Raw genomic sequence first — 86,046 nt, 5'->3', positions numbered from 1 at the left:
TTCCAGGTGCCGGCCACGCCCTGCACATCGGCCTGSCCGCCCAGCTTGCCTTCGGTGCCCACCTCGCGCGCCACCCGCGTCACTTCCGAAGCGAAAGAAGAAAGCTGGTCCACCATGGTGTTGATGGTGTTCTTGAGCTCAAGAATCTCGCCCTTGACGTCCACCGTGATCTTTTTGGACAGGTCGCCGGCTGCCACGGCCTTGGTCACGTCGGCGATGTTGCGCACCTGGGACGTCAGATTGCCGGCCATGAAGTTCACGTTGTCGGTCAAGTCCTTCCAGGTACCGGCCACGCCCTGCACGTCGGCCTGGCCGCCCAGCTTGCCTTCGGTACCCACCTCGCGCGCGACGCGCGTCACTTCAGAGGCAAAAGACCGCAACTGGTCCACCATGGTGTTGATGGTGTTCTTGAGTTCGAGGATTTCGCCCTTGACGTCCACCGTGATCTTTTTGGACAGGTCGCCGGCCGCCACGGCGGTCGTCACCTCGGCGATGTTGCGCACCTGGGCTGTCAGGTTGGAGCCCATGGAGTTGACCGAGTCGGTCAAGTCCTTCCAGGTGCCGGCAACGCCCTGCACGTCGGCCTGGCCGCCCAGCTTGCCCTCGGTGCCCACTTCGCGCGCGACGCGCGTCACCTCGGCCGAGAAGGTGCCCAGCTGCTCCACCATCTTGTTGATGATCATGGCGGTGCGCAGGAACTCGCCTTCGAGCGCCTTGCCCTCGGCCTCCAGCGCCATGCTCTTGGACAGGTCGCCTTGCGCCACGGCGCCTATCACGCGCGCCACTTCGCTGGTCGGGTGCACCAGGTCGGCGATCAGCGAGTTGATGGACTCGGCGGAGTCGCGCCAGAAACCCGAGGCGTCGGGCACAAAGGCCCGCTCCTTCAGGCGCCCCTGCTTGCCGACCACGCGGCTCAGGCGTTCGAGTTCGCGCGCCATGCGCACGTTTTCAGAAACCACGTCGTTAAAGGCATCGGCCACCTTGCCGGGCACGCCGGTCCAGTCTTGCGGCAACGAAGCGCGCGCGTCGCCTTTTTTGAGGTCGGTCAAGGCGGTCAGCACCACCTTGGTCTGCTCCGTGACCGTCTCGGCTTCGTCGAGCACGGTGTTGATGGCCATCGCGTTCTGCAGCCAGAAGCCCGAGAGTTTGTCCTCGGGCAGGCGCCGGCTGGCGCGTGTCGACAGGCGGGACTTGGACGCCAGGCCTTTGCAGCGGCTGGTGGTCGCGGTCGTCATGGCCGACAGCTGGTTGAATTCGGCGGCGATCTTTCCATAGACGCCGTCCCACTCGGTTGGCAGTGTGACGCCGGCTTCCCCACGCCTGAGCGCGCTCAGGGATTTGAGAATGGACTTCAATTCGGTGTCGCGCTCCACCACCGAAAGCTTGGTCAAAGCTTCCATGCTGTTCATCCTGTATTGAGGGTAACTTTTTGTAGAAACGGGTACCGAGATTACTCGCGAAGATACAGAATGACAATCAAATCGCACACTATTTTCCTAAGCGCGAAAACAATGTGCGGCGAGCTTGTGACAAGGGCCAAACTGTAGGTTTTGGCTTACACGAGCTCCCCTTTGAGCGCTGTACATTTTGGAGTTACGCCTTGAAAAATATCGCGACCGGATGTGCGTCGCTGCACGGCGTGGGCCCTGCAGACTCGCCTGCAGTTTTTGTGAAACCACCATCGGCGGCAGCACCATGAGCGTTCCATCCAGCAGCACGGCAACACAGGCAAGCGGATTGCAAAGGTGTGAGGCGGAAGCGGCGCACTACGCGCTGCTGCGCCGGCTGGCCCCGGTGATACGCCACAACATGGCGGGAACGCTGCAGCCGATTGCCATGGTGGCGGCCATGCTGGAGCGGCGCCTGCAAAAAACCGACACGGACCCGCAAGCCCTGCTGAGAAACGCGCGCGACATCGTGGCGCTGACCAAGGAAGCGGCCGCATCCTGCGTGGACCTGATGAGCTGGCTGGCACCCAAGGAAAAGCGGCTGATCATGGCCGGCGCGGGCATCGCGGAATGCCTGGGCATGGTGGCGACGCAGCTGTCGTTCAAGGGTTTTTCGGTGGTCGACAACACCGGCGGCCCGCTTGTGCAACTGCCCCAGTCGGCGCTTCGCACCGTGCTGACCGCGGCCCTCATCGCGCTGACCGATGCGGCCGCCGCGCCCGGCAAGGTGCTCATAAGGGCGGAATTCGCGCAGGACATTCTTTCCCTTCACGTCGAGCTCAAGCCGGACGATGCCGCCGAGCCCATGCGCGCGGCGGACAAGCCGCCCTACCGCCTGCTGGACTGGCGCGATGTGCAGGTACTGGCGCAGCAGGAATCCGTACACATGGTTCGCGCGGAGAACCGGCTCACGCTGCAATTCGAAGCCACCGCCGCGGCAGATTCGCCGGCGCGGGCGGAGACGGCGCAAGCCTGAACGGCCGCAGGCTTCAGGCTCGCGGCGACTCCGTGTAGGACGAGGGAGCGTATGCACAACAGGCCTCGTTCGCGCTGGCACACTGAGGCCATGAGTTCTCTTCGACGTTTGGGGCGCCGTGCCCTGCTGTGCGGCTGGCTGCTTTGCGCCGCCCATTTCCCGGCCGCGGCGCAAGCGCCGCAGGCAGCCGCCGCGAACGCGGAATCCGGCGCGCCGGCCCTGCTCGAAAAGCACGCGGAGCTGGCCGGGCAGCTTGCGCAGAATGCCTACCGCAGGCCGCTGTTCCTGGAGTCGGCCGAAAGCGCCAATGAGGTGACCGGCAGCGCGTACGCGGTGCTGAATTCGCCCTTCGCCACGGTCAGCGGCGCCTTCAAAAGCCCCAGGCGCTGGTGCGAGATGCTGATACTGCACATCAACACCAAGTACTGCCATGCGAGCGCCGACGAAAGCCCGAGCATGCTGAACATGCACATCGGCAAAAAGACCGAGCAGCCGCTGGAAGACGCTTTTGCGCTGCAATTCAGCTACCGGCTGGCCGCCAGTTCGCCCGACTACCTGGCGGCGAACCTGAGATCGGACAAAGGCCCCCTGGGCACCAACAACTACCGTATCGAGCTGCAGGCGGTGCCGCTTCCCGGCGGCAAGACCTTTATGCACCTGCGCTATTCCTACGGCTACGGCGTCGCCGGCCGCCTGGCCATGCAGGGCTACCTGGCCACGGCCGGCAGCGGCAAGGTGGGTTTCACGCGGGTGCAACGCGGCACCACCACCGCCTTTGTGGACGGCATGCGCGGCACGGTGGAGCGCAACACCATGCGCTACTACCTGGCGATAGAGGCCTACCTGGCCTCGCTGGACAAGCCGCCGGCCCAGCAACTCGAGGCGCGGCTGCAGCACTGGTTCGACGCGACCGAGCAGTACGCCCGGCAGTTGCATGAGGTGGACAAGGAAAGCTACCTCAGCATGAAGCGGGCCGAATACCAGCGCCAGCAGGCCTCCTGAACTGGAAGCGAATGGCTAGAAGTCGGAAGTCCTGGCCGGCCTGGCCTGGGGCGGCACGTGGGTGCCCGGCTCGCGGATCGGCAGCGTGGGCTCGGGCGGCGGTGGATCGGTGATCTCGGGCGGCATGCCCGGTTCGGGCGGCACGATCAGCGGCGGGACTTCCTCGGGAATGTGGATGCCCGGTGTGCCGGGCGGCGGCTGGGGAACATGAAGATGCAGGGGCATGGAGTTTTCCTTGATTCAGGGACGCCTGCGGCCTTATCGCAAGCGGGACCGGCGCGCCAGCTGCAGGCGGCCGCGCAGTTGCGAGCGCAAGGCCAGCATGGCCAGTGCGCCCGCCGCGGCGGCCAGCAGGGCTGACTGGCAGGGCCGGGCCGCGACATGCGCGCGGACGGCCTGCGTGAACGGCAAACCACGCTTGCCGGCGACGGCAGAACCGAATGGCGGTAGCGGCAGCGCGGCGGCACTGCCCTGCCCTTCAACCCGCACGGCCTCTTCGGCCGTCTGGAACACATCGTCATCCAGCCGCCTGGGCCCGCTATAGGGCGGCAGCTCAAGAGGCATATCGGCGAGTGAAGCCGCAGGTGTGCTCATGGTCCGGGCTGGCTGTGCTGCGGGTTGGGGCTCAGGCGGACTGCAGCCTTGCATCCAGTGCGTTCCTGGAGTCGTCATTGGCCGCGGTTTCCAGCTTGCGGCTCTGCGTGAGGCAGTAGGCCAGCAGGCAATCGATTTCGGTGGACTTGTCGAACACCGCGTCCACGCCCAGCTCGGCGCAGCGCATGCGCATTTCGCGCGTGGCGTAGTTGCTGAAGACCACGATCTTCTGCGAGGGGCTGCGCTCGCGGCAGGCTTGCAGGATCCTGAGGCCGCTGCCCTGCTTGAGGAACAGGTCGACGATGGCCAGGTCCCACTGGCCTTCATGGTGCGTCAGCCATTCGGTGCCCTCGTCTTCGGTTTCGCAGCTGCCGACCGACTGCACGGGCGCCAGCTCTTCCAGCGTGCTGATCAGGTTGTCGCGGATGGTCGGATTGTCTTCCACGAGGTAGGTTCGCATTTTCATGGTGGGGTGCCGATCCGCAACAAAGGCAAACAAGGATGGTGGGGTGGGCTCATGCCGGTTTTCATGTCCTTGAATTTACGTGTGCTGCCCGCGGCTTTGTGCCGGAGGGGCGAGCATGGCCTTGTAGGAGAAAAGGCCACGCGGCGCCGCGGGCTTCTTCAAAAACCATGGGACCGGGGAAGAAAGCGCACCCGCGCCAGTTCCTGGTGGGCCGGTAAGCGGTGTCTTACGCGAGGAGCAGAAAGCCCTTACATGGCACGCCGACGTCGGGCTACCGCCAGGCCGGCCGCGAGCCCGTAATGTCCATGCACCACCTCAGTGACGATCACCCAAGCACAGGAAACCACCACCATGAAGCTGATGGCCGGACTTTTGACAGGCATGGCCGCGGGGCTGCTGACCGCCTGGCGGGTCCACGCCGACCCTCGCAATATCGACCTGCTCCATGCTTTCCTGACGGTGCTGGTCTGCGCGGCGGGCCTGTTCCTGGTGTCCATGGCCCTGCCGGACAGCATCGCGCAAGTCCTGCAGGAATTCATGGCCTGGTGCCTGGCGGGCACGATTGCCGCGCTGGGCCTGCTGGCCACGGTCAAAGTGCTGGAAGGCCTGCTCGACAACTGACCGCCACACGGCGCCGGTGCTTGGCCGATGTTTGCGCACCTTCCCTCCCGCATCCGCCTGTGGGCCACCAGCCCCAGGCGGAGCCTCTTTTTTTGACACAAGGATGTTCATGCCGCCCTCCAAGCGCAACACTGCCAGCCCCCACCGGACCACGGACGGCGCCAAAGACAAGAAGACCCAGCTGGAAAGCTTCACCGCGGGCAGCGCCCCGGTACTGACGACCAACCAGGGCCTGCAGATCCCGGACAACCACAACTCGCTGAAAGCCGGGGTGCGCGGCCCGACCCTGCTGGAGGACTTCATACTCCGCGAAAAAATCACCCACTTCGACCATGAGCGCATTCCGGAGCGCGCGGTGCATGCCCGGGGCGCGGGCGCGCACGGCTATTTCAAGGCCTACAAGTCCATGGTGCAGTACACCAGCGCCGGCTTTTTGCAGGACCCGGATGTGGAAACACCGGTCTTCGTGCGCTTTTCCACCGTGGCCGGCTCCCGCGGTTCGGCCGACACTGTGCGCGACGTGCGCGGCTTCGCGGTGAAGTTCTACACCGCCGAGGGCAATTACGACCTGGTGGGCAACAACATCCCGGTCTTCTTCATACAGGACGCGATCAAATTCCCGGACCTGGTCCATGCGGTCAAGCCGGAACCGCACAACGAGATGCCGCAGGCGGCCAGCGCCCACGACACCTTCTGGGACTTCGCCTCGCTGATGCCCGAATCCACCCACATGCTGATGTGGGCCATGTCGGACCGCGCCCTGCCGCGCAGCTTTCGCATGATGGAGGGCTTTGGGGTGCACGCCTTTCGTTTCATCAATGCGCGGGGTGGCGCCTTCTTCGTCAAATTCCACTGGAAACCCAAGCTGGGCGTGCACGGCCTGGCCTGGGACGAGGCGCAGAAGATCGCCGGCAAAGACCCCGATTTCCACAGGCGCGACCTGTGGGAGGCGATTGAAAGCGGCAACTTCCCGGAGTGGGAACTGGGTGTGCAGATCGTCGACGAGGGCAAGGAGGCGGAACTGGGCTTCGACATCCTCGACCCGACCAAGCTGATTCCCGAATCGCAGGTGCCGGTGCAGCCCATAGGCAAGATGGTGCTGAACCGCAACCCGGACAACTTCTTCGCTGAAACCGAGCAGGTGGCCTTCCATCCGGGCCACCTGGTGCCGGGCATTGATTTTTCCAACGACCCGCTGCTGCAGGGCCGGCTGTTCTCGTACACCGACACCCAGCTGTCGCGCCTGGGCGGCGCCAACTTCCATGAGATCCCGATCAACCGGGCGGTCTGCCCCATGCACAACTTCCAGCGCGACGGCATGCACCGCCAGGCCATCGCCAAGGGCCGGGTCGCCTACGAGCCCAACACGCTGGGCAACGGCACCGAGTTCAGGGTGGACGGCGGCGCGCAGGGCTTCCAGTCTTATCCGGAGCAACTGGAGCCGCCGAAAATCCGGCGCCGCAGCCCATCGTTTGACGACCATTTTTCGCAGGCCGCGCTGTTCTGGAACAGCCAGAGCCTGCCGGAGAAAGACCATATCGTGGCGGCCTTTCGTTTTGAACTGTCCAAGGTGGAAGTGCCCGAGATCCGCCAGCGCATGGTGGACAACCTGGCCCATGTGGACCTGAAGCTGGCCACGCGCGTGGCAGCGCCCCTGGGCATCAAGCCGCCCGACCCCAAGGCCGCGGCCGGCCGGCTGGGTTTTCGCGAGCACCGCATCACCAGCAAGGTGGAGGAAGACCCGGCCCTGCGCATGGTGGGCCGCCCGGGCGGCAGCGCCAAGACCCGCAAGGTGGCCATCCTGGTGGCCGACGGCGTGGAGGCCGCGGCGCTCAAGCGCCTGCAGCAGGACCTGCAGGACGCCGGCGCCCAGTGCAAGCTGGTCGCGCCGCACCTGGGCACCGTGAGCACCTCATCGGGCCGGCAGCTGGCGGTGGACCACACTTTCACCAACATGCCCTCGGTGATGTTCGACGCGGTGCTGATACCCGGCGGCAGCGAGAGCGCCGCCACGCTGGGCGCCATGGGCGAGGCGGTGCACTTTGTGCTCGAGGCCTACAAGCACTGCAAGACGATTTGCGCGGTGAACGACGGCGCGCAGCTGCTGTCCACCCTGGGTTTCAGCCTGGGCAAAGACCCGGAAGCCGTCAGCGAGCCCACGCCGGGCGTCATCATTGCCGATGCGCGCAAGGTCACGGACGGCCAGGTGTCGCAGGATTTGCTGGCGGCGATCGCGCAGCACCGCCACTGGGACCGGCTCAACGTGGACGCGATCCCGGCGTGAGCGTCACAAGGCTTCAGGGCGTCAGCGTGAGCTGGTGCGCAAAGGCCGGCGGGTTCATTTGCAGGGGCCGGTATTGCACGGCGGCCCAGCTGTCCCGCATGTCGCGGTAGCGGCCGGAAAACACCAGGCCGCTCTGCCCGGTCTGGTAGATAAAAAGGGATTTCTCGGGGTCGCCCATGTCGTACACCGCGCGCAGGGACGCGGCCTGCCGGTTGGCAAAGGGCGTGGCGTCGCCGTTGGCCCAGTACTGGCCCACGTTGACCGTGAACGGGTCGCCGCCCGTGGGCACGCGCACGTCAAACCAGGGCGCGAGCCAGGCGACGTTGCCGAAGGGTTTGTGCGCCGACAAGGCCGGGTGCGCCCTGCCCCAGGTCCAGCCGCCCACGTCGGCGCCGTAAGCCGCCTGCAGCCGGTCCAGCGCCCGGGCCAGCGCCGCCGCGGACTGCGCCTGGCAACCGGCCGCACCGCACCAGCTGAGGTCCTGGCGCTCCAGGATGTCCTCCAGCGCGCTCCTGAAATGGCGCTTGCCGTAAAGCGGCCTGAAGGTCGCCTCGCCGAGCTTGCCGCCCAGGATGCCGCGCGTGAGTTCGTCGGCCCAGGCGGCAAATACCAGCGGCGCGGCCTGGTCGGCGCGCATGCTGCCGTCAAAGCCGGCCAGGGCTTTGCGCGCGGCTTCGGCCAGCGGGTGTTTCACCGGCTGCGCCAGCGTTTTTTGCAGGAAAGGCAACAGCTTGAGCGTCGCGGGCGACAGCAGGTCGGCCTGGATCTTTTGCATGGAGGCCACATCGTGCTTTGGCGCGGCCGCCAGCAGCTGCTCGATCCGGTCGTAACGGTAAGGCACGGTCCAGTCCTGGCCCATGAAGAAGGGATAAGCCGGCGGCGTGATGCGCTGGTTGGCCGTGGCCCACCAGCCCTTGGCCTCGATGGCGGCGCGGCCGGCCTCGGGCGTTTGCGCATACGGCAGCCAGCCGGCCCAGTCGTAGCGGGCGTCCCATCCCGGCGACGGCGCGATGCCGCGAATGTCGTTGTCGGGCCTGCGCAGCGGCACCTTGCCGGCGGCCTTGAAGGCCAGGCCGCCCGCGACGTCCGCCGCCACGACGTTTTGCATGGGCGAGTGGTGGGCCGCGAAGGCGTCCACCAGCTCCTGCACGGACTGGGCGCGGTTGATGCGCAGGCCCGCGAGCACCGTCTGGTTGTCGGCGTCCAGCGCGCTCCAGCGCAGTGCGATGACGTATTTGCGGGTGTCCAGCAGCTCGGCGTGCGATTTCTGCACATCGCTGAGCACCGGGCCGTGGCGGGTCTCGCGCACATCCAGCGGCACGTCGGGCTGGCCCTTGACCTTGATGGTTTCGCGGCGGGTCTGGAAGTCGGCCCAGGCGCTGCCTGCGGCGGCCGGGATGCGGTATTGCCCGGGGTTGGCGGGATTGATCTGCTCGAGGTACAGGTCCTGCACGTCGGGCGCGGTGTTGGTGAATCCCCAGGCCATTTTTTCGGTGCGGCCCAGAACCACAAAAGGCAGGCCGGGCAAGGTCGCGCCTATGACGTCCAGCCCGGGACCGCCCCCGGCGGCGGGCGCCTGCAGGCGCGCGAAGTACCAGATGGCCGGCGCCGACAGGCCCAGGTGCGGGTCGTTGGCCAGCAGGGGCTTGCCGCTGGTGCTGTGCGCGCCCGCCACCACCCAGTTGTTGGAACCCTTGCCATCGACCTCGCCCAGCGCCTCGGCCCAGTCGTTGATGCCTTGCGCCATGGCGACCGCGCCGGCGTCCGGGCCGCGGGAAACCTTTTGGGTGGCGGGAAGCTCAGCCCGGTACACGCCGAGCTCGGCGTAAAGCTTGCTGAAGTCCACCTTGGACGCCGGCTCTTCGCCGGGATAAGGCGGGAACAGCTGCCAGAGTTCGGGGGTCTTGAGCACCCGGGCGGCGGACAGGCGCGCGAATTCGGTGCCCCAGTTGCCACCCAGGTCCAGCGCCATCATCAGCGACCAGGCCAGGCTGTCGGTGGGCGACCAGGCCGTGCCGGAACTGCCGCCGGGCTTGACGCCCAGGATGTGGAACTCGGGGGACAAGGCCTGCGGCGAGCCGGCGTAAAAGGCGTTGATGCCCTCGCTGTAGGCCTGCATGGCCTCGCGTCCCTCGGCGGGCAGGCCCTGCCACTGGCGTTCGGCGGCGCGCACCACGCCCAGCGTGCGCAGCAGCTTGTCGGTGTCCAGCGTGGCCGGCCCGAACACCTCGGAGAGTTCACCGTGCATTGCGCGCCGGTTGAACTCGAGCTGCCAGCCGCGTTCCTGGGCATGCACATAGCCGAGGGCAAACCAGGCGTCGCGCGGTGATTGGGCCTTGATGTGGGTGACGTCGGACGGGTCGCGCGCCAGGGTCACGCGATCCCGCAGGCCGGCGGCCCGCAGCTCACCGTCCAGCGCGGGACTGGCCCGGTACACATAAATGCCCAGGGCCGCCGCGGCAAGCAGCAGCAAGGCGGCCAAGGCGGCAAAAATCCGTTTGAACCAGACCAAGATCATGTTCCCTGTAAGTTCGTCGGATGGAGCCCACCCGGCGGCAGCACCACGGTGCGTGGCGGGCCTTTTTTGGCATCCCGCACCCGGCAGGATGGCCCCGGCCTACTTTTTCTGCAAGTGCATTTTGCCGTCGGCAAACTTGAAACTGACGGTGGGCACGGTGAAATCCTCAAAGGGAGCGCCCAGCGCGATCTCGCCTTCGAGCAGCAACACGCACTCCTGCCGGCGCAGCGCGATCACCGCCGCGTTGTCGGAAAAGCGCACCCAGGTGCCGTAGCTGCTGACGTCTTCGAGGAAAAACTTGCCGGCGCGGTATTCGATCCGGGCATGCCGGCGGGACACGCGCGGATCCTGCACCACAAAATGCGCATCCTGGTCGCGGCCCAGGAAGATGGGCAGCTCGGTCGAGGCGAAGGCGGTGTTGATGTCCAGCCAGCACAGCTCGATCAGCGCCAGGGCGGCGGCCGGCGGCGTCGCCGGCGGCACCGTGAGGCTGGCGGGTACGGTGAAGGACTCCGACATGACCTCGGACTGCCATTCGATGCGGTGCACCAGGCAGGCCTCGCTGCGGCCGCGGATTTCCAGCGCACCCAGGCTGCGCGAGCGCACGAGTGTGTCAGAGGGTAAGTGCCGGATGACGGCGTCGGTGGCCAGGATCTGGTCGGGGCCCGAGAGGTCGCTCAGGCGTGAGGCCAGGTTGACGGCGTCGCCGAAGCAGTCGCCGTCCTGCTCGACGATTTCGCCGCGCGCCACGCCCACTTGAAGGCGCATCTTGAGCTGCTCGGGCCAATTGCGAATGCGATCGCGGTGAACCCGCTGCAGTTCGGTCACTGCGTCGACGGCGTCCGCATTGTCGGGAAACACCACCAGCACGCCGTCGCCGAGGTATTTGACGACGTGGCCGCGGTAGGCATGGCAGACCTTGCCTATCCACTGGGTCAGTCGCGTGATGGCCTGTGTGGCCTTGGCATTGCCCAGTGATTCAAAAACCCCGGTGCTTCCTGTGAGATCGGCAAAAACGACGGTAACTTCTGCCATAAATCGATGTAACTGCTTGTAGTTTTGACGCCATTAAAACATAAGTAGCACATAGAACTTATGACAAAGGCGCACCGCCGCGGTGCCACGGCCACTTACCCGGCCGGGCGGCGGGAGGGCCGGGGGCGCAAAAACTCAGCTCGCGCTGGGTTTGAGCTGCATGGCCTTGAATTCCAGGAACTCCTCAAAGCCATACACGCCGTTTTCGCGGCCATTTCCCGACTGTTTGTAACCGCCGAAGGGCGCCTGGCCGTTGAAAGGCCCGCCGTTGATGTCGACCTGGCCGGTGCGCAGGCGGCGCGCCACTTTCATGGCGTGCTCGTCGGTGCCGCTCCAGACGGCGCCACCCAGGCCGTAAATGGTGCTGTTGGCGATCGCCACGGCCTCCTCTTCGTCCTTGTAGGGAATGACCACCAGCACCGGGCCGAAGATTTCCTCCTGGGCCAGCGTGTCGGTGGCCTTGATGCCCAAGATGGTGGGCTGGACAAAATAGCCCTTGTCGAAAGCGGGCGCCTCGGCGCCGCCGGCGATCACGTCCGCGCCCTCCTCGATGCCGGTGCGGATGAACCCCAGTACGCGGTCGCGCTGGCTGGCGCTGACCAGGGGGCCCAGCTTGCTGCCCTCCTCCAGGCTGGGGCCTATGCTGAACTTGGCGATGGCGGCCTGGGCCAGGGCCTTGACCTCTTCATAGCGCCCGGCCGGCACCAGCAGGCGGGTGTGGGCCGAGCAGGTCTGCCCGCTGTTGAGCATGCAAGCCGAAACCGTGCCCTTGACGGCGGCCTCGAAATTGGCGTCGTCAAGCACCACGCTGGCCGACTTGCCGCCCAGCTCCAGCGCCACGCGCTTGATGGTCTGGCTGGCCAGCTCGCCCACGCGCTTGCCGGCGCGGGTGGAGCCGGTAAAGCTCACCATGTCGACTTCCGGGTGGGTGGCCAGCACCTCGCCCACCACCGGGCCCATGCCGTTGACCAGGTTGAACACGCCGGGCGGCAGGCCCGCCTCATGAATGATCTCGGCCAGGATCATGGCGTTGACCGGGGCGATTTCGCTGGGCTTGAGCACCACGGTGCAGCCGGCCACCATGGCCGGGGCGATCTTCAGCGTGATCTGGCTCAGCGGGAAATTCCAGGGCGTGATGCAGCCGACCACGCCTATCGCCTCGCGCACCACCAGCGAGTTGCCGACGGTTTTTTCCCACTGGAACTGGCGCGCCACCTTGGCGAAGTTGCCCCAGTGCCAGGCCGGGCCGCCCACCTGGACGGCGCGGGCCATCTTCAGGGGCATGCCGACTTCGCGGGCAATGGCCACGGCCAGGTCCTCGGTGCGGGCCTTGACGCCGGCCGCCACCTTGTCCAGGTAGGCGGCGCGCGTCTCGACCGGCAGGGCCGCCCAGCCTTCAAAGGCCGCGCGGGCCGCCAGCACGGCGGCTTCGGCCTCCGCAGCGGTACCGGCGGGCACCGTCGCCATCAGCGCCTCGGTGCTGGAATCATGGACGGGCAGGGTTTCGGGAGACTGGGCCTTGACCCACTGGCCATTGATGTAATGCGCGGGATATACGGTCATTTGTGTGCTCATGGCGGTCCGGAAAAGGCTTGAAGAAGGCCCGGGGGAAGGCCCAAAAAATGGTGAATAATGCCCAAAAAGAGGATGAGTGACTTTCGACTCACAGGAAAAATCCCCCTGTAGGCCTAAAGATTTAGACAGTGTTCAAAACCAGAATCTACTTGACATCTGGTTACTAACTCCTTGATTCATTTGTTGTTTTGCGTTAACCATTTCACACAAAACACCTTGCATATCCTTAGATGTCGTCTTAATCTAACAGAAGACGCCGTTCCGCGGGGACGCGGACAAATATCCCACGGATGTTCCGGTAGAAAGTTGTGAAACACATGCGCTGGTTAAAACCGAATCTGAAAAGCAGCTTCATGGCTTTGCTGGGCTCTGGCGAGGTCACACCTTCCATACTGGAAGACCGCACCGAGGACATCCGCCAGTTCATCCTCGACGAGCTCGGCGAATTCGGCGAAAAACACTATCCCAAGATCACCCGCCGCGTGCGCTACGCCCAGGACGTGCAGAGCCTGTGGTACACCCGCGGCGACGTGATGGCCGTGCTGGCAGCCATGCACGGTGAGACCATCGCCCGTGAAAAAGTCAGCCGCATCAGCGACAAATTCAAGGGCATGCTGCCGCGCGGACTGAGTTCGCGGTCCAGCCCGCTCACCACCTGAACCCCTTTTTTTCCTTTCCTTCGTTAGTTCTTTTTCAGTTTCTCCAGTTTCTTCCTGGCCTCCAAGGCAACTTTTTAAACCAGCTTCTAGCTGGTTTATTTTTGTCCGCTCGCAGCCGGCGCCCTGCGCGCCGGCCTGCCCGCTCAGTGCAGATGGCCCCAGAGCACAAAGGCGTCGCGCCCCTCCACCGCCAGAGTGGTTTTCAGGCCCACCGGCAGCACCACCTTGGTCGGCACATGGCCGAAAGGCAATCCCGTCAGCACGCGCGCCTTGACCTTGCCTTGCAGCCAGGCAATCACCGTCGCCAGCTTGAAACCCTTGTCGTGCGGCACCAGCGCGTAATTCGTGAACTGCCCGAAGATGATGGCTTTTTGCTGGCCCAGCACGCCGGCATGCAGCAGCTGGGTGAGCATGCGTTCCACGCGGTAGGGATGCTCGGCGACGTCTTCGATGAACAGGATGCCGCCCTTGACATTGGGCAGGTAGGGCGTGCCCACCAGCGAGGACAGCATGGCCAGGTTGCCGCCCCAGAGCACGGCGTCCTTGATCATGAAATCGGCGGTCGGCTTGGCATCGGCCGCGGGTTTGGGCAATTGCCAGCCCGTGCCCTCACCCTGCCCCGTGACCAGGTCGTCAAAACAGGCTTCGGTGATCTCGTCCGGCGCCTGGGCACCGAAATCCTCGCCCAGCGCCGGACCGGCCCAGGTCACCGCGCCGGTCTTGGCCATCACTGCCATCTGGAAGGCCGTGAAGTCGCTCAGGCCCACAAAACGCGTGCCGCCTGCGATGGCCTTGGCGACGGCTTTGTAGGGGATGCCCGGCAGGATGCGCGACAGGCCGTAGCCGCCGCGTGAGATCAGGGCCACGTCGGCGCCGCTGCCGGCCGCGCGGTGTATGGCCGCCAGCCGGGTGTCGTCGTCGCCGGCAAAACGCTGGTGGCGCGCGAGCGCGTCGGTGTCGACCTCGACTTCATGGCCCAGGGCGGTGAGGCGCTGCACGCCGCGCTTGAAAGCGGCTTTGTCGCGCACGGCGCTGGAGGGGGAGTAGATGTAGATATGTTTTTTCACGGCTGCAAGTATCCCACTGCCGCCGCAACTTTCCGCGCCGGCGCGGCTGCAGGTATAAACGGGCCCACCATGATGCTGTATGTGCTGGACCTGCTGGGCGTTGCCGTCTTTGCCGTGAGCGGCGCGCTGGCTGCCGGGCGATTGCAGCTCGACCTGCTGGGCGTGCTGGTGCTGGCGGCACTGACCGCCATAGGCGGCGGCACCCTGCGCGACCTGCTGATGAACCGCCACCCGGTGTTCTGGATGGCCAGGCCGGCCTACCTGCTGGTGATTGCCGCGGCGGCCCTGGGCACCATGCTGTATGTGCGGCTGCTGCCGATTCCGTCGCAGGCTTTGCTGGTGGCCGACGCACTGGGGCTGGCGCTGTTCGCGCTGTCGGGCGCGCAGCTGGCCGAAGCCGCGCGGCTGTCCCCCATCATCGTGGTGGTGATGGGCACCATGACCGGCGTGGCGGGCGGCCTGATGCGCGACATCTGCAGCAACCAGGTACCGCTGCTGCTGCGCCAGGACATTTACGCCAGCGCCGCGATCGCCGGCATCACGCTTTACCTGCTGCTCAAGGCGCTGGGGCTCAAGCCTTCATGGGCTTTCGGGGTGGGCCTGGTCGCCGTGGCGGCACTGCGGATCTGCGCCATCTTCATGGGCTGGCACTTGCCGGTCTTCAGGCTGCCGGGCTGAAAAAAGCCAGGGCCTGGCGCGCGACCGGCTCGCCGTGTTCCTGCACAAAATGCCCGGCCTGTGCCAGCACTACGGGCTCGCCGCAACCGCGGATCAGGGCCCGCAGGTCATGCATGACGGGCGGGCCCAGCACCGGGTCCTGCGCCCCCACCACCATCAGCGTGCGGCCGGCCCAGTCGTTCTGCAAGAAGCCGCGCGCCTGCCGTGAAATGGCGGCACCGTCGGCATCGGGTGTGTCCGGCACCATGGGCGGGAAGGCGCGCAAGGCCGCGCGGTGGCCTTTGTCGGGAAAGGGCGCGCTGTAGGCCGCGCACTCGGCGGCGCTCATCTGCGGGTTGCCACGGGCGAACAGGCGTGCCACGTCGAACTCGGGGTTTTTCGCGCACATCTCGCGCCAGGCCACAAAGCCCGCGGGCAACGGCGCATCGCCGGTGCCCAGCGTGGTGTTCATGACCAGCAAACCCTGGTAGCGCTGCGGCGCCGCCATGGGCAGCGTCAGGCCCAGCAGGCCGCCCCAGTCCTGCACCACCAGCACCACGTTCCGCAGGTCCAGGCTTTCGACCAGTTCCAGCAGGATCTGGCGATGGGTGCTAAAGCTGTGGAAGCTGTCTTTTTTGGGCTTGTCGCTTTTGCCGAAGCCGACCAGGTCGGGCGCGACCACACGATGCCCGGCCTCCAGCAGCACGGGAATCATCTTGCGGTACAGATAGCTCCAGGCCGGGTTGCCGTGCAGGCACAGCCAGGTCAGGCCGCCCTCGCCTTCTCTGGTTCTTGCGCCTTCATCCAGGTAATGCATGCGCAGCCCGCCCAGCGCCGGCAGCTCGCTGACATAACGAGGCGGCCAGGGGTAGCCTGGCAGGCCGTCAAAGGCCGCGTCGGGCGTGCGCAGCGCGTCCTCGCGCAGCGGGTGCGCCAACCGGGCCTCTTCGCGCTTGTCGGCGCGCCGCTGGCGGAAAAAGGCCTGCAGCAGGTCGCCGCATTCCTGCGCCAGCACGCCGCCCTGCAAGGTGGTCTGGTGGTTCAAGCGCGGCTGCTCAAACAGGTTGAGGACCGAGCCGGCAGCGCCGGTTTTGGGATCCAGCGCGCCGAACACCACGCGCTGGAGCCGCGCGTGCAGCATGGCGCCGCTGCACATGGCGCAGGGCTCCAGCGTGACAAAGAGTTCGCAGTCGTCGAGCCGGTAGTTGCCCAGCGCGTGCGCCGCAGCGCGCAGGGCCACGATCTCGGCATGCGCCGTCGGGTCGTGGCCGTCAACCGGCGCATTGCGGCCGGTCGCTATGACCTCGCCGCGCCGCACCACCACCGCGCCCACGGGCACTTCGCCTGCGGCGGCGGCTTGGCGCGCCTGGGCAAGCGCCTGTTGCATGAAAATCTCGTCGCTCATGGACATGGCAGCGGCTGCCGCCGGCCTTATTTCTCTTCCGGCATGGGGCGCGCCTGCTGCAGGGCGCCCTCCACGGACTGCTTGACCTGTTGCTGCGCTTGCTGGCTTTGCACCTGCGGCGGGGCGTTGGCGGAAACGGCGGGCATGCCGGCGGCCGCCGGGACAGCCACCTGGGTGCTCAATTGCTTTTTGACCAGCAGGCCCACGATGGCCAAAACGACCAGCAGGCCCACCATGCTGAAAATACCGCGCATATCAAGCCTCCTTGGGGGTGTCATTGCCGGCGGCCATGCCCAGGCGATCCATCCAGCCGGCCAGGGCGCGCTCGTTTTCATTGCCGGCGGCGTAAATAGTCTTCATCGCGGCATGAGCCTCACGCCTGTGCTGGTTGATCTTGAGCTTGCACTGCAGCTCGGTCACCTGCAGCTCAAAGCCCACGATGCCGGCCAGCATCTTGTGGGCAAATTCCTCGCCCTGGTCACGCCACTGCTGGGCATAAGGCGGCTCATGGTCGCCTATGAGCTTTTTGAGCAAACGGTCCTTGGCCAGCGGGTCTTCAAGCAGTGTGGCTTGCACGGTGCAGTGCACGGCCAGGTAGTTCCAGGTCGGCACCCGCGCCAGGTCGGGGTAGACCTTGGGCGACAGGTAGGCATGCGGCCCGAGGAATGTCGCGACGGCCTGGGGCCTTGCCTGCAGGTAGCGCCAGTGCGGGTTGGGCTTGGCCACATGACCCAGCAAGACCATCTGTTCGCCCCGCATTTCAAGGTGCAGCGGCAAATGGGTCACATAGGGCAGGCCCGCGTCGTCGACGCTGATCAGGCTGGCGAAGGGGTGATCATGGATCAGCGCCGCGGCCTGGGCGCTGTCACCTTTGAATTGGGGTGGCAGGTACATGGGCTGAAGCATAGGCCAAAACGGCGGGAATTTCCCGGGCCTGCCGGCAGGGCCGGCCAAAGGCTCAGGGCCGCAGGGGCCAGCGGGCCAGAGGAATGTGCAGTGTCTGGCCGATCAGGCTGCGCACCAGCACAAACTCGCCGGCCGTCCAGCGGATGGGTGCTATGGCCTGCTCGGCCACCGCGCGGTCGTCGTAGAGCAAGGTGACGTGCGGGGTGTAAGCCGGTTTCGCCCAGCGCCCCAGCCCGGCCTTGGTCATCTCAAGGCCCAATGCCCGCTGGAACACCATCAGTTCGGCCAGGCCGGCATCACCGCGCAGCACAAAGGGCCGGTTGCGCGGGGAACTCGAAAAGCTCACGGCCCGGTCGAAGGTGACCGAAAACGGCGCCGCCCTGACCGCGGCCGCGGCCCGGCTCGCCATGTCGACGACGCCCTGGTCCAGGCCGGCGTAGTCGCCCAGGTGATGCAGCGTGACGTGAAAACGCTCGGTTTTGAGCGGCGCGCCGTGCAGGCCGTGCCGCGCGCGCAGCTGTCGGGCGCACTCGGCAATGTGTTCCGCAGTTTCCGCGTCGGGAAAAAGCGCGAAAAACAGCCTGTCCGTCGGCTTGGCGTCTTCCTCAAAGCCGAATAGCGAGGATTGCCCGGCCATGGCTCAGGCCTCCACTCCGTTCACTCCCACTCGATGGTGGCAGGCGGCTTGCTGCTGACGTCGTAGGTCACGCGGTTGATGCCGCGCACCTCGTTGATGATGCGGCCCGAGACCTTTTTGAGCAGCGCATAGGGCAGCTCGGCCCAGTCGGCCGTCATGAAGTCGCTGGTCTGCACGGCGCGCAGGGCCACGACGTAGTCGTAGGTGCGGCCGTCGCCCATCACGCCCACGCTTTTGACCGGCAGGAACACGGTGAAGGCCTGGCTGGTGAGTTCGTACCAGGTCTTGCCGCTGGCCGCGTCCTTGAAGTTGCGCAATTCCTCAATGAAGATCGCGTCGGCGCGGCGCAGCAGGTCGGCGTATTCCTTTTTGACTTCGCCGAGGATGCGCACGCCCAGGCCGGGGCCCGGGAAGGGGTGGCGATAGACCATGTCGTGCGGCAGGCCCAGGGCCACGCCGAGCTCGCGGACTTCGTCCTTGAACAGCTCGCGCAGCGGCTCCAGCAGCTTGAGGCCCAGTTGCTCGGGCAGGCCGCCCACGTTGTGGTGGCTTTTGATGGTGACGGCTTTTTTGCTCTTGGCGCCGCCGGACTCGATGACGTCGGGGTAAATCGTGCCCTGGGCCAGCCATTTGGCGCCCTTGTGGCCACCGTCGCCGGCCTTGAGCCTGGCGGCCTCGGCTTTGAACACTTCGACGAACTCGCGGCCTATGATCTTGCGCTTGGCCTCGGGCTCGCTGACGCCGGCCAGGTGGCCGAGGAACTGCGCGCTCGCGTCGACGCGAACCACCTTGGCGTGCAGCTTGCCGACAAACATGTCCATCACCATGTCGCCCTCGTTCAGGCGCAGCAGGCCGTGGTCGACAAAAACGCAGGTCAGCTGGTCGCCGATGGCGCGGTGGATCAGGGCCGCCGCGACCGAGGAGTCGACGCCGCCCGACAGGCCCAGGATGACTTCCTCGTCACCGACCTGCTGGCGGATCTTCTCGACGGCTTCGCTGATGTAGTCGCCCATGACCCAGTCCTGACGCGTGCCGCAGATATCGAGCACAAAGCGTTTGAGGATGGCATTGCCCTGCTTGGTGTGCGTGACCTCGGGGTGGAACTGCACCGCGTAAAAGCGGCGATCCTCGTCGGCCATGCCGGCGATGGGGCAGGAATCGGTGGACGCCATGAGCTTGAAGCCGGGCGGCATTTCGGTGACCTTGTCGCCGTGGCTCATCCAGACGTCGAGCATGCCCTGGCCTTCGGGCGTGGTGTAGTCGGCGATGCCCTTGAGCAGCGCGGTGTGGCCTCGGGCGCGCACGTCGGCGGAGCCGAATTCGCGCTTGTGCCCGCCTTCGACCTTGCCGCCCAGCTGGTGCGCCATGGCCTGCATGCCGTAGCAGATGCCCAGCACCGGCAAGCCCAGCTCAAAGACGGCTTGCGGCGCCTTGTCGGTGGTTTCTTCGTAAATGCTGGCGTGGCTGCCGGAGAGGATCACGCCCTTGAGCGTGCCGTCCTTGGCGTACTCACGGACCCAGTCGTCGCTGACGTCGCAGGGTTGGACTTCGCAGAACACATGGGCGTCGCGCACGCGGCGCGCGATCAGCTGGGTGACCTGGGAGCCGAAATCGAGGATGAGGATTTTCTGGTGTTGCATGAGGGGCTTCTTCAAGGCAAAAAAAGAAAGGGCGTCTTTCAAGACGCCCTGGCCGGCCGGGTCAAACTCAATCGGCGCGGTAGTTTGGCGCTTCTTTCGTGATCTGCACGTCGTGGACATGGCTTTCGCGAATGCCTGCCGAGGTGATTTCCACGAACTCGGCCTTGTCGCGCATGTCCTCGATGGTGGCGCAGCCGCAGTAACCCATGCTGGCCCGCAGGCCGCCGGCCATCTGGAACACGATGGCGACCATGGAGCCCTTGTAAGGCACGCGGCCTTCGATGCCTTCGGGCACCAGCTTGTCGGCATTCGGGTTGCCGGTGCTCGATTCCTGGAAGTAGCGGTCGGCACTGCCCTGCTGCATGGCGCCTATGCTGCCCATGCCGCGATAGCTCTTGTAGCTGCGGCCCTGGAACAGGATGACCTCGCCCGGGGCTTCCTCGGTGCCGGCGAACATGCCGCCCATCATCACGGTGTTGGCGCCGGCCGCGATGGCCTTGGCGATGTCGCCGCTGTAACGGATGCCGCCGTCGCCGATCAGCGGAACGCCGGTACCGCGCAGCGCGGTGGCGACGTTGTCGATGGCCATGATCTGCGGCACGCCGACGCCGGCGACGATGCGGGTGGTGCAGATGCTGCCGGGGCCTATGCCGACCTTGACGCCGTCGGCACCGGCTTCGACCAGCGCCAGCGCCGCCGCGCCGGTGGCGATGTTGCCGCCTATGACGTCGACCTGGGGATAGTTTTGTTTGACCCAGCGCACCCGGTCGAGCACGCCCTTGCTGTGGCCGTGGGCGGTATCGACCACGATGGCGTCGACGCCGGCCTTGACCAGGGCCTCGACACGCTCTTCGGTGCCCTCGCCCACGCCGACGGCGGCGCCCACACGCAACTGGCCGTGGGAATCACGCGCGGCGTTCGGGAAGGTGGTCTGCTTGGTGATGTCCTTGACGGTGATCAGGCCCTTGAGCTCGAAGTTGTCGTTGACCAGCAGCACGCGCTCCAGGCGGTGCTTGTTGAGCAGCGCCTTGGCATCGGACAGCGAGGCGGTTTCGGAGATGGTGATCAGGCGCTCGCGCGGCGTCATGATGGTGCTGACCGGCACGTCCATGCGCGATTCGAAGCGCATGTCACGTCCCGTCACGATGCCGACGACCCGGCCGCCGTCGATGACGGGGAAGCCGGAAATGCCGAGCTGCTCGCTAAGCGCCATGACCTGGCGCACGGTGTGGGTGGGGGTGATGACAACCGGGTCGCGCAGGACGCCGCTTTCGTAGCGCTTGACCTTGGCGACTTCAGCGGCCTGCTGCTGGGCCGTGAGGTTCTTGTGGACGATGCCTATGCCGCCTTCCTGGGCGATGGCGATGGCCAGCCGGGCTTCGGTGACCGTGTCCATGGCCGCTGACACGAGCGGCAGGTTCAGGCGGATGTTTCGGGAGAATTGGGTGGAAAGTGAAGTGTCCTTGGGCAGGACCTGGGAGAACGCTGGCACCAACAATACGTCGTCGAAGGTGAGCGCTTTGCCGAGTAGGCGCATAGGGATGGCTCCAAAAACACGATTGTACCCTTGTCGCAAAAACCCGTCGGTACTAACCCTTGCCCTCCCGCCGCCGCCCCCGGCACCGGTATCGCCGCTGTTGCGCCCAGGTTGTAAAAAGGCCGCTTTGCCTGCTCTTTGCGCCCCGTTTGCGTCCGAACAGACAAAAAACCGTGCCACACAGCGCTACACTCGCGAAATGGACCTCAAACTCGTCTCAAGAACACTCATACTGGCCGTTGCCGGCGGTGCATTTTCACTGACTGCCCTGGCGCAGTGGCAATGGATAGACAAGGACGGCCGCAAGGTCTACAGCGACCGATCCCCGCCGGCCGATATCCCGCAAAAAAACATCCTGAAAATGCCGCGCGGAGCCAAAATAGTTGCGGAGCCCGTCGCCAACGACGCCCCGGCAGCAACACCCGGGGCTGCCGCGTCCGCCCCGGTGGCCAAAAGCGATCCCAATGCACCCAAGCTGACCGGCAAGGACCCTCAGCTCGAAGCCAAGAAAAAGCAGGCGGAAGAAGAAGAGGCCGCGAAAAAGCGGGCAAACGAAGAAAAAATCGCCAAAGCCAAGGCGGAGAATTGCGACCGCAGCAAAAAAGCACTGAACGCTTTTCAATCGGGCCAAAGAATCACCGTCACCAACAGCAAAGGCGAGCGTGAATACATGGATGACAACGCCAAAGCGGCAGAGGCCAAACGCCTTCAAGGCATTATCGAGACAGATTGCAAATAAGCTGTCGCGCTACTGCTCCGGTAGCGTTGGCATTCTCAGGTTTTGATACTCGGCTTTAATACCCGGCCTTGGCGCCGGCCCGGGTTTTGGCAAACAGCCCGGCCCGCTTGGCGCCCTGGCGGTTGAACCTCTCCCGGCGCGCCACTTTGGGGTCCACGCGCAGGCCGCGGTAGATTTCCACCCTGTCCTGCTTGTGCAGCACATGTCCCGGCGTGGTTTTGCGGCCCCAGATGCCCAGCACCAGGCGGGCGGCCCGCAGCTCGGGAAACTCCTTGAATAGTCCGCTGGCCGCCAGGGCCTGGGCGACCGTTGTGCCGGCTGCCAGCTCCAGCGTCCATTCCCGCACCTGCCGTGGCGCGGGAGAATAAACCAGGGTGATGGCCAGCGAAGTGCCGCCCTCAGGGCTCGCCATAGACGTCCGAGGCTCTTTTGACAAAAGCATCCACCAGGCTGCCCGCGATCTTGTCGAACACGGGTCCGACCAGCGCCGCCAGCGCGGCGTTGTCGAAGTCATAGCGCAGGCTGAATTCGACCTTGCAGGCCCTTTCGCCGCCCTTGCCCACCGGCGTGAAATCCCAGTGGCCGTCCAGTTTTGAAAACGGGCCGTCGACCAGCTTGAGGCTGACCTTGCGGTCCTTTTCGTGGGTGTTGCGTGTAGTGAAGCTCTGCGAGAGGCCGGCGATGGAGAGGCCGATTTTTGCCGTCATCCCGTGCGCGTCCTCCTCCAGCACCGAGGCCTGGTCGCACCACGGCAAAAACTCGGGATAACGTGCGACGTCGGTGACCAGGGCGTACATCTCGGCGGCGTTGTACCAGATTAAAACGGACTTGTGAACGGTTTTCATACAATGGAAGGCTGGGCGCAATTGTACTTTCCGGTTTTCGCCCCTATCTCTTATCCATGGCCACCAAAGAAGCATCCTCCTCCAAAAAAACGGCCGCAACGCCTTCCGCCAAGCTGTCCCCCAAGGCCGCTGCCGCCGCCGTGCGCATTGCCGACAATAAAAAAGCCCTCTTCAACTATCACATCGAGGAGCGCTTTGAAGCCGGCATGGTGCTCGAAGGCTGGGAGGTGAAGTCCCTGCGCGAAGGCAAGGTGCAGCTCACCGACGGCTACGTGGTGGTGCGCGGCGGCGAGCTGTTCATCATCGGCTGCCAGATCAACCCGCTGGGCACGGCCTCCACCCATGTGCGGCCCGACTCGGTGCGGACCAAAAAGCTGCTGATGCACAAGGAAGAAATCCGCAGGCTGGTCGGCAAGGTCGAGCAAAAAGGCTTCACCCTGGTGCCGCTGAACATGCACTGGAAAGCCGGCAAGGTCAAATGCGAGATCGGCCTGGCCAAGGGCAAGGGCGAACACGACAAGCGCGACACCATCAAGGACCGCGAAGGCAAGCGCGAGGTCGAACGCGCGATGAAGTCCCGCAACCGCTGACCGCGGTATTTTTTTCTCCGGCGATGGAATAAACCGGCCCCGGCCGGTGTTTATCCCTGTGCAGCCGCATATACATGTGTGCTGCGCCATCAAAAACGTCCACAACACCACACCGGAGAACTCCATGAAACTGCTGTCCACCGCCCTTTTGGCGGCTGCCCTGCTCGGCGGCTGCGCCTCCATGACCACCCCCACTCCGGCCCGCGTTGCCGACGGCGTGCTGGTCGGCCCCAACGGCATGACGCTGTACGTCTTCGACCGCGACGCCGCCAACAGCGGTAAATCCGTCTGCAACGGCCCCTGCGCCACCAATTGGCCGCCCCTGATGGCCACAGATGCCGACAAGCCGGCCGGCGACTACACGGTGATCACCCGGGACGACGGCAAGAAACAGTGGGCCATGAAGGGCAAGCCGCTGTATTACTGGGCCAAGGACAGCAAGCCGGGCGACAAGACCGGCGACAACGTGGGGACCGTCTGGCACATCGCCAAGCCCTGACGCCACGACCTTGGCCGGCCTGGTTAGGATGGCAGCAGGCTTTGCACGGCGCATGACCCACTTTCCGCTGACCGACCACATCCCCAGCCTGCGCCGCTATGCGCGCGCGCTGACGGGCGACGCCTGGACGGCCGACGACCTGGTGCAGGACACGCTGGAGCGCGCCTGCACCAAATGGCGGCTGTGGGTAGTGGGCAGCGACCTGCGCGCCTGGCTGTTCACGCTGATGCACAACATCTTCGTCAACCAGGTCCGGCGCTCCCTGCGGCAGGCGGCCGCGGGCGCCACGGTCAACGTCGATGAGGTCGAGAACGAACTGGCGGCGCCGGAGGCCGGCACCGCCCAGTCGCTGGACCTGCAGCGCTGCCTGCTGCGCCTGCCCGAAGACCAGCGAGCCGTGCTGCTGCTGGTCAGCCTCGAAGACCTCAGCTATGAGGAGGTCGCCAGGATCACCGGCGTGCCGGTCGGAACGGTCATGTCCCGGCTGTCGCGCGCACGAAGCCGTTTGCGTGAATTGATGGACAGCCCGGCCCCGGTGGCCGCCGCCGCACCGGCACAGCTCAGGCGCCTGAAGTAAAGGCAACACCCCATGGAAAACCCCCACGACACATCGCAAGCCCAAGGCGAAGCCCTGCACGACCGGATCAACGCCCTGGTCGACGGCCGCTTGCCGCCGGCCCGTGAGGCTGAACTCGAAGCGGAGCTGGGCGAAGACACCGTCGCGCACGAGACCCTGCGAAGCTGGAAGGCCCAGCGCGAGGCCTTGCGCGCCCTGCACCGCCCCTTGCTGGACGAAGCCATCCCCGACACCCTGCTGGCCGCCGCGCGCCGCAGCCAGCAGGGCAAGCAGCAAATTGACCAATGGCGGCGCTGGGGCGGCATGGCGGCCGCCGTGGTGCTGGCCTTTGGCGTGGGCTGGCTGTCGCATGGGCAGCTCGGCAGCCCGGCGCCGCAACAACTTGCCGCTGCGCGCTCGGCGCAATCCTTTGTGCACCAGGCTTCGCTGGCGCACGCCGTGTTTTCACCCGAGGTGCGCCATCCCGTCGAAGTTACGGCCGCGCAGCAGGAGCACCTGGTGCAATGGCTGTCCAAGCGCGTGGGCCGGCCGCTGAAAGTGCCGGTGCTGGCGGCTGAAGGTTATGAGCTGGTCGGCGGCAGGCTGCTGTCCGGTGACGGCGGCGCCCGCGCGCAATTCATGTTCCAGAACGCGGCCGGTTTGCGTCTGACGCTGTACCTGGGCGCCATCGATGCGGCCTCACAGCCGCAGTCCCGGACAGCACAGGAAACCGCCTTCCGTTATAGCGGTGACGGCCCGGTGCCCTCGTTTTACTGGGTGGACCAGGGTTTTGGCTATGCGCTGAGCGGCGCCGTCTCGCGCGATGAATTGATGAAGCTGGCGCAACTGGTGTACCAGCAGCTCTAGCTTGCCGGGATGAACCCGGCTACTTAAGCCCGCGCAGGGGGTGCGTCTCAGGCGTCCAGGGGCTCGCAAAAAACGCATCCGCCATGCCGGGCTTGACGTCTTCAATGCGCGCCGGGTTCCACTGCGGCTTGTAGTCTTTGTCAATGGCCAGCGCGCGTATGCCTTCGACGGTTTCGCCGGCCGCGCCCGGGCGCAGGTGAAAGCAGTGGTGCACCATGTCGCGCTCCATGCGCAGGTCATCGGCCAGGCCCATGCCGCGCGCGCGGCGAATCTGCTCCAGCGTGACGTGCAGCATCAGCGGCGAGCGTTTGCGCAAGGTTGCGGCGGTTTTGGCCGCCCAGGGGTCGGCCGACACCTCCAGCGCATCGACGATGTGCTTCACACGCTGCAGCGAGAAATAGCCATCGATCTGGCCGTCTGCCTTGGCCGGCCGGGTTTGGCCCGCTGTCCACTGTGCCGCTATCCAGGCCTCGGCCGAAGCAAAGGCCTGGCTACCCAGCGCATCCCAGAGTTCAGGAAGGCGGGCCGCCTCGACCTGGATGTCGGCCAGCCCATAGTCCAGCGCCTCTTGCGCGCCAATGACGTCCCCCGTCAGCGCCAGGTACTCACCCGCGTGGCCGGGGCAACGGCTCAGGAAATAACCGCCGCCTACGTCCGGGAACAGACCAATGTTGGTTTCCGGCATGGCCATCTTGGTGTGCTCGGTCACGATCCGTAATTTGGCACCCTGGCTGATTCCCATGCCGCCGCCCATGACCACGCCGTCCATGAAGGCGACATAGGGCTTGGGGTAGGTGTGGATCAGGTGGTTGAGAGCGTATTCCTCGGTGAAGAAGTCCTCCAGCGCGGAATCGCCCGCGAACACCGCCTGGTGGAAAAAACGGATGTCGCCGCCCGCGCAAAAGCCGCCGAACAGGCTCTCCGGCGTGCCGGGTTGGCCTTTTTTGTTGCTGCCGCGTATGGCCACGACATGGACCGCCGGGTCGTCGCGCCAGGCCAGCAAGGCGGCGGACAAGGCCCGTATCATGCCCAGGGACAGCGCATTGAGCGCCTTGGGGCGGTTCAGGGTGATGAGCCCGGCATTGCCGCGGCGCTCGACCAGCACCTCGGGCCGGGTCTCTGTGTTGATGCCGCTCATGCCCGCTGCCTCCATCCGACCAACTCATTGACCACCAGCGCGCCTATGACCAGCGCCCCACCCGTCAGCACGCTGGCGCCGGGCACCTCGCCCGCGCCGAACCAGGCCAGCAGAATGCCGAAAATCACTTCCAGCAGCGCCAGCAAGGCGACTTCCGGCGCCTTGAGCACACCGGCGCACATCACCGACAGCACGCAGGGAATGGCCAGTTGCACCAGGCCCAGCAGCGCCAGCAGGCCGACGTCGTGCGCCGTGGCGGAAAACGGCAGCGACAGCGGCAAGGTCGCCAGCGTCGATATCGCCGCGCCCAGCAGCACCGCGGGCACCAGGTCGACATTCTTGCCGTGGGCGCGGCTGTGCTGCACCACCGTCCAGTTGCTGGCGCTGGCCAGCGGCACCATCAGGGCCACCAGGGTTCCGCCTATGTGGCTGGAAAGGTCCATCTGCCCGCCGTACATCCAGGCAATGCCGGCGCCGGCCATGGCGATGGCCAGCCAGGTGCGCGCCGGAATCTTGTGGCCGATGAAGGCGCGCGCCAGCAGGGCGGTGATGAAGGGGCTGACCGCCATGGTCACCAGCACATTGGCCACGGTAGTCAGCGTGAGCGCGACCATGAAGGCGGTAAACATCACGCTCCAGCAGACACCCGACAGCCAGAAGGCCGAGCCGCCGTTGCGGATCTTGCTGAACACCGCCCTGCCCTGGAAAAACGGCAGGATGACCAGCAGCGACACCACCGTGAAAAAGCTGCGCCAGAAGGTGACCTCAAAGCTGCGGGCCGACTCCAGGTGGCGGGTCACGACCCCGGCAATCGACCACATCATGGTCACCAGGATCATCAGGAAAACGGCGCGGGAATGCGTGAGTTTCATGGGATGGGCAATGGTTCGGGTTGTTGTACGAACATAAATGCAAAGGCCGCTGGAGCTTGCGCGCAGCGGCCTGATTTCTAGCGGTTCCCTCTTCGACCAGCATGAGCCGTGGAACCGGCTTTGCCGGGCCACAGGCGGGCGGCCCCCTCGGGGGGCAGGGAGCTACACGAAGTGAGCGACCGTGGGGGCATCAAGACCTTCCTGCGCGCTTGCGGTCGCTTTCCTTGAGGTGGCGCTTGCGCAGGCGAATGGACTTGGGCGTGATTTCAACCAGCTCGTCGTCCTCGATGAATTCCACGCCGTATTCCAGCGTGCATTCAATCGGCGGCGTGATCTTGATCGCGTCTTCCTTGCCGCTGACGCGGAAGTTGGTCAGCTGCTTGGTGCGCGTGGCGTTGACCACCAGGTCGTTGTCACGGCTGTGGATGCCGACGATCATGCCTTCGTACACCGGGTCGTTGGCGCGCACGAACATGCGGCCGCGGTCGTCCAGCTTGCCCAGGGCGTAGGTGAAGATTTCACCATCGTCCATGGAGATCAGCACGCCGTTCTTGCGGCCGCCGATGTCGCCCTTGTGCGGCTCGTAGCTGTCGAAGATGTTGGAGATCAGGCCCGAGCCGCGCGTCAGGTTCAGGAACTCGTTGGTAAAGCCGATCAGGCCGCGCGCCGGGATGCGGTACTCGAGGCGCACACGGCCGCGGCCGTCCGGCTCCATGTTCACCAGTTCGCCCTTGCGCTCGCCCAGGGCCTGCATCACGCCGCCCTGGTGCTGGTCTTCGATGTCGGCGGTGACCAGCTCGATAGGCTCGTGCTTCTCGCCGTTGACGTCCTTGAACACCACGCGCGGCTTGGAGACGGCCAGCTCATAGCCTTCGCGGCGCATGTTTTCCAGCAGGATGGTCAGGTGCAGTTCGCCCCGGCCCATGACTTCAAAAATGCCTTCTTCGTCGGTTTCCTTGACGCGCAGGGCCACGTTGTGCTGCAGCTCTTTCTGCAGGCGGTCCCAGATCTGGCGGCTGGTGACGTACTTGCCTTCGCGGCCGGCCAGCGGGCTGGTGTTGACGCAGAAGTTCATGGTCAGGGTCGGCTCGTCGACCTTGAGCATGGGCAGCGGCGCGGGGTTGACCGGGTCGGTGATGGTCACGCCGATGCCGATATCGGCAATGCCGTTGATCAGCACGATCTCGCCGGGGCCGGCTTCGGTGGCCTGCACGCGCTCCAGGCCCTGGAAGGTCAGGACCTGGTTGATGCGGCCCTTGACGGCCTTGCCGTCCGGGCCTTCCATGACGACCACGTCCATCATGGGCTTGATGGTGCCCTGGCTGATGCGGCCCACGCCGATGCGACCGACGAAGGTCGAGAAATCAAGCGCGGAAATCTGCAGCTGCAGCGGCGCGGCCGGGTCGCCCTTCTGGGACGGCACGTGCTTGAGGATGGTGTTGAACAGGGCCGACATGTCGGGGCCCCACTGCTCGTTGGGCGGGCCTTCCTCGAGCGAGGACCAGCCGTTGATGCCGGAAGCGTAAACCACGGGGAAGTCCAGCTGCTCGTCGGTCGCACCCAGCTTGTCGAACAGGTCGAAGGCGGCGTTGACCACCTTGTCGGGATTGGCGCCCGGCTTGTCGACCTTGTTGACCACGACGATGGGCTTCAAGCCCAGGGCCAGCGCCTTCTTGGTCACGAAACGCGTCTGGGGCATGGGGCCTTCCTGCGCGTCGATCAGCAGCACCACGCCGTCGACCATGGACAGCGCGCGCTCGACTTCACCGCCGAAGTCGGCGTGGCCCGGGGTGTCGACGATGTTGATGTGCGTGCCTTCCCAGGTCACGGCGCAGTTCTTGGCCAGGATGGTGATGCCGCGTTCTTTTTCGATGGCGTTGTTGTCCATCACGGTGTCGACCACTTTTTCGTGTTCGGCGAAGGTGCCGGACTGGCGCAGCAGCTGGTCGACCATGGTGGTTTTGCCATGGTCAACGTGGGCGATGATGGCGATATTGCGGATCTGTTTGTGGCTCATGGTTGGCTTTCTGGGAACTTTAAAACGTCAAAAACTGGCAAAAACTGTCAATGGTGAACAAGGGCCGCCGCACCCGCTGGCGCGGCGCCGCCGGCACCGTGCGCGGCATTCAAAATGTCCTGGATCTCGATCGGGCTCAGCAGGCGCTGCGGAATCAGCTCGTCCGCCGTGATGTGGGCCGAGCCCAGGAAGGCCGGGGCGTCGCCGCCCTGCCCCGCCGCGGGACCGTAGACCTGCACCAGCGGCGCGTCGCCGCCCCACTGGCCGGGCTCGCCCCGGCGGCGCAGGCCGCTTAAAAACCGCCCCGCATTGTCGGCGTCCAATGTGACAGACGGGTACGCGGCCACCAGGGATTGGGCCGGCAGCAGGCAGGCTTCGCGCTCGGGCTCGGTCATGGCCTCCAGGGCCGGCAGGCTCACGCACTGCTGCGTGGTGTAGCCGCCGGTCTCCAGCCGCCTGAGCGAACCCAGGTGGGCGCCGCAGCCTATGGCCTCGCCGATGTCTTCGCCCAGCGTGCGGATGTAGGTGCCTTTGCTGCAGGTCACGGTGATTTTGATGGCCGCCGGCGCGCGCTCGTCGTGGACGCGGGCCATCTCCAGCTTGAAAATGGTGATGTGGCGGGCTTCGCGCTCGACTTCCTGGCCCTTGCGGGCGTATTCATAAAGGGCCTTGCCGTCTTTCTTGAGCGCCGAATACATGGGCGGCACCTGCGCCAGCGGGCCGGTGAAGCGCGCCGTCAGGTCTTGCAGCAGGGCGGGCGTGATCTCAGGCACGGGCCGGGTCTCTATGACCTCGCCCTCGGCGTCTGCCGTGCTGGTCTTTTTGCCCAGCAGCAGCACGGCCTCGTAGGTCTTGTCGGCATTGAGCTGGATCTGGCTGAACTTGGTGGCCGCGCCAAAGCACAGCGGCAGCACGCCGGTGGCCAGTGGGTCCAGCGTGCCGGTATGGCCGGCCTTGTCGGCGCGCAGCAGCCATTTGGCCTTCTGCAAGGCCTGGTTGCTCGACAGGCCCAGCGGCTTGTCGAGCAGCAGCACGCCGTGCACGGGACGTCGCTGGATTTTCTGGCGATGAGAAGAAGTTTGCGTCATAAGTTCCGACAGGCTCAGCGCACGGGACAAACCCGGCGCTTCGTTGGCGCCGTTGTCCCTGAACCTGTCATCAAGGGGAACGGCGCGAACTCAGTCGTCGTGCGCGCGGGAAGAGACCGCCTTGGCAATCAAGGCGTTCATGTCGGCCGCGCGCTCGGTGGTGCGGTCGAAGTGGAAATGCAGGGTCGGCACGGTGTGCGTCATCAGGCGCTTGAACAGGCCGTTGCGCAGGAAGCCGGCGGCCTGGTTGAGCGCTTCCTCGCACTCCTTCGGGTCGCCGACGAGCACGCTGAAGAACACCTTGGCATGCGCGTAGTCGGCCGTCACCTCGACGGCCTGGATGGTCACCATCCCGACCCGCGGGTCTTTCAGCTCGCGCGCGATCAGCTCCGTCAGGTCGCGCTGGATCTGATCGGCGACACGAAAGCCGCGGTTGGGGGTGGATGACTTTTTACGCATGGGCTGAATGGGGCGGAATCTTGTCTTGCCTGGAAGGCCCGCCGCGGGAAGGCGGCGGGCCGGTCCGTTTTACAAGGTACGCGCCACTTCCTTGATCTCGAAGAACTCGAGGATGTCGCCTTCTTGAATATCGTTGTAGTTCTTGATATTCAGGCCGCACTCGAAACCTTCCTTGACTTCGCGCACGTCGTCCTTGAAGCGCTTGAGCGAGTCGAGTTCACCCGTGAAGATGACCACGTTCTCGCGCAGCAGGCGCAGGCGCGCGCTGCGGCGAACCAGGCCGGAGGTGACCATACAGCCGGCGATGGAGCCGATCTTGCTGACCTTGAACACCTGGCGGATCTCGGCGGTACCGATGACTTCTTCTTTCTTGTCGGGCGTGAGCATGCCGGACATGGCGGCCTTGAGTTCGTCCACAGCGTCATAAATGATGTTGTAGTAACGAATGTCGATGCCGTTGTTCTCGGCCTGCTTGCGCGCCTGGGCGTCTGCGCGGGTGTTGAACCCGATCAGCACGGCCTTGGAGGCGATCGCCAGGTTGACGTCGGACTCGGAAATGCCACCGACGCCGGAGTACACCAGTTGCACCTTGACCTCGTCGGTCGAGAGCTTAAGCAGCGACTGGGCCAGCGCTTCCTGCGAGCCCTGCACGTCGGCCTTGATGATGATGGGCAGCATCTTGACCTCGCCCGCCGAGATGTCGGAGAACATGTTCTCCAGCTTGGCGGCCTGCTGCTTGGCCAGCTTGGTATTGCGGAACTTGCCGGCACGGTAAGTGGCGATTTCACGGGCGCGGCGCTCGTCGGTCATCACCATGAATTCGTCGCCGGCTTGCGGCACCTCGGTCAGGCCCTGGATTTCCACGGGAATCGAGGGGCCCGCCGACTTGATGGGCTTGCCGTTTTCGTCCAGCATGGCGCGCACGCGGCCGTAGGTCGAGCCGGCCAGCACCACATCGCCGGCCTTGAGCGTGCCGGACTGGATCAGCACGGTCGCGACCGGGCCGCGGCCCTTGTCGAGCTGGGCTTCAATGACCAGGCCCTTGGCCATGGCGTCAACCGGCGCGCGCAGTTCCAGCACCTCGGCCTGCAGCAGCACCTGTTCGAGCAGCTGGTCGATGCCGGCGCCCGTGCGGGCGGAAACCGGCACAAAGGGAGAATCACCGCCGAATTCTTCGGGCACGACTTCCTCGGTGACCAGTTCACCCTTGACGCGGTCCAGGTTGGCATCGGGCTTGTCGATCTTGTTGATCGCCACCACGATGGGAACGCCGGCCGCCTTGGCATGCTTGATGGCTTCCTTGGTCTGGGGCATCACGCCGTCGTCGGCCGCCACCACCAGGATCACGATGTCGGTGGCCTGGGCGCCGCGGGCACGCATGGCGGTGAAGGCCTCGTGGCCCGGGGTATCCAGGAAGGACACCATGCCGCGCGGGGTTTCCACGTGGTAGGCGCCGATGTGCTGGGTAATGCCGCCGGCTTCGCCCGCGGCCACTTTGGCGCGGCGGATGTAGTCGAGCAGCGAGGTCTTGCCGTGGTCGACGTGGCCCATGACGGTGACCACGGGCGCGCGCGGCAGCAGTTCAGCCTGCTGGCCCTGCACGTCGTCGTCGGTGAAGGCTTCCGGATCGTCCAGCGCGGCGGTGACCGCCTTGTGGCCCATTTCTTCCACCACGATCATGGCGGTGTCCTGGTCCAGCGGCTGGTTGATGGTGACCATCTGGCCGAGCTTCATCAGGTGCTTGATCACCTCGGAGGACTTGACGCTCATCTTGTGCGCCAGTTCCGCCACGGTGATGGTTTCAGGCACGTGCACCTCGATGACCTTGAACTCGGTCGGCGCCACAAAGGTGGACTCGGGGCGCGCCTCGCGGTCGTTGCTGCGGCGGCCGCGCGGGCCGCTGCGGAAATTGCCGCGTCCGGGCACGACGGGCGCGCCACGGCTCGGAATGCCCTTCTTCTTGGCGGCATCGTCCTTCCAGGTCGAGGACAGGTTCTCGGATTTGACTTCCTTCTTGCCGGCGGCGCCCGGCGCGGCGGCGGCCGCGGGAGCACCCGGCTTGGGCGCGGCGCCCGGCGCACCGGCCGGCTTGTGCAGCGTGCCCTTGATGGCGGCCTTGGGGTCGACGTGCGGCACCAGCACGCGCTTGGGCGCGGACATCATGGCGCGTATGCCTGCGGCTTCGGCCTCGGCCTTGCGGCGGCGTTCCTGCAGCTCCTGCGCCTTGGCGGCGTCGGCCTGGAATTCAGCGGTGGCCTTGGCCTTGGCGGCTGCAGCCGCGGCAGCGGCATCGGCGGACTTGGTGGCCTGCTCGGCGGCGGCGGTTTCAGCGGCCTTGGAGGCGGCGGCCGTCGGCGCGGCAGCTTCCTTGGCCTTGCCGGCGGCGGGCTTGGCCTTTTTCGCGTCAGCGACGACAGCAGCCGCAGCGGCGGCCTGGGCGGCCTGCTCGGCGGCCAGGCGTTCCTGTTCGCGTGCGGCGTCCTTCGCATCCTGCTCTTCGCGCAGGCGGCGTTTTTCGGCGAGTTCCTGCTCCTGGCGGCGCAGCAGCTCGGCGTGGCGGCGGGCTTCTTCCTCGCGGCGGATCAGTTCGGCGTCATCGACGACGGGTGCCGGCGGCGGTGCGGCCACTTCGGGCTGCACTTCTTCGGCGGGCTGGTCAGAGCCTTCGTCGCGTTTGATGAAGGTGCGCTTTTTGCGGACTTCGACCTGGATGGTGCGGGCCTTGCCGGTGGCGTCGGCCTGCTTGATTTCGCTGGTGGATTTTTTCACCAGCGTGATTTTTTTGCGCTCGGCCGTGACGGTGCCATGGCTGGCCTGCAAATAGCCCAGGAGCTTTTGCTTGTCCGCCTCGGACAGGGGGTCGCTGGGCTGCGCCTTGGCGACGCCCGCGCTGGTCAATTGCTCGATCAACGTGGCGGGGGATTTATTGAGTTCAGCTGCGAATTCAGCGACGGTGGTGGTACTGGACATATGTTTTTTTCCTGCAGGCCTTTCATGATCATTGCTCTTGGGCCGCTGCGGGTGCAGGGGTGTCAGCGGCAGCGGGCTCATCGGTAAACCAATGCGCGCGAGCGGTCATGATCAGGGCTTTGGCCTCGTCCGCAGACTGGCCGGTGATATCGGTGAGTTCGTCCACAGCCAGGTCGGCCAGGTCGTCGCGGGTGGTGATGCCCGCTTCGGTCAATTTGGCGATCAGCTCTGGCGTGAGGCCTTGGACGTCGCGCAGGTTCTGCGAAACGCCTTCGGCATTTTCTTCCTTGGCGATTTCCATCGTCAGCAGCGCGTCTTTGGCGCGGGTGCGCAGCTCATTGACGGTGTCTTCGTCGAAGGATTCGATCTCCAGCATTTCCTGCAGCGGCACATAAGCCACTTCTTCGAGGCTGGTGAAGCCTTCGGAGATCAGGATGTCGGCGATTTCCTCGTCCACGTCGAGCTTTTCCATGAAGAGCTTGCGGCTGGTGTCGGTTTCGCTGGCCTGCTTCTGGGCGGACTCGTCGGCCGTCATGATGTTGATCTTCCAGCCGGTCAGCTCGGCGGCAAGGCGCACGTTCTGGCCGCCGCGGCCTATGGAGATGGCCAGGTTTTCCTCGTCGACGACGACATCCATGGCGTGGCGCTCTTCGTCGACCACGATGGACGATACATTGGCCGGAGCCAGCGCGCCGATGACGAACTGGGCCGGGTCTTCGCTCCAGAGCACGATGTCGACGCGTTCGCCGGCGAGCTCGTTGGTCACGCCGTTGACGCGGGTGCCGCGCACGCCGACGCAGGTGCCTATGGGGTCGACGCGCTTGTCGTGCGACAGCACGGCGATCTTGGCGCGCGAACCGGGGTCGCGGGCGCAGGATTTGATCTCCAGCAGGCCCTGCTCGATTTCAGGGACTTCCTGGCGGAACAGCTCGATCATGTACTCGGGCGCGGTGCGCGAGAGGATGATGGGCGCGCCGCGCAGGGTGGTGTCGACCTCCATGATCATGGCGCGGACGCGGTCGCCGGAGCGCAGGTTTTCCTTGGGGATCATGTCGCCGCGGCGCAAACGGCCCTCGACGCGGCCGGACTCGACGATGATGTCGCCCTTGTCCATGCGCTTGACGGTGCCGACAAAAATCTTGTCGCCGCGCGACATGAAGTCGTTGAGCAGCATTTCGCGCTCGGCGTCGCGGATTTTCTGCAGGATAACCTGTTTGGCCGCTTGCGCGCCGATACGGCCTATGGGCAGGCTTTCAACGGGCTTCTCGATGTAGTCGCCCTCTTCGATGTCGGGGATTTCGTCGCGCGCGTCGCTCACCAGCTCTTCGGCTTCGGGGTTTTGCAGGCCGGCTTCGTCCGGCACCACCAGCCAGCGGCGGAAAGTCTCGTAGTTGCCGCTGTCACGGTCGATCACCACGCGGATGTCCACTTCGCCTTCGTACACTTTTTTGGTGGCCGAGGCGAGCGCGAGCTCAACAGCGCCGAACACGACGTCGCGCTCCACATTTTTTTCACGCGAGATGGCGTCAACCAACATCAACAGTTCGCGATTCATTTCACAAGCCTGCCTTTCTTCATTTCTTGAAATTTAATTCTCTGTGGAGGAAGCGGCACCGGGGGCCGATCGGGGTTTGCGGCCCTTGAAGTCCACCACGGGCGCAAGCCGCGCCTGGTGGAGCTCATCGAGCGTGAAACCCAGCGCCTGCAGCGGTGCGGGAATCCTCTTCTTGCTAATCTTCTGGCCGGGTTTGGCGGGAGGCTCGTCACTCCAGACGACCTGCCAGCCGGCCTCGGCGCGCTCCAGCGTGCCGCGGAATTTCTTGCGGCTGGCCGTCACCGTCGAGCCGGCACTGGCCGCCACGCCAATCGGCGCCTTCAGCGTGATGTCGACCAGCTCGCCGGCAAAACGCTCAAAATCCTTTTCGCTGCGCAGCAGCCTGTCGATGCCGGGGGAACTGACCTCCAGCCGGGCATATTCGACGCCCTCGACTTCCAGCACAAACTGCAGCTGGCGGGTGACTTTTTCGCAGTCTTCGGCATTGATGAACTGCTCGGCACCCTGGACGTAAGGCATGTCGATCGTGACACGCAGCAAACCGCCGCCGGTGCGCTCGATCTCGACCAGCTCGTAGCCCAGCCCCGTCACAGTTTGCTCAATCGTCTCTTGCAATGCCATTCAGTCTCTAAAACCCGCTCTATTAATTCAATAGTTCAAAAACAAACGCCCAAAAAAAATGGGCGGTGAAAACCCGCCCATTTGGTCGTGAAGCTCTTATTGTAACGTGCTGCGCCCCTCGATGCAAACAATTTCCGTGCCTGAAACGAGAGTCGCCGCTCAAAACTCCGGCGGGAGCAACCCGCCATAACCCTTTTTGTTAAGCCATCACACCGTCATTCATGGATTGCCAGCTTGTGGCGGGACCGGTGGAAACAAAGATGGGCGCCGCGCACTGATTTTCAACAACGCTCACAGGTAAATGCAAAAACATCAAATGAAATCATAGGTGTTTTTTGATTATTTAAAGTAAATTCTCAAAATTGCGAGCCTACACAGCCGTCACAAGCACACGCGTATAAGGATGGCGCGGCGAATCCAGCACCTCGCTGAGCGAGCCGGACTCCAGCACGTCGCCGTCCTTCATCACCATGACCTCATGCGCCATGGCGCGTATCACGTCCACGTCGTGCGTGATCAGCAAATAGCTGAGGCCGCGCTCGCGCTGGAGTTTTTGCAGCAGGCCCAGCACCTGCTTCTGGATGGTCACGTCCAGCGCGCTGGTCGGTTCGTCCAGCACCAGCAGCATGGGGTTGACGATAAGCGCCCGGGCAATCGCCAGGCGCTGGCGCTGCCCGCCCGAGAACTCGTGCGGGTAACGCTGCAGCAGGCCCGGAAACTGGGCTTCCGTCATACCGACATCGGCCAGCGCCTGCACGGCCCGCTCGCGCCGGGCGGCGGGGGCCATGCCGGGCTCGTGCACGCGCAGGCCCTCCTCCACGATGGCCTCGACGCTCATGCGCGGCGACAACGAGGAAAACGGGTCCTGAAACACCACCTGGACCGCCCGCCGCATGGCTTTGTCACGCGCGGCCTCGCGGCCCCAGGCCTGGCCGGCCGCCTGCAACTGCCCCGAAAAAGGCAGCAATCCAAGGCTGGCCAGCGCCAGGGTGGACTTGCCGGAACCCGATTCGCCGATCACCCCCAAGGTCCTGCCGGCCGAAATCTGGAAGCTGGCTTCTTTCACCGCGACAAATTCACCGCGCTTGAACCACCCGCGTATGCCGGGAACCGGCACCGGATAGCTCACGCGTAGCCGCTCGGCTTTCATCGTGACCGCGGCATCCGCCGCGGCACCGGCCGCCGCCAGCCCGTCGCGCCGCGGCTTGCTGTCGATCAGCTTGCGGGTATAGGGGTGCTGGGGTCGGGCAAACACCTCGGCCACGGCACCTTGCTCCACAATGCGGCCGTTCTCCATCACCGCGACCCGGTCGGCGAACTTGCGCACCAGGTTGAGGTCGTGGGTGATCAGCAGCACAGCCATGCCGTTGCGCTGCTGCAGCGCGCCCAGCAGGTCCAGGATCTGGCCGCGCAAGGTGACGTCCAGCGCCGTGGTGGGCTCGTCGGCCAGCAGCAGCCCGGGCTGGCAGGCCAGCGCCATGGCGATCATGGCCCGCTGCCGCTGCCCGCCCGAGAGCTGGTGCGGAAAAGCCCTGGCGCGGCGCGCGGGCTCGGGAATGCCGGTGTCGGCCAGTAGCTGGATTGCGCCCTGCACCGCTTCGGCCCGGCTCAGGCTTTTGTGGAGTTCCAGTACCTCGGCAATCTGGTCGCCGACGCTGTAGAGCGGGTTCAGCGCCGTCATGGGCTCCTGGAAGATCATGGCGATGTCGCGGCCGCGAATCCCGCGCAGGGAGGACTCCGACAGGGACAGCAAATCGACAGGCGCCTTGGGCGGCGCCCCGCTGGCCGCGCGTTCGGCCGCATCGACACCGGCAAAAACGGCTTTCCCGTTCACCGCGGCGTTTTGCGCCAGCCTCAGCAGGCTGAGTGCGGTCACGGTCTTGCCGGAGCCGGACTCGCCCACCAGCGCCAGCTTTTCGCCGGGAGCGATGGAGAAATCGATGCCGTGAACCACGGACTTGCCCGCGAACGAAATCCGCAGGTTCTGGACGTCAAGCAGCGGCGTTGCCATCAGTCGGCTTTCCGGGGATCCATGGCGTCGCGCAAGGCGTCGCCCATGAAGGTCAGCAGCAGCAGCGTCATGACCAGCACCAGGAAGGTGGACAGCGATATCCACCAGGCGTCTATGTTGTTCTTGCCTTGGGACAGCAGTTCGCCCAGCGAAGGCGTGCCGGGCGGCACGCCCAGGCCCAGGAAGTCCAGCGAGGTCAGCGCCAGGATGGAGCCGCTCATGCGAAACGGCAGGAAGGTCACGACCGGCGTCATGCTGTTGGGCAGGATGTGCCGCCACATGATCTGCAAATTGCTGACGCCCAGGGCCCTGGCCGCCCGCACATAGTCCATCTGGCGGTTGCGCAGGAACTCCGCGCGCACGTAATCGGCCAGGTCCATCCAGCCGAACACCGACAGCAAAATCAGCAGCAACGCGATGCTGGGCGCGAAGATGGCGCTGAAGATAATGAGCAAATAGAGTGCGGGCATCGCGCTCCAGATCTCGATCAGGCGCTGCATCACCAGGTCGGTCTTGCCCGCGAAATACCCCTGTACCGCACCCGCCAGGATGCCCAGCGCCGTGCCGGTCACGGTCAGCGCCAGGCCGAAGAGCACACTGACGCGAAATCCGTAGATCAGTTGCGCCAGCAGGTCGCGCCCCCGGTCGTCGGTGCCGAACCAGTTGTCGCGCGTGGGCGCGGCCGGACTGGGGGACTTGGCGAAGTAGTTCAGGGTCTTGGGGCCATAAGGGTTGGGCGCATAGATCGCCCAGTTGGTGCCGGCGGTGATGCGGCCTCGGATGAAAGGGTCGAGGTAGTCCGCGGGCGTGGGGAAATCGCCGCCGAAGGTCTGCTCCGAGTAATCCTTGACGATGGGGAAATAAAGGGTGCCCTCGTAACGCACGACCAGCGGCCGGTCGTTGGAGATGACTTCGGCGAACAGGCTGAGCACCACCATTGCGCAAAAGATCACCAGGCTCCAGAAGCCCAGAGGATTGCGGCGAAAGCGCCGCCAGGCGCGGCGGGCCGGGCTGACGTGTAGCGCCGCCGCGGCGTCGGCCGCCGGCGTGGGGGCGCCGTTGCTAGTCGAATTTGACACGTGGGTCCACCAGTACGTAGGAGAGGTCGCTGATCAGCTTGGTAAAAAGCCCGATCAATGTGAACAGGTAAAGCGTCCCAAGCACCACGGGATAGTCGCGCCGGATCACGCTCTCGTAGCTGAGCAAGCCCATGCCGTCCAGCGAGAAAAGGGTCTCAATCAGCAGCGACCCCGTAAAAAAAGCCCCGATGAACGCGCCCGGAAAGCCGGTGATGATGGGAATCAGCGCATTGCGGAACACATGTTTCCAGAGCACACGGTTCTCGGTCAGGCCCTTGGCGCGCGCGGTCAGCACATATTGCTTGCGAATCTCCTCCAGAAACGAGTTCTTGGTCAACATGGCCGTCACCGCGAAGCTGCCGAACACCATGGCGGTCACCGGCAAGGTGATGTGCCAAAGGTAATCCACGATCTTCGCGCCCACGCTCAGTTCGTCCCAGTTCGGCGAGGTCAGCCCGCGCAAGGGAAACCACTGCAGCTGGCCGCCAAAGATCACCAGCAACACAACGCCCAGCACAAAACCCGGAATGGCATAGCCCACCAGTATCAGCAAGGTGGTGACCAGGTCGAACTTACTCCCCGCCCTCACCGCCTTGGCCACGCCCAGGGGCACGGCCACGCCGTAGCTGATGAAAAAAGTCCACAGTCCCAGGCTAATGGACACCGGCAGCTTCTCCAGGATCAGCGTCCACACATCCTTGTTCTGGAAAAAGCTCTTGCCCAGGTCGAAGCGGGCGAACTGGCCCAGCATCTGCACCAGCCGCTCATGGGCCGGCTTGTCGAAACCATACAAGGCCTTGATCGCCTCCAGGCGCTTGGGGTCCACGCCCTGGTTGCCGCGGTAGCTGGAGCCGCCCGATTCCACGCCGCCGAAGCCGCCTTTGGCGTCCGACAGGTACTGCTCCACCGGCCCGCCGGGCACGAACTGGATCACGGCAAAGGTAATCAGCAGCACGCCCAATAAAGTGGGGATCATCAGCAGCAGGCGTTTGAGGACGTAGGCGAACATCTGGCTACTTTCCTTGGGGCACGGGTTTGGCCCACCAGGCCATCATCACCCAGTCTTCCGCCCCGGTATAGGGCGGCATAGGCGGTTTGAAGCCCAGCCGCCAGGCGTTGTAGGCGAGACGGTGCGAGGTCAGCGTCCACTGGGGAATCAGGTAGTGGCTGTGCATGATCACGCGGTCCAGCGCCCGGCAGGCCGGGATCAGTTCGGCCTTGGTCCTGGCGCTGACCGCCGCGGTGACCAGCGCGTCCACGGCCGGGCTCTTGACGCCGAAGTAATTGCCCGAGCTTTCGGTGTCGGCCGCCTTGCTGCCGAAGATGTCGCTCAGCTGCTGGCCAGGGTCGTGCGTGCCCGGGAAGTTGATGGTCGTGATGTCGAACTCGAATTTGTCCAGCCGCTGCTGGTAGAGCGCAAAGTCCACCGGCGAAAAGCGCAGCGTGATGCCCAGCTTTTCCAGGTTGCGCATCCAGGGCGCGACCGTGCGCACGCCGGTGTCGCGGCTGTCCAGGTAGTCGAGCACCATGGCGTCGCCCTTGGCGTTGCGCAGCGCGCCGTCGCGGTAGGTCCAGCCGGCGTCCTTGAGCAGGGCCTGCGCCTTGCGCAGGTTGTTGCGCAGCGACTGGCCTTCACCGGTCGTCCTGGGCGGCTGGTACATGGGACCGAAGACCGCGGCCGGCACCTTGGCGCGCAAGGGCTCCAGCAGGGCCAGCTCCTGCGGCGACGGCAGGCCGGTGGCGGCGCAGTCGGTGTTGCCGAACAGGTCCTGCACGCGCGGGTAGCCGTTGTAGAACATCTGCCGGTTCATCCACTCATAGTCCAGCGCCAGATCGAGGGCCTCGCGCACACGCGAGTCGGACAGCATGGGCTTGCGGCTGTTGAGCACGTAACTCTGGAAACCGGCCGGCTGGCGGTGCGGGAAATCCTGTTTGACCAGTTCGCCCGAATCGAAACGCTTGCCCGTCACGCGGCGCGCCCAGTCGCCGGCCGAGTAGAAGCTCATCATGTCGAACTCGGCCGCCTTCAGGGCCTCCAGGCGCGCCGTGTTGTCCTTGTAGATCTTCACGGTGATGCGATCGAAGTTATAGCCGCCGCGCCGCACATTCAAGTCGCGGGCCCAGTAGCCGGGGTCGCGCGCATAGGTGATGTCCTTGCCGAAACGCACCGGGCCGATCTTGTAGGGTCCGCTGCCTATGGGTATGTCCATCACGACGTCGTCGAAGCGCTTGGGCTTGCCGTCCACCATGCCCCAGGCGCGGCTGAACACCGGCAGGCCGCCCACGGTCAGCGGCAGTTCGCGGTTGGGCTTCTTGAACCGGAAGCGCACGGTGCGCGCGTCGATCACCTCGCAGCCCGCCACATCCTCCAGCGCGGTCTTGTAGCCGGGCGAGGTGTAGGGGCCCATCAGCGTGTCGTAGCTATGCTTGACGTCCGCGGCCTCCACCGGCATCCCGTTGTGGAACTTGGCCTGCGGCCGCAGGCGGAACACCACGCTCAGCCGGTCGGGCGCCACCTGCACGTCCTCGGCCAGCAGGCCGTAGCCCGCGGCGGTTTCGTCCATGGAGCCGGCCAGCAGCGAATCGAACATCAGCACCGACAGGTAGGCCGGCGCCGAGCCCTTGATCGTGAAGGGGTTGTATTTGTCGAAAGTCGAATAGCGCAGGTTGCTGACCAGGCGCAGGTCGCCGCCTTTGGGGGCCGCGGGATTGACGTAATCGAAATGGGCAAAGCCCGCGGGGTATTTGAGATCACCCCAGAGCGCATAGCCGTGTGCGGCCCATGACGGCGCGCAAACTCCCAGCAGGACCCAGACCAGCAAACTTCGCATGCGACAATTCTGCACTACTTAGGTCGGCAAATTTCCGGCGCGCGTATCTCGCGCCCCTTGCCGGCATATCTTCCGCACATTTACTGGAGCACCTGCATGGCGACACACACCGGATTCCTCACTGGCAAAAAACTGTTGATCACGGGCGTGCTGTCCAATCGCTCCATCGCCTACGGCATCGCCAAGGCCTGCCATGCGCAGGGCGCCGAACTGGCTTTCAGCTACGTCGGGGAGCGCTTCAAGGACCGCATCACGGAATTCGCCGCCGACTTCGATTCGAAACTGATTTTTGACTGCGACGTGGGCGACGACGCGCAAATCGCCAAGCTGTTCGCCGACCTGTCGCAAACCTGGCCGACGTTTGACGGCTTTGTGCACAGCATCGGTTATGCGCCGCGCGAGGCGATTGCCGGCGACTTCCTGGACGGCCTGTCGCGCGAGGGCTTCAAGATCGCCCACGACATCAGCGCCTACAGCTTCCCGGCCATGGCCAAGGCCGCCCTGCCCTACCTGAACCCGAAATCGGCACTGCTCACGCTGACCTACCTGGGCGCGGTGCGCACCGTGCCCAACTACAACACCATGGGCCTGGCCAAGGCCAGCCTGGAAGCCTCGGTGCGCTACCTGGCCGAATCGCTGGGCCCCAAGGGCATGCGCGTCAACGGCATCAGCGCCGGCCCCATCAAAACCCTGGCCGCCAGCGGCATCAAGGGCTTCGGCAAGATTCTGAGCGTGGTCGCCGAGGCCTCGCCGATTCGCCGCAACGTGACCATTGAGGACGTGGGTAACGTCGCGGCCTTCCTGCTGAGCGATCTGGCCGGCGGCGTGAGCGCCGAGATCACCTATGTCGACGGCGGTTTCAGCCACGTCGTGGGCGGCATCGCCGAGCCGGCCGAAGCGGCCTGAGTTCCCGGGGCCTCGGCTCCTTAAGGCTGGCGCCAGTAGTCGTAGCTCCAGACGGTCTCAAAACCCGCGCGCCGGTACAGCGCCAGCGCCGGGGCGTTGACGTCTTCCACCTGCAAAAACGCCCGCGCGATGCCGCGCTGCTCGGCCACGGCGGCGATGCCGGCCAGCACGCGCCCGGCCAGTCCCCTGCCCCTGAAGGCCTGGTCGGTGCGCATGCCGTGCACGCTGGACCAGCCATGGCTGAAGGCGCCAGCGCCCGCTGCCACGGTTTTGCCGTTTTCGCGCACGCTGGCATAAACCGAACCGCGGGCGCGGCTCAAGGCCTTGACGCGGCTCGCGCCGTCCACCGGGTCAAAACCTTCGGCCAGGAACAGCGCGGCCCAGGCCGCATCGGGCACATCGGCGGTTTCGGCCGGGGCTGCCGCGCTGGCCGCGCGCATGGCCTGCACCGGCGCCACCTGAACCAGCACCGGCTTTCCCGATTGGTAACCGCGCCGCGCCAGCTCCTGCCGCAGTCCGTCGAAACAGGCCTCATTGGCCAGGCGAAACACCGTGCGCAGGCCGCGCGCCCGGTAGCGCGCTTCGATCTGGTCGATCATGTCCTCACCCGCCGGCACGTGGCGCAGCGGCACGGCACTGTGGGCCCGGCTGACCGTGCCGCTGTCATAGGGCAGCAGCCAGCCCTGGAATTCCTCGACGGCTTCGGGAGACACCGCGGCCAGGGTGGCCCGCTCTATGGATTCGATATCGCTGGAGGTCATGCCGCCCGCCCGTTGAAATGCTGGACGGGGATGGCGGCAAGGTCCAGATCCTGCACGCAGCGCAGGTTGATGGCGGCCATGCGCTTGCCGTCCGGGCCCGTGCCCTCGCCATAGGGGTGGATGCCGCAGTTGGGGCAAAAACGGTGCTGGATGAGGTGCTTGTTGAACAGGTACGTACTGGCGTTCTCATCGGGCGTCAACAGGCGCAACTGTTCGCGCGGGACAAACCAGAGCAGCGAGCCCTTGCGCGAGCACATGGAGCAGTTGCAGGCCAGCGCGCCGGTGGGTTCGCCTTCGACCTCAAAGGCAATCCTTCCGCAGTGGCAGCTTCCTTGGTGACTCATGTTTTGCATCCTTTTTTCTCAATGATTTGTTGGGGCGCCGGGCGCGTGTGGCGCGCCCTCGACAGTTTCCTGGTGCAAGGCTTGCCGCGCCCGGCATGGGACTATAGACTGTACATTCATACAGCCAAAAGTCAAAAAAATATGGCACCGCACCCATCATCAACACCCTCTTTCCGCACTTCGGCTTCCGTGGCGGTTTTTCGCCTCAAGGCCCTGCACCTGCTGCTGGTCGTCGCGGGCCTGCTCACGCCCCTTTTGCCGAGCGCGGCCTTTGCCGCCACGGCCGCTCCGCAGGCGCCGCAGCTCATGCTGGCCAAGGCCTACCGCCCGGGCATCCCCCTGGCCGACTACTGGGTCAGCGAAAAATACGACGGCATACGCGGCTACTGGGACGGCGAGAAACTGCTGACCCGCAACGGGGAACGCATCGCGGCGCCGGCCTGGTTCACGGCAGGCTGGCCCAAAGTGCCGCTGGACGGCGAGTTATGGGCGGGCCACGGGCAGTTTTCCCGCGCGATGTCCACGGTGCGCCAGCAAAGCCCGGACGCAGCGGCCTGGCGGGGCATGCGTTTCATGGTGTTCGACCTGCCCGGGCAGGGCGGCCGCTTCAGCGAACGCATCCCGGCCCTGAACGGCGTGGTGAGCCGCATCGACCAGCCCTGGGTGCAGGCGGTGGCCCAGTCCAAGATCGCCAGCCATGCGGCCTTGCAGGCCTTGTTGGCCACCACCGTCAAGCACGGTGGCGAAGGCCTGATGCTGCATCGCGGGGCTTCGCTTTACAAAGGCCAGCGCAGCGACGACCTGCTCAAGGCCAAACCGCACGAGGATGACGAAGCCCGCGTGGTGGCGCACATTCCCGGCCAGGGCAAATACGCGGGCATGGTGGGCGCGCTGCTGGTGGAGATGCCCGCCGTGGACGGCAAGCCCGGCCGGCGCTTCAAGCTGGGCAGCGGCCTGAGCGACGAGTTGCGCCAAAATCCGCCGCCCGTGGGCAGTACCGTGAGCTACCGTTTCCGCGGGCTGAACGACAGCGGCATTCCGCGCTTTGCCAGTTTCATGCGGGTGCGGGACGCCGCCGTTTAAGGCGGCCGGCCCGGCTGGGCCTACTTCTTGACGCAGTCCGCGTAGTAGCGGGTCTTGCCCTTGGCGTCGACCTCTTCCACCAGGCCGTGGATGTCGGTCTCGAACCCCGGGCACTGCGCGTTGAATTCACGCGAGAACTTCAGGTAGTCGACGATGCGCTTGTTGAACACCTCGCCCGGAATCAGCAGCGGGATGCCCGGAGGGTAAGGCGTCACCAGGCCCACGGTGATGCGGCCTTCCAGGTGGTCGATCTCGACCCGCTCCGTCGTGCGGTGGGCGATGTGGGCATAGGCGTCGCTGGGCTTCATGGCGGGCGCCAGGTCGCTCAGGTAGACCTCGGTCGTCAGCCGCGCGATGTCGTACTTGGCGTACAAGGTGTGGATGTGCTGGCACAGGTCGGCCAGGCCCATGCGCTCGTACTTGGGGTACTTCTGGCAGAACTCGGGCAGGATGCGCCACATCGGCTGGTTCTTGTCGTAATCGTCCTTGAACTGCTGCAGCGCCGTCAGCAGCGTGTTCCAGCGGCCCTTGGTGATGCCGATGGTGAACATGATGAAAAAGCTGTAGAGGCCGGTTTTTTCGACGATCACGCCGTGTTCGGCCAGGAACTTGGTCACGATGCTGGCCGGGATGCCGGTTTTGGCGAACTTGCCGTTCAGGTCCAGGCCGGGCGTGACGATGGTGGACTTGATCGGGTCCAGCATATTGAAGCCGGTGGCCATCTGGCCGAAGCCGTGCCAGTTGTTGGCGCCGTTTTTTGCCATCTTGGCACTGCGGGATTCGCCCTTGATGATCCAGTCCTGGGCCGCGCCTATGCCCTCTTCGACCAGCTTGTCCGGCCCCCAGACCTTGAACCACCAGTCGTCACCGTACTCCTCGTCGATCTTGCGCATGGCGCGGCGAAAGTCCAGTGATTCGGCGATGCTCTCCTCGACCAGCGCGGTGCCGCCGGGCGGCTCCATCATGGCCGCGGCCACGTCGCAGCTGGCGATGATGCTGTACTGCGGCGAGGTGGAGGTGTGCATCAGGTAGGCCTCGTTGAAGAGGTGCCTGTCGAGCTTCACGTCCTGCGAGTCCTGCACCAGCACGTGGCTGGCCTGGCTGATGCCGGCCAGCAGCTTGTGGATGGACTGCGTGGCGTACACCACGGCGTTTTTCGGCCGGACGCGGTTTTTGCCCATGGCGTGGTAAGCGCCATAGAAGGGGTGGAAGGCGGCGTGCGGCAGCCAGGCTTCGTCGAAATGCAGGTTGTCGATGTAGCCGTCCAGCATGCCCTTGATGGTTTCAGTGTTGTAGAGCACGCCGTCATAGGTCGACTGCGTCAGTGTTAGCACGCGCGGCCTGACCTTGCTGCTGTCCACGCCCTTGAGCAGCGGGTTGGCGTCTATCTTGGCGCGGATGGCGTCCGGCTCGAATTCGCTCTGCGGAATCGGGCCGATGATGCCGAAATGGTTGCGCGTCGGCTTCAGGAACACCGGGATCGCGCCGGTCATGATGATGGAGTGCAGGATGGACTTGTGGCAGTTGCGGTCGACCACCACCACGTCGCCGGGCGCCACCGTGTGGTGCCAGACCATCTTGTTGCTGGTGGAGGTGCCGTTGGTCACGAAGAAGCAGTGGTCGGCGTTGAAAATGCGCGCCGCGTTGCGCTCGCTGGCGCCTATGGCGCCGTCGTGGTCCAGAAGCTGGCCGAGTTCTTCCACCGCGTTGCAGACGTCGGCGCGCAGCATGTTTTCGCCGAAAAACTGGTGGAACATCTGCCCGACCGGGCTTTTGAGAAAAGCCACGCCGCCGGAATGGCCGGGGCAGTGCCACGAGTAGGAGCCGTCCTCAGCGTAGTCCAGCAAGGCCTTGAAAAACGGCGGCTGCACGCCTTCCAGGTAGCTCTTGGCCTCGCGCAGGATGTGGCGCGCCACGAACTCGGGCGTGTCCTCAAACATGTGGATGAAGCCGTGCAGCTCGCGCAGGATGTCGTTGGGGATGTGGCGCGAGGTCTTGGTCTCGCCATAGACGTAAATCGGCACGTCCAGGTTCTTGCGGCGCACCTCCTCGATAAAGGTGCGCAGGTTCAGCACGGCGGGATCGAGGTCGGGGCCGGGCGAGAACTCCTCGTCGTCAATCGACAGGATAAAGGCGCTGGCCCGGCTTTGCTGCTGGGCGAACTGGGAGAGGTCGCCGTAGCTGGTGACGCCCAGCACCTCGAAGCCTTCGCTCTCGATGGCCTGCGCCAGCGCGCGGATACCCAGGCCGGAGGTATTTTCGGAACGGAAATCTTCGTCAATGATGACGATGGGAAAGCGGAATTTCATGGCGGGGAGAGCAGTTCAAGGGCGCCCTGAACCTGTCGGAGGGCATGGGAAACGCTCAAAAGGCATAGACAGGTTGAGCCCGAGCGGCGGGAATGAAGCTTTTTCCAAGCAGCGAAGTGTAAGGACATATTGTTGCGCTACGCTTGTCTTGGGGTCTAATTGCCCCAAAATGTAGCGGATGACCGACAAAAGGAGGAAGCATGAGTGAATCGACGATCTGGTGGCTGCTGGCCGGCGTGGCGGTCGCGGTGGAACTGGCGACGGGAACGTTTTACCTGCTGATGGTGGCCCTAGGGTTGGCGGCCGCGGCCCTTGCCGCCCACCTGGGCGCCTCAACGTCCGTGCAGCTCATTACCGCCGCCGTGGTGGGTTCGGCCACCGTCGGCATTGCCCATCTTGTCCGCAGCCGGGGCCCCGAAGCCCTGCCGCCCGGGACCAATCCGGACGTCAACATGGATATCGGCGAAACCGTGCAGGTCGACGACTGGCAAGCCGACGGCACGGCGCTGGTGCGCTACCGCGGCGCGCAATGGGCGGTTGTGCAGGCGGCCGGCGCAGCGCCCTCCGCGGGCCTGCACCGTATCCGGGAAGTCATTGGCAGCAAACTGGTCGTAGAAAAAATCTGAGGGAATCACCATGTCGTCTTATGTAGCACTTATCGTTTTCATCGTCGCGATGATCTTTGTCATCCGCGCCATCAAGGTCGTGCCCCAGCAGAATGCCTGGGTCAAGGAGCGCCTGGGGAAATATGCGGGCACCCTGACTCCCGGCCTGAACTGGCTGATTCCCTTTGTCGACCGCGTCGCCTACAAGCACAGCCTCAAGGAAATCCCGCTGGATGTGCCCAGCCAGGTCTGCATCACGCGCGACAACACCCAGCTGCAGGTGGACGGCATCCTCTACTTCCAGGTGACCGACCCGATGCGTGCCAGCTACGGCTCGTCCAACTACATCGTGGCCGTCACGCAACTGGCCCAGACCTCGCTGCGCTCCGTCATCGGCAAGCTGGAGCTCGACAAAACCTTTGAAGAGCGCGACATCATCAACGCGCAGGTCGTTGCCGCCATCGACGAAGCGGCGCTGAACTGGGGCGTGAAGGTGCTGCGCTATGAAATCAAGGACTTGACGCCGCCCAAGGAAATCCTGCACGCCATGCAGTCGCAGATCACCGCCGAACGTGAAAAGCGCGCGCTGATCGCGGCATCGGAAGGCCGCCGCCAGGAGCAGATCAACATCGCCACCGGCGAGCGCGAGGCCTTTATCGCCCGCTCCGAAGGCGAAAAACTGGCCGCCATCAACAACGCCCAGGGCGAAGCGGCGGCCATCATGGCCGTGGCCGACGCCAATGCCAAGGCCATCGAGATGGTGGCGGCCGCCATTCGCCAGCCCGGCGGCGAGCAGGCCGTGCAGCTCAAGGTCGCCCAGCAGGCGGTGGACGCCTATTCCAAGGTCGCCAAAGACGCCACCACCACCCTGATCGTGCCCAGCAACATGACCGAGGTTGGCGCCCTGATCGGCTCGGCCATGAAAATGGTGCAGGCCAACAAGGCCTGAAACAGGCCAGCCGGGGACACACCATGACCGCAAAAAACGTCCTGGGCACGGACCTGGTGCCCTGCTCCTACGACCCGCTCACCGGCTATTTCCGGGACGGCTGCTGCAACACGGACGCCTCGGACCTCGGCTCCCACCTGGTCTGCGTGCGGGTGACCGCCGAATTCCTGGCGTTTTCCGCCTTGCGTGGCAATGACCTGAGCACACCGCGGCCCGCCCACCGTTTTGCCGGCCTCAAGCCGGGCGACCGCTGGTGCCTGTGTGCCAACCGCTGGCGAGAGGCGCTGGAGGCCGGCCAGGCGCCGCCCGTGGTGCTGGAATCCACCCACAGCAAGGCGCTGGAATTCGTCACCATGGCCCAGCTGGAAAAGCACCGTTTCCAGGGTGCGGTCCACTAGTGCGTGCATTTGTGCCGTGTTTTTCAGCTCGCCAGGCCGAGGCACTGCTATAATCAAAGGCTTCGCGGAAGGGTGGATGAGTGGTTTAAGTCACACGCCTGGAAAGCGTGCGTAGGGTTAAACCTACCGCGGGTTCGAATCCCGCCTCTTCCGCCAGTGAGTCAGTAAAAACGGGGCCTTGCGCCCCGTTTTTCATTTGGCGTCTCCCAACGCCAGCTCGCCTGCGAGGCCCGGAGCCTATTCCGGTTTTGCCTCCGCGCCGCTTTCGGCCACCTGCTTGAGCTTTTCCATTTCCGATTGCATGTGCTGCAGGAATGCGGCAAAACCCTCACGGCCCAGGCGCTGGATGGCCTCGTCGACTTCCTGCTGGCTGGTGGGACGCGGATAGGCCACCCCGTCGATTTCGCACACCGAAGCGGCGGGGTATACAAAGCCCATCATGTAAGGCAAATTGGCCGCCTCGGTGCCGAACATCCGGGTGAGCTGGCTTTCGTAGAGGATGTCGAGGGGCTTGATTTTCAGTTTGCGCCCCAGGATATCGGTGAGTACCACGACCTCGTCGGCTGCGGCACCCATGATGCCGGGTGCGGCCTGACTTTCCAGGTGTGCTTGCGGTTTAGCCATTTTTATGTCTCCAGGAAGAAGGTTGACCCAATAAGTGCTTCTCAGGCGGGTCGTCGCCGGCTCTTTCCTGCCGGACGTTCAACAACCTGCCTGGGGACATTCTGGGCGGGCAAGCGCATGGAGCTTCAGGACATTGTCTTTTGGCGAACAATGTTTCGACGATTTCCTGCCCTGCCCGCAGCGGCAAGGCGCACGGAAAAAGGGCAAAAAAAAGCCACCTTGCGGTGGCTTTTTTGGTTCGCGGTGAACGATCAGTTCAGAGCGGACTTCTTGCCGTCCTTGTAGACGTACAGGGTGATGGCGGGGTTCTTCAGTTCGCCATTGGGTTCGAAGGAGATCGTGGTGGTCACGCCCTTGAAGTTGGTCTTGATCAGCTCAGGGGTGTAAACCTTTGGATCCCAGGAACCGGCGCGCTTCATGGCGTCAACCAGGACAAAAGTCGCGTCATAGGTGTACGGGCTGTAAACCTGGAACTGGTTGGGGTACTTGGCGTCGTAACGCTTTTTCCAGGCTTCGCCGCCAGGCATTTTTGCCAGGGAAGCACCGCCTTCAGCGCAGACCACGTTGCCGATGGTCTTGGCGCCGGCTGCCAGCTTGGCCAGTTCGGCCGTGCAGATGCCGTCACCGCCGAAGTACTTGACGTTGCTCATGCCGAGCTGTTCCATCTGGCGCAGCATAGGGCCGCCTTGTGGGTCCATGCCGCCGAAGAAGATGGCGTCAGGAGCCTTGGCCTTGACCGCGGTCAGGATGGCCATGAAGTCGGTGGCCTTGTCGGTCGTGAACTGTTCGTCAACGACGGTCATGCCTTTTGCCAGGGCCGTCTTCTTGAACACTTCAGCAACGCCTTGGCCGTAAGCGGTACGGTCGTCGATGATCGCGACTTTCTTCAGCTTCAGTGCGTCGGCGGCATAGAAAGCCAGGCCAGCGCCCAGGGCGTTGTCGTTGGCGATGATGCGGTAGGTGGTTTTGTAGCCTGGCTTGGTCAGGTTGGGGTTGGTTGCAGCGCCCGTGACGTGGGGAATGCCGCAGTCGTTGTAGACCTTGGAAGCGGGAATCGTCGTGCCGGAATTCAGGTGGCCGACCACGCCAGCGACTTTGGAGTCGCACAGTTTTTGTGCGGCTGCGGTGCCCTGTTTTGGATCAGCAGCATCATCTTCAGCAACAATTTCAAACTTGACCTTCTTGCCGCCGATGACCACGTTTTGCGCGTTCAGGTCTTCGATGGCCATGCGCACGCCGTTCTCATTGTCTTTGCCGTAATGGGCCTGCGAGCCGGACAGCGGCGCGACGTGACCGATTTTGACGACTGCGTCTTGGGCAGAAGCAAAACCCGCCACCGCAGCGAGGGCAGCCACTACTGTCAGTTTTAATTTCATTTGCATAAAAAACACTCCGATTAGGAAATTACCGTTAAAGGTTGAGAACGAATTTTTTTACTCAACGGGGCCGAACATAACGCAATTTCCGGGCCCGCACCATAGCAACGTCCCTAGGTTAATTTCTGATAAGGGGGTTTACCCGGGGAGCAGGCCGGCTTATGTGAGGGTGTGTTTCAACAGCGCGCGCGACGGCGCCGCGCGTGCAAAACACGCAGGCCTCAACAGTCACCTGGGCGACCTATCCACCGGCCGTCGGCGGCGTGGTTTCATTCGCGAAAGCCTGGCTCACGGACTGGCGAACAACGTCCTCGATTTCTTCGCGAAGGCGCGGCGCCAGGCTTTGCGTGTGCTCAAGAATGAGCTGGCCTACCACCTCGCGCAGACGCCGGTCCAGCATCAGGTCCACACGCTGCAGCACGCGCTGCACCATCTGCTCCTGCAGGTCCGGCGAAGCCGCAAGGGCTGCCGGCTGCGCGGGCGAGGCCGGTGCCGCGGCGGCCGGGCCAAAAGCCGGCATGGGCGCGGCGACGGGCCGCACGACTTCCGTCAAGGTCGGGACAAAACGCGGCGGCGCGGGCGGCGGACGGTTCATGCGCCCTCCCCGGCCGTGGCCAGGTCATGCCGTTTCATCGCATAGCCCCTGTCGGTGTAATGTTTCCAGCGGCTGCGCGCGGCGAGGCGGTCTTCATCCTCCCGCGCCACCACTTCGATAAACCGTTCAAAGCGCTCGAACTCGGGCGGAATGCCCTGCCCCAGGTTGACCAGCACGCCGTAATGCGGGCAGTCCTGCAGCGACTCGGCCAGCACCACGGGCGAGGCCGCCAGGGTGCTTTGCGCCGAGCCGGCCCGGCAATGCGGCACAAACTCGGCCGGCGAAAAACTCCACATCAGCTGGTCCAGCTCGGCCAGCATCGCGGGTTCACCGGTCACCACCACGCTGGCGCCACTGAGGTAAGCCTTCCGTAGCAAGCGGCAGCTGTAGGCCAGCTTGTCCGGCACGTTGAAGTGAAAAGCGATTTCGGTCATGCCCGTGTTCTGGCGGCGGCCTTGGGTTTGGCGGGCGCCTTGGGTTTGGCCGCAGCCGCCTGGCCGAGCAGGTAGTCCAGCAGCAGCGGCACGGGCCGGCCGGTGGCTCCCTTGGCGGCGCCGCCTTTCCAGGCGGTGCCGGCGATGTCCAGGTGCGCCCATGGGAAACTGGCCGCAAAGCGCTGCAGGAACTTGGCGGCGGTGATCGCGCCGCCGGCCCTGCCGGCCACATTGGCGACGTCGGCAAAATTGGTCTTCAGGCCTTCGGCGTAATCATCGTCCAGCGGCATGCGCCAGCACAGGTCCATGGACGACTCGCCGGCCTGCGCCAGCGCCTCGGCCAGGGCATCGTCGGTGGAAAACATCCCGCTGCGCACGCCGCCCAGCGCGATCACGCAGGCGCCGGTCAGCGTGGCGATGTCGACCACGGCCCTGGGCTTGAAGCGCTCGGCGTAGGTCAGGGCATCGCAGAGCACCAGGCGCCCTTCGGCGTCGGTGTTCAGGATTTCAATGGTCTGGCCGCTCATGCTGGTGACCACGTCGCCCGGCTTGACGGCGCGGCCGCCCGGCATGTTTTCGCAGGCCGGGATCAGGCCCACCACATTGAGCGCGGGCTGCAGTTCGGCCAGCGCCCGGAAGGTGCCCAGCACGCTCGCGGCGCCGCACATGTCGAATTTCATTTCGTCCATCTCGGCGGCCGGTTTGATGGAGATGCCGCCGGTGTCAAAAGTGATGCCTTTGCCGACCAGCACCACGGGCGCCGCGGACTTGGCCGCGCCGTCGTAGCGCAGCACGATGAAACGCAGCGGTTCGGCCGTGCCCTGGGCCACGGCCATGAAGGAGCCCATGCCCAGTTTGGCGACCTCTTTGGGGCCCAGCACCTCGACCTTGATATTGCGCAGCTTGCCCAATTCCTTGGCGGCGCCGGCCAGCAGAGTCGGCGTGGCATGGTTGGACGGCCGGTTGGCCCATTCCTTGGCGAATTCCAGGCCTTTGACCAGCGCCACGCCTTTGTCCAGGCCGGCCTTGGCCGCCTTGGCGTTCGCGGCGTCGCCCACAGCCAGCAGCACACGCTGCAGCTTCGAAGGGCTGGCCGTGGACTTGGTGGTGGTGTAGACGTAGGCCGCTTCACTGCAGGCCGTCACGGCGGCGCGCACGGCCTCGGCCTGCAGCCCGTCCAGCAGGTCCAGGCACAGCACCAGGCGCTGCGTGTTGCCGTTCTTCACGGCACCCAGGGCCGCGGTCACGGCCGTGCGGATGTTTTTGGGGCTGGCATCGCCCACCCCCGCCAGCACCAGGCGCGTGGCGGCGATGCCGGGCGCCCGGTAGGCGGCCAGCAGCTTGCCCGGCTTGGCCTCGAAGTCCCCGGACTTGATGGCCAGCGCGGTGAGCGCCGAAAGCGGGTCGCTGCCGGCGTCCCGGCCCTGGGGGACCAGCACCAGCAGCGCGTCGGTTTTTTCACTGCAAATGCGGGCGCGGGTCAGTGTTTTGAGTTCAAAGTCCATAATTCAGGGTCTGGTGGGTAAACCAAAGTAAAACAAAAATAAAACAAACGCAGATATTTGAGTCAATGTTATTCCAATCTTCGATTCGCAAAGAGCTGGCGCGCAGTTTCGGGGCCACGCTGGTGGTGCTGGTCACCATCGTGATGACCATTGTGCTGATCCGCACGCTGGGCCAGGCCTCGCGCGGTTTCATCAATCCGCAGGACGTCATGCTCTTCATGGCCTACTCCGCGCTGGGCCGCCTGCCGACCATTCTCACGCTGTCGCTCTTCATCGCCATGGTCAGCACCCTCTCGCGCATGTACCGCGACAGCGAGATGGTGGTCTGGTTCACCAGCGGCCAGGGCTTGGCCGGCTTTTTGCGGCCGCTTTTCCGTTTTTCCTGGCCGGTGCTGCTGGTGATCACGCTGATGGCGCTGTTTGTCTGGCCCTGGACCAACCAGCAGACCAAGGACATGCAAAGCCGCTACGAGCAGCGCGGCGACATAGACCGCATCGCCCCCGGGCAGTTCCAGGAGTCCTCCAGCGGCAACCGGGTGTTCTTCATAGACCGCGAGCTGGCGGGCGCGCGGGCCAGCAACAATGTGTTCATCGCCGCCACGGAAAAAGGCAAAAGCTCCATCACCACCGCGCGTTCCGGCCGCATCGAGGTGCTGAACGACGCCCAGTTCCTGATGCTCGAGAACGGGCAGCGCCTGGAAAACGTGATCGGCCAGCCGGCGCTCAAGATCAGCGATTTTGAGGAGTACGGCACCAAGACCGGCGACTCCAATCCACTCGCTGAAAACACGCCCGAAGCCAAGCTGCTGTCCACCCGCTCGCTGATCAAGGCGCCCACGCGCGGCAACCTCAGCGAACTGGCCTGGCGCATCGGACTGGCGCTGGCAGCCATCAACTTCGTCGTGCTGGCCGTGGCCCTGGCCAGCGTGAACCCGCGCGGCGGGCGCAGCGGCAACATGATTTTTGTGCTGCTGACCTTCGTGGTCTACAACAACCTCGTCAACCTCGGGCAGAGCTGGATTTTTGTGGGCCTCATCAGCTTCAGCAACTTCCTGCTGGCCCTGCACGGCGGCGTGCTGCTGCTGGGCCTGGTCTGGCTGTCCAAGCGGCAGTTCAACTGGGTGCTCAGGCCCGCCCGGCGCATCAAGCGCCAGCCCATGGCCGTGCGCAACACCGAAAGCCAGCAAGCATGAAAACCATACGCCGCCTGATTTACGGGGAAGTGCTGGCCGCCATCGCCCTGGTGGCCCTGGGCTTCCTGGCCCTGTTCTTCTTTTTCGACCTGGTCGACGAACTGCAGTACCTCGGCAAAAGCAACGGCATCAACCCCGGCGAGATTTACCAGATCCGCCATGCGCTGCTGTATGTGGGCCTGCTGGTGCCCAACCACCTTTACGAGCTGCTGCCCATCTCGGTGCTGATAGGCACGATTTTTGTCATGGCGCGGCTGGCCCAGAGTTCGGAATACACCATTTTGCGAACCAGCGGCCTGGGCCCCTGGCGCGCGCTCAAGCTGCTGCTGGTCCTGGGCGCGCTGTTTGTGGTGTTCAGCTTCGTGGTGGGCGACTACGTGGCGCCGGCCAGCGATCGCGCCGCGCAACTGCTCAAGGCGCGCTACCAAAGCAAGATCACCATAGGCCAGACCGGCGCCTGGCTCAAGGAAAAACAGGCCTACAACACCTATGTAGTCAATGTGAGGGCCCTCACCCCCGACAACGAGATGCAGGGCGTGCAGGTGTTCGAGTTCAACAACAAGGGGCTGATCGTCTCCACCACCCAGGCGCCGTTGGCGACTTTTGCCGCCGGCGATGCCTGGCAGCTGCAGCAGGCCACCCGCGCGGAGTTCGAGGTCAGCGGCGCGCCCAGCGCCGCCAGGCCGCAGGAAAGCGCCAAGGTCAGCCGGGCGGTGCTGGAAACCTTTCGCTGGCCCACCGAGATCAGCGCCGAAATGGTCTCGGTGGCGCTGCTCAAGCCCGAGCGCATGGGCACCATAGACCTCTTTAACTACGTGCGCCACCTGGACGCCAACGGCCAGACGGCCCAGCGCTATGAAATCGAATTCTGGAAAAAGGTGTTCTACCCGCTCAGCTGCCTGGTGATGGTGATCCTGGCCCTGCCTTTCGCCTACCTGCACTTTCGCTCCGGCGGCATCGCGGGTTATGTGTTTGCCGGGGTCATGATAGGCATCAGCTTCTTCCTGCTCAACAACGTCTTCGGCTACATCGGCAACCTGCGCAACTGGATGCCCTGGCTGGCGGCCGCCACGCCCGGCATGCTTTACATGGCTGTTTCGCTGGGCGCTTTCGGCTGGCTGGTGCTGCGGCGCTAGGCAGGCAAACGAATGGCCATGGCGACCACGGCAGCACCGCCCCGCGGCATCATCCTGCTGGCCCACGGCTCGCGCGACCCGCTGTGGCGCGCGCCCATAGAAGCCGTGGCCGCGCAGGTGCGCGCCCGCGCGCCCGGCACCCCGGTGCTCTGCGCCTACCTGGAGCTTTGCCCGCCCACCCTGCCTGAAGCCGCGGCGGAACTCGCCGCCGGCGGTGCGCGCGCCATCCGGGTGTTTCCGCTGTTCTTCGGCGTGGGCAAACATGCCCGCGAGGACTTGCCGCGGCTGGTCGGGCAAATCCAGGCCAGCCATCCCGGCATCGCCGTCGAGCTGCTGCCCACCGCCGGCGAATATCCCGAACTCACGGCCCTGATGGCCGGCATCGCGCTGGGCTGAGGCCGGGCCGGCACGGCCGCCGGCAAGCTGCCGGCCGCTTCTTTAGCGCAATACGGGCATAATAAAGTGAATAATTAGCCTGAATTCGATATGAACCTTCACCAATTCCGCTTTGTCCAGGAGGCCATACGGCGCAACCTGAACCTCACCGAAACCGCCAAGGCCTTGCACACCTCGCAGCCCGGCGTCTCCAAGGCCATCATCGAACTTGAGGAAGAACTGGGCGTGGAAATCTTCGCGCGGCACGGCAAGCGCCTCAAGCGCGTCACCGAACCCGGCGAGCATGTGCTCAAAAGCATCGAACTGATCATGCGCGAGGTCGGCAACCTGCGCCGCATCGGCGAGCAGTTCTCGGCCCAGGACAGCGGCACGCTGTCCATCGCCACCACGCACACCCAGGCCCGTTATGTGCTGCCGCAGCCGGTGGCCAAGCTGCGCGAGGCCTTTCCCAAGGTCAACGTCAGCCTGCACCAGGGCTCGCCCGACCAGGTGGCGCGCATGGTGCTCGACGAAGTCGCCGAAATCGGCATCGCCACCGAGTCGCTGACGCAGTACGACGACCTCGTCACCCTGCCCTGCTACGAATGGCAGCACATGCTGGTGATCCCCGTGGACCACCCGCTGGCGAAAAAGGAAAACATCACGCTGGAAGACCTCGCCGAGGAGCCGCTGATCACCTACCACCCGTCCTTCACCGGCCGCACCAAGATAGACCTGGCCTTTGCCGCCAAGCGCCTGCAGCCGCGCATCGCGCTGGAGGCCATAGACTCCGACGTCATCAAGACCTATGTGCGCCTGGGCCTGGGCGTGGGCATCGTGGCCGAAATGGCCATCAAGGAAGACGGCACCAACAGCGACCTGATCGCCATCCCGGCCGGCCCGCTGTTCGGCATCAACGTGGCCCGCGTGGCCTTCAAGCGCAGCGCCTACCTGCGCAACTTTGTCTACAAATTCGCCGAATTGCTCAGCGACAAGCTGGACCGAGCCCTGATCACCAAGGCCATGGCCGGCCGCGTCAACGACTACGAGATTTGACCCTCCCCCGAAGCGGCCTGCGGCCGCCTCCCCCTCAAGGGGGCGCCGCTGGCGGCTCGGCAAAGCCGGTTCCGCGGCGGCCACTTGAAAAAACCATCACTTTGCAATCATGACCACCACTCAAGAACGCACCCCCACGCTGACCACCAAGCTGCCCGCCGTCGGCACCACCATCTTCACGGTGATGTCCACCTTGGCCGCCGAAAAAGGCGCGGTCAACCTGGGCCAGGGCTTCCCTGATTTTGAATGCGACCCGCAGCTGGTCAATGCCGTCACCGACGCCATGACCCGGGGCCTGAACCAGTACCCGCCCATGACGGGCGTGCCGGTGCTGCGCGAGGCCATCTCGGCCAAGGTGGCCAAGCTCTACGGCCACCGCTACGACGCCAACAGCGAAATCACCATCACGGCGGGCGCAACGCAGGCCATCATCACCATCATCCTGGCCGTGGTCCACCCCGGCGATGAAGTCATCGTGCTGGAGCCTTGCTACGACAGCTATGTGCCCAATATCGAGCTGGCCGGCGGCAAGGTGATTCGCGTGCCGCTGACGCCGGGCACCTTCCGTCCCGACTTCGGCAAGATCGCCGCGGCCATCACGCCGCGCACGCGTGCCATCATCGTCAACTCGCCGCACAACCCCAGCGCCACGGTCTGGAGCGAAGCCGACATGCTGGCGCTGCAGGAACTGCTGGCGCCCACCGACGTTCTCCTGATCAGCGACGAGGTCTACGAGCACATGGTGTTCGACGCGGCCCAGGGCCGCCTCCACCAGAGCGCGGCGCGCTTTCCGGGCCTGGCCGCACGCGCCTTTATCGTGAGCAGCTTCGGCAAGACCTACCATGTCACCGGCTGGAAGGTCGGCTACGTGGCCGCGCCCGCGGCACTGACGGCCGAATTCCGCAAGGTGCACCAGTTCAATGTCTTCACGGTCAACACACCGGTGCAGCACGGCCTGGCCGCCTACATGGCCGACGAACAGCCCTACCTGGGCCTGCCGGCCTTCTACCAGCGCAAGCGAGACCTGTTCCGGGACGGCCTGGCCAAAACCCGTTTCAAGCTGCTACCCAGTGAAGGCAGCTACTTCCAGTGCGTGGACATCTCCGAGGTCAGCGACCTCGATGAAGCCGAATTCTGCAAATGGCTGACCACCGAAATCGGCGTCGCGGCCATTCCGCTGTCGGCTTTTTACGGCAACGGCTTCGACCAGCGTGTGGTGCGCTTTTGTTTTGCCAAAAAAGACGAAACCCTGAACACCGCCCTGCAGCGCCTGGCCAGGCTGTAGGCCAAGGCTGTCAGCATTGACCGACGGCTGGACAGGCCCCCCTCCTGCTTGATCGTGCCTGGGCCCGGGCAAGAATCAAGGCACATAAAACAAGGAGTGCTTTCATGTCCCTCTCGCTCATCCTGCTGATTGTCTTGATCCTGATCCTGGTCGGCGCCCTGCCCACCTGGGGCCACAGCCGCAGCTGGGGCTATGGGCCCAGCGGCGGTATCGGCCTCGTGGTGCTGATCCTCGTGATCCTGCTGTTGATGGGACGCATCTAGCCAATTCGCATCGGCGCTGGTGAATCACCAGGAAAAATGGCCTTGCATTGCAAGGCCATTTTTTTGCGCACCTCAAAACCCGGCATCAACTATTCAGTTGCACCCAGGCCTTTTAGTTCCGGCATAACAAGCCTTCGGCAATTGTTAGCCTTCGCTGAAAGGCTGGGCTCAACTATTCAGTTGAGCCCAGGCCTTTTCTAAGCGTTTGACACTGACCGGCTGTGGTGTGCGCAACTCCTGCGCAAAAAAGCTCACGCGCAGTTCCTCCAGCAGCCAGCGGAACTCCTGCATGCGCGCGTCGACCGCGCCCTTGCGTTCGGCCACCAGGCGCCAGTAGCGCTGTTCCTGCGGCCGCAGTTCGGCCAGGCGAGCCGCGTCGCGTGCCGGGTCGGCGCGCCATTTTTCCAGCCGCAAGGTGATGGCTTTGAGGTAGCGCGCGAAATGCTGCAGCTGCGCATAAGGCGTGAGCGCCAGAAAACGCTTGGGCACCAGGCGCTGCAGTTGCTGGGCGGCGTCGGCCGCGGCTTCGGCGGCGTTTTTGCTGTCCTTGATCTTGCGCTGGGCCACGGCGAATTCGGCCAGGATGCCCGCGGCCAGCCGGGCCACCTCGCTGGCGATCAGGGTCAGGCGGCCGCAGCCGTCGTCTATGCGCTTCTTGAACTCGCCCTCGCTGGTGGGCAGCGGGTCGAGCAGGAAGGCCCGGTCCAGCGCGACCTCGATGATCTGCTCGCGCAGTTCCTCGAGTGTGCCGCCGCCGGAGTTGTCGGCCGCGCGTCCCACCAGCATGTAAGCCGTGGCCATCTTCTGCAGCTCGGGCAGGTTCTTCTCGAGGTATTTGAGCGCGTCCTTGATCTGCAGCGCAAACAGCCTGCGCAGGCCGGCACGGTGTTTGGCGGCCGCCGCATCGGGTTCGTCGAACACCTCGATGGTGACCGCATCGCCCAGGTCAATCAGCGCCGGAAAGCCGATCAGCGTCTGTGAACCCTTGCGAATTTCCATGAGCTCGGGCAGTTCGCCAAAGCTCCAGCCCGTGTAGCGTTCCGCCACCTTGACCGCCGGTTTTTCCACCGCTGCCGGTGCGCCAGGCTTGCCGGCAGAGGGAGTCTTGCCTGGAGTGGCGGCCGGCTCGGGCGCTTTCGCCAGGTTCTTGAGCCCGGCCAGTGCCTGGAAAGCGCCGCGCGCCTGTGAGCCAAGCTCTCCCTTGAGCGCGCCCAGGTTACGGCCCGCGCCCAGCTGGCGGCCGTGCTCGTCGACCACGCGGAAGTTCATGAACAGGTGCGGCGGCAGCATGTCCAGCTTCATGTCGTTGCGCTTGATGTCCAGCGAGGTCGCGTCGCGCACCAGCTTGAGCACCGCGTCCGTCAGCGAGCCGCTGCCGAAGACCTCGGGCTGCAGCAACTGCTCGGTCATGCGGGCGGCGGTCTCGGGCAGCGGCACCAGGCGCGAGCGCGGTCGCTGGTGCAGGGTCTTGATCAGCGCCTGGACCTTGTCCTTGAGCATGCCGGGCACCAGCCACTCGCAGCGCTCCTCGTTGACCTGGTTGAGCGCAAACAGCGGCACCTCAACGGTCACGCCGTCGCGCGCGTCGCCGGGCTCGTGCAGGTAAGTCACCGCGCAGTCCACGCCCCCCATGCGCAGGGTCTTGGGAAAGGACTGGGTGGTGATGCCGGCCGCTTCGTGGCGCATCAGCTCTTCGCGCGTCAGCAGCAGCAACTGCGGCTGCTTCCGGGATTCTTCCTTGTACCAGTGCTCGCAACCCGCGCCGCTGTGCACATCGGCCGGCAGCTGCTGGTCGTAAAAGGCGTAAATCAGCTCTTCATCGACCAGCACGTCCTGCCGCCTGGCTTTGTGTTCCAGGTCCTGCACCTGCTGGATCAGCTTCTGGTTGGCCGCCAGGAAAGGCAGCTTGGTCTCCCAGTTGCCGGCCACCAGCGCCTCGCGGATAAATATCTCGCGCGCCGTGACCGGGTCGACCCGGCCGAAGTTGACGCGCCGGCCGTTGTAGACCACCAGGCCGTACAGCGTGGCGCGCTCCAGCGCCGTGACCTGGGCGGCTTTTTTCTCCCAGTGCGGATCCAGCAGCTGTTTGCTGAGCAGGTGGCCGGCTACCTGCTCTATCCAGGCCGGGTCTATGTTGGCAATGCCGCGGCCGAACAGGCGCGTGGTTTCCACCAATTCGGCCGCCACGATCCAGCGGCCCGGCTTTTTGCTCAGGCGCGCGCCGGGGTGACGGTAAAACTTGATGCCGCGCGCGCCCAGGTACCAGTCTTCCTCGTCGCTCTTGCAGCCTATATTGCCCAGCAGGCCGCACAGCATCGAAAGATGCAGTTGCTCATAGCTGGCCGGTTTGTCATTGAGCGCCCATTTCTGCTCGCCGACCACCGTATGCAGCTGCGAATGGATGTCGCGCCACTCGCGCACGCGGCGCACGTTGACATAGTTCTCGCGCAGCAGGTTTTCATACTGGCGGTTGGAGAGCTTGTGGTCGGTGCCATGGCCGCCGCGGGCGTCGCCCAGCCATTTCCAGAGCTTGAGGTAGCCGCTGAACTCGCTTTTTTCGTCGTCGAACTTGGCGTGCTGCTGGTCGGCCTGGGCCTGCTTGTCCATGGGACGGTCGCGCACGTCCTGCACGCTGAGCGCGCTGGCAATCACCAGCACCTCGTCCAGCGCGTTGCGGTCCCTGGCTTCCAGGATCATGCGGCCCACGCGCGGGTCCAGCGGCAGTTTGGCCAGCGTGCGGCCCACGGGCGTGAGCTCGTTGTCCTCGTCCACCGCGCCCAGTTCGGCCAGCAGCTGGTAGCCGTCGGCAATCGCGCGGCGCTGCGGCGGCTCGATGAAGGCGAACTCCTCGACATTGCCCAGGTGCAGCGCCTTCATGCGCAAAATCACCGAGGCCAGCGAGCTGCGCAGGATTTCCGGGTCGGTAAAGGGCTGGCGGCCCTGGAAGTCCTTCTCGTCATACAGCCGTATGCAGATGCCGTCGGCCACGCGGCCGCAGCGGCCGGCGCGCTGGTTGGCCGCGGCCTGCGACACCGGCTCCACCATGAGCTGCTCGACCTTGTTGCGAAAGCTGTAGCGCTTGACGCGCGCAGTGCCGGCATCGATCACATAACGAATGCCGGGCACGGTCAGCGAGGTTTCGGCCACGTTGGTGGCCAGCACGATGCGCCGGCCGCTGTGGCCGTCGAAAATCCGGTCCTGCTCGGCCTGGCTCAGGCGCGCGAACAGCGGCAGCACCTCGGCGTTGCGCGTCAACGGCTGGTGCGCCAGGTGCTTGCGCAAATGGTCGGCCGCCTCTCGGATCTCGCGCTCGCCCGGCAAAAATACCAGGATGTCGCCCGCGCTGTGCGGGCTCAGCCAGAGCTCGTCGACGGCGTCGGCGATCGCGTCGTTGAGGTCATGCTCGCGCGACTCCTCAAACGGCCGGTAGCGCTGCTCCACCGGGAACATGCGCCCCGACACCATGATGACCGGAGCGGGCCCTTTGCTGGACGCGAAATAGTCCGCGAAGCGCTGCGCGTCGATGGTTGCCGAGGTGATGACCACCTTGAGGTCGGGCCGTCGCGGCAGCAGCTGGCGCAAATAGCCCAGCAGGAAGTCGATGTTCAGGCTGCGCTCATGGGCCTCGTCGATGATGAGGGTGTCATAGGCTTTGAGCAGCGGATCGGTCTGCGTCTCGGCCAGCAAAATGCCGTCGGTCATCAGCTTGACGGAGGCCTCGCGCGAAAGCCGGTCCTGGAAGCGCACCTTGTAGCCCACCACTTCGCCCAACGGCGTCTTGAGTTCCTCGGCGATGCGCTTGGCCACGCTGGAGGCGGCGATGCGGCGCGGCTGGGTGTGGCCTATGAGCCGGCCCTGCCCCGGCGGGTAATTGAGCTTGCCGCGCCCCATGGCCAGCGCGATCTTGGGCAGTTGTGTGGTCTTGCCCGAGCCGGTCTCGCCGCAGACGATGACGACCTGGTGGGCCGCCATCGCGGCGGTGATTTCATCGCGCCTGCCGGAGACGGGCAGCGATTCGGGAAAAGTGATGGTCAGGGGAGTCAAAGCTGGGGACAAAGGGAAGAGCCGTAAGGAATACCGCGGGGCCGGGACGGCCAAAGCCGCCAATTATCGGCGCTTCCGCAAGGCCCCGCGCGCCGCAGGAGCCGCGGTACCGGCTCAGGCCGCCAGCACCGGCATATCGACGATCTCCCCGCTGCCCTCGTCAAACCAGGCAATGCGGCTCGGATAACCCAGCGCCGCGCGCGACATGCCGCGCCCCAGGCCCACCGCCGAGGAGGCGCGCGCATCGGTTTTGGACACCCGCAGCACGCCCAGGCCGACTTCCGCCGCCCAGGGTGTCTGCTGGCCGGCCGCCGTGCCGGCTTCCAGGCTGGTGTTGAGCGCCACGGTGCGCGTCAGGGCGGCCTGCACACGGCGCGCCAGGTGGATCAGGTCGCCGCTGTCGTGGCAGTTGCGCATCAGCAGCAAAAAACCGTCCTCGCCCAGCCGCCCCATCTCCACATGGGCCGGCACGGTGCGCCGCAGCCGCCCGGCGCAGACAAACAGCGCATGGTTGACGGCGGCCAGGCCGTAGAGTTTTTCGAGCACATAAAGGTTGGCGATGGACACCACGATGACACCCAGCGGCACCGGCTTGTCGCGGTAATCCCTGAAAGCCCCGTTCACCATATTGTTGGTTTCGCTGTTGGAGCGCATGCGGGTGACGGGGTCATAGCTGGGGCCGTAGGCCATGGCCTGGTTCAGCTCGATCAGGTAGGAATAGCGTATCCACAGCACCGACGCCATGGTGGCCAGATAGGCCGTGCCCGCCAGCGCGCTGACGGCATGGGCCTGCCAGGGCACATGGGCACGGTCCAGCGCCGCCCAGCTCAAGCCCACGATGGCCACCAGCATGAAAGCCACTCCCGCCACCGCCACCCAGGCCAGGCGGTCGCCGCGCAGGGCGCTGCGCAGGCTCAGGGCCAGCGCCACAAAACCCATCAGCGCGGCCGCGGCCAGGCTCAGCATCAGGGACTGCTGCGGGCTCACGGCCCAGCCCAGCGCGATAACCAGGGCCGCGACGCCCGCCAGCAGCAGCAAGGCGCGCCGCTGGGACGAAGGGCTGCGCAAGATGCCCAGGATGGAGAACAGCAGGTAGGCCAGCAACACCGACACCAGGCTGGCCACATGGGCCAGGAAGCGGTCCAGCGTATCGGCGCCGCCTATGGGCAGGGCACCCAGAAAGGCGATCACAAAAAAAGTGGACGCCAGGGCCGAGGCGGCGGCATTGATGGCGATGCGCCGCAGGGACCGGATATAGGCAAATACCGAACCGGCCAGCATCAGGCCGGCTGATCCGAAATAGCAGCCCCAGAACCCGATCGCATATTTATCCATAACCCCCTGACCATACCCGCCGGACCCGGTTTCGCCAAGCACCAAAAGGCGTAGGCCGCCCGGGGCTCCGCCTTCATGCTGCGCCCTGTCTCCCTTACACTCACTGGACTTTTTCCGTTTGCCGGGGACAGCGGTGCCAGGAGGCCCGGTTTCACCTCCGACCGCCCCGCCCCCGGCTGCTCCCGCCCTGCCCTTTACGACCCGAAAGCGCGCCCATGTCCGCCGTCTTCAATTTCACCTTTGTGCCCTGGTTCCGCTCGGTCGCGCCCTACATCCACACGCACCGCGGCAAAACCTTTGTGGTGGGCCTGGCCGGCGAGGCCATCGCCGCCGGCAAGCTGCAGCACATCGCCCAGGACCTGGCGCTGATCCAGAGCATGGGCGTGAAAATCGTGCTGGTGCACGGCTTTCGGCCGCAGGTCAACGAGCAGCTCAAGGCCAAGGGCCACACGGCCAAGTATTCGCACGGCATGCGCATCACCGACGAGGTCGCCCTCGACAGCGCCCAGGAGGCCGCCGGCCAGCTGCGTTATGAGATCGAGGCGGCCTTCAGCCAGGGCCTGCCCAACACCCCCATGGCCGGCTCCACGGTGCGGGTGATTTCGGGCAACTTCATCACCGCGCGCCCGGTCGGCATCCTGGACGGCGTGGACTTCAAGCATTCGGGCCTGGTGCGCAAGGTGGACACCGCCGCCATAGGCCGGGTGCTGGATTTCGGCGCCATGGTGCTGCTCTCGCCTTTCGGCTTCTCGCCCACCGGCGAGGCTTTCAACCTGACCATGGAAGAGGTCGCCACCTCGGTGGCCATCGCCATGCAGGCCGACAAGCTGATCTTTTTGACCGAAATCCCGGGCATACGCATACACCACGACCAGCCCGAGAGCGAGGACAACCCCATAGACACCGAGTTGCCGCTGGCCGCCGCCGAAAAGCTGCTGGCCACCCTGCCCAACAGCGAGCGCCCCACCGATACCGGCTTTTACCTGCAGCACTGCGTCAAGGCCTGCAAGGCCGGCGTGGAACGCAGCCACATCCTGCCCTTCGCGGTGGACGGCTCGCTGCTGCTGGAAATCTACGTGCACGACGGCATAGGCACCATGGTGGTCGATGAAAAGCTCGAGGAGCTGCGCGAAGCCACCGGCGACGACGTGGGCGGCATCCTGCAGCTGATAGAGCCTTTTGAAAACGACGGCACCCTGGTCAAGCGCAGCCGCACCGAGATCGAGCGCGACGCCGCCAACTACAGCATCATCGAGCACGACGGCGTGATCTTCGCCTGCGCGGCGCTTTACCCCTACCCCGAAGCCAAAACGGCGGAAATGGCGGCGCTCACCGTCTCGCCGCAAAGCCAGGGCCAGGGCGACGGCGAGAAAATCCTCAAACGCATAGAGCAGCGCGCCCGCGCCGCCGGCCTGCAAAGCATCTTCGTGCTGACCACCCGCACCATGCACTGGTTCATCAAGCGCGGTTTTGTGCAGGTGGACCCGGACTGGCTGCCTGAAGGCCGCAAGCGCAAGTACAACTGGGACCGCAAGAGCCAGGTGCTGGTCAAGAAGCTGTCCTAGCCCGGCCGGGGTTTCCCTCGCAGGGGTTTTTCTTTAGCATCGGGTCAATCCCCCTCCATACAGGATCTCACATGCTCCAAATGCGCCCCAACTGCGAATGCTGCAACAAGGACTTGCCCAACGAGTCGGCCGAGGCACGCATCTGCACCTTTGAATGCACGTTTTGCGCCGACTGCGCCGACACCAAACTCAAGGGCGTCTGCCCCAACTGCGGCGGCGGCTTCACCGTGCGGCCCAGCCGCCCCGAGCGCCTTCTCGCGAAATACCCGCCCTCGACCGAGCGCGTCTACAAACCCCAAGGCTGTGGAGCCGCCGCATGAACACCACCACCTTGCTGCTGTTTTCCGTCGTCGCGCTGGTGGCCATCGCCACGCCCGGTCCCACGGTGCTGCTGGCGCTGGCCAACGGCTCGCGCTACGGCGTGCGCCGCTCCGTGCCCGGCATGCTGGGCGCGGTGGTTTCCGATTTTGTGCTGGTGGGCGCGGTGGCCCTGGGCCTGGGCGCGCTGCTGGCCGCCTCCGAGTTCTGGTTTTCGGTGCTCAAGTGGGCCGGCGCGGCCTACCTGGCCTGGCTGGGCCTGCGCCTGCTGCGCTCGCGCGGCGGCTTTGAGATTCCCGCCGAGGGCGCGGCCGGCACGCAGCACGGCAGCCGCGCGATTTTCATGAAGTCCTTCCTGGTGGCGGTGACCAATCCCAAGGGCTACCTGTTCTGCTCGGCCCTGCTGCCGCAGTTCATAGACCCCGCCGCCGCCCAGGCGCCGCAATACCTCGCGATTGCGCTGTTGTTCGCGGGCATCGATTTCTCCGTCATGTTCGCTTACGCCTTTGTGGGCGCGCGCGCGATACGCCTGCTCAAGGCCTCGGCCACGCGCTGGATGGACCGCGCCTGCGGTGGCGCGCTGCTGGCGCTGGCCGGCTCGCTGGCCTTCTACCGGCGGGCAAACAGCTAGCGATTGCGGGGCCCGGGCGGCCCCTATGTGCGCTGCCGAACAGACCGCTCAAGGCCCGACCCCTCATACTCCCGGAGTCTTTCCAAGGACTTCACCCCCTCCCCGGCCAGGATCCTGGACGCGCCGCCCCGCAGCCGGCGCCTCGCGGCATCGTCGTTACTTTCACAGAGAACATGGCCCATGTCACCCATTACCAGCCTGAGCGCCCTTGAGGCGCTCGCCAAAGCCGACGGCATAGAGGTCCGGCGCCAGGAAGCGCTGCTCAAGACGGGCGCGCTGCAGACCGCCATCCTGACGAGTGAAAACTTCTCCATCATCGCGACGGACGAAAAAGGCATCATCCAGCTCTTCAACGTCGGCGCCGAGCGCATGCTGGGCTATATGGCAGCCGAGGTCGTCAACAAGATCAACCCCAGCGACATCCACGACCCGCAGGAAGTGATGGCCAGGGCGCAGGCGCTGAGCCTGGAGCTCGCCACCCCCATCACGCCGGGCTTTGAAGCCCTGGCCTTCAAGGCCTCGCGCGGCATTGAAGATATTTACGAACTGACCTACATCTGCAAGGACGGCAGCCGCTTTCCGGCCATCGTGTCCATCACCGCCCTGCGCGACGACTTCGGCACCATCATCGGCTACCTGCTGATAGGCACGGACAACTCGGTGCGCAAGCAGGTCGAGATCGCGCTGAACGAAGCCATGGCGGTGGCCGAAAAGGCCAACCTGGCCAAATCGGACTTCCTCTCCAGCATGAGCCACGAGCTGCGCACGCCGCTCAGCGCCATCCTGGGCTTCGCGCAGCTGATAGAGTCCGGCACGCCGGTGCCCACGCCCTCGCAAAAGCGCAGCGTGGACCAGATCCTGCAGGCCGGCTGGTACCTGCTGGACCTGATCAACGAGATCCTGGACCTGGCGCTGATCGAGTCCGGCAAGCTGTCGCTGTCGCTGGAGCCGGTGTCGCTGGCCGAAGTCATGCACGAATGCGAGACCATGATCGAGTCGCAAGCCGAAAAGCGCGGCATCAGCGTGAGCTTTCCGGCCTTCACCTCGCCCCTCTTTGTCAATGCGGACCGCACGCGGCTCAAGCAGGTGCTGATCAACCTGCTGACCAATGCCATCAAATACAACACCGAACGCGGCAAGGTGACGCTCAAGTGCGTCGACACCCCGCCCGGGCGCATACGCATCTGCGTGGAAGACACCGGCGAAGGCCTGATGCCCGAGAAGATAGAACAGCTCTTCCAGCCCTTTAACCGCCTCGGGCAGGAAGCCAGCACCGAACAGGGCACGGGCATTGGCCTGGTCATGACCAAGCGGCTGGTCGAACTGATGGGCGGCGTGATCGGCGTGGAAAGCACGATCGGCAAGGGCAGCATGTTCTGGATTGAAATGAACGTCACCACCGAGCAGAAATTTTCGCCGGAACTGCTCAATCTCGCGATCGGGCTTGCCGCGCCCGCGCCCGCGGACCCGCAAACCTGCACCGTGCTGTACGTCGAGGACAACCCCGCCAACCTGATGCTGGTGGAGGACCTGATCGCCAGGCGCCCGGACTTTCGCCTGCTGTCCGCGCGCGACGGTATCAGCGGCATTGCCATCGCCAAGGCCGCGCTGCCCGACTTCATCCTGATGGACATCAACCTTCCCGGCATCAGCGGCATCACGGCCATGAAGATCCTGTCGGAAGACCCTTTGACGAAACACATCCCGGTCGTGGCCCTCAGCGCCAATGCCATGCCCCGCGACATTGAAAAAGGCCTGCGGGCCGGCTTCTTTCGTTACCTCACCAAACCCATCAAGATCAACGAGTTCATGGAAACGCTGAACTTGATGCTCTCCCTGGCCAAAGCCAGGACCGACCGCCTTGCGGCCGGGGAAACCACGCCATGAACACCGAATTCGACATCCTCAATGCAAGCATCCTGGTCGTGGACGACCAGCCCGTGAACGTGCAACTGCTCAGGCAACTGCTCGGCGAGACCGGTTACACCCGCGTCAGCGCCACCATGAACCCGCTGGAAGTCGCCGGGCTGCACGCCGAGCACCATTACGACCTGATCCTGCTGGACCTGAAAATGCCCGGCATGGACGGCTTCCAGGTCATGCAGGAACTCAAGAAGAACAGCCGCGACAACTACCTGCCCGTCATCGTGCTGACCGCGGAGCCGGGCCACAAGCTGCGCGCCCTGCAAGCCGGCGCCAAGGACTTCATCAGCAAGCCCTTTGACCTGGTGGAAGTCAAGACGCGCATCCACAACATGCTGGAAGTGCGCCTGCTGTACAGAAAACTCGCAAACTACAGCAAGCTGCTGGAGCATGCCCTGCAGCAGGGCAGTGTGGAGACCGGCGAAGCACACCAGCGCTGAGCCGCCTCACGCCGGCGCCCTCTTGCGGGCCGCGGTATTCCCGCAGGAAAATAAAACCGTTCCGGCAAGGCGGCCGGGCCCGTTTTAGCGGCCTGAAAGCCTGCCGGAGCCTGCGTATGACGGACTTCGCACTGCCCTACCGTGACCGCGTCCATGCCGGGCGCCTGCTGGCTGGCGCCCTGACCTCTTATCGCGGCCGCCCCGGCCTGCTGGTGCTGGCCTTGCCGCGCGGTGGCGTGGCCGTGGGGCGCGAGGTGGCCCGGGAACTCGAAGCGCCGCTGGACGTCTTGGTGGTGCGCAAGCTCGGTTATCCGGGGCATGAGGAATACGCCATGGGCGCCATCGCCAGCGGCGGTGTGCGGGTGATGAACCCGCCGCCCGGCGCCGCGCCGCAGCCGCAGGCGGTGGCCGCCGTGCTGGCCCGGGAAGAAGCCGAATTGCTGCGCCGTGAACAGCTTTACCGCCGGCAGCGCCCGGCACCCGGCATCACGGGCCGTACTGTCATCGTGGTGGACGACGGCCTGGCCACAGGCGCCACCCTGCGCGCGGCCGTGCTGGCGATCCGGCAGCAACAGCCGGCGCAGTTGGTGGTGGCCGTGCCGGTCGGTTCTGAACAAGGGTGCCAAGAGCTGGAAGACCAGGGCACGGAAGTCGTCTGCCCGGCCCGCCTGGACTATTTCGGCGCCGTGAGCCAGTGGTATGTGGACTTTCCCCAGGCCACGGACGAGGAGGTGCGCCGGTTGCTGGACGATGCGCACCGGGAACACGCGCGGCAAGCCGGCCGGCCTCAATGAAAGTCGCGGCTGGAGGTTCCCAGCCGCCCCAGCAGCGGCGTCAGGTCTTCCAGCCGCCGCGCCACCAGGTTGCGCACCGCGCCGTAGCCTTTGGCGGTGCCGCTTTCCTCGCTGCGCTGCCACACCCCGTAGACCGCCAGCAGGCGTGAATGCAGCAGTTCGGCGCGCTGCGCCTCGCGCAGCGACTTCCAGACGATCACATTGACCGGCCCGGTTTCGTCCTCCAGCGTGACGAAGATGGTGCCCTTGGCGGTTTGCGGCTGCTGGCGCACGGTGACGATGCCGCAGCCGGCCACTTCTTCGCCGTCAGGCAGGGCATTGAGTTCGCTGGCGCTCAGCAGGCCCTTGCGCGCCAGCCGCTCGCGCAGCAGCGCGACCGGGTGGCGCCGCAGCGTGAGGCCTGTAGCCTGGTAGTCGAACAGAATGTTTTCGCCCTCGGGTGTGTCGGGCAGCGCCAGCGGGGTCTCATGCGTGGGCACGGACTTGAGCAGGCGCGGCGCCGGCTTGATGGCCGAGGCGTCCCACACCTGCTGGCGCCTGTGGCCCGACAGCGGCAGCAAGGCATCGGCGGCGGCCAGCGCGTTGATTTCCAGCGTGCCAAGTTGCGCGCGCGACACCAGGTCCTCGGTCGAGCTGAAAGGCGCTTGCGCCCGCGCCGCCACCAGGCGCAGGGCCGCGTCCCCGCGCAGGCCGGCCACCAGGCGCAGGCCCAGGCGCACCGCCGGCTGCGTGCCGGCCGGCAGCACACCGTCCGGCTCCAGCGTGCAGTCCCAGTGGCTGTGCATCACATCCACGGCGCGCACCTCCACGCCGTGGCGGATGGCGTCCTGCACCAGCTGCGAGGGTGTGTAAAAGCCCATGGGCTGGGAGTTGACCATGGCCGCCAGGAAACAGGCCGGCTCATGGCACTTGAACCAGCAGCTCACATAGACCAGCTTGGCGAAACTGGCGGCATGGCTTTCGGGAAAACCGTAGTCGCCGAAGCCCAGGATCTGGCTGAAGATGCGCTCCGCAAACTCCGTGCTGTAGCCGTTCTTGACCATGGCCTGGACCAGGCGGCCGTGGAAACGCTCCACCCCGCCCTTGCGCTTCCAGGCCGCCATGGAGCGGCGCAGGTCGTCGGCCTCGCCGGGCGTGAAGTCGGCGGCGATCATCGCGATCTGCATCACCTGCTCCTGGAAAATCGGGATGCCCAGCGTGCGCTCCAGGGCCGGGTTGAGCGCCGGGTATTCGGGGGTGATGGTTTCGCCGCGCCTCTGGGCTTCGCGGTTCTTCAGGTAGGGGTGGACCATGCCGCCCTGGATGGGCCCGGGCCGGACAATGGCGACCTCGACCACCAGGTCGTAGTAGCTGCGCGGCTGCAGCCGCGGCAGCATGGACATCTGGGCACGGCTCTCGATCTGGAACACACCCACGGTGTCGGCCGCGCAAATCATGTCGTAGGTCTTCTCATCAGGCTTGACCTCATGCATCTGCAGCTGGGTGCCCCGGGTCTGGTTCACCAGCGCCAGGCAGCGCCGTATGGCCGACAGCATGCCCAGCGCCAGCACATCGACCTTGAGCAGGCCCATGGCCTCCAGGTCGTCCTTGTCCCACTGGATGATGCGGCGCTCCTCCATGGAGGCCGGTTGCACCGGCACCAGCCGCGTGAGCTTGCCCTGCGTGAGCACAAAGCCGCCCACATGCTGGCTCAGGTGGCGCGGAAAGCCGATCAGTTGCGCCGACAGGTCCAGCCACTGCAGCACCGGCCCTTCCCGGCCCGCCAGGCCGGCCTCGCGGATTTTCTCGCGCAGCACCTCGCTGCCGTCAAACCAGAAATGCTCCTTGGCGAACTGGTCTATCAGTTCCGGCTCTATCGCCAGCGCCTTGCCGACGTCGCGGATCGCGCTGCGCGGGCGGTAGCTGATGATGGTGGCGGCAATCGCGGCGCGGTCGTGGCCGTATTTGCGGTAGATGTACTGGATGACCTCCTCGCGCCGCTCGTGCTCGAAGTCCACGTCGATGTCGGGCGGTTCGCGGCGCTCGCGGCTGATGAAGCGCTCGAACAGCAGCTTGCTTTCGGCCGGGTTGACGGCCGTGACGCCCAGGCAGAAACACACCACCGAGTTGGCCGCCGAGCCGCGCCCCTGGCACAGGATGCCTTCCTGCCTTGCAAAGCGCACGATGTCGTGCACCGTGATGAAGAACATCTCGTATTCCAGTTCTTCAATCAGCGCCAGTTCGAAGCCCAGCTGTTTCCTGACCTTGCGCGGAATGCCCTGCGGATAGCGTGTCTGGGCGCCTTGCCAGCTCAGCCGCCTGAGCCAGCGCGCCGGCGTTTCGGCCGGCGGCACCATGTCATCGCGGGGGTAGCGGTAGAGGTCGCGGATCTCGTCGAGGCTGAAGTTGCAGCGCGCCGCCACCACCAGCGTGGCGCGCAGCAGCGCGGCCGGGTAAATGCCGGCCAGCCGCATGCGCGGGCGCAGATGTGCCTCGGCATTGGCCTGCAGCGCAAAGCCGCATTCGTGCACCGGCCGGCCCAGCTTGATGGCGGTCATGACATCGTGCAGCGGCTTGCGCGAGCGCTTGTGCATCAGCACATTTCCGGCCGCCACCAGGCCTATGCCGGTGCGCGCCGCCACCTCCTGCAGCTGCTGCAGGCGCAGCGCGTCGTCCAGGCCCTGCTGCAGCTCGACGGCCAGCCAGGCAGCCGCACCGAACAGCCGCATCGCCCAAGCGGCGTGCGCGCCCAGCGCCTGCACATGGATGGCTTCGGGCAGGGGCGAGAGCAGGATTTCACAATCGGCCAGCCGCGAAAAATCGGTCTCGGCCAGCGTGACGCGGTAGCTACCCTTCTCAATCGCGTCGCCGGCCCGGCGCGCCTCGGTGATGAACTCGCAGAGGTTGCCCCAGCCCGCCGCGTTGTGGGGCAGCACCACCAGCCTGAAGGCATCAGCGGCCTGCACCAGGAACTCGGCCCCCGGCAGCAGCTTGAGCCCGTGCGCGCGGGCCGCCTCATGCGCCTTCACGACACCGGCGACCGAACATTCGTCGGTGACGGCCAGCGCCTTGTAACCCAGCTCGGCGGCCCGCTCGGCCAGTTCATCGGCATGCGAGGCGCCGCGCTGGAAGCTGAAGTTGCTCAGGGCATGCAGCTCGGCGTAATCGGGCAGCGCGTGGGCGGACATGGCGGCTGGCCTCAGGCAAAAAAGCCGTGCAAATACCAGGCGCGCTGCCGTGCGCCCTCGGGCGTTGCGCCCAGGCGCTCGCTGTATATCCAGAGCAGGCCGCCCTGCTGGGTCCGGTAAATGAAGTAGTCGCGCAGCGCCCACGGCTTTTCGCTGAGGCCAGCGCCGCGCGCGGCCTCGCTGTCCGCCAGCAGCCACTCGGCGGCCTCCAGGCGCTGCGGCCCGGCCAGGCGGCGCAGCGGGCCCTGGTAAACCGGGTTGTTGCCGGCGGCGGCCAGCTTGATCGGTTCGGGCAGCAGCCAGGCCGGGTACAGGGCTTCGGTTCTGGCCTCCGCGGGCTGGCTGCTGGAAGCTGCCTTGGAACCCTTTGAAGGCTTGCGGCCGGGCCGGACGGGATGAAGCTGCGCGCTGATCGATGCAATCATGCCCCTGGCCGGCACCCAGCGCTGCATCAGCTCGGGCCTGTGGTCGGCGCAAGGCTGCCAGGCCCGCACCCGCGCATCGCCCAGGCGGGCGCTCAGGCGCTCGACCAGTTCCACCACGCCGTCGCCCTGCCGGCGCGCCTCCATCAGCAGGCTGCCGGTGGCGGCGGCCGCGTCGGCCAGCAGCTCGGTGGCCAGCGATTGCAAAGTCAGGCTGTGCACCGGTGCCAACAGCTTTTGCTGCGCCAGGTGTTCCGATATCAGGCGCGCCACGTGGCGCAAATCCTGTGCGGGCTGGGCCGTGCGCACTTCGAGCTCGCCCGTGGGCGGCACGTCGCGGCGCTTGTCCAGGTGCCAGGTGATTTTCAGGGCGCTCAGCCCGCTCTGCCGGCCCAGCAGCCAGGCGTGCAGCTGCACCAGCAGCCGCTCCACGCCGGCCATCAGCGCGGGAGCGTGGGTCACCAGCGCGTTGAGTTCGAGCTTTTCCTCGAAGTGCTCGGGCAGCAGCAGCCATTCATAGTCGTCGGGCGCGCTGCCGCGCGCGCGGTCCAGCGCCTGCAGCAGTTCCGCGCCGAAACGCCGGGCCATGCCGTCGCGCGGCAGGCGCAGCAGGTCGTCCCAGGTCCGGCAGCCTATGCGCTCGAGCACGCCCAGGTGCGGGCGGGCGGCCGTCAGCGTGTGCATGGGCAGCTCGGCCACGCGTTTTTTGACGGCGGCCCCACCCTCGCCCAGCACACGCAAGCGGCCCAGCGCGATCAGCGAAGTCGCGCCCTGCGCGCGCCGGACTTCGGCTTGCAGCCCGTTCTCGCCAAAAAAAGCCTCCAGCCGCTGCGCCAGCAGCTGCATCAGCCGCGCCAGCCCGCCAAAGAGGCGCAGGCTGCCCGTCACGTCCATCAGCACCGCTTCGTCAACCAGCGCCACGCGCGGCGTCAGGCCCAGCGCCAGGCTGGCCGCCGCCTGCTGCAGCATGGCGGCATCCATGGGGCAAGCCGGCTGGCCCGCCTCAGTGGTGGTCGAGATGCGCAATGCGATCCAGCAACGCATGGATGGGACTCTGGGGTGAACTGAGGGGAAGCGCCACCCGCGACGGCAGCAGCAGCGGCGCCAGGACGCCGGCTTCTTCGCGCTGGCGCCGCACCCTTTCGCGGCTGGCCGCCAGCAGCGCGGCCAGCCGGGCCGGCCGGGTGTCCAGCAGCAGCGGCGCGGCCAGCGGCGGGCCACGCCGCTTGAACACATCAACCCGCAAACTGCCCGCCTCATCGGCCACGCCCTCCAGCCGCAATCGCAGCGGCGCGGGCGAGGACTCCTGCTGCGCCCGCAAGGGCCGGAACACAAACAGCAGCTTGTGGTGCGCATGGGCGGCGATCTGCAGGCGGCGCAGGTGCGCGCTGCGCGCATCGGGCAACCAGGCCAGCACGCTGTGCACGTCGGCGCATTGCAGGGCCTCGCGCGTGGCCCACAGCAGCGAAGGCGCATCGCCGGGCTGGCCTTCGATGCTGAGCAGGCGCCGCATGTCCAGCGCCCGCGCCCCCAGCGCCGGGCCGAAAGGCAGCCAGGGTGCGCCCACCAGCACCGTCAATTCACGGCCCTGGGCCTGCAAGGCCGCCAGCGCCGGCGCCACCAAACCCCATTCATGCACGCCGGCCTGCGGCTGCAAAAGCTCGATCAAGGCCCCGCGCGGCCAGCCGCCGCCGGGCAGCACGGCGTCCAGCGCCGCATAGCCCGTGGCGATGGTTTGCACACTCGCGCCGCCCAACTCGCCGGCACGCCAGATATGGGCGTTGGCGAAGTCCGGCAAGGTGCGGGCTGCGGGGGTTGGCGAAAGCATGGCGGGAGGTTCAAATCCGGATAAATACTGTATTTAAATACAGTATATTCCTTGACTCACCTGAACTGCACGAATTCCAAAAACACATTGATGCTAAAATGCCATGATGCGAACCACGCTTGATCTACCCGATTCCCTGCTCCGGGAACTTAAAACCCGCGCAGCGCAGAACGGCCAAAGCCTGAAATCCCTGCTGAACGAATTGATTCAGCGGGCCATGCGCATGCCTGCCACGCCGGACCTTGCGCAGCAAGCCGTCCCCACCTTGCCGGTGTTGAAACGGCTACAGGGCTTGCCAGATGCAAGCGCTAAGCCCATCCCCGCGCAAAGCAACGAGCAGTTTGAAGATCAGGCGCTGCAGGAAGACATAGCAAAACTCCGGCGTATCGGGTTCATCCGATGACAGCGCCCGACCTGCTGGACGTGAACGTCTGGCTGGCGCTGGCCTACCCCGGGCATACGCACCACGAAGCCGCCAGACATTACTGGGCCGGCGCCTCCTCGCCGCTGGCGTTCTGCCGCTCCAGCATGCAGGGTTTCCTGCGCCTGGTGACCCAACCCGCCGTAATGGGCGCCGCAGCCCATACACCCGAAGAAGCATGGGCCATTTACGAAGCCCATTTAAGCGGCGGGCGCGCCGTGTTGCTGCCGGAGCCCGCAACGGCCGAAGCGCAAATGCGCCGCTACACCACCCGCCCGGGCTTTCGCCCCCGCGACTGGACCGATGCCTGGCTGGCCAGCTTTGCCGTGACCGCCGGTTGCCGCATGGTGTCTTTTGATGCGGGATTCACGCAATACGAATCACTGGATTTTTTGCAGCTGAAAGCCTGAACGCCAGGCTTTGCGGGAAATCGCGCATAACCCGGGACCGCGTAATGCCCTGTAATGGCGTCCCCGTCACGGCGACCGTAAATTGGTGCCTCCTTCGCTGGGTGACCCAAGCCGAGGGTATTTTTCAACCCTGAAGGAGAAGAAACATGGCCACCAACATCACCGTGAACATTTCGGGCGGATCGGACAAGGAAAACGTCACGGCCGCCACATTGGCCAACAAGCGGTGGGGAGAGAACGGCACGGCGCGGTTTGGCCAGGCCCAGCAAGTCAACGCCGGCGGCACCACCCTCACGATCTACAAGACAACGGCGCCCCGCCAGCTGTCCATCGCCGTGGACGTGACCGACAACGGCGACTTCACCTTGAACGTGCAGGTGAACCAGAACGACATGACGGTTTCCCAGAGCGGGGTGTAATCCCCCGTAATGGCTTTGCCAGGGCCGCCGCCGTAAATTGGCTTCACCCTCTTGAACAACACGAGGGCAATTTTTTGCCAACACCCCAAGGAGGAAATATGGCCAACGTCAGTGTGAATATCGTAGGCGGAACGGATCAGGAGAACGTGACGGCGGTGACTGTGGGAGCGCAGCGCTGGGGAGTCAATGGCGTTCCATTCGGCCAGGTGCAGGTGGTCCCTGAGGGCTACCAGCTCCTGACGGTCTACAAGACCACCGATCCGACACAGATTTCCATCACGGTCCAGGTGCGCGACCCGGGCAACAACACCTTGAACGTGACCGTGAACCAGGACAACATCCGCGTCGTGGATGCCTGAACAGCAGAGATCCCGGCTTGGCGCGTGCAGCAGAACTTACCGCCTGCGCGCCAGGCGGGCCATCAGCAGCAGCCCCACCAGCGCAATCACCACAAAGCAGACAAACGACCAATTGGCAATCGAGCCGCCCAGAAAGGTCCAGTCGATCTTGGTGCAGTCGCCGCTGCCCTTGAAGATCATGGGGATCGCGCGCTTCAGGGGGAAGGTCTCGATCATTCCGTAAAAATCGCGGCCGCAGGAAGCGATCTCCGGCGGGTACCACTGCAAAAAACTCTGGCGTGCCGCCACGAATGCGCCGAAGCCGGCCAGCAGCACCATCAGGCCTGAACCGGCCATCAAGAGGCCGCGGCTTTTGGCAATGGCCGTCACGCCCGCCACCAGCGCCACCAGCACCAGCGCATAGCGTTGCACGATGCACATGGGGCAAGGCTCCAGCCCGACCACATGCTGCAGGTAAAGGCCAAAAGCCAGCATGGCCACACAGGCCGCGGCCACCAGCACCAGCACACGGCGCGGCATGGCGTCGAAATAGGTCAAAAACATCAGGGTCCCTCTTTTTTCTGGGTGGATTATGAATGGTCCAGGGGTTCGGGCGTCTGGACCGGCATAAGTTCCCGACTGCAATTCATGGAGCGCGGTTTTTTCGCCCTCTTTCAAGCGCACAGGCCAGCATTTGTCCTACAGCTGGGCTGTTGCGGCGGACGTAGATTTTCAGGATCATCCACTTCTGCAAGCCGCGGCAGGCGGTTTGCCACAACAACAGAAAGGACCCCTGATGGAATTCCACCGCGGCCGCCTCGTCGACCACATCCACCTGCGCGCCCATGACCTCGCGGCCAGCAAGCGCTTTTACCGCGCCGTGCTGCAATCTTTGGGCAAGGACGGCGCCATCCAGGAAGCCGACAGCCATTTCTCGGCCGATGAACTCTGGATAGACCAGGCCGACGGCACGGCCTCGCACGTTCACCTGGCTTTCCAGGCCAAAGACCGGGCCGCTGTCAAAGCCTTTTACGAAGCGGCGCTGGCCGCCGGCGGCACCGACAACGGCGCGCCGGGCGAGCGCAAATACCACCCGGGCTACTACGGCGCCTTTGTGCTGGACCCGGACGGCAACAACATCGAGGCGGTCTACCATGGGCCTTTTGTGGCCTCGGCAGAATCCGTGGTCATCAAGCCCGCCGAATAGGATGCGAAACCGCCATGTGCCGCAACATCAAGACCTTGTTCAATTTCGAGCCGCCGGCCACCGAGCTGGAAATCCGTGACGCCTCGCTGCAGTTTGTGAGAAAGCTCAGCGGCTTCAACGTGCCGTCCAAGGCCAATGAGGCCGCGTTTGACCGTGCGGTGGAAGAGGTTGCGGCCTTTGCGCGGGTTCTCATCCGGACATTGGTCACCAACGCCGAACCGCGCAACCGGGAGGTGGAAGCCGAGCGGGCGCGGGCCAGGTCGGCACTGAGGTTCGGCACGAGCCGGTAGCCTGAGCCTGACTTGCATCAGCCACGGCGGACACCACGGGCGCCACCATGGCTCAAATCTCAGCCCTGCGCACCCAGGCAACCCAGCCCTTGCAGCGTTTCCTCCACAGCCACGTCCAGCGGCGTGTGCGGCTCCGCACCGAGCGCCGCCACCAGGGAGGCGTTGTCCATGCGTACCGGCGTGTTCCAGAGGTAGCGCATCCGGCGCAGCTCGCGCAGGGTCTCGACAAAGGGCGCGGCCAGCGTCACCGCCCACCAGGGAAAGGATTTGACGGACGGCGCAGGGCCACCGCGCCGTGCGACGACACGGCAGATCGCTTCAGCCAACTGGCGGCCGTCGGCGTCCCACTGGCCGTTCATATGGAAGGTTGCGAATGCAGGCAGAACGTCACGCCGTGCCAGCAAGGCGACCATGGTACGCGCGACATCCGGCAAATAGGCCCATTGGTGGCCGACGCCGGGCTTGCCAGGCAGCTTCACGCTGCGCACCGGAGCGCCCGGCTGGACCAGGCCTTGCGAGAACCAGCTGTTGCCGGCCCTCGGCCCAAAAAAATCACCCGCACGCACGATGATCACCCGGCAGCCGTTCCGGCCACTGTCGCTGGTCGCGTCCTTGAGGCGCTGCTCGAGCTGCACACGAATCGCACCCTTGGCCGTTTGCGGGTGTTGCGGTGAATCCTCCCGGAGGCTGGGAAATGCGTCCGGCCCGTAGTTATAGACCGTGCCAGGCAGCACGATGGTCGCGCCGTGCGCCCGGGCGGCGGCAATCGTGTTGTCCAGCATGGGCAGCACCAGCTCGCCCCAGCGACGATAGCCGGGCGGATTGACCGCATGCACGATCACGCCGCAGCCTTGGGCCGCAGCCATGACATCACCGGGATTCATCGCATCGCCACGCAGCCAGGTGATGCCGCCACATGGCTCGCCCTGCGGCGGCTCGCCACGGCTAAGCGCGCGAACCCGCCAGCCTGCCGCCTCCAGTTGCCGGGCGACTTCACCGCCGATCCCGCCGGTTGCGCCCAGCACAAGTGCTGTGCTTGATCTGTCTTGTCTGCTGCTCATGCCAATTCCCCAAAAAGTTGCGATGGGGAAAGTCTGGGCCCCGAAGGGTCAAAATGGAATTGACTAAGACAGGGTAACGGCTATACATTTTTGTATGGAAGAAGACGCCGGCTGGGAGCTTTACCGTTCGTTTTTGGGGGTGCTGCACGAGGGTTCGCTCTCCGGTGCGGCACGGTCTTTGGGGGTGGCACAGCCTACCGTCGGACGCCATGTCGCCTCACTCGAAAAATCGCTAGGCCTGGCGCTGTTCACGCGCTCACAAACCGGTTTTGCGCCCACCGAAGCTGCGCTGGAACTGCAGCCCTTCGCCGAAGAAATGGCCAGCGCCGCAGCCGCCTTACGCCGCGCCGCCGAAAGCCAGGGCGACGGTGTGCGCGGCACGGTGCGGGTCACGGTGAGCGAAGTCATCGGTGTCGAAGTGCTGCCGCCCGTCGTCGCACAACTGCAGCGCGCGCACCCGGGCCTGACCATCGAACTGGTGCTGACCAACCGCGTGCAGGACCTGCTGCAACGCGAAGCCGACATTGCCGTGCGCATGACGCAGCCCAAGCAGGACCTGCTGATCGCTCGCCGCGTGGGCGAAGTGGAACTGGGTCTCTACGCACGCCGCGATTACCTGGACGCGCGTGGCACACCCCAATCGTCAGCGGACCTGGCGCAGCATGCGCTGATCGGGTTTGACGAAGAGACACCCTTTCTGCGTTCAGCACGCAAAGCCTTGCCCGCATGGAAGCGGGCGGCGTTTGCCACGCGTACTGACAGCGACCTCGCGCAACTGGCGTTGATACGTGCCGGCGCCGGCATTGGCGTGTGCCAGTCGGCGCTGGCGGCGCGCGACCCCGCCCTGGTGCGGGTTCTGCCTGGCGAGTTGTCCTTCAAGCTCGAAACCTGGCTGACCATGCACGAAGACCTGCGCCACAGCCCGCGTTGCCGTGTCACCTTCGACGCATTGGTCGAAGGTTTGCAGCAGCATATTGGGTGAAGCCGGGCTAGATTCGATCTGCATCACCAGCCGGCTGCACGCAGCGGCAACTAGCCCTCCACAAACACCCTCGCCTTGCGCGGCGTCACCACCAGCATCTCGCCTTCGCGCAGGCCCATGTCATTGAACTGCTGCGAGGGCATTTGCGCTTCGATGATGGCGTCGCCCGGGACATTGCCTTTTTGTTCGTAGCCTTCGGCGGGGATCAGCTCCAGCCGCGCGATCGGGCCGATGACGATGGCGCGCTCCAGGTGGGCGACGATGCCTTCGGCGCCGGGTGCGTAGCGCTGCACATCCAGGTCGTGCGGGCGCACATAGGCAAAGGCCTTGGCGTCTTGCGCGCCGGCGTGTTCGGGCGAATTGAGGCGCAGGCCCTCGAGCTGCACCTCGCCTTCATGGGCACGGCCATGGAACAGGTTGACGTCGCCCAGGAAGCCGTAGACAAAAGGGCTGGCCGGGTGGTCCCAGACCTGCTGCGGCGAGCCTATCTGCTCGATCTTGCCCTGGTTCATCAGCACCACGCGGTCAGCCACTTCCAGCGCCTCTTCCTGGTCGTGCGTCACAAAAATGCTGGTCACGTGCAGGTCATCATGCAGGCGGCGCAGCCAGCGGCGCAGTTCCTTGCGCACCTTGGCGTCCAGCGCGCCAAAGGGTTCGTCGAGCAGCAGCACCTTGGGCTCCACCGCCAGCGCGCGCGCCAGGGCGATACGCTGGCGCTGCCCGCCCGACAGCTGCGAGGGAAAACGGTCGGCCAGCCAGTCGAGCTGCACCAGGTTCAGCAGCGAATGCACTTTTTCCTTGATCTGCGCCTCGCTGGGCCTGAGTCCCCGCGGCTTGACGCGCAGGCCGAAGGCCACGTTCTCGAACACCGTCATGTGGCGGAACAGCGCGTAGTGCTGGAACACAAAGCCGACCTGGCGCTCGCGCACATGCACGTCGGTGGTGTCTTCGCCGCTAAAGAGGATGCTGCCGCGGTCGGCGGTTTCCAGGCCGGCGATGATGCGCAGCAAGGTGGTCTTGCCGCAGCCCGAGGGGCCCAGCAAGGCGACCAGTTCGCCCGACTCAATGTCCAGGCTCACGTCGCCCAGGGCCTGGAAGTCGCCAAAATGTTTGCTGACGTTGCGGATTTCTATGCTCATGATGTGTTCCTTTAGCGGGCGGCGGCGCCTGCAATGGCCTGTGGGCGCTCGGGCGGCAGGTCCGCCGCGGCCTTCATGTCGGCCTCGTGGCGCCATTCGGCCACCGACTTGATGGCCAGCGTGACCAGCGCCAGGATGGCCAGCAGCGAGGCCACGGCGAAGGCGGCCACCGACTGGTATTCGTTGTAGAGGATTTCGACGTGCAGCGGCAGCGTGTTGGTCTGCCCGCGGATGTGGCCCGAGACCACCGACACCGCGCCGAACTCCCCCATGGCCCGCGCATTGCACAAGATGACGCCGTAGATCAGGCCCCACTTGATATTGGGCAGCGTGACATGCCAGAAGGTTTGCCAGCCGGTCGCGCCCAGCACGATGGCGGCCTGCTCCTCGTCGTTGCCCTGGGCCTGCATCAGCGGGATCAGCTCACGCGCGATGAACGGAAAGGTCACGAACACGGTCGCCAGCACAATGCCGGGCACGGCAAAAATGATCTTGATGTCGTGCGCCAGCAGCCAGGGCCCGAACCAGCCCTGGGCGCCGAAGATCAGCACATAAATCAGGCCGGCCACCACGGGCGAGACCGAAAACGGCAAGTCCACCAGCGTCGTCAGCACCGACTTGCCGCGGAACTCGTACTTGGCAATCGCCCAGGCAGCGGCCACGCCGAACACCAGGTTCAGCGGCACGGCGATCACGGCGGCGATCAAGGTCAGCTGGATGGCCGACCAGGCGTCGGGCTCGCGCAGCGCGGCCAGGTAAGCGCCAAAGCCTTTGCGCAAGGCCTCGGTGAACACGGCCGCCAGCGGCAGCACCAGGAACAGCAGCACAAACAGCAACGCCACGGTGGTCAGCGTGTAGCGCACCCAGGGGGCCTCGGTGGTGCCGGCGCGGACGCGGCGGTTAGGTTGGGATGAAGGAGCACTCATGCCGGAGCCCCCGCGTTGCGGCGCTGCCAGGCCTGCAGGCCGTTGATCACCAGCAGCAGCACAAAGGACACCAGCAGCATCACCACGGCCACGGCGGTCGCACCGGCGTAGTCGTACTGCTCGAGCTTGCCGATGATGATGAGCGGCGTGATCTCGGAAATCATGGGCATGTTGCCGGCGATAAAGATGACCGAGCCGTATTCACCGATCGCCCGCGCAAACGCCATGGCAAAGCCGGTCAGCAAGGCCGGCGTGATGTGCGGCAATATCACTTTGGTGAAAATCTGCAGGCGCGTGGCGCCCAGGGATGTGGCGGCTTCTTCAAGCTCTTTTTCCGCGTCTTCCAGCACCGGCTGCACCGTGCGCACCACAAAAGGCAGGCCGATAAAGATCAGCGCAATCACCACGCCGGCCGGCGTGAAAGCCAGCTTGATGCCCATGGGTTCCAGGTACTGGCCTATCCAGCCGTTGCCGGCCAGCAAGGCCGTCAGCGAAATGCCGGCCACGGCCGTGGGCAGCGCAAAAGGCAAATCGACCAGCGCGTCGACTATCTTTTTGCCCGGGAACTTGTAGCGCACCAGCACCCAGGCCAGCAGCAGGCCGAAGACCAGGTTGACCAGCGCCGCGACCAGCGAGGCGCCGAAGGTAAGCCGGTAGGAGGCCAGCACGCGCGGCGAAGTCACCGCGGTGACGAACTGCTCCCAGCTCATCGTGAAGGTCTTGAAGAACAGCGCCGAGATCGGGATCAGCACGATCAGGCTCAGGTACAGCACCGTATAGCCCAGCGTCAGCCGAAAGCCGGGCAGCACGCGCCTGGCGGCCCTTTTGCCACCCGCAGGGATGCCCGGCGCCACCGCGGAAGGCGGCGCCACAGAAGACAAGGCAGTCATGGCTTGGCTTACTTGACGGTGTAGAGCTTGTCGAACTGCCCGCCGTCGTTGAAGTGCACTTTTTGCGCTTCACCGAGGCTGCCGAAGACGTCCTGCACCGTGAACAGCTGCAGCGGCTTGAAGGTGCTCGCGTATTTCCTGAGCACGGCCTGCGAGCGCGGGCGCAGCGCATGGCGCGCGGCGATTTCCTGGCCCTCGTCCGAATACAGGTAATTGAGGTAGGCCTTGGCGAGGTCTGCCGTGCCCTTCTTGGCGACGGTGCGCTCCACCACCGCCACCGGGTTTTCCGCCAGGATGCTGATGGAGGGGTACACCGCGTCCACCTTGCCTTCGCCGAACTCCCGGTTCACCGACAGCACTTCGGACTCGAAGGTGATCAGCACGTCGCCGATATTGCGCTGCAGGAAGACGGTGGTCGCATCGCGCCCGCCCTTGCCCAGCACCGGCACGTTTTTGTAGAGCTTGCCGACAAACTCAGCGGCCTGCGCGTCGGTGCCGCCCTTCTTCTTGGCGTAACCCCAGGCGGCCAGGTAGGCATAGCGGCCGTTGCCGCCGGTCTTGGGGTTCACCACAACGACCTGGATGCCGGGCTTGACCAGGTCATCCCAGTCCTTGATGCCCTTGGGATTGCCGTTGCGCACCAGGAACAGCATGGTCGAGGTGGTGGGCGATGCGTTGTCCGGAAACTTTTTCACCCAGTCCTTGGCGACCACACCGGCATTGGCCAGGAAGTCCACATCGGTCGAGGTGTTCATGGTGACCACATCGGCGTCCAGGCCGTCGGCCACCGAACGCGCGATGGCGCTGGAGCCGCCGTGCGACTGGTCCACCTTCACGTCCTTGCCGGTGGTCTTTTTGTAATGGGCGATAAAGGCCGCGTTGTAGTCCTTGTAGAACTCGCGCGCCACGTCGTAAGAGCCGTTGAGCAGCGTTTGCGCCGAGGCGATACCACTCGTTGCCAAAGCCAGGGCAGCAAGAGCGATTTTGAGTTGTGGGGAAGTCATGCCGTTTCCAGGGATCCGAAAGAAGAAGAGGAAGAAATTCGCGGGGAAGAAAAATCAAGCCGCGGCGCCGAGAGCGAAGCGTCGCCGGCCAGCGACTGCAGCAAGGCAATGCCCAGCGGCCATTCGCCGTGGCCCGATTCGATGTTGATGTGGCCCGCATCCTGCAGGCGCACAAACTCGCTGCCCCAGGCACGGGCATAAGCGCCGGCCAGGCGCACCGGACAGAAAGGGTCGTTGCTGCTGGCCACCAGCACGCTGCGGTAAGGCAGCTTCTGGTAAGGCACGGGGGCGAAGTCGCTCAAGACGGCGCGGCGCTCCGGGTCGGCCGGCGCCACCAGCAAGGCGCCCTGTATGCGTTCAGCCGCCTCGGGCGGCAAATGCGCGGTCGCAATGCAGCCCAGGCTGTGCGCCACCACCACCACCGGCTCGTTCTGCAGCAGGATGGTGTTGGCCAGCGACGCCACCCAGGCCTTGCGCGAAGGCGTGATCCAGTCGTCCTGCCGCACACGCACCGCATTGCTCAGGCGCTCGGCCCACAGGCTTTGCCAGTGGCCGGGGCCGGAGTCGCGCCAGCCGGGAACAATGATGAAACGCACGCTGCCTGAACCCGTGTGTCTTATTTATTCGGTTGCGGCGTGACGCGCAGGTAAGGCTTGATGGCTTTAAAGCCTTTTGGAAAGCGCTGGGCGATTTCGGCCGGGTCCTGCAGGCTGGGCACGATGATCACGTCGTCGCCGTCCTTCCAGTTCACCGGCGTGGCCACCTTGTAGCCGTCGGTCAGCTGCAGCGAGTCAATGACACGCAGGATTTCGTCGAAATTGCGGCCCGTGCTGGCGGGATAGGTGAAGGTGGTGCGTATCGCCTTCTTCGGGTCGATGATGAACACGCTGCGCACGGTGGCCGTGGGGCCGGTGCTCAAGGCGTTCGGGTGGATCATGTCGTACAGGTTGGCCACCTTGCGGTCGGCATCGGCCAGGATGGGGAAATTGACCGTGGTGTTCTGTGTCTCGTTGATGTCGTTGACCCACTTGCCATGGGACTCCAGCGGGTCCACGCTGATGGCAATGGGCTTGACGTTGCGCTTGGCGAACTCACCGCCCAGCGCCGCGGTCTTGCCGAGCTCGGTGGTGCAGACGGGGGTGAAGTCAGCGGGGTGCGAAAACAGCACCACCCAGGAATCACCAGCCCATTCATGAAAGGAAATCTTGCCTGCGGTGGAGTCTTGCGTGAAGTCGGGGGCGATGTCGCCGAGTCTGAGAGTGGCCATGGGTTGCTCCTTGAGGTTGCTTGATCAAAGCATTGTGGGGAGCAAGCGTTAAAACGCAAAAGAATATATTGCTCTTAATTTATCTGGTTTCCAGCATAAGGTTTGTTTTTTAACGGCTGGCTTCTTGCTGAGGCTTGCTGGCCGGGGTTGCCCGGCGGCAAGTAACTTTCTTTTGCTTCGCCAAAAGAAAGTCACCAAAGAAAAGGCGACCCGCAGTCTGGGTCCCCTACGCTGCGCTGCGGGGCAACCTGCGGTGCTCGAGCC

The 86,046-nt window shown here is 65.1% G+C and carries 84 protein-coding genes and 1 tRNA gene; 36 read left to right on the top strand and 49 right to left on the bottom strand.

Annotated elements, in window-relative coordinates; translation table 11 throughout:
• On the bottom strand, nt 1-1,400 hold a 1,400-nt coding region (locus AC1DUN_RS23095), incomplete at its 3' end, for a HAMP domain-containing protein (protein WP_477716019.1).
• Nucleotides 1,401-1,695: 295 nt separating this feature from the next.
• Between AC1DUN_RS23095 and AC1DUN_RS23090 the strand changes: the two genes are divergently transcribed.
• Complete coding sequence (locus AC1DUN_RS23090) at nt 1,696-2,424, top strand: hypothetical protein (RefSeq protein ID WP_477716018.1); 729 nt, start codon at nt 1,696-1,698, stop codon at nt 2,422-2,424.
• A 90-nt stretch (nt 2,425-2,514) separates the two neighbouring features.
• The gene (locus AC1DUN_RS23085) at nt 2,515-3,426 is read left to right on the top strand and encodes a hypothetical protein (protein ID WP_477716017.1); all 912 of its coding nucleotides are present in this window, start codon (nt 2,515-2,517) and stop codon (nt 3,424-3,426) included.
• A 15-nt stretch (nt 3,427-3,441) separates the two neighbouring features.
• Here AC1DUN_RS23085 and AC1DUN_RS23080 read toward each other — a convergent pair whose 3' ends face one another.
• From AC1DUN_RS23080 to AC1DUN_RS23070, 3 genes are read right to left on the bottom strand one after another with little or no spacing between them, the layout of a single operon-like run.
• Nucleotides 3,442-3,651: a hypothetical protein gene (locus tag AC1DUN_RS23080; RefSeq protein ID WP_477663083.1), complete on the bottom strand. Its 210-nt coding sequence runs from the start codon at nt 3,649-3,651 to the stop codon at nt 3,442-3,444.
• A gap of 33 nt (nt 3,652-3,684) precedes the next feature.
• Nucleotides 3,685-4,020 (bottom strand): hypothetical protein, encoded by a 336-nt coding sequence (locus AC1DUN_RS23075; RefSeq protein ID WP_477716016.1) that lies wholly within the window; start codon nt 4,018-4,020, stop codon nt 3,685-3,687.
• A 31-nt stretch (nt 4,021-4,051) separates the two neighbouring features.
• Nucleotides 4,052-4,486, bottom strand: coding sequence for a response regulator (locus AC1DUN_RS23070; protein WP_477716015.1), 435 nt, complete (start codon nt 4,484-4,486; stop codon nt 4,052-4,054).
• Between the two features lie 351 nt (nt 4,487-4,837).
• On the opposite strand from AC1DUN_RS23070, the gene AC1DUN_RS23065 reads away from it, so the two are divergent.
• Nucleotides 4,838-5,107: a hypothetical protein gene (locus tag AC1DUN_RS23065; protein WP_007865479.1), complete on the top strand. Its 270-nt coding sequence runs from the start codon at nt 4,838-4,840 to the stop codon at nt 5,105-5,107.
• Nucleotides 5,108-5,216: 109 nt separating this feature from the next.
• Nucleotides 5,217-7,391 (top strand): catalase HPII, encoded by a 2,175-nt coding sequence (gene katE, locus AC1DUN_RS23060; protein ID WP_477716014.1) that lies wholly within the window; start codon nt 5,217-5,219, stop codon nt 7,389-7,391.
• A 13-nt stretch (nt 7,392-7,404) separates the two neighbouring features.
• Here the strand turns inward: katE and AC1DUN_RS23055 are convergent, their stop codons facing one another.
• From AC1DUN_RS23055 to AC1DUN_RS23045, 3 genes are all read right to left on the bottom strand, one after another.
• Nucleotides 7,405-9,909: a penicillin acylase family protein gene (locus AC1DUN_RS23055; protein WP_477716013.1), complete on the bottom strand. Its 2,505-nt coding sequence runs from the start codon at nt 9,907-9,909 to the stop codon at nt 7,405-7,407.
• 99 nt (nt 9,910-10,008) lie between these two features.
• On the bottom strand, nt 10,009-10,944 hold the full coding sequence (locus AC1DUN_RS23050; protein ID WP_477716012.1) for an FHA domain-containing protein: 936 nt from the start codon (nt 10,942-10,944) through the stop codon (nt 10,009-10,011).
• Between the two features lie 135 nt (nt 10,945-11,079).
• The gene (locus AC1DUN_RS23045; RefSeq protein WP_477716011.1) at nt 11,080-12,519 is read right to left on the bottom strand and encodes an aldehyde dehydrogenase family protein; all 1,440 of its coding nucleotides are present in this window, start codon (nt 12,517-12,519) and stop codon (nt 11,080-11,082) included.
• A gap of 317 nt (nt 12,520-12,836) precedes the next feature.
• On the opposite strand from AC1DUN_RS23045, the gene AC1DUN_RS23040 reads away from it, so the two are divergent.
• Nucleotides 12,837-13,178, top strand: coding sequence for a hypothetical protein (locus AC1DUN_RS23040; protein WP_477701044.1), 342 nt, complete (start codon nt 12,837-12,839; stop codon nt 13,176-13,178).
• A gap of 143 nt (nt 13,179-13,321) precedes the next feature.
• Here the strand turns inward: AC1DUN_RS23040 and AC1DUN_RS23035 are convergent, their stop codons facing one another.
• Nucleotides 13,322-14,245 (bottom strand): LD-carboxypeptidase, encoded by a 924-nt coding sequence (locus AC1DUN_RS23035; RefSeq protein WP_477716010.1) that lies wholly within the window; start codon nt 14,243-14,245, stop codon nt 13,322-13,324.
• Nucleotides 14,246-14,314: 69 nt separating this feature from the next.
• Between AC1DUN_RS23035 and AC1DUN_RS23030 the strand changes: the two genes are divergently transcribed.
• Nucleotides 14,315-14,923 (top strand): trimeric intracellular cation channel family protein, encoded by a 609-nt coding sequence (locus AC1DUN_RS23030; RefSeq protein WP_477716009.1) that lies wholly within the window; start codon nt 14,315-14,317, stop codon nt 14,921-14,923.
• On the opposite strand, the gene tadA is transcribed toward AC1DUN_RS23030, so the two are convergent.
• The 6 genes from tadA to guaB all read right to left on the bottom strand — a co-directional run bounded on the left by tadA (nt 14,907) and on the right by guaB (nt 21,027).
• Complete coding sequence (gene tadA / locus AC1DUN_RS23025) at nt 14,907-16,307, bottom strand: tRNA adenosine(34) deaminase TadA (RefSeq protein WP_477716008.1); 1,401 nt, start codon at nt 16,305-16,307, stop codon at nt 14,907-14,909. The two genes, AC1DUN_RS23030 and tadA, sit on opposite strands and share 17 nt — an antisense overlap.
• A 26-nt stretch (nt 16,308-16,333) precedes the next feature.
• The gene (locus tag AC1DUN_RS23020) at nt 16,334-16,561 is read right to left on the bottom strand and encodes a hypothetical protein (RefSeq protein WP_477716007.1); all 228 of its coding nucleotides are present in this window, start codon (nt 16,559-16,561) and stop codon (nt 16,334-16,336) included.
• 1 nt (nt 16,562) lies between these two features.
• Nucleotides 16,563-17,201, bottom strand: coding sequence for an FMN-binding negative transcriptional regulator (locus tag AC1DUN_RS23015; protein WP_477716006.1), 639 nt, complete (start codon nt 17,199-17,201; stop codon nt 16,563-16,565).
• Between the two features lie 64 nt (nt 17,202-17,265).
• The gene (locus AC1DUN_RS23010) at nt 17,266-17,850 is read right to left on the bottom strand and encodes a 2'-5' RNA ligase family protein (RefSeq protein ID WP_477716005.1); all 585 of its coding nucleotides are present in this window, start codon (nt 17,848-17,850) and stop codon (nt 17,266-17,268) included.
• A 20-nt stretch (nt 17,851-17,870) separates the two neighbouring features.
• Complete coding sequence (gene guaA / locus AC1DUN_RS23005) at nt 17,871-19,490, bottom strand: glutamine-hydrolyzing GMP synthase (protein WP_477716004.1); 1,620 nt, start codon at nt 19,488-19,490, stop codon at nt 17,871-17,873.
• 67 nt (nt 19,491-19,557) lie between these two features.
• Nucleotides 19,558-21,027 (bottom strand): IMP dehydrogenase, encoded by a 1,470-nt coding sequence (gene guaB, locus AC1DUN_RS23000; protein WP_074574413.1) that lies wholly within the window; start codon nt 21,025-21,027, stop codon nt 19,558-19,560.
• A gap of 199 nt (nt 21,028-21,226) precedes the next feature.
• Here guaB and AC1DUN_RS22995 point away from each other — a divergent pair, with 199 nt between their 5' ends.
• The gene (locus AC1DUN_RS22995; RefSeq protein ID WP_477716003.1) at nt 21,227-21,766 is read left to right on the top strand and encodes a DUF4124 domain-containing protein; all 540 of its coding nucleotides are present in this window, start codon (nt 21,227-21,229) and stop codon (nt 21,764-21,766) included.
• Between the two features lie 55 nt (nt 21,767-21,821).
• Here the strand turns inward: AC1DUN_RS22995 and AC1DUN_RS22990 are convergent, their stop codons facing one another.
• The gene (locus tag AC1DUN_RS22990; protein ID WP_477716002.1) at nt 21,822-22,178 is read right to left on the bottom strand and encodes an RnfH family protein; all 357 of its coding nucleotides are present in this window, start codon (nt 22,176-22,178) and stop codon (nt 21,822-21,824) included.
• On the bottom strand, nt 22,165-22,611 hold the full coding sequence (locus AC1DUN_RS22985) for a type II toxin-antitoxin system RatA family toxin (protein ID WP_477716001.1): 447 nt from the start codon (nt 22,609-22,611) through the stop codon (nt 22,165-22,167). The genes AC1DUN_RS22990 and AC1DUN_RS22985 overlap by 14 nt, the downstream gene beginning before the upstream one ends.
• A 56-nt stretch (nt 22,612-22,667) precedes the next feature.
• Here AC1DUN_RS22985 and smpB point away from each other — a divergent pair, with 56 nt between their 5' ends.
• The 4 genes from smpB (at nt 22,668) to AC1DUN_RS22965 (ending at nt 25,123) form a co-directional block, all read left to right on the top strand.
• Nucleotides 22,668-23,201: an SsrA-binding protein SmpB gene (gene smpB, locus AC1DUN_RS22980; RefSeq protein ID WP_007865439.1), complete on the top strand. Its 534-nt coding sequence runs from the start codon at nt 22,668-22,670 to the stop codon at nt 23,199-23,201.
• 124 nt (nt 23,202-23,325) lie between these two features.
• Nucleotides 23,326-23,700 carry a COG4315 family predicted lipoprotein gene (locus tag AC1DUN_RS22975; protein ID WP_477716000.1) on the top strand — a complete coding sequence of 125 codons (375 nt, stop codon included), beginning with the start codon at nt 23,326-23,328 and terminating at the stop codon, nt 23,698-23,700.
• A gap of 52 nt (nt 23,701-23,752) precedes the next feature.
• Nucleotides 23,753-24,277 (top strand): sigma-70 family RNA polymerase sigma factor, encoded by a 525-nt coding sequence (locus AC1DUN_RS22970; protein ID WP_477715999.1) that lies wholly within the window; start codon nt 23,753-23,755, stop codon nt 24,275-24,277.
• A 12-nt stretch (nt 24,278-24,289) separates the two neighbouring features.
• A complete protein-coding gene (locus AC1DUN_RS22965) occupies nt 24,290-25,123 on the top strand; it encodes an anti-sigma factor family protein (protein ID WP_477715998.1) in 834 nt (277 codons plus the stop codon).
• A 19-nt stretch (nt 25,124-25,142) separates the two neighbouring features.
• Here the strand turns inward: AC1DUN_RS22965 and AC1DUN_RS22960 are convergent, their stop codons facing one another.
• The 12 genes from AC1DUN_RS22960 to AC1DUN_RS22905 form a co-directional block, all read right to left on the bottom strand.
• A complete protein-coding gene (locus tag AC1DUN_RS22960) occupies nt 25,143-26,261 on the bottom strand; it encodes an enoyl-CoA hydratase/isomerase family protein (protein ID WP_477715997.1) in 1,119 nt (372 codons plus the stop codon).
• The gene (locus tag AC1DUN_RS22955) at nt 26,258-27,133 is read right to left on the bottom strand and encodes a DMT family transporter (protein ID WP_477715996.1); all 876 of its coding nucleotides are present in this window, start codon (nt 27,131-27,133) and stop codon (nt 26,258-26,260) included. The genes AC1DUN_RS22960 and AC1DUN_RS22955 overlap by 4 nt, the downstream gene beginning before the upstream one ends.
• A 190-nt stretch (nt 27,134-27,323) precedes the next feature.
• Nucleotides 27,324-29,150 carry a translational GTPase TypA gene (typA, locus tag AC1DUN_RS22950; RefSeq protein ID WP_477715995.1) on the bottom strand — a complete coding sequence of 609 codons (1,827 nt, stop codon included), beginning with the start codon at nt 29,148-29,150 and terminating at the stop codon, nt 27,324-27,326.
• A gap of 47 nt (nt 29,151-29,197) precedes the next feature.
• The gene (gene truB / locus AC1DUN_RS22945; RefSeq protein WP_477715994.1) at nt 29,198-30,238 is read right to left on the bottom strand and encodes a tRNA pseudouridine(55) synthase TruB; all 1,041 of its coding nucleotides are present in this window, start codon (nt 30,236-30,238) and stop codon (nt 29,198-29,200) included.
• Between the two features lie 90 nt (nt 30,239-30,328).
• The gene (gene rbfA / locus AC1DUN_RS22940; protein WP_007865402.1) at nt 30,329-30,697 is read right to left on the bottom strand and encodes a 30S ribosome-binding factor RbfA; all 369 of its coding nucleotides are present in this window, start codon (nt 30,695-30,697) and stop codon (nt 30,329-30,331) included.
• 69 nt (nt 30,698-30,766) lie between these two features.
• Nucleotides 30,767-33,667, bottom strand: a complete 2,901-nt coding sequence (infB, locus tag AC1DUN_RS22935) for a translation initiation factor IF-2 (protein WP_477715993.1) — start codon at nt 33,665-33,667, stop codon at nt 30,767-30,769.
• 28 nt (nt 33,668-33,695) lie between these two features.
• On the bottom strand, nt 33,696-35,222 hold the full coding sequence (gene nusA, locus AC1DUN_RS22930) for a transcription termination factor NusA (RefSeq protein WP_007865395.1): 1,527 nt from the start codon (nt 35,220-35,222) through the stop codon (nt 33,696-33,698).
• A 33-nt stretch (nt 35,223-35,255) separates the two neighbouring features.
• A complete protein-coding gene (gene rimP / locus AC1DUN_RS22925; RefSeq protein WP_074574433.1) occupies nt 35,256-35,843 on the bottom strand; it encodes a ribosome maturation factor RimP in 588 nt (195 codons plus the stop codon).
• Nucleotides 35,844-36,213: 370 nt separating this feature from the next.
• Nucleotides 36,214-37,854, bottom strand: coding sequence for an ABC transporter ATP-binding protein (locus AC1DUN_RS22920; protein ID WP_477715992.1), 1,641 nt, complete (start codon nt 37,852-37,854; stop codon nt 36,214-36,216).
• A complete protein-coding gene (locus tag AC1DUN_RS22915) occupies nt 37,854-38,933 on the bottom strand; it encodes an ABC transporter permease (protein WP_477715991.1) in 1,080 nt (359 codons plus the stop codon). The genes AC1DUN_RS22920 and AC1DUN_RS22915 overlap by 1 nt, the downstream gene beginning before the upstream one ends.
• Nucleotides 38,917-39,942 carry a microcin C ABC transporter permease YejB gene (locus AC1DUN_RS22910; RefSeq protein ID WP_477715990.1) on the bottom strand — a complete coding sequence of 342 codons (1,026 nt, stop codon included), beginning with the start codon at nt 39,940-39,942 and terminating at the stop codon, nt 38,917-38,919. Before AC1DUN_RS22910 ends, AC1DUN_RS22915 begins: the two co-directional genes overlap by 17 nt.
• Nucleotides 39,943-39,946: 4 nt before the next feature.
• Complete coding sequence (locus tag AC1DUN_RS22905; RefSeq protein ID WP_477715989.1) at nt 39,947-41,764, bottom strand: extracellular solute-binding protein; 1,818 nt, start codon at nt 41,762-41,764, stop codon at nt 39,947-39,949.
• A gap of 96 nt (nt 41,765-41,860) precedes the next feature.
• Here AC1DUN_RS22905 and fabI point away from each other — a divergent pair, with 96 nt between their 5' ends.
• Nucleotides 41,861-42,670: an enoyl-ACP reductase FabI gene (fabI, locus tag AC1DUN_RS22900; protein WP_413330533.1), complete on the top strand. Its 810-nt coding sequence runs from the start codon at nt 41,861-41,863 to the stop codon at nt 42,668-42,670.
• A gap of 20 nt (nt 42,671-42,690) precedes the next feature.
• On the opposite strand, the gene AC1DUN_RS22895 is transcribed toward fabI, so the two are convergent.
• Together AC1DUN_RS22895 and AC1DUN_RS22890 are read right to left on the bottom strand one after the other, a co-directional pair.
• A complete protein-coding gene (locus AC1DUN_RS22895; protein WP_477715988.1) occupies nt 42,691-43,431 on the bottom strand; it encodes a GNAT family N-acetyltransferase in 741 nt (246 codons plus the stop codon).
• On the bottom strand, nt 43,428-43,775 hold the full coding sequence (locus tag AC1DUN_RS22890) for a GFA family protein (protein ID WP_477715987.1): 348 nt from the start codon (nt 43,773-43,775) through the stop codon (nt 43,428-43,430). The genes AC1DUN_RS22895 and AC1DUN_RS22890 overlap by 4 nt, the downstream gene beginning before the upstream one ends.
• Before the next feature lie 45 nt (nt 43,776-43,820).
• Between AC1DUN_RS22890 and AC1DUN_RS22885 the strand changes: the two genes are divergently transcribed.
• Nucleotides 43,821-44,858, top strand: a complete 1,038-nt coding sequence (locus tag AC1DUN_RS22885) for a DNA ligase (protein ID WP_477715986.1) — start codon at nt 43,821-43,823, stop codon at nt 44,856-44,858.
• Between the two features lie 20 nt (nt 44,859-44,878).
• Here the strand turns inward: AC1DUN_RS22885 and AC1DUN_RS22880 are convergent, their stop codons facing one another.
• Nucleotides 44,879-47,167, bottom strand: coding sequence for an Orn/Lys/Arg family decarboxylase (locus AC1DUN_RS22880; RefSeq protein WP_477715985.1), 2,289 nt, complete (start codon nt 47,165-47,167; stop codon nt 44,879-44,881).
• A gap of 200 nt (nt 47,168-47,367) precedes the next feature.
• Here AC1DUN_RS22880 and AC1DUN_RS22875 point away from each other — a divergent pair, with 200 nt between their 5' ends.
• The 4 genes from AC1DUN_RS22875 to AC1DUN_RS22860 all read left to right on the top strand — a co-directional run bounded on the left by AC1DUN_RS22875 (nt 47,368) and on the right by AC1DUN_RS22860 (nt 49,275).
• Entirely contained in the window at nt 47,368-47,793 is a 426-nt protein-coding gene (locus AC1DUN_RS22875) for an NfeD family protein (protein WP_477715984.1), read from the top strand.
• 10 nt (nt 47,794-47,803) lie between these two features.
• Nucleotides 47,804-48,721, top strand: a complete 918-nt coding sequence (locus AC1DUN_RS22870; protein WP_007865341.1) for an SPFH domain-containing protein — start codon at nt 47,804-47,806, stop codon at nt 48,719-48,721.
• A 23-nt stretch (nt 48,722-48,744) separates the two neighbouring features.
• Entirely contained in the window at nt 48,745-49,119 is a 375-nt protein-coding gene (locus AC1DUN_RS22865; protein ID WP_074574448.1) for a DUF2237 family protein, read from the top strand.
• 66 nt (nt 49,120-49,185) lie between these two features.
• Nucleotides 49,186-49,275, top strand: a tRNA-Ser gene (locus AC1DUN_RS22860).
• A gap of 81 nt (nt 49,276-49,356) precedes the next feature.
• On the opposite strand, the gene AC1DUN_RS22855 is transcribed toward AC1DUN_RS22860, so the two are convergent.
• The 5 genes from AC1DUN_RS22855 to AC1DUN_RS22835 all read right to left on the bottom strand — a co-directional run bounded on the left by AC1DUN_RS22855 (nt 49,357) and on the right by AC1DUN_RS22835 (nt 53,653).
• On the bottom strand, nt 49,357-49,743 hold the full coding sequence (locus AC1DUN_RS22855) for a hypothetical protein (protein WP_477715983.1): 387 nt from the start codon (nt 49,741-49,743) through the stop codon (nt 49,357-49,359).
• Between the two features lie 251 nt (nt 49,744-49,994).
• Nucleotides 49,995-51,125, bottom strand: coding sequence for a branched-chain amino acid ABC transporter substrate-binding protein (locus tag AC1DUN_RS22850; protein WP_074575116.1), 1,131 nt, complete (start codon nt 51,123-51,125; stop codon nt 49,995-49,997).
• A 235-nt stretch (nt 51,126-51,360) separates the two neighbouring features.
• On the bottom strand, nt 51,361-51,714 hold the full coding sequence (locus AC1DUN_RS22845) for a hypothetical protein (RefSeq protein WP_477715982.1): 354 nt from the start codon (nt 51,712-51,714) through the stop codon (nt 51,361-51,363).
• Nucleotides 51,711-52,148 carry a DNA polymerase III subunit chi gene (locus AC1DUN_RS22840; RefSeq protein ID WP_477715981.1) on the bottom strand — a complete coding sequence of 146 codons (438 nt, stop codon included), beginning with the start codon at nt 52,146-52,148 and terminating at the stop codon, nt 51,711-51,713. The genes AC1DUN_RS22845 and AC1DUN_RS22840 overlap by 4 nt, the downstream gene beginning before the upstream one ends.
• On the bottom strand, nt 52,145-53,653 hold the full coding sequence (locus AC1DUN_RS22835) for a leucyl aminopeptidase (protein WP_477715980.1): 1,509 nt from the start codon (nt 53,651-53,653) through the stop codon (nt 52,145-52,147). Before AC1DUN_RS22835 ends, AC1DUN_RS22840 begins: the two co-directional genes overlap by 4 nt.
• A gap of 65 nt (nt 53,654-53,718) precedes the next feature.
• Here AC1DUN_RS22835 and lptF point away from each other — a divergent pair, with 65 nt between their 5' ends.
• The 6 genes from lptF to AC1DUN_RS22805 all read left to right on the top strand — a co-directional run bounded on the left by lptF (nt 53,719) and on the right by AC1DUN_RS22805 (nt 58,961).
• Complete coding sequence (gene lptF, locus AC1DUN_RS22830; protein WP_477663043.1) at nt 53,719-54,846, top strand: LPS export ABC transporter permease LptF; 1,128 nt, start codon at nt 53,719-53,721, stop codon at nt 54,844-54,846.
• A complete protein-coding gene (gene lptG, locus AC1DUN_RS22825) occupies nt 54,843-55,982 on the top strand; it encodes an LPS export ABC transporter permease LptG (protein ID WP_477701046.1) in 1,140 nt (379 codons plus the stop codon). The genes lptF and lptG overlap by 4 nt, the downstream gene beginning before the upstream one ends.
• 12 nt (nt 55,983-55,994) lie before the next feature.
• Nucleotides 55,995-56,378, top strand: a complete 384-nt coding sequence (locus AC1DUN_RS22820; RefSeq protein ID WP_477715979.1) for a sirohydrochlorin chelatase — start codon at nt 55,995-55,997, stop codon at nt 56,376-56,378.
• Nucleotides 56,379-56,468: 90 nt separating this feature from the next.
• Nucleotides 56,469-57,413, top strand: a complete 945-nt coding sequence (locus tag AC1DUN_RS22815; RefSeq protein ID WP_477663040.1) for a CysB family HTH-type transcriptional regulator — start codon at nt 56,469-56,471, stop codon at nt 57,411-57,413.
• A gap of 109 nt (nt 57,414-57,522) precedes the next feature.
• Complete coding sequence (locus AC1DUN_RS22810) at nt 57,523-58,698, top strand: pyridoxal phosphate-dependent aminotransferase (RefSeq protein WP_477715978.1); 1,176 nt, start codon at nt 57,523-57,525, stop codon at nt 58,696-58,698.
• Nucleotides 58,699-58,802: 104 nt separating this feature from the next.
• Entirely contained in the window at nt 58,803-58,961 is a 159-nt protein-coding gene (locus AC1DUN_RS22805; RefSeq protein WP_007856361.1) for a DUF3309 family protein, read from the top strand.
• 168 nt (nt 58,962-59,129) lie between these two features.
• On the opposite strand, the gene hrpA is transcribed toward AC1DUN_RS22805, so the two are convergent.
• Both hrpA and AC1DUN_RS22795 read right to left on the bottom strand, forming a co-directional pair.
• Nucleotides 59,130-62,933 carry an ATP-dependent RNA helicase HrpA gene (gene hrpA, locus AC1DUN_RS22800; protein ID WP_477716020.1) on the bottom strand — a complete coding sequence of 1,268 codons (3,804 nt, stop codon included), beginning with the start codon at nt 62,931-62,933 and terminating at the stop codon, nt 59,130-59,132.
• 186 nt (nt 62,934-63,119) lie between these two features.
• Nucleotides 63,120-64,340 (bottom strand): GGDEF domain-containing protein, encoded by a 1,221-nt coding sequence (locus AC1DUN_RS22795; RefSeq protein WP_477715977.1) that lies wholly within the window; start codon nt 64,338-64,340, stop codon nt 63,120-63,122.
• Between the two features lie 215 nt (nt 64,341-64,555).
• Here AC1DUN_RS22795 and argA point away from each other — a divergent pair, with 215 nt between their 5' ends.
• The 6 genes from argA to AC1DUN_RS22765 all read left to right on the top strand — a co-directional run bounded on the left by argA (nt 64,556) and on the right by AC1DUN_RS22765 (nt 70,011).
• Nucleotides 64,556-65,905 carry an amino-acid N-acetyltransferase gene (argA, locus tag AC1DUN_RS22790; RefSeq protein ID WP_477663036.1) on the top strand — a complete coding sequence of 450 codons (1,350 nt, stop codon included), beginning with the start codon at nt 64,556-64,558 and terminating at the stop codon, nt 65,903-65,905.
• A gap of 71 nt (nt 65,906-65,976) precedes the next feature.
• Nucleotides 65,977-66,225, top strand: coding sequence for a DUF1272 domain-containing protein (locus tag AC1DUN_RS22785; RefSeq protein WP_477715976.1), 249 nt, complete (start codon nt 65,977-65,979; stop codon nt 66,223-66,225).
• A complete protein-coding gene (locus AC1DUN_RS22780) occupies nt 66,222-66,854 on the top strand; it encodes a LysE family translocator (RefSeq protein ID WP_477715975.1) in 633 nt (210 codons plus the stop codon). Before AC1DUN_RS22785 ends, AC1DUN_RS22780 begins: the two co-directional genes overlap by 4 nt.
• A 180-nt stretch (nt 66,855-67,034) precedes the next feature.
• Nucleotides 67,035-68,741: a PAS domain-containing hybrid sensor histidine kinase/response regulator gene (locus AC1DUN_RS22775; protein ID WP_477715974.1), complete on the top strand. Its 1,707-nt coding sequence runs from the start codon at nt 67,035-67,037 to the stop codon at nt 68,739-68,741.
• Entirely contained in the window at nt 68,738-69,217 is a 480-nt protein-coding gene (locus AC1DUN_RS22770; RefSeq protein ID WP_477715973.1) for a response regulator, read from the top strand. The genes AC1DUN_RS22775 and AC1DUN_RS22770 overlap by 4 nt, the downstream gene beginning before the upstream one ends.
• Before the next feature lie 116 nt (nt 69,218-69,333).
• Nucleotides 69,334-70,011 carry a phosphoribosyltransferase gene (locus AC1DUN_RS22765; protein WP_477715972.1) on the top strand — a complete coding sequence of 226 codons (678 nt, stop codon included), beginning with the start codon at nt 69,334-69,336 and terminating at the stop codon, nt 70,009-70,011.
• Here the strand turns inward: AC1DUN_RS22765 and AC1DUN_RS22760 are convergent.
• From AC1DUN_RS22760 to imuA, 3 genes are read right to left on the bottom strand one after another with little or no spacing between them, the layout of a single operon-like run.
• Complete coding sequence (locus AC1DUN_RS22760) at nt 70,005-73,178, bottom strand: error-prone DNA polymerase (protein ID WP_477715971.1); 3,174 nt, start codon at nt 73,176-73,178, stop codon at nt 70,005-70,007. The genes AC1DUN_RS22765 and AC1DUN_RS22760 overlap by 7 nt on opposite strands.
• Before the next feature lie 11 nt (nt 73,179-73,189).
• Nucleotides 73,190-74,644 (bottom strand): Y-family DNA polymerase, encoded by a 1,455-nt coding sequence (locus tag AC1DUN_RS22755; RefSeq protein ID WP_477715970.1) that lies wholly within the window; start codon nt 74,642-74,644, stop codon nt 73,190-73,192.
• Nucleotides 74,604-75,428, bottom strand: a complete 825-nt coding sequence (gene imuA / locus AC1DUN_RS22750; RefSeq protein ID WP_477715969.1) for a translesion DNA synthesis-associated protein ImuA — start codon at nt 75,426-75,428, stop codon at nt 74,604-74,606. Before imuA ends, AC1DUN_RS22755 begins: the two co-directional genes overlap by 41 nt.
• Nucleotides 75,429-75,531: 103 nt before the next feature.
• Between imuA and AC1DUN_RS22745 the strand changes: the two genes are divergently transcribed.
• The 4 genes from AC1DUN_RS22745 (at nt 75,532) to AC1DUN_RS22730 (ending at nt 77,037) form a co-directional block, all read left to right on the top strand.
• A complete protein-coding gene (locus tag AC1DUN_RS22745) occupies nt 75,532-75,831 on the top strand; it encodes a hypothetical protein (protein WP_477715968.1) in 300 nt (99 codons plus the stop codon).
• Nucleotides 75,828-76,259: a TA system VapC family ribonuclease toxin gene (locus AC1DUN_RS22740; protein WP_477715967.1), complete on the top strand. Its 432-nt coding sequence runs from the start codon at nt 75,828-75,830 to the stop codon at nt 76,257-76,259. The genes AC1DUN_RS22745 and AC1DUN_RS22740 overlap by 4 nt, the downstream gene beginning before the upstream one ends.
• A 146-nt stretch (nt 76,260-76,405) precedes the next feature.
• Complete coding sequence (locus AC1DUN_RS22735) at nt 76,406-76,678, top strand: hypothetical protein (protein WP_007865292.1); 273 nt, start codon at nt 76,406-76,408, stop codon at nt 76,676-76,678.
• Between the two features lie 98 nt (nt 76,679-76,776).
• Entirely contained in the window at nt 76,777-77,037 is a 261-nt protein-coding gene (locus AC1DUN_RS22730) for a hypothetical protein (RefSeq protein WP_477663028.1), read from the top strand.
• A 36-nt stretch (nt 77,038-77,073) separates the two neighbouring features.
• Here AC1DUN_RS22730 and AC1DUN_RS22725 read toward each other — a convergent pair whose 3' ends face one another.
• Nucleotides 77,074-77,580, bottom strand: a complete 507-nt coding sequence (locus AC1DUN_RS22725) for a disulfide bond formation protein B (protein WP_477715966.1) — start codon at nt 77,578-77,580, stop codon at nt 77,074-77,076.
• Between the two features lie 232 nt (nt 77,581-77,812).
• Between AC1DUN_RS22725 and AC1DUN_RS22720 the strand changes: the two genes are divergently transcribed.
• Together AC1DUN_RS22720 and AC1DUN_RS22715 are read left to right on the top strand one after the other, a co-directional pair.
• Nucleotides 77,813-78,223 (top strand): VOC family protein, encoded by a 411-nt coding sequence (locus AC1DUN_RS22720; RefSeq protein WP_477715965.1) that lies wholly within the window; start codon nt 77,813-77,815, stop codon nt 78,221-78,223.
• A gap of 14 nt (nt 78,224-78,237) precedes the next feature.
• A complete protein-coding gene (locus AC1DUN_RS22715; protein ID WP_477715964.1) occupies nt 78,238-78,513 on the top strand; it encodes a DUF2277 domain-containing protein in 276 nt (91 codons plus the stop codon).
• A gap of 59 nt (nt 78,514-78,572) precedes the next feature.
• Here the strand turns inward: AC1DUN_RS22715 and AC1DUN_RS22710 are convergent, their stop codons facing one another.
• Complete coding sequence (locus tag AC1DUN_RS22710) at nt 78,573-79,574, bottom strand: NAD-dependent epimerase/dehydratase family protein (protein WP_477715963.1); 1,002 nt, start codon at nt 79,572-79,574, stop codon at nt 78,573-78,575.
• 94 nt (nt 79,575-79,668) lie between these two features.
• Here AC1DUN_RS22710 and AC1DUN_RS22705 point away from each other — a divergent pair, with 94 nt between their 5' ends.
• The gene (locus AC1DUN_RS22705; protein WP_477715962.1) at nt 79,669-80,556 is read left to right on the top strand and encodes a LysR family transcriptional regulator; all 888 of its coding nucleotides are present in this window, start codon (nt 79,669-79,671) and stop codon (nt 80,554-80,556) included.
• Between the two features lie 50 nt (nt 80,557-80,606).
• Here the strand turns inward: AC1DUN_RS22705 and AC1DUN_RS22700 are convergent, their stop codons facing one another.
• From AC1DUN_RS22700 to AC1DUN_RS22675, 6 genes are read right to left on the bottom strand one after another with little or no spacing between them, the layout of a single operon-like run.
• A complete protein-coding gene (locus AC1DUN_RS22700) occupies nt 80,607-81,695 on the bottom strand; it encodes a sulfate/molybdate ABC transporter ATP-binding protein (RefSeq protein ID WP_477715961.1) in 1,089 nt (362 codons plus the stop codon).
• Between the two features lie 11 nt (nt 81,696-81,706).
• On the bottom strand, nt 81,707-82,621 hold the full coding sequence (gene cysW, locus AC1DUN_RS22695; protein ID WP_477715960.1) for a sulfate ABC transporter permease subunit CysW: 915 nt from the start codon (nt 82,619-82,621) through the stop codon (nt 81,707-81,709).
• The gene (cysT, locus tag AC1DUN_RS22690) at nt 82,618-83,511 is read right to left on the bottom strand and encodes a sulfate ABC transporter permease subunit CysT (RefSeq protein ID WP_477701048.1); all 894 of its coding nucleotides are present in this window, start codon (nt 83,509-83,511) and stop codon (nt 82,618-82,620) included. The genes cysW and cysT overlap by 4 nt, the downstream gene beginning before the upstream one ends.
• An 8-nt stretch (nt 83,512-83,519) precedes the next feature.
• Entirely contained in the window at nt 83,520-84,515 is a 996-nt protein-coding gene (locus AC1DUN_RS22685) for a sulfate ABC transporter substrate-binding protein (protein ID WP_477715959.1), read from the bottom strand.
• Entirely contained in the window at nt 84,512-85,111 is a 600-nt protein-coding gene (locus tag AC1DUN_RS22680; RefSeq protein WP_477715958.1) for an RBBP9/YdeN family alpha/beta hydrolase, read from the bottom strand. Before AC1DUN_RS22680 ends, AC1DUN_RS22685 begins: the two co-directional genes overlap by 4 nt.
• Nucleotides 85,112-85,131: 20 nt before the next feature.
• On the bottom strand, nt 85,132-85,782 hold the full coding sequence (locus AC1DUN_RS22675; protein WP_477715957.1) for a peroxiredoxin: 651 nt from the start codon (nt 85,780-85,782) through the stop codon (nt 85,132-85,134).
• Between the last annotated feature and the right edge of the window lie 264 nt (nt 85,783-86,046).

The organism is Polaromonas sp. P4_F6 (assembly GCF_056401275.1).
The sequence above is the reverse complement of the archived record's forward strand: the minus strand, read 5'-3'. Positions and strand labels throughout refer to the sequence as shown.

What these genes read in the sequence shown, in the direction of transcription:
- AC1DUN_RS22730 (WP_477663028.1), top strand. Translation starts at nt 76,777, where the DNA reads ATGGCCAACGTCAGTGTGAATATCGTAGGCGGAACGGATCAGGAGAAC.
- AC1DUN_RS22780 (WP_477715975.1), top strand. Translation starts at nt 66,222, where the DNA reads ATGAACACCACCACCTTGCTGCTGTTTTCCGTCGTCGCGCTGGTGGCC.
- AC1DUN_RS22705 (WP_477715962.1), top strand. Translation starts at nt 79,669, where the DNA reads ATGGAAGAAGACGCCGGCTGGGAGCTTTACCGTTCGTTTTTGGGGGTG.
- AC1DUN_RS22905 (WP_477715989.1), bottom strand. Translation starts at nt 41,764, where the DNA reads ATGCGAAGTTTGCTGGTCTGGGTCCTGCTGGGAGTTTGCGCGCCGTCA.
- AC1DUN_RS22710 (WP_477715963.1), bottom strand. Translation starts at nt 79,574, where the DNA reads ATGAGCAGCAGACAAGACAGATCAAGCACAGCACTTGTGCTGGGCGCA.
- AC1DUN_RS23040 (WP_477701044.1), top strand. Translation starts at nt 12,837, where the DNA reads ATGCGCTGGTTAAAACCGAATCTGAAAAGCAGCTTCATGGCTTTGCTG.
- AC1DUN_RS22985 (WP_477716001.1), bottom strand. Translation starts at nt 22,611, where the DNA reads ATGAAAACCGTTCACAAGTCCGTTTTAATCTGGTACAACGCCGCCGAG.
- AC1DUN_RS22765 (WP_477715972.1), top strand. Translation starts at nt 69,334, where the DNA reads ATGACGGACTTCGCACTGCCCTACCGTGACCGCGTCCATGCCGGGCGC.
- AC1DUN_RS22745 (WP_477715968.1), top strand. Translation starts at nt 75,532, where the DNA reads ATGATGCGAACCACGCTTGATCTACCCGATTCCCTGCTCCGGGAACTT.
- AC1DUN_RS23075 (WP_477716016.1), bottom strand. Translation starts at nt 4,020, where the DNA reads ATGAGCACACCTGCGGCTTCACTCGCCGATATGCCTCTTGAGCTGCCG.
- AC1DUN_RS22970 (WP_477715999.1), top strand. Translation starts at nt 23,753, where the DNA reads ATGACCCACTTTCCGCTGACCGACCACATCCCCAGCCTGCGCCGCTAT.
- AC1DUN_RS23055 (WP_477716013.1), bottom strand. Translation starts at nt 9,909, where the DNA reads ATGATCTTGGTCTGGTTCAAACGGATTTTTGCCGCCTTGGCCGCCTTG.
- lptF (WP_477663043.1), top strand. Translation starts at nt 53,719, where the DNA reads ATGTTATTCCAATCTTCGATTCGCAAAGAGCTGGCGCGCAGTTTCGGG.
- AC1DUN_RS23085 (WP_477716017.1), top strand. Translation starts at nt 2,515, where the DNA reads ATGAGTTCTCTTCGACGTTTGGGGCGCCGTGCCCTGCTGTGCGGCTGG.
- AC1DUN_RS22895 (WP_477715988.1), bottom strand. Translation starts at nt 43,431, where the DNA reads ATGACCTCCAGCGATATCGAATCCATAGAGCGGGCCACCCTGGCCGCG.
- AC1DUN_RS23065 (WP_007865479.1), top strand. Translation starts at nt 4,838, where the DNA reads ATGAAGCTGATGGCCGGACTTTTGACAGGCATGGCCGCGGGGCTGCTG.
- AC1DUN_RS22795 (WP_477715977.1), bottom strand. Translation starts at nt 64,340, where the DNA reads ATGGATAAATATGCGATCGGGTTCTGGGGCTGCTATTTCGGATCAGCC.
- AC1DUN_RS22820 (WP_477715979.1), top strand. Translation starts at nt 55,995, where the DNA reads ATGGCCATGGCGACCACGGCAGCACCGCCCCGCGGCATCATCCTGCTG.
- truB (WP_477715994.1), bottom strand. Translation starts at nt 30,238, where the DNA reads ATGACGCAAACTTCTTCTCATCGCCAGAAAATCCAGCGACGTCCCGTG.
- AC1DUN_RS22810 (WP_477715978.1), top strand. Translation starts at nt 57,523, where the DNA reads ATGACCACCACTCAAGAACGCACCCCCACGCTGACCACCAAGCTGCCC.
- imuA (WP_477715969.1), bottom strand. Translation starts at nt 75,428, where the DNA reads ATGCTTTCGCCAACCCCCGCAGCCCGCACCTTGCCGGACTTCGCCAAC.
- AC1DUN_RS22880 (WP_477715985.1), bottom strand. Translation starts at nt 47,167, where the DNA reads ATGAAATTCCGCTTTCCCATCGTCATCATTGACGAAGATTTCCGTTCC.
- AC1DUN_RS23080 (WP_477663083.1), bottom strand. Translation starts at nt 3,651, where the DNA reads ATGCCCCTGCATCTTCATGTTCCCCAGCCGCCGCCCGGCACACCGGGC.
- AC1DUN_RS23070 (WP_477716015.1), bottom strand. Translation starts at nt 4,486, where the DNA reads ATGAAAATGCGAACCTACCTCGTGGAAGACAATCCGACCATCCGCGAC.
- AC1DUN_RS22805 (WP_007856361.1), top strand. Translation starts at nt 58,803, where the DNA reads ATGTCCCTCTCGCTCATCCTGCTGATTGTCTTGATCCTGATCCTGGTC.
- cysW (WP_477715960.1), bottom strand. Translation starts at nt 82,621, where the DNA reads ATGAGTGCTCCTTCATCCCAACCTAACCGCCGCGTCCGCGCCGGCACC.
- AC1DUN_RS22990 (WP_477716002.1), bottom strand. Translation starts at nt 22,178, where the DNA reads ATGGCGAGCCCTGAGGGCGGCACTTCGCTGGCCATCACCCTGGTTTAT.
- AC1DUN_RS22755 (WP_477715970.1), bottom strand. Translation starts at nt 74,644, where the DNA reads ATGCGTTGCTGGATCGCATTGCGCATCTCGACCACCACTGAGGCGGGC.
- AC1DUN_RS22675 (WP_477715957.1), bottom strand. Translation starts at nt 85,782, where the DNA reads ATGGCCACTCTCAGACTCGGCGACATCGCCCCCGACTTCACGCAAGAC.
- AC1DUN_RS22770 (WP_477715973.1), top strand. Translation starts at nt 68,738, where the DNA reads ATGAACACCGAATTCGACATCCTCAATGCAAGCATCCTGGTCGTGGAC.
- infB (WP_477715993.1), bottom strand. Translation starts at nt 33,667, where the DNA reads ATGTCCAGTACCACCACCGTCGCTGAATTCGCAGCTGAACTCAATAAA.
- tadA (WP_477716008.1), bottom strand. Translation starts at nt 16,307, where the DNA reads ATGAGCGACGAGATTTTCATGCAACAGGCGCTTGCCCAGGCGCGCCAA.
- AC1DUN_RS22845 (WP_477715982.1), bottom strand. Translation starts at nt 51,714, where the DNA reads ATGAACCGTCCGCCGCCCGCGCCGCCGCGTTTTGTCCCGACCTTGACG.
- AC1DUN_RS22850 (WP_074575116.1), bottom strand. Translation starts at nt 51,125, where the DNA reads ATGCAAATGAAATTAAAACTGACAGTAGTGGCTGCCCTCGCTGCGGTG.
- AC1DUN_RS22875 (WP_477715984.1), top strand. Translation starts at nt 47,368, where the DNA reads ATGAGTGAATCGACGATCTGGTGGCTGCTGGCCGGCGTGGCGGTCGCG.
- AC1DUN_RS22920 (WP_477715992.1), bottom strand. Translation starts at nt 37,854, where the DNA reads ATGGCAACGCCGCTGCTTGACGTCCAGAACCTGCGGATTTCGTTCGCG.
- AC1DUN_RS22890 (WP_477715987.1), bottom strand. Translation starts at nt 43,775, where the DNA reads ATGAGTCACCAAGGAAGCTGCCACTGCGGAAGGATTGCCTTTGAGGTC.
- hrpA (WP_477716020.1), bottom strand. Translation starts at nt 62,933, where the DNA reads ATGGCGGCCCACCAGGTCGTCATCGTCTGCGGCGAGACCGGCTCGGGC.
- AC1DUN_RS22725 (WP_477715966.1), bottom strand. Translation starts at nt 77,580, where the DNA reads ATGTTTTTGACCTATTTCGACGCCATGCCGCGCCGTGTGCTGGTGCTG.
- AC1DUN_RS22995 (WP_477716003.1), top strand. Translation starts at nt 21,227, where the DNA reads ATGGACCTCAAACTCGTCTCAAGAACACTCATACTGGCCGTTGCCGGC.
- AC1DUN_RS22910 (WP_477715990.1), bottom strand. Translation starts at nt 39,942, where the DNA reads ATGTTCGCCTACGTCCTCAAACGCCTGCTGCTGATGATCCCCACTTTA.
- AC1DUN_RS22785 (WP_477715976.1), top strand. Translation starts at nt 65,977, where the DNA reads ATGCTCCAAATGCGCCCCAACTGCGAATGCTGCAACAAGGACTTGCCC.
- AC1DUN_RS22960 (WP_477715997.1), bottom strand. Translation starts at nt 26,261, where the DNA reads ATGAGCGGCATCAACACAGAGACCCGGCCCGAGGTGCTGGTCGAGCGC.
- cysT (WP_477701048.1), bottom strand. Translation starts at nt 83,511, where the DNA reads ATGACTGCCTTGTCTTCTGTGGCGCCGCCTTCCGCGGTGGCGCCGGGC.
- AC1DUN_RS22715 (WP_477715964.1), top strand. Translation starts at nt 78,238, where the DNA reads ATGTGCCGCAACATCAAGACCTTGTTCAATTTCGAGCCGCCGGCCACC.
- AC1DUN_RS23045 (WP_477716011.1), bottom strand. Translation starts at nt 12,519, where the DNA reads ATGAGCACACAAATGACCGTATATCCCGCGCATTACATCAATGGCCAG.
- guaB (WP_074574413.1), bottom strand. Translation starts at nt 21,027, where the DNA reads ATGCGCCTACTCGGCAAAGCGCTCACCTTCGACGACGTATTGTTGGTG.
- AC1DUN_RS22735 (WP_007865292.1), top strand. Translation starts at nt 76,406, where the DNA reads ATGGCCACCAACATCACCGTGAACATTTCGGGCGGATCGGACAAGGAA.
- katE (WP_477716014.1), top strand. Translation starts at nt 5,217, where the DNA reads ATGCCGCCCTCCAAGCGCAACACTGCCAGCCCCCACCGGACCACGGAC.
- typA (WP_477715995.1), bottom strand. Translation starts at nt 29,150, where the DNA reads ATGAGCCACAAACAGATCCGCAATATCGCCATCATCGCCCACGTTGAC.
- AC1DUN_RS23090 (WP_477716018.1), top strand. Translation starts at nt 1,696, where the DNA reads ATGAGCGTTCCATCCAGCAGCACGGCAACACAGGCAAGCGGATTGCAA.
- AC1DUN_RS22700 (WP_477715961.1), bottom strand. Translation starts at nt 81,695, where the DNA reads ATGAGCATAGAAATCCGCAACGTCAGCAAACATTTTGGCGACTTCCAG.
- AC1DUN_RS22720 (WP_477715965.1), top strand. Translation starts at nt 77,813, where the DNA reads ATGGAATTCCACCGCGGCCGCCTCGTCGACCACATCCACCTGCGCGCC.
- fabI (WP_413330533.1), top strand. Translation starts at nt 41,861, where the DNA reads ATGGCGACACACACCGGATTCCTCACTGGCAAAAAACTGTTGATCACG.
- argA (WP_477663036.1), top strand. Translation starts at nt 64,556, where the DNA reads ATGTCCGCCGTCTTCAATTTCACCTTTGTGCCCTGGTTCCGCTCGGTC.
- rimP (WP_074574433.1), bottom strand. Translation starts at nt 35,843, where the DNA reads ATGGCATTGCAAGAGACGATTGAGCAAACTGTGACGGGGCTGGGCTAC.
- AC1DUN_RS22775 (WP_477715974.1), top strand. Translation starts at nt 67,035, where the DNA reads ATGTCACCCATTACCAGCCTGAGCGCCCTTGAGGCGCTCGCCAAAGCC.
- AC1DUN_RS22955 (WP_477715996.1), bottom strand. Translation starts at nt 27,133, where the DNA reads ATGAAACTCACGCATTCCCGCGCCGTTTTCCTGATGATCCTGGTGACC.
- AC1DUN_RS23030 (WP_477716009.1), top strand. Translation starts at nt 14,315, where the DNA reads ATGATGCTGTATGTGCTGGACCTGCTGGGCGTTGCCGTCTTTGCCGTG.
- AC1DUN_RS22975 (WP_477716000.1), top strand. Translation starts at nt 23,326, where the DNA reads ATGAAACTGCTGTCCACCGCCCTTTTGGCGGCTGCCCTGCTCGGCGGC.
- AC1DUN_RS22685 (WP_477715959.1), bottom strand. Translation starts at nt 84,515, where the DNA reads ATGACTTCCCCACAACTCAAAATCGCTCTTGCTGCCCTGGCTTTGGCA.
- AC1DUN_RS22840 (WP_477715981.1), bottom strand. Translation starts at nt 52,148, where the DNA reads ATGACCGAAATCGCTTTTCACTTCAACGTGCCGGACAAGCTGGCCTAC.
- AC1DUN_RS22740 (WP_477715967.1), top strand. Translation starts at nt 75,828, where the DNA reads ATGACAGCGCCCGACCTGCTGGACGTGAACGTCTGGCTGGCGCTGGCC.
- AC1DUN_RS22870 (WP_007865341.1), top strand. Translation starts at nt 47,804, where the DNA reads ATGTCGTCTTATGTAGCACTTATCGTTTTCATCGTCGCGATGATCTTT.
- AC1DUN_RS22760 (WP_477715971.1), bottom strand. Translation starts at nt 73,178, where the DNA reads ATGTCCGCCCACGCGCTGCCCGATTACGCCGAGCTGCATGCCCTGAGC.
- AC1DUN_RS22815 (WP_477663040.1), top strand. Translation starts at nt 56,469, where the DNA reads ATGAACCTTCACCAATTCCGCTTTGTCCAGGAGGCCATACGGCGCAAC.
- AC1DUN_RS22965 (WP_477715998.1), top strand. Translation starts at nt 24,290, where the DNA reads ATGGAAAACCCCCACGACACATCGCAAGCCCAAGGCGAAGCCCTGCAC.
- AC1DUN_RS23015 (WP_477716006.1), bottom strand. Translation starts at nt 17,201, where the DNA reads ATGTACCTGCCACCCCAATTCAAAGGTGACAGCGCCCAGGCCGCGGCG.
- AC1DUN_RS22855 (WP_477715983.1), bottom strand. Translation starts at nt 49,743, where the DNA reads ATGGCTAAACCGCAAGCACACCTGGAAAGTCAGGCCGCACCCGGCATC.
- guaA (WP_477716004.1), bottom strand. Translation starts at nt 19,490, where the DNA reads ATGCAACACCAGAAAATCCTCATCCTCGATTTCGGCTCCCAGGTCACC.
- AC1DUN_RS23010 (WP_477716005.1), bottom strand. Translation starts at nt 17,850, where the DNA reads ATGGCCGGGCAATCCTCGCTATTCGGCTTTGAGGAAGACGCCAAGCCG.
- lptG (WP_477701046.1), top strand. Translation starts at nt 54,843, where the DNA reads ATGAAAACCATACGCCGCCTGATTTACGGGGAAGTGCTGGCCGCCATC.
- AC1DUN_RS23050 (WP_477716012.1), bottom strand. Translation starts at nt 10,944, where the DNA reads ATGGCAGAAGTTACCGTCGTTTTTGCCGATCTCACAGGAAGCACCGGG.
- AC1DUN_RS22865 (WP_074574448.1), top strand. Translation starts at nt 48,745, where the DNA reads ATGACCGCAAAAAACGTCCTGGGCACGGACCTGGTGCCCTGCTCCTAC.
- smpB (WP_007865439.1), top strand. Translation starts at nt 22,668, where the DNA reads ATGGCCACCAAAGAAGCATCCTCCTCCAAAAAAACGGCCGCAACGCCT.
- AC1DUN_RS23020 (WP_477716007.1), bottom strand. Translation starts at nt 16,561, where the DNA reads ATGCGCGGTATTTTCAGCATGGTGGGCCTGCTGGTCGTTTTGGCCATC.
- AC1DUN_RS22835 (WP_477715980.1), bottom strand. Translation starts at nt 53,653, where the DNA reads ATGGACTTTGAACTCAAAACACTGACCCGCGCCCGCATTTGCAGTGAA.
- nusA (WP_007865395.1), bottom strand. Translation starts at nt 35,222, where the DNA reads ATGAATCGCGAACTGTTGATGTTGGTTGACGCCATCTCGCGTGAAAAA.
- rbfA (WP_007865402.1), bottom strand. Translation starts at nt 30,697, where the DNA reads ATGCGTAAAAAGTCATCCACCCCCAACCGCGGCTTTCGTGTCGCCGAT.